The 115,343-nt window shown below is 35.2% G+C and carries 117 protein-coding genes, 2 pseudogenes and 2 other annotated features (1 of these 121 running past the window's edge); of the genes and pseudogenes, 94 read left to right on the top strand and 25 right to left on the bottom strand.

Translation table 11 applies throughout. From position 1 onward, the window contains the following. The 3 genes in view from TY11_RS16620 to TY11_RS16610 are tightly spaced (at most 28 nt apart) and all read left to right on the top strand, a layout consistent with a single transcriptional unit that may run on beyond the window. Positions 1-28, top strand: the 3' end of a protein-coding gene (locus TY11_RS16620) for a class I SAM-dependent methyltransferase (RefSeq protein WP_042148808.1). The gene continues 584 nt to the left of window position 1, outside the view; only the last 28 of its 612 coding nucleotides appear in the window; its start codon lies beyond the left edge, outside the window; its stop codon occupies positions 26-28. Positions 29-56: 28 nt separating this feature from the next. Beyond that, positions 57-590: a 2'-5' RNA ligase family protein gene (locus TY11_RS16615; protein ID WP_052345873.1), complete on the top strand. Its 534-nt coding sequence runs from the start codon at positions 57-59 to the stop codon at positions 588-590. Between the two features lie 15 nt (positions 591-605). Further along, positions 606-911 carry an MGMT family protein gene (locus tag TY11_RS16610; RefSeq protein WP_042148803.1) on the top strand — a complete coding sequence of 102 codons (306 nt, stop codon included), beginning with the start codon at positions 606-608 and terminating at the stop codon, positions 909-911. A 33-nt stretch (positions 912-944) separates the two neighbouring features. On the opposite strand, the gene TY11_RS16605 is transcribed toward TY11_RS16610, so the two are convergent. Beyond that, a complete protein-coding gene (locus TY11_RS16605) occupies positions 945-2,501 on the bottom strand; it encodes an ABC-F family ATP-binding cassette domain-containing protein (RefSeq protein WP_042148802.1) in 1,557 nt (518 codons plus the stop codon). A gap of 284 nt (positions 2,502-2,785) precedes the next feature. Between TY11_RS16605 and TY11_RS16600 the strand changes: the two genes are divergently transcribed. After that, positions 2,786-3,634: a DegV family protein gene (locus TY11_RS16600; protein WP_042148799.1), complete on the top strand. Its 849-nt coding sequence runs from the start codon at positions 2,786-2,788 to the stop codon at positions 3,632-3,634. 109 nt (positions 3,635-3,743) lie between these two features. Here the strand turns inward: TY11_RS16600 and TY11_RS16595 are convergent, their stop codons facing one another. Continuing rightward, positions 3,744-4,058 carry a hypothetical protein gene (locus tag TY11_RS16595; RefSeq protein WP_042148795.1) on the bottom strand — a complete coding sequence of 105 codons (315 nt, stop codon included), beginning with the start codon at positions 4,056-4,058 and terminating at the stop codon, positions 3,744-3,746. A 108-nt stretch (positions 4,059-4,166) separates the two neighbouring features. Here TY11_RS16595 and TY11_RS16590 point away from each other — a divergent pair, with 108 nt between their 5' ends. Continuing rightward, complete coding sequence (locus TY11_RS16590; RefSeq protein ID WP_042148792.1) at positions 4,167-4,640, top strand: DinB family protein; 474 nt, start codon at positions 4,167-4,169, stop codon at positions 4,638-4,640. A gap of 134 nt (positions 4,641-4,774) precedes the next feature. Further along, positions 4,775-5,158 carry a CopG family transcriptional regulator gene (locus TY11_RS16585; RefSeq protein ID WP_042148789.1) on the top strand — a complete coding sequence of 128 codons (384 nt, stop codon included), beginning with the start codon at positions 4,775-4,777 and terminating at the stop codon, positions 5,156-5,158. A gap of 45 nt (positions 5,159-5,203) precedes the next feature. On the opposite strand, the gene TY11_RS16580 is transcribed toward TY11_RS16585, so the two are convergent. After that, positions 5,204-6,607: a zinc ribbon domain-containing protein gene (locus TY11_RS16580; RefSeq protein WP_042148786.1), complete on the bottom strand. Its 1,404-nt coding sequence runs from the start codon at positions 6,605-6,607 to the stop codon at positions 5,204-5,206. A gap of 513 nt (positions 6,608-7,120) precedes the next feature. Between TY11_RS16580 and TY11_RS16575 the strand changes: the two genes are divergently transcribed. From TY11_RS16575 to TY11_RS16485, 19 genes are all read left to right on the top strand, one after another. Next, positions 7,121-8,251 (top strand): AAA family ATPase, encoded by a 1,131-nt coding sequence (locus tag TY11_RS16575; protein ID WP_042148783.1) that lies wholly within the window; start codon positions 7,121-7,123, stop codon positions 8,249-8,251. Between the two features lie 49 nt (positions 8,252-8,300). Beyond that, positions 8,301-9,491 (top strand): TadA family conjugal transfer-associated ATPase, encoded by a 1,191-nt coding sequence (locus tag TY11_RS16570; RefSeq protein WP_081756002.1) that lies wholly within the window; start codon positions 8,301-8,303, stop codon positions 9,489-9,491. Next, on the top strand, positions 9,488-10,444 hold the full coding sequence (locus TY11_RS16565) for a type II secretion system F family protein (RefSeq protein WP_042148777.1): 957 nt from the start codon (positions 9,488-9,490) through the stop codon (positions 10,442-10,444). Before TY11_RS16570 ends, TY11_RS16565 begins: the two co-directional genes overlap by 4 nt. 7 nt (positions 10,445-10,451) lie before the next feature. Continuing rightward, entirely contained in the window at positions 10,452-11,315 is an 864-nt protein-coding gene (locus TY11_RS16560; RefSeq protein WP_042148774.1) for a type II secretion system F family protein, read from the top strand. A 53-nt stretch (positions 11,316-11,368) separates the two neighbouring features. Next, a complete protein-coding gene (locus TY11_RS16555; RefSeq protein ID WP_042148771.1) occupies positions 11,369-11,563 on the top strand; it encodes a Flp1 family type IVb pilin in 195 nt (64 codons plus the stop codon). A gap of 12 nt (positions 11,564-11,575) precedes the next feature. Next, positions 11,576-12,190 carry a TadE/TadG family type IV pilus assembly protein gene (locus tag TY11_RS16550; RefSeq protein ID WP_042148769.1) on the top strand — a complete coding sequence of 205 codons (615 nt, stop codon included), beginning with the start codon at positions 11,576-11,578 and terminating at the stop codon, positions 12,188-12,190. 29 nt (positions 12,191-12,219) lie between these two features. After that, positions 12,220-14,418, top strand: coding sequence for a DUF5702 domain-containing protein (locus TY11_RS16545; RefSeq protein WP_042148765.1), 2,199 nt, complete (start codon positions 12,220-12,222; stop codon positions 14,416-14,418). Positions 14,419-14,441: 23 nt separating this feature from the next. Next, on the top strand, positions 14,442-15,095 hold the full coding sequence (locus TY11_RS16540) for a hypothetical protein (RefSeq protein WP_042148762.1): 654 nt from the start codon (positions 14,442-14,444) through the stop codon (positions 15,093-15,095). Positions 15,096-15,252: 157 nt separating this feature from the next. After that, entirely contained in the window at positions 15,253-15,894 is a 642-nt protein-coding gene (locus TY11_RS16535) for a hypothetical protein (protein ID WP_042148758.1), read from the top strand. Between the two features lie 143 nt (positions 15,895-16,037). Beyond that, a complete protein-coding gene (locus tag TY11_RS16530; protein ID WP_042148756.1) occupies positions 16,038-16,577 on the top strand; it encodes a hypothetical protein in 540 nt (179 codons plus the stop codon). Between the two features lie 47 nt (positions 16,578-16,624). Next, the gene (locus tag TY11_RS16525) at positions 16,625-17,239 is read left to right on the top strand and encodes a DUF4352 domain-containing protein (RefSeq protein ID WP_042148753.1); all 615 of its coding nucleotides are present in this window, start codon (positions 16,625-16,627) and stop codon (positions 17,237-17,239) included. Positions 17,240-17,267: 28 nt separating this feature from the next. After that, entirely contained in the window at positions 17,268-17,858 is a 591-nt protein-coding gene (locus TY11_RS16520) for a hypothetical protein (protein WP_042148750.1), read from the top strand. Between the two features lie 38 nt (positions 17,859-17,896). Beyond that, a complete protein-coding gene (locus TY11_RS16515) occupies positions 17,897-18,424 on the top strand; it encodes an A24 family peptidase (RefSeq protein WP_042148747.1) in 528 nt (175 codons plus the stop codon). A gap of 36 nt (positions 18,425-18,460) precedes the next feature. Continuing rightward, complete coding sequence (locus TY11_RS16510) at positions 18,461-20,077, top strand: DUF6382 and FHA domain-containing protein (protein WP_042148744.1); 1,617 nt, start codon at positions 18,461-18,463, stop codon at positions 20,075-20,077. After that, a complete protein-coding gene (locus TY11_RS16505) occupies positions 20,074-20,994 on the top strand; it encodes a PP2C family protein-serine/threonine phosphatase (RefSeq protein WP_042148740.1) in 921 nt (306 codons plus the stop codon). Before TY11_RS16510 ends, TY11_RS16505 begins: the two co-directional genes overlap by 4 nt. 99 nt (positions 20,995-21,093) lie before the next feature. Then, the gene (locus TY11_RS16500) at positions 21,094-21,984 is read left to right on the top strand and encodes a serine/threonine protein kinase (protein WP_052345872.1); all 891 of its coding nucleotides are present in this window, start codon (positions 21,094-21,096) and stop codon (positions 21,982-21,984) included. A gap of 22 nt (positions 21,985-22,006) precedes the next feature. Beyond that, positions 22,007-23,401: a type VII secretion protein EssB/YukC gene (locus TY11_RS16495; RefSeq protein ID WP_042148738.1), complete on the top strand. Its 1,395-nt coding sequence runs from the start codon at positions 22,007-22,009 to the stop codon at positions 23,399-23,401. A gap of 180 nt (positions 23,402-23,581) precedes the next feature. Further along, positions 23,582-24,829, top strand: coding sequence for an MFS transporter (locus TY11_RS16490; protein WP_231495864.1), 1,248 nt, complete (start codon positions 23,582-23,584; stop codon positions 24,827-24,829). A 102-nt stretch (positions 24,830-24,931) separates the two neighbouring features. Further along, positions 24,932-25,690: a MerR family transcriptional regulator gene (locus tag TY11_RS16485; protein ID WP_042148735.1), complete on the top strand. Its 759-nt coding sequence runs from the start codon at positions 24,932-24,934 to the stop codon at positions 25,688-25,690. Positions 25,691-25,754: 64 nt separating this feature from the next. Here the strand turns inward: TY11_RS16485 and TY11_RS16480 are convergent, their stop codons facing one another. After that, on the bottom strand, positions 25,755-26,168 hold the full coding sequence (locus TY11_RS16480) for a hypothetical protein (protein WP_042148732.1): 414 nt from the start codon (positions 26,166-26,168) through the stop codon (positions 25,755-25,757). Between the two features lie 40 nt (positions 26,169-26,208). Continuing rightward, positions 26,209-26,451: a hypothetical protein gene (locus TY11_RS16475; protein WP_042148729.1), complete on the bottom strand. Its 243-nt coding sequence runs from the start codon at positions 26,449-26,451 to the stop codon at positions 26,209-26,211. Between the two features lie 186 nt (positions 26,452-26,637). On the opposite strand from TY11_RS16475, the gene TY11_RS20245 reads away from it, so the two are divergent. The 5 genes from TY11_RS20245 (at position 26,638) to TY11_RS16455 (ending at position 29,318) form a co-directional block, all read left to right on the top strand. Beyond that, positions 26,638-26,778 carry a YpzI family protein gene (locus tag TY11_RS20245; protein ID WP_081755960.1) on the top strand — a complete coding sequence of 47 codons (141 nt, stop codon included), beginning with the start codon at positions 26,638-26,640 and terminating at the stop codon, positions 26,776-26,778. 127 nt (positions 26,779-26,905) lie between these two features. Next, on the top strand, positions 26,906-27,682 hold the full coding sequence (locus TY11_RS16470) for a PepSY domain-containing protein (RefSeq protein WP_052345871.1): 777 nt from the start codon (positions 26,906-26,908) through the stop codon (positions 27,680-27,682). A 98-nt stretch (positions 27,683-27,780) separates the two neighbouring features. After that, positions 27,781-28,212, top strand: coding sequence for an NUDIX domain-containing protein (locus tag TY11_RS16465; protein ID WP_042148726.1), 432 nt, complete (start codon positions 27,781-27,783; stop codon positions 28,210-28,212). 14 nt (positions 28,213-28,226) lie between these two features. Further along, on the top strand, positions 28,227-28,673 hold the full coding sequence (locus TY11_RS16460) for an NUDIX hydrolase (RefSeq protein WP_042148723.1): 447 nt from the start codon (positions 28,227-28,229) through the stop codon (positions 28,671-28,673). Between the two features lie 129 nt (positions 28,674-28,802). Next, positions 28,803-29,318 (top strand): STM3941 family protein, encoded by a 516-nt coding sequence (locus tag TY11_RS16455; RefSeq protein WP_042148720.1) that lies wholly within the window; start codon positions 28,803-28,805, stop codon positions 29,316-29,318. 48 nt (positions 29,319-29,366) lie between these two features. Here the strand turns inward: TY11_RS16455 and TY11_RS16450 are convergent, their stop codons facing one another. Next, a complete protein-coding gene (locus TY11_RS16450) occupies positions 29,367-30,284 on the bottom strand; it encodes an SDR family oxidoreductase (protein WP_042148717.1) in 918 nt (305 codons plus the stop codon). A 145-nt stretch (positions 30,285-30,429) separates the two neighbouring features. Here TY11_RS16450 and TY11_RS20705 point away from each other — a divergent pair, with 145 nt between their 5' ends. From TY11_RS20705 to TY11_RS16415, 10 genes and pseudogenes are all read left to right on the top strand, one after another. Continuing rightward, positions 30,430-30,594, top strand: a complete 165-nt coding sequence (locus TY11_RS20705) for a hypothetical protein (RefSeq protein WP_197025111.1) — start codon at positions 30,430-30,432, stop codon at positions 30,592-30,594. 166 nt (positions 30,595-30,760) lie between these two features. Further along, entirely contained in the window at positions 30,761-31,588 is an 828-nt protein-coding gene (locus TY11_RS16445) for a mechanosensitive ion channel family protein (RefSeq protein WP_042148714.1), read from the top strand. 141 nt (positions 31,589-31,729) lie between these two features. Then, the gene (locus tag TY11_RS16440) at positions 31,730-32,926 is read left to right on the top strand and encodes a serine-tRNA(Ala) deacylase AlaX (RefSeq protein ID WP_042148711.1); all 1,197 of its coding nucleotides are present in this window, start codon (positions 31,730-31,732) and stop codon (positions 32,924-32,926) included. A gap of 106 nt (positions 32,927-33,032) precedes the next feature. Further along, positions 33,033-33,275, top strand: a complete 243-nt coding sequence (locus tag TY11_RS16435; protein WP_369797420.1) for a metallophosphoesterase family protein — start codon at positions 33,033-33,035, stop codon at positions 33,273-33,275. Positions 33,276-33,491: 216 nt separating this feature from the next. Further along, the gene (locus tag TY11_RS16430) at positions 33,492-35,321 is read left to right on the top strand and encodes a MotA/TolQ/ExbB proton channel family protein (RefSeq protein ID WP_042148708.1); all 1,830 of its coding nucleotides are present in this window, start codon (positions 33,492-33,494) and stop codon (positions 35,319-35,321) included. Then, positions 35,311-35,997 carry an OmpA family protein gene (locus tag TY11_RS16425; RefSeq protein ID WP_042148705.1) on the top strand — a complete coding sequence of 229 codons (687 nt, stop codon included), beginning with the start codon at positions 35,311-35,313 and terminating at the stop codon, positions 35,995-35,997. Before TY11_RS16430 ends, TY11_RS16425 begins: the two co-directional genes overlap by 11 nt. A gap of 100 nt (positions 35,998-36,097) precedes the next feature. Next, on the top strand, positions 36,098-36,259 hold the full coding sequence (locus TY11_RS20700) for a hypothetical protein (protein WP_197025110.1): 162 nt from the start codon (positions 36,098-36,100) through the stop codon (positions 36,257-36,259). 25 nt (positions 36,260-36,284) lie between these two features. Next, entirely contained in the window at positions 36,285-36,407 is a 123-nt protein-coding gene (locus tag TY11_RS20920) for a DUF6254 family protein (RefSeq protein WP_231495863.1), read from the top strand. Positions 36,408-36,495: 88 nt separating this feature from the next. Next, entirely contained in the window at positions 36,496-36,708 is a 213-nt protein-coding gene (locus tag TY11_RS16420) for a hypothetical protein (RefSeq protein ID WP_042148701.1), read from the top strand. Positions 36,709-36,882: 174 nt separating this feature from the next. Further along, a pseudogene (locus TY11_RS16415) lies at positions 36,883-38,028 on the top strand (glycerate kinase family protein). Positions 38,029-38,076: 48 nt separating this feature from the next. Here TY11_RS16415 and TY11_RS16410 read toward each other — a convergent pair. Together TY11_RS16410 and TY11_RS16405 are read right to left on the bottom strand one after the other, a co-directional pair. After that, positions 38,077-38,676 (bottom strand): YqaA family protein, encoded by a 600-nt coding sequence (locus tag TY11_RS16410; protein WP_042148698.1) that lies wholly within the window; start codon positions 38,674-38,676, stop codon positions 38,077-38,079. A 680-nt stretch (positions 38,677-39,356) separates the two neighbouring features. After that, complete coding sequence (locus TY11_RS16405; RefSeq protein ID WP_042148697.1) at positions 39,357-40,184, bottom strand: FtsZ/tubulin family protein; 828 nt, start codon at positions 40,182-40,184, stop codon at positions 39,357-39,359. Positions 40,185-40,397: 213 nt separating this feature from the next. Between TY11_RS16405 and TY11_RS16400 the strand changes: the two genes are divergently transcribed. From TY11_RS16400 to TY11_RS16385, 4 genes are all read left to right on the top strand, one after another. Further along, complete coding sequence (locus TY11_RS16400; RefSeq protein WP_042148695.1) at positions 40,398-40,799, top strand: MarR family winged helix-turn-helix transcriptional regulator; 402 nt, start codon at positions 40,398-40,400, stop codon at positions 40,797-40,799. A gap of 15 nt (positions 40,800-40,814) precedes the next feature. Continuing rightward, positions 40,815-42,026 (top strand): MFS transporter, encoded by a 1,212-nt coding sequence (locus TY11_RS16395; RefSeq protein WP_042148693.1) that lies wholly within the window; start codon positions 40,815-40,817, stop codon positions 42,024-42,026. Between the two features lie 145 nt (positions 42,027-42,171). Continuing rightward, the gene (locus TY11_RS20490) at positions 42,172-42,330 is read left to right on the top strand and encodes a hypothetical protein (RefSeq protein ID WP_155982721.1); all 159 of its coding nucleotides are present in this window, start codon (positions 42,172-42,174) and stop codon (positions 42,328-42,330) included. A 150-nt stretch (positions 42,331-42,480) separates the two neighbouring features. Then, positions 42,481-43,344 carry an NAD-dependent epimerase/dehydratase family protein gene (locus TY11_RS16385; RefSeq protein ID WP_042148689.1) on the top strand — a complete coding sequence of 288 codons (864 nt, stop codon included), beginning with the start codon at positions 42,481-42,483 and terminating at the stop codon, positions 43,342-43,344. A gap of 169 nt (positions 43,345-43,513) precedes the next feature. On the opposite strand, the gene TY11_RS16380 is transcribed toward TY11_RS16385, so the two are convergent. Continuing rightward, positions 43,514-44,398 (bottom strand): proline iminopeptidase-family hydrolase, encoded by an 885-nt coding sequence (locus TY11_RS16380; protein WP_081756001.1) that lies wholly within the window; start codon positions 44,396-44,398, stop codon positions 43,514-43,516. A 117-nt stretch (positions 44,399-44,515) separates the two neighbouring features. Between TY11_RS16380 and TY11_RS16375 the strand changes: the two genes are divergently transcribed. Together TY11_RS16375 and TY11_RS16370 are read left to right on the top strand one after the other, a co-directional pair. After that, the gene (locus TY11_RS16375; protein ID WP_042148687.1) at positions 44,516-45,265 is read left to right on the top strand and encodes a DUF4181 domain-containing protein; all 750 of its coding nucleotides are present in this window, start codon (positions 44,516-44,518) and stop codon (positions 45,263-45,265) included. 24 nt (positions 45,266-45,289) lie between these two features. Continuing rightward, positions 45,290-45,580 (top strand): DUF2087 domain-containing protein, encoded by a 291-nt coding sequence (locus TY11_RS16370; RefSeq protein ID WP_052345870.1) that lies wholly within the window; start codon positions 45,290-45,292, stop codon positions 45,578-45,580. Between the two features lie 20 nt (positions 45,581-45,600). On the opposite strand, the gene TY11_RS16365 is transcribed toward TY11_RS16370, so the two are convergent. From TY11_RS16365 to TY11_RS16355, 3 genes are all read right to left on the bottom strand, one after another. Further along, positions 45,601-46,953, bottom strand: coding sequence for a TldD/PmbA family protein (locus TY11_RS16365; protein WP_042148685.1), 1,353 nt, complete (start codon positions 46,951-46,953; stop codon positions 45,601-45,603). Further along, positions 46,954-48,345 carry a TldD/PmbA family protein gene (locus tag TY11_RS16360; RefSeq protein WP_042148682.1) on the bottom strand — a complete coding sequence of 464 codons (1,392 nt, stop codon included), beginning with the start codon at positions 48,343-48,345 and terminating at the stop codon, positions 46,954-46,956. A 158-nt stretch (positions 48,346-48,503) separates the two neighbouring features. Next, complete coding sequence (locus tag TY11_RS16355) at positions 48,504-49,334, bottom strand: TetR/AcrR family transcriptional regulator (RefSeq protein ID WP_042148679.1); 831 nt, start codon at positions 49,332-49,334, stop codon at positions 48,504-48,506. 105 nt (positions 49,335-49,439) lie between these two features. Here TY11_RS16355 and TY11_RS16350 point away from each other — a divergent pair, with 105 nt between their 5' ends. The 9 genes from TY11_RS16350 to TY11_RS16310 all read left to right on the top strand — a co-directional run bounded on the left by TY11_RS16350 (position 49,440) and on the right by TY11_RS16310 (position 61,302). Continuing rightward, positions 49,440-52,520, top strand: a complete 3,081-nt coding sequence (locus tag TY11_RS16350; RefSeq protein ID WP_042148676.1) for an efflux RND transporter permease subunit — start codon at positions 49,440-49,442, stop codon at positions 52,518-52,520. A 126-nt stretch (positions 52,521-52,646) separates the two neighbouring features. After that, the gene (locus TY11_RS16345) at positions 52,647-53,405 is read left to right on the top strand and encodes a sporulation protein (RefSeq protein ID WP_042148674.1); all 759 of its coding nucleotides are present in this window, start codon (positions 52,647-52,649) and stop codon (positions 53,403-53,405) included. Positions 53,406-53,534: 129 nt separating this feature from the next. After that, a complete protein-coding gene (locus TY11_RS16340; RefSeq protein WP_042148672.1) occupies positions 53,535-54,749 on the top strand; it encodes a DUF819 family protein in 1,215 nt (404 codons plus the stop codon). A gap of 314 nt (positions 54,750-55,063) precedes the next feature. Further along, positions 55,064-55,996: a DMT family transporter gene (locus tag TY11_RS16335; protein ID WP_042148669.1), complete on the top strand. Its 933-nt coding sequence runs from the start codon at positions 55,064-55,066 to the stop codon at positions 55,994-55,996. Positions 55,997-56,129: 133 nt separating this feature from the next. Beyond that, on the top strand, positions 56,130-57,188 hold the full coding sequence (locus tag TY11_RS16330; RefSeq protein ID WP_042148666.1) for an LLM class flavin-dependent oxidoreductase: 1,059 nt from the start codon (positions 56,130-56,132) through the stop codon (positions 57,186-57,188). 11 nt (positions 57,189-57,199) lie between these two features. Next, positions 57,200-57,766, top strand: coding sequence for an NADPH-dependent FMN reductase (locus TY11_RS16325; RefSeq protein ID WP_042148664.1), 567 nt, complete (start codon positions 57,200-57,202; stop codon positions 57,764-57,766). Positions 57,767-57,889: 123 nt separating this feature from the next. After that, a complete protein-coding gene (locus TY11_RS16320) occupies positions 57,890-59,842 on the top strand; it encodes an elongation factor G (RefSeq protein WP_042148661.1) in 1,953 nt (650 codons plus the stop codon). Positions 59,843-60,002: 160 nt separating this feature from the next. Beyond that, the gene (locus TY11_RS16315) at positions 60,003-60,278 is read left to right on the top strand and encodes a hypothetical protein (RefSeq protein ID WP_042150318.1); all 276 of its coding nucleotides are present in this window, start codon (positions 60,003-60,005) and stop codon (positions 60,276-60,278) included. A 196-nt stretch (positions 60,279-60,474) separates the two neighbouring features. Continuing rightward, positions 60,475-61,302 (top strand): DUF6612 family protein, encoded by an 828-nt coding sequence (locus TY11_RS16310; RefSeq protein ID WP_042148658.1) that lies wholly within the window; start codon positions 60,475-60,477, stop codon positions 61,300-61,302. A gap of 27 nt (positions 61,303-61,329) precedes the next feature. Here the strand turns inward: TY11_RS16310 and TY11_RS20485 are convergent, their stop codons facing one another. Further along, entirely contained in the window at positions 61,330-61,506 is a 177-nt protein-coding gene (locus TY11_RS20485; RefSeq protein WP_155982720.1) for a hypothetical protein, read from the bottom strand. 230 nt (positions 61,507-61,736) lie between these two features. Here TY11_RS20485 and TY11_RS21050 point away from each other — a divergent pair, with 230 nt between their 5' ends. From TY11_RS21050 to TY11_RS16265, 9 genes are all read left to right on the top strand, one after another. Beyond that, a complete protein-coding gene (locus TY11_RS21050) occupies positions 61,737-62,876 on the top strand; it encodes a PcsB-like coiled-coil domain-containing protein (protein WP_042148655.1) in 1,140 nt (379 codons plus the stop codon). A gap of 101 nt (positions 62,877-62,977) precedes the next feature. Next, entirely contained in the window at positions 62,978-63,433 is a 456-nt protein-coding gene (locus TY11_RS16300) for a hypothetical protein (protein ID WP_042148652.1), read from the top strand. Between the two features lie 188 nt (positions 63,434-63,621). Further along, positions 63,622-64,290 (top strand): response regulator transcription factor, encoded by a 669-nt coding sequence (locus tag TY11_RS16295; RefSeq protein WP_042148649.1) that lies wholly within the window; start codon positions 63,622-63,624, stop codon positions 64,288-64,290. Further along, positions 64,287-65,633 carry a sensor histidine kinase gene (locus tag TY11_RS16290; protein ID WP_042148645.1) on the top strand — a complete coding sequence of 449 codons (1,347 nt, stop codon included), beginning with the start codon at positions 64,287-64,289 and terminating at the stop codon, positions 65,631-65,633. The genes TY11_RS16295 and TY11_RS16290 overlap by 4 nt, the downstream gene beginning before the upstream one ends. Positions 65,634-65,788: 155 nt before the next feature. After that, a complete protein-coding gene (locus TY11_RS16285; protein WP_042148642.1) occupies positions 65,789-66,700 on the top strand; it encodes an ABC transporter ATP-binding protein in 912 nt (303 codons plus the stop codon). Continuing rightward, positions 66,697-67,407 carry an ABC transporter permease gene (locus tag TY11_RS16280; protein WP_042148639.1) on the top strand — a complete coding sequence of 237 codons (711 nt, stop codon included), beginning with the start codon at positions 66,697-66,699 and terminating at the stop codon, positions 67,405-67,407. Before TY11_RS16285 ends, TY11_RS16280 begins: the two co-directional genes overlap by 4 nt. Further along, the gene (locus tag TY11_RS16275; RefSeq protein ID WP_042148637.1) at positions 67,408-68,139 is read left to right on the top strand and encodes an ABC transporter permease; all 732 of its coding nucleotides are present in this window, start codon (positions 67,408-67,410) and stop codon (positions 68,137-68,139) included. It abuts the gene before it with no gap. Between the two features lie 33 nt (positions 68,140-68,172). Further along, positions 68,173-69,141, top strand: a complete 969-nt coding sequence (locus TY11_RS16270) for an alpha/beta fold hydrolase (protein WP_197025109.1) — start codon at positions 68,173-68,175, stop codon at positions 69,139-69,141. Positions 69,142-69,506: 365 nt separating this feature from the next. Next, entirely contained in the window at positions 69,507-69,707 is a 201-nt protein-coding gene (locus TY11_RS16265; RefSeq protein ID WP_026905872.1) for a cold-shock protein, read from the top strand. Between the two features lie 43 nt (positions 69,708-69,750). Here TY11_RS16265 and TY11_RS16260 read toward each other — a convergent pair whose 3' ends face one another. Continuing rightward, positions 69,751-70,296 (bottom strand): cysteine hydrolase family protein, encoded by a 546-nt coding sequence (locus tag TY11_RS16260; RefSeq protein ID WP_042148633.1) that lies wholly within the window; start codon positions 70,294-70,296, stop codon positions 69,751-69,753. A gap of 307 nt (positions 70,297-70,603) precedes the next feature. On the opposite strand from TY11_RS16260, the pseudogene TY11_RS16255 reads away from it, so the two are divergent. The 5 genes and pseudogenes from TY11_RS16255 (at position 70,604) to TY11_RS16235 (ending at position 80,054) form a co-directional block, all read left to right on the top strand. Beyond that, positions 70,604-71,483, top strand: a pseudogene (locus TY11_RS16255) (aminoglycoside 6-adenylyltransferase). 31 nt (positions 71,484-71,514) lie between these two features. Further along, positions 71,515-71,985: a GNAT family N-acetyltransferase gene (locus tag TY11_RS16250; RefSeq protein ID WP_042148630.1), complete on the top strand. Its 471-nt coding sequence runs from the start codon at positions 71,515-71,517 to the stop codon at positions 71,983-71,985. Between the two features lie 176 nt (positions 71,986-72,161). Beyond that, a complete protein-coding gene (cyoE, locus tag TY11_RS16245; RefSeq protein WP_042148627.1) occupies positions 72,162-73,058 on the top strand; it encodes a heme o synthase in 897 nt (298 codons plus the stop codon). A gap of 552 nt (positions 73,059-73,610) precedes the next feature. Further along, positions 73,611-78,800, top strand: a complete 5,190-nt coding sequence (locus tag TY11_RS20910) for a S8 family peptidase (protein ID WP_052345869.1) — start codon at positions 73,611-73,613, stop codon at positions 78,798-78,800. 201 nt (positions 78,801-79,001) lie between these two features. Continuing rightward, positions 79,002-80,054: an FUSC family protein gene (locus TY11_RS16235; protein ID WP_042148624.1), complete on the top strand. Its 1,053-nt coding sequence runs from the start codon at positions 79,002-79,004 to the stop codon at positions 80,052-80,054. 46 nt (positions 80,055-80,100) lie between these two features. Here the strand turns inward: TY11_RS16235 and TY11_RS19905 are convergent, their stop codons facing one another. After that, positions 80,101-80,442, bottom strand: coding sequence for a DUF4363 family protein (locus tag TY11_RS19905; RefSeq protein WP_052345868.1), 342 nt, complete (start codon positions 80,440-80,442; stop codon positions 80,101-80,103). A 174-nt stretch (positions 80,443-80,616) separates the two neighbouring features. Here TY11_RS19905 and TY11_RS16225 point away from each other — a divergent pair, with 174 nt between their 5' ends. Both TY11_RS16225 and TY11_RS16220 read left to right on the top strand, forming a co-directional pair. Then, a complete protein-coding gene (locus TY11_RS16225; RefSeq protein ID WP_042148621.1) occupies positions 80,617-81,477 on the top strand; it encodes a DUF421 domain-containing protein in 861 nt (286 codons plus the stop codon). Between the two features lie 35 nt (positions 81,478-81,512). Beyond that, complete coding sequence (locus TY11_RS16220; protein ID WP_042148618.1) at positions 81,513-81,968, top strand: hypothetical protein; 456 nt, start codon at positions 81,513-81,515, stop codon at positions 81,966-81,968. Between the two features lie 53 nt (positions 81,969-82,021). Here the strand turns inward: TY11_RS16220 and TY11_RS16215 are convergent, their stop codons facing one another. Further along, complete coding sequence (locus tag TY11_RS16215; protein ID WP_042148615.1) at positions 82,022-82,888, bottom strand: MBL fold metallo-hydrolase; 867 nt, start codon at positions 82,886-82,888, stop codon at positions 82,022-82,024. After that, the gene (gene nhaC / locus TY11_RS16210; protein ID WP_042148612.1) at positions 82,885-84,300 is read right to left on the bottom strand and encodes a Na+/H+ antiporter NhaC; all 1,416 of its coding nucleotides are present in this window, start codon (positions 84,298-84,300) and stop codon (positions 82,885-82,887) included. The genes TY11_RS16215 and nhaC overlap by 4 nt, the downstream gene beginning before the upstream one ends. 56 nt (positions 84,301-84,356) lie before the next feature. Next, positions 84,357-84,548, bottom strand: a binding site (T-box leader). Between the two features lie 63 nt (positions 84,549-84,611). Beyond that, positions 84,612-84,804 (bottom strand) — a binding site (T-box leader). A gap of 194 nt (positions 84,805-84,998) precedes the next feature. Between nhaC and TY11_RS16205 the strand changes: the two genes are divergently transcribed. Continuing rightward, on the top strand, positions 84,999-86,240 hold the full coding sequence (locus TY11_RS16205) for an EAL and HDOD domain-containing protein (RefSeq protein ID WP_042148610.1): 1,242 nt from the start codon (positions 84,999-85,001) through the stop codon (positions 86,238-86,240). Positions 86,241-86,284: 44 nt separating this feature from the next. Here TY11_RS16205 and TY11_RS20695 read toward each other — a convergent pair whose 3' ends face one another. Further along, entirely contained in the window at positions 86,285-86,449 is a 165-nt protein-coding gene (locus tag TY11_RS20695; RefSeq protein WP_197025108.1) for a hypothetical protein, read from the bottom strand. A 246-nt stretch (positions 86,450-86,695) separates the two neighbouring features. Here TY11_RS20695 and TY11_RS16200 point away from each other — a divergent pair, with 246 nt between their 5' ends. Together TY11_RS16200 and TY11_RS16195 are read left to right on the top strand one after the other, a co-directional pair. Next, positions 86,696-87,946 carry a nickel pincer cofactor-dependent isomerase, group 22 gene (locus TY11_RS16200; RefSeq protein WP_052345867.1) on the top strand — a complete coding sequence of 417 codons (1,251 nt, stop codon included), beginning with the start codon at positions 86,696-86,698 and terminating at the stop codon, positions 87,944-87,946. 12 nt (positions 87,947-87,958) lie between these two features. After that, complete coding sequence (locus TY11_RS16195) at positions 87,959-88,837, top strand: fumarylacetoacetate hydrolase family protein (protein ID WP_042148606.1); 879 nt, start codon at positions 87,959-87,961, stop codon at positions 88,835-88,837. A gap of 203 nt (positions 88,838-89,040) precedes the next feature. Here TY11_RS16195 and TY11_RS16190 read toward each other — a convergent pair whose 3' ends face one another. Next, the gene (locus tag TY11_RS16190; RefSeq protein ID WP_042148604.1) at positions 89,041-90,513 is read right to left on the bottom strand and encodes an aldehyde dehydrogenase family protein; all 1,473 of its coding nucleotides are present in this window, start codon (positions 90,511-90,513) and stop codon (positions 89,041-89,043) included. A 172-nt stretch (positions 90,514-90,685) separates the two neighbouring features. Between TY11_RS16190 and TY11_RS20480 the strand changes: the two genes are divergently transcribed. Together TY11_RS20480 and TY11_RS16185 are read left to right on the top strand one after the other, a co-directional pair. Then, positions 90,686-90,844 carry a hypothetical protein gene (locus TY11_RS20480; protein ID WP_155982719.1) on the top strand — a complete coding sequence of 53 codons (159 nt, stop codon included), beginning with the start codon at positions 90,686-90,688 and terminating at the stop codon, positions 90,842-90,844. Between the two features lie 29 nt (positions 90,845-90,873). Continuing rightward, a complete protein-coding gene (locus TY11_RS16185; RefSeq protein ID WP_081755958.1) occupies positions 90,874-91,725 on the top strand; it encodes a protein kinase domain-containing protein in 852 nt (283 codons plus the stop codon). A gap of 23 nt (positions 91,726-91,748) precedes the next feature. On the opposite strand, the gene TY11_RS16180 is transcribed toward TY11_RS16185, so the two are convergent. Next, complete coding sequence (locus TY11_RS16180; protein ID WP_042148597.1) at positions 91,749-93,335, bottom strand: peptide chain release factor 3; 1,587 nt, start codon at positions 93,333-93,335, stop codon at positions 91,749-91,751. A 384-nt stretch (positions 93,336-93,719) separates the two neighbouring features. Between TY11_RS16180 and TY11_RS16175 the strand changes: the two genes are divergently transcribed. The 13 genes from TY11_RS16175 to TY11_RS16115 all read left to right on the top strand — a co-directional run bounded on the left by TY11_RS16175 (position 93,720) and on the right by TY11_RS16115 (position 105,840). Then, positions 93,720-94,625, top strand: coding sequence for a hydroxymethylglutaryl-CoA lyase (locus TY11_RS16175; protein ID WP_042148594.1), 906 nt, complete (start codon positions 93,720-93,722; stop codon positions 94,623-94,625). 288 nt (positions 94,626-94,913) lie between these two features. Next, positions 94,914-95,720 carry a pentapeptide repeat-containing protein gene (locus tag TY11_RS16170; protein WP_042148591.1) on the top strand — a complete coding sequence of 269 codons (807 nt, stop codon included), beginning with the start codon at positions 94,914-94,916 and terminating at the stop codon, positions 95,718-95,720. 350 nt (positions 95,721-96,070) lie between these two features. Continuing rightward, positions 96,071-96,631 (top strand): helix-turn-helix domain-containing protein, encoded by a 561-nt coding sequence (locus TY11_RS16165; RefSeq protein ID WP_255342712.1) that lies wholly within the window; start codon positions 96,071-96,073, stop codon positions 96,629-96,631. Positions 96,632-96,881: 250 nt separating this feature from the next. Beyond that, a complete protein-coding gene (locus TY11_RS16160; protein ID WP_042148587.1) occupies positions 96,882-99,233 on the top strand; it encodes an FdhF/YdeP family oxidoreductase in 2,352 nt (783 codons plus the stop codon). A gap of 11 nt (positions 99,234-99,244) precedes the next feature. Beyond that, complete coding sequence (gene fdhD, locus TY11_RS16155; protein ID WP_042148584.1) at positions 99,245-100,057, top strand: formate dehydrogenase accessory sulfurtransferase FdhD; 813 nt, start codon at positions 99,245-99,247, stop codon at positions 100,055-100,057. Positions 100,058-100,145: 88 nt separating this feature from the next. Beyond that, on the top strand, positions 100,146-101,153 hold the full coding sequence (gene moaA, locus TY11_RS16150; RefSeq protein ID WP_042148583.1) for a GTP 3',8-cyclase MoaA: 1,008 nt from the start codon (positions 100,146-100,148) through the stop codon (positions 101,151-101,153). A gap of 28 nt (positions 101,154-101,181) precedes the next feature. Next, positions 101,182-102,192, top strand: coding sequence for a MoeB/ThiF family adenylyltransferase (locus TY11_RS16145; protein WP_042148581.1), 1,011 nt, complete (start codon positions 101,182-101,184; stop codon positions 102,190-102,192). Positions 102,193-102,204: 12 nt separating this feature from the next. Next, positions 102,205-103,515, top strand: coding sequence for a molybdopterin molybdotransferase MoeA (locus tag TY11_RS16140; protein WP_042148580.1), 1,311 nt, complete (start codon positions 102,205-102,207; stop codon positions 103,513-103,515). Further along, positions 103,508-103,987 carry a molybdenum cofactor biosynthesis protein MoaE gene (locus TY11_RS16135; RefSeq protein WP_042148578.1) on the top strand — a complete coding sequence of 160 codons (480 nt, stop codon included), beginning with the start codon at positions 103,508-103,510 and terminating at the stop codon, positions 103,985-103,987. Before TY11_RS16140 ends, TY11_RS16135 begins: the two co-directional genes overlap by 8 nt. Then, positions 103,984-104,217 (top strand): MoaD/ThiS family protein, encoded by a 234-nt coding sequence (locus tag TY11_RS16130; protein ID WP_042148574.1) that lies wholly within the window; start codon positions 103,984-103,986, stop codon positions 104,215-104,217. Before TY11_RS16135 ends, TY11_RS16130 begins: the two co-directional genes overlap by 4 nt. A gap of 3 nt (positions 104,218-104,220) precedes the next feature. Beyond that, a complete protein-coding gene (gene mobB / locus TY11_RS16125; protein ID WP_052345866.1) occupies positions 104,221-104,730 on the top strand; it encodes a molybdopterin-guanine dinucleotide biosynthesis protein B in 510 nt (169 codons plus the stop codon). Continuing rightward, positions 104,688-105,317: a molybdenum cofactor guanylyltransferase gene (gene mobA / locus TY11_RS16120; protein WP_081755957.1), complete on the top strand. Its 630-nt coding sequence runs from the start codon at positions 104,688-104,690 to the stop codon at positions 105,315-105,317. The genes mobB and mobA overlap by 43 nt, the downstream gene beginning before the upstream one ends. Positions 105,318-105,327: 10 nt before the next feature. Beyond that, positions 105,328-105,840 carry a MogA/MoaB family molybdenum cofactor biosynthesis protein gene (locus tag TY11_RS16115; protein WP_042148568.1) on the top strand — a complete coding sequence of 171 codons (513 nt, stop codon included), beginning with the start codon at positions 105,328-105,330 and terminating at the stop codon, positions 105,838-105,840. Between the two features lie 608 nt (positions 105,841-106,448). Here the strand turns inward: TY11_RS16115 and moaC are convergent. Together moaC and TY11_RS16105 are read right to left on the bottom strand one after the other, a co-directional pair. Further along, positions 106,449-106,934 carry a cyclic pyranopterin monophosphate synthase MoaC gene (moaC, locus tag TY11_RS16110; protein ID WP_042148565.1) on the bottom strand — a complete coding sequence of 162 codons (486 nt, stop codon included), beginning with the start codon at positions 106,932-106,934 and terminating at the stop codon, positions 106,449-106,451. 58 nt (positions 106,935-106,992) lie between these two features. After that, the gene (locus TY11_RS16105; RefSeq protein ID WP_042148563.1) at positions 106,993-107,583 is read right to left on the bottom strand and encodes a DNA-3-methyladenine glycosylase; all 591 of its coding nucleotides are present in this window, start codon (positions 107,581-107,583) and stop codon (positions 106,993-106,995) included. Between the two features lie 248 nt (positions 107,584-107,831). Between TY11_RS16105 and TY11_RS16100 the strand changes: the two genes are divergently transcribed. After that, positions 107,832-110,576, top strand: coding sequence for a UPF0182 family membrane protein (locus tag TY11_RS16100; protein WP_081755956.1), 2,745 nt, complete (start codon positions 107,832-107,834; stop codon positions 110,574-110,576). A 160-nt stretch (positions 110,577-110,736) separates the two neighbouring features. Here the strand turns inward: TY11_RS16100 and TY11_RS20230 are convergent, their stop codons facing one another. Next, on the bottom strand, positions 110,737-110,835 hold the full coding sequence (locus tag TY11_RS20230) for a YjcZ family sporulation protein (RefSeq protein ID WP_042148560.1): 99 nt from the start codon (positions 110,833-110,835) through the stop codon (positions 110,737-110,739). Between the two features lie 127 nt (positions 110,836-110,962). After that, positions 110,963-111,397, bottom strand: coding sequence for a YndM family protein (locus tag TY11_RS21130; RefSeq protein ID WP_369797427.1), 435 nt, complete (start codon positions 111,395-111,397; stop codon positions 110,963-110,965). Between the two features lie 123 nt (positions 111,398-111,520). Here TY11_RS21130 and TY11_RS16090 point away from each other — a divergent pair, with 123 nt between their 5' ends. Both TY11_RS16090 and TY11_RS16085 read left to right on the top strand, forming a co-directional pair. Then, the gene (locus TY11_RS16090) at positions 111,521-112,702 is read left to right on the top strand and encodes a DHH family phosphoesterase (RefSeq protein WP_042148556.1); all 1,182 of its coding nucleotides are present in this window, start codon (positions 111,521-111,523) and stop codon (positions 112,700-112,702) included. Between the two features lie 58 nt (positions 112,703-112,760). Then, the gene (locus TY11_RS16085; protein WP_042148552.1) at positions 112,761-113,033 is read left to right on the top strand and encodes a GNAT family N-acetyltransferase; all 273 of its coding nucleotides are present in this window, start codon (positions 112,761-112,763) and stop codon (positions 113,031-113,033) included. Positions 113,034-113,220: 187 nt separating this feature from the next. Here TY11_RS16085 and TY11_RS16080 read toward each other — a convergent pair whose 3' ends face one another. Next, a complete protein-coding gene (locus TY11_RS16080; RefSeq protein WP_042148549.1) occupies positions 113,221-113,430 on the bottom strand; it encodes a metal ABC transporter ATPase in 210 nt (69 codons plus the stop codon). Between the two features lie 162 nt (positions 113,431-113,592). Here TY11_RS16080 and TY11_RS16075 point away from each other — a divergent pair, with 162 nt between their 5' ends. Beyond that, positions 113,593-114,237, top strand: a complete 645-nt coding sequence (locus TY11_RS16075; protein WP_042148546.1) for a DUF3889 domain-containing protein — start codon at positions 113,593-113,595, stop codon at positions 114,235-114,237. 135 nt (positions 114,238-114,372) lie between these two features. After that, positions 114,373-114,726 (top strand): DUF1360 domain-containing protein, encoded by a 354-nt coding sequence (locus tag TY11_RS16070; protein ID WP_042148543.1) that lies wholly within the window; start codon positions 114,373-114,375, stop codon positions 114,724-114,726. Positions 114,727-115,343 lie beyond the last annotated feature (617 nt).

The raw sequence follows: 115,343 nt of genomic DNA, 5'->3' as shown, positions 1-115,343 counted from the left end.
TCTAATTTGGGCAAAGCCAACAAAGTAAGCAAATGTGCTAATAGGGGTGAATAACTATGCAATACTTTATCGGAGTTGTACCTCCTGAAGAGTTTAAAAATAAAATTATACGGTTCCAGAAACAATGGAAAAATAACACTATTCATCAAGTAGTAGAGCCACATATTACTTTAAAAGCTCAGAGTGGTTTAACAGAAAACTTAGAGTGGATAGAAGATATCATAAAAGTATGTAGTAATTTTAAGGCTTTTACTATTCAATTAAAGGAACCAAAATTTTTTGGGGAAAACGATATACTTTATTTAAGTTGTGATTCTAGTGATCTAGTTGAGATCCATAATCTGATTGTAAATGTTGTAAACCCCTCAAAAAAACAAATCCAACAATATTTTGAAGCGGAAAACTTTGTGGCTCATATGACATTAGGAAAAGTATTTTTTGGACTTACCCATGAAGAATTACTAGATATGGCTAATTATGCTCAAGAGCAACTCACGCCTTATCCAACTTTTACAGTTGATTTTATTAGAATTTATCGGGAAAATAAACCTTACCAGTACATGACATATAAAGATATCCCACTAGGCTAACCGGAGGAAATCTAATTGACACCATTCACAGAAAGAGTAATTAACATCATTCAAAACATCCCTAAGGGGAGAGTAATGACATATGGACAAATTGGCAGACTAGCAGGAAACCCAAGAGCAGCACGACAGGTAGTAAGAATTCTCCATTCCATGAGTAAAAAATATCAACTTCCTTGGCATAGAGTTATTAATGCAAAAGGACAAGTAGCCATGAAAGATGAGGCTTCATACAATGAACAAATCCTAAACCTTGAAGCAGAAGGGGTGGAAGTAGGAATTCACGATCAAATAGATTTAGAAGTATATCAGTGGCATCCATAAAAAAAGAATGCCAGCGTAATGGCATTCTTTTAATTAAAACATTTTAGTCGTCCAATTCTCGCAATTCCAAACATCTGTTACAACACCAACATAAAATTCTGGTTCATGTGAAATCAGAAGTACACTGCCCTTATATTCTATCAAAGCCCGTTTTAACTCGTCTTTTGCATCTTGATCTAAGTGGTTTGTAGGTTCATCGAGTACCAGCAAGTTAGTCTCGTTGTTTATTAATTTACATAAGCGTACTTTGGCTTTTTCTCCACCACTTAACACTTGAACCTTACTTTCAATATGTTTCGTGGTCAGTCCACATTTTGCCAAAGCAGCTCGTATCTCATACTGTGTAAAATGAGGGAACTCTTCCCATACTTCTTCAATACAAGTGTTTGTAGTCTCTGTTTTAATTTCCTGTTCAAAATAACCAATATGGAGATGTTCTCCTAGTTGTACTGAACCCGAAATAGGGGGGATTTCACCTAAGATACTTTTCAATAAGGTTGTTTTTCCAATTCCATTTGCTCCATATAAAGCAATCTTCTGACCACGTTCCATCACTAAATTTAGTGGACGAGATAATGGCTCATCATAACCAATTACAAGATCCTTCGTTTCAAATAAGAATTTACCCGGTGTACGTGCTTGTTTGAATTGAAATTCTGGCTTCGGCTTTTCAGCATCTAGTTCAATAACGTTCATTTTATCCAATTTCTTCTGACGTGATTGGGCCATTCTAGCTGTTGCGGCATTAGCCTTATTTCGAGCAACGAAGTCTTTTAAATTTGCAATTTCTTTCTGTTGCTTCTTAAATGCTGCTACTTGTTGTTGTTTTTTAAGCTCATGTAAACGTAAGAATTCATCATAGTCACCAGGATATCTTGTTAGCTCTTGGTATTCTACATGATAAATTAGGTTTACAACACTATTCAAAAATGGAATGTCGTGAGATACCAAAATAAAAGCATGATCATAATTCTGTAGATACCCTTTTAACCATTCAATATGCTCAACATCCAAATAGTTAGTCGGCTCGTCTAGGAGTAATATCTCTGGCTTTTCCAAAAGTAGTTTTGCTAAAAGAACCTTTGTACGCTGACCACCACTTAAATCATGCACATCACGGTCAAGTCCGAAATCATTTAAACCAAGGCCATTACCCACTTCTTCCACTTTAGCATCAATCGTGTAGAAGTCATTATTTGATAAAGCATCCTGCATTCTGCCTGTGTCTTCTAATAACTTTTCTAACTCTTCGGGATCGGCATCACCCATTTTTGCAAAAAGATGATTCATTTCCTCTTCCAAATCATATAAATACTGAAATGCAGTCCGTAAAACATCACGAATAGACAATCCTTCTTTTAGAACAGCATGTTGGTCTAAATAACCAACTCGTACATGTTTTGCCCATGTAACGTTCCCAGCATCTGGCTCTAAATTACCAATAATAATATTCATAAAAGTCGACTTACCTTCACCATTTGCCCCAATCAATCCTATATGTTCACCTTGTAACAATCGGAAAGATACATTTTCAAAGATTGCGCGGTCACCAAAGCCGTGACTTAAATTTTTAACTGTTAGTAAACTCATAATTCATAACACCTTTTCCTTCTATGGTACATTCTTTCTTATTATACGTTTCATCTTGAAAAAGCGATAGGGGAAATTTTAATTTGTATTTTCAAAGACACCCATTTTTTTAGTACTCTATTGCATCAATACCTTATCTAGCTTTACATATGCCAAATACTAATTGTTTATAAAATAAATAATTGATAATTTTTAAAGTTAGTACCAGTTATTAATACTTGGTATAATTTTTGTTTAATTGTATAATTATTCTATAAATGAACGAATAGAGAGGTGAGCTTAAATTGGCTAACAAAAAAATAGCTTTTGTAACAGATACCACGGCATACTTAACAGATTATTTAAAAACACATCCAGATGTTTATATAGCCCCGATTGTAATTATTTCAGAAGGTAAGGAATATGAGGACACAATTGATCTAACTACTAAAGAATTATATGAAATGATTCGTACGAATAAAGAAGTACCTAAGACCTCTCAACCAAATGTCGGGAGGTTTGTAGAAATATATGAAAGATTAAAAGAAGAATATGAACAAGTCATTGCAATTCATGTTTCCTCGAAATTAAGTGGTACACTTTCTAGTTCAAAAGCTGCCATGGATCAAGTTGGTTTAGATGTTGAGATTATTGATTCCCTTTCCCTTTCCTTTGCGATTACTAGTTTATTAGAAAGAGGATTAGAATTAGCTGAGCAGGGACTTGATAGTCATGAGATTGCTAATATACTACGCGAGAAAGTAACTGGACAAAAGAATTTAATATTGTTGGATACATTGGAGCAGCTATTTAAAGGAGGTAGAATGTCTGGAGCTTCCTTTGTGATAGGTAATCTTTTACAGATTAAACCGATTCTATCTATTAGTGGAAACGGTGAATTAGGGTTAGGGGAAAGAATACGTTCCGAAAAGAGAGCAACTCGTAGAATAGTAGAATTAGTAATAGAATCCTGTAAGGAGTACACAGTTAAGAAAATTGCCATTGCTAATGCAAATGCACCTGACAAAGCAAACGCATTAAAAACATTAATCCAATCCGAAGTGCCTGATCTTGAAATAGTTATTGGGGAAATAAGTTCTTCTTTAGCAGTTCATGCTGGCGAGGGAGCCATTGCGGTATTCTGGTCCATTTAAGGATAAATGAAATTAAACGAAGAAAATAAACACATGAAATCAACTGAAACTTGAGTTCATGTGTTCTATTAAAAAGGGGTAAACTGTACTGATAATTAGTTAACCCATCTTATTCTTTTTTATATTTTAAGTATTGATAATTGGAAGTAGGTATTTTAGAAATAATATTTCCATCTGAATCTTTATGAATTTGATACTCTCTGTATGTTTCTACAATGTTTTCATTTACTTCCTTCATTTCATCTAATAAAAATTCATAGGAGTATGACGTAGCGCGTTGGACATACTGTGCATCTGCATCAACCGATTCCTCATTGTCACGTTCATAGTACATGGAATCTGTGCTAGTATTAGATGATTTGTCTAATAGGGCAGTCAGCCCTAGAACTAAAATTGCCCCAAGAATGGCTAGCTTTGGTTTCATATAATTTCTCCTTTATTGATTCTGATTAGTAATATATATGCATGTCCAGTGCAATTAATCGTAAAATTGGATAAAATGATTATAAATGTAGACGAAAGGGGTATACATATGTATCGAATGAAAGAAGATTTTTTACAAGAGTGGACTATTGCTTCACAGGGAACACTTAAGGTACTTGAAGCATTAACTGATGACAAGTTAGACCAAGCAATTACGGAGGGACATAATACACTTGGTTGGCTAGGATGGCATTTAGCAACTTCTCTTGCATTTTTTGGTGGTCAAGTTGGTCTGAAAGTAGAAGCTGCAGGAGGTCCTAATGATGTTCCTTCTCGTGCAACTGAGATTGTTCTTGCGTATCGTCAAGCATCGGAACAATTGAAGCAAGAAGTTGAAAAGTGGACGGACGAGCAATTCGTTGAAGCGGTAGATAGCTTCGCAGGGAAAGTACCTAGAGGGTCATTGTTGCGCTCTATGATTGATCATCAAACCCATCACCGTGGACAAATGACTGTACTCTTAAGACAAGCAGGACTTAAGGTCCCTGGAGTAATGGGACCAACTCAAGAGGACCAAATGTAATTGCGTAAATAGAAGAAGAGACAAAACCTAATAGAAAGAGGTTTTGTCTTTTTTGTTGATTTCGACTCGCCATCCAAATGGAAGGTGTTGAGAGTATATGTAAAAATGTAGAAAATAATAGAGGTGGGATTTGGATGGCGGATACAGAAAAAGTCACGGTAAATTTAAATGTGGTAGATTTAGGGAAAATAGACTTGATGGTGGAGCAAGGGTTTTATTCTAATCGAACAGATTTTATTAAAAATGCTATTCGTAATCAACTTTCAGAACATGCTACTATTGTGGATAAAATCATATTGGATAAAACGTTTACTATTGGTGTAACGTATTATACACGCAGTAATCTTGAGAAAGTAATTGAATCAGGAAAAATGTTAGATATTAAAGTGGTTGGGATGCTAGTATTTGATGATAATGTTGACGCAGAATTAATAAGGAAGTCTGTTAAAAGCTTAAAAGTGTTAGGTGTTTTACGAGCAACTGGTGAGGTGCGGAAAGCACTAAAAGGTTTAAAGTAGTAAATAGTGCTATGGTTGGCATCAACAACCATAGCACTTACCAACTTAATCAAATTCATATAAAGGGTCTTCATCATAAACAAAGAAATGCTCCATCGTATAGCGGTCGACAAACCAGTCATTTTCCTCTTCATTATAAAGCAATACAACATTTAGGCCCCGTTCATATTCATGTTCGTTATCTCCTTCGAACAATCTTCCAAGACTCCCATTTGGTTCATAATAGGTGAACATGACATCAATATCGAATTCATATACCCCGAGATCCTCTTTATATGCTGGGTCCTCAATCCAATTTACTCGATATTGTGATTTTAACAATTTACCTTCATAATCTGGAACATCCTTTTCAACTTTCGTAATTTGTTCCTCTAATTTTTCTTTAAAGTTATCAGTAATATGGTTCTCTAATATGGACGCATCACGTTTGGTGACAGCTTCAGTATATGTAGTAAAAACATCATTAATAATGGTGATAATTTTATCTACTTCCTCTTCTGAAACGGTAAGAACTTTTTGAATGCTATATTCAGATTCTGCCTCAGATACGGTTATTGAATCACTAATAACAGTTTCCCATGGCATTTCTTTCTCTAAATGCATCTCCAGATTTTGGTCAAGTGGAAAGGGGCCAACAATTTGATTTCCTTTGTTGATGATAATATCTGTTTTGTTATCATTTACAACTAGTGTAGCATCCTCTTCGAAAGTGGAAATAATACGAATTGTCCCTACACTAAGGTCCATCTCATGTTTTGTAGAATTTGAGTCCATATTAAATAGCGTTGTTTCTTGGCTTAATTCTGTAGAAGCATAATTAATATCAAACAATGCCTTTACATCATACTTACCTGGCATATAAGGCCCATAAGTTTTTTGATGGAATCCCTCTTCACCTGTTGTATCTACCTTTTCACCATCTATCAATATATCAATACCATTATCCGGAGTGACAACCTCAATGAAGGCAGGTACGACAACTAACTTATAATTGTCAAAAACTAGCCAATTCTTACCATCCTTTTCAAATTGAATTGTCGCATAGTTGCTAGTGTCAGATGGTTGACCATCCAATTCATTTTTTAATTTCTCTAAGGTTGATTGGAATTCTGCTGGATTTTCTTGATAAAACTCAATTAACTTTGTTACATTTTCTTCATTAATTTCAAAGGAATCTTTAAATGGTACTAATATCTCTGCCAGAGTTGTTCGATCTCCACTTGTTATTGCTGTTTCGAAAGCATTTAGTTTAAGTGTTGGATCAAATTTCTTATCGCCTATAACGTATAAAGTGATCATGGAAATTATAACTAATAGACTGAGAGATACGCCCCAAATAATTTTTCTTGGTCTTTTTTTACTAGATTTTATTTCAATTTCATTACCGCATTCTGGACAAAACTTTATGTCTTTAGATGATAGCTTGTGTTTACAATGGTTACATTTCAATTGACCTTCACCCCTAATTATCAAAATACTCGTACTACTAATCGTAGCATAAATACAGAAAAATCAAATGTAACTTTTTAACTAAAATTGGTATGAACTTCATAAAATAAAGTAAAATTTTGGCGAAAAAATATTACGGTTATATTACAAATAGGTTGCATTTATGTTAATGTTTGCTGTTTTTCATACTAAAGTACTAGGGATATTGTACTTACTGCTAAAAGGTGGGAAAAGTTGAAATAATACCAAATAACCCCAGAACAAATCTAATGTCATTTTTCGACAATTTTATCTAAGTATAAATAAGCAATAAGCGAACAATGATAAAATTATTTTTACTTATGTTCGGCTTTTATCCTGTGATTAATTCGAATATCTCTAATTAAGGGTATTTACATAGAGAAAATAGGTACTAATTACTGTTTTTGGGTATTCCTATTTATTTTACATTAAAATTTAGTAAAATTTATGGAAGGTTAAAAGTTTATTACAATTTTACGGTGGTGTTATACATTGAAGAAGATTCGCATTGTAATCGCAGATAGTAATAGAGATTATTTAGAATCGTTAGCAGCATTCATTCGAAATTCTAAATCAAGCAGTCAATTTATGGTTTCGTACTTTTCTAGTATGGATACATTAAAGTCTTACATTGAGCAAGGTGATATGGTTGATATCTTATTAATTAGTTCTGAGATGTATCAAACTGATATTCCGCGGTTAAATGAAATGCTCGTCATATTATTAGAAGATGATTCACTGGCTACTAATAATCAATCTCTATCTTCTATTTATCGCTACCAACGATTAGACCAACTTGTTGGAGATATTTTAGGTTTATATTATGAGAATAACGAGGATGCAGGGAAGTTATTAATGAGAAATAGTCAAACAAAGATTATCTCCGTTTATTCCCCTGTAGGCGGGACTGGAAAAACTACTGTGGCAGTAAACCTAGCAAAGCAAATATCCTTAAATGACGCAAAAGTCTTCTATCTAAACTTAGAAACATTTAATACAACCAAGTTATTTTTAACTGATGATCAGGGCGATTCTTCTCTACAAATTTTCTACTATGCGAAGACAGCAAGTAATCAACTTCTTTCTAAAATTGAAAAGCTTAAAAAGTATGATACACAAGCAATGGTTGATTTCTTTGATGTTGAAATCAATGCTCAGGAAATGTTGGAGTTAACCAGCGGAGAGATTGAGAGGATCTTAAATGGGCTATTAGAAATTGGATCATATGATTACATTATCATGGATTTAGATAGTTCCATTCATGAGAGAAATATTACAGCAATGAAAGAATCCGACATTATTTTGTGGCCTGTTAGTAATGACCATCTAGGACTTTTGAAAACGAAAGCATTTTTAGATGAAGAGCTTAGGATATTTGGAAAAGAAAATGTTGTAAAGGATAAAATGTCAATCATTGTTAATAAGTATAATGGCAACTTGATTGGTGATTACAATGAGGCAGAACTCTCTGTTGAAGGATACCTACCATTTATACAGAACTGGATTCAGTTTCAATCCAAGGCTGAGTTATTAGGCAACGATGATTTCAATCGAGAAATTCAAATGATCATTAGAAAATTGATTATGCCAGAACAGGAAGGAGTGCTACACAGTGGATTATGACAAAATTGTCAAAACCTTAATTAAACAATTACGGGAAACACTTGATTTAATGCACTCCATTTCTAATGAAGAGTTAATTGAATATGTAGAAGCTGCTGTTTTTGATTTAGCGAAAGAAGAAAAGTTGAAATCTAATGATATTAAGTATCTGGTAGAACGGATTTTTAATGCATTTCGTGGCTATGACGTTCTACAACCGTTAATTGATGATAAATCCATAACGGAGATTATGGTTAATAATCATAAAGAAGTATTTATTGAGCGTGATGGTGGAATTTCGCAGGTAGATATTAAGTTTGAAAGTGAACAAAAACTGGAGGATATAATCCAGGCAATTGTTTCGAGAGTAAACCGTGTTGTAAACGAATCTTCACCGATTGTTGATGCTAGATTAAGTGATGGCTCCCGTGTAAACGTCGTACTACCGCCAATTGCATTAAAGGGACCGGTTATGACAATTCGTAAGTTTCCAGCTCATCCACTAACCATTGATGATTTAATCGCTTATCAATCGATATCACAAGAAGCGGCTGACTTTTTACAGAAGCTAGTAGTATCAAAGTACAATATTTTTATTAGTGGGGGTACAGGGTCAGGGAAGACAACTTTCCTAAATGTACTGTCAAATTTCATTCCTACTCATGAGCGTATTATTACCATTGAGGACTCTGCGGAGTTACAAATTAAAAATGTTCCTAACTTGGTGAGTCTAGAGACAAGAAATGCAAACACCGAGGGAAAAGGTGAGATCACCATTCGTGATTTGATTAAAGCATCTTTACGGATGAGACCAGACCGAATAATTGTCGGTGAGGTTCGTGGAGCTGAGGCATTAGATATGCTACAGGCAATGAACACTGGACACGATGGCTCCTTATCAACCGGTCACGCTAACTCAACGAAGGATATGTTAAGTCGATTAGAAACGATGGTACTTAACGGTGCAGAGCTTCCTGTGGGAGTTATTCGTAAACAAATTAGTTCGGCAGTAGAAATCATGATTCATTTAATGCGCTTACGTGATAACACCAGGAAGGTAGTTGCAATTAGTGAAGTGTTAGATGTTGTAGATGGGGATGTAGAACTGAATCCATTGTATGAATTTGTGGAAGAAGGCGAAACAGAAAATGGAAAAATAATCGGTAAATTAGTATCTACTGGAAATCAGATACGGAATAAGTCAAAAGCACAATTAGCAGGTATTACAGTAGGAAAAGTGGAAGAGGCGGGGATGAAATGACTGATATAGTTATTTTAATCATATTATTAGGTCTCATCATTACATATGTTTTTGTTGTTGCTAATCGAAAGAAGAAAGAGAAGTTGTTGACGCAGGAACCTGAAGCAATAAAGAGTCTTAAACCAGATACGGAGCTCGAATTACTTAAAAAGCAACACTTCTTGGATAAGGTAAATGAGAAATCAAATCGAGAAATAGAGACCCATCTTGTTGATTACTCGGTTTATCGATTAACCATTAAAGAATATGTTTTTTATGCCATTGTATCAGGTGGGGTTTTCTTCGCCATTGGTTATTTATTTTATGAGAGTTTTATCGTGGCCGGGATAATTGCTAGTTTAGGATTGTTTTACCCGAGGATTCAAAAGAAAACACTATTAGAGCAGCGTAAGGAAAAATTAAAGGTCCAATTTAAAGAGGCAATTGGCTCCTTGTCAACCTCTCTTGCAGCTGGTAGATCCATAGAGAATAGTTTAAAAGAAGTTGTTGCTGATTTATATTTACTTTATCCAGACCCCAATACGTATATCATCCGTGAGTTTGAAATCATTAACCGCCGAATTGAAAATGGGGAAACTGTTGAGAATGCAATTCGGGACTTTAGTTTACGTTCCGATATTGAAGACATTATTAACTTTGCTAATGTTTTTATTACTTGTAAAAGAACGGGTGGTAACTTAGTCGAGGTTATTCGAAGAACATCTGATATTATTAGTGAAAAAATTGATATCCAACAAGAAGTAGCCGTTATGGTAGCTCAAAAGCGATTTGAGTCGAGGATTCTAAGTGTTGCACCTTTAGGTATGATATTACTCTTAAAATACAGTGCTGGTGATTACCTAGCACCGATGTACAAATGGTCAACGAATGGACCAATAGTAATGACAGTTTGTCTTATTATATTGATTTTTGCTTACTGGCTAAGTCAAAAAATTATGAACATTAAGGTGTGATCAAGCAATGATTTACTATCTTATTCCAGCTATCGTTCTATTAATCATACTTATTATCTTATATATTGTGGTTGGAAAGCGATACGAAATGGTCATTGAGCAATTTAAAGGGATCTATCCATTATTGTTTCTCGCACCGATATCCTTGTACATCCTAGATAAATTTAAGATAATGGAACGCTTTTATAGTCAAATTGCTAAAATTCAACAGAAGATGATTAGTTTGTATGGAAATAGAACTGCTTTACAGCATACGCGTATGTACTTCGCGCAATTAATATCAATTGTATTATTATGTTTGATAGGATCTTTGTTATTTTCGGCATTAGCTGATGGTGACACGACCATTTTTGTTACAGGTTTGTTCTTTACCATAGCACTTCCGTATGCCATGGTGAAAAAACTTGCAAGTCAGGAAAAAGAGAGAAAAGACAAAATCCTCATGGAGCTACCAGAAGTAGTGAATAAATTAATTCTATTGATTAATGCTGGAGAAACAGTGCAACAAGCGCTATTACGATGTGTAACAACTGCGACAGATCCGAATTCTCCGCTAATTACGGAGTTAACCGAAGCAGTTAACAAGATGGTTAGTAATGAACCATTTCACCAAGTATTAAACGATTTAAACAAGAAGTGTGGAATTCAGGAGATATCTATGTTTACGACAACTATTCTACTTAACTATCGAAAAGGTGGAAATGATTTAATTCTAGCTTTACGAGAAATCTCACGTGAATTATGGGAAAAAAGAAAGAATATCTCCAAAACCAAAGGAGAAGAGGCATCATCCAAATTGGTGTTTCCACTTGTGTTGATCTTTGTGGCTGTCATGATAATTGTTGGTTATCCTGCAATTACAATTATGTAATTCAGGTTATCTATAAAATTAATAAATTACTTAACTATTAGGAGGAAAAAAGGATGGAGAAAGTAAAGAATTTTATGTCAAAGTTTTGGAAAGATGAAGAGGGGTTGCAAACACTAGAAATTTTATTGATCATCGCAGTAATTGTTGCCATTGCTTTATTATTTAGAAAAACAATTATGCAATGGATTGATAAATTATTAAACTTTGGTAATTCAAATATTGATAATTTTAATCCAGGCGGACAATAAAGGAAGATTTGAATGAGAAAAATGATTGGTCGATTTAGGAAAGAGAATGAAGGTAGTTTTACATTAGAAGCTAGTATTATCTTTCCAATTCTTCTCATTATTGTTCTTTTGTTTGTATTTTTTAGTTTAGTAATCTATGAAAAAGTTACCCTTCAATATAAAGCCAATCAAATTGCTTCCCGCATGGCACAAACATGGGGAAGCAGTACGATGGATATTGTTACAGGAGAAATGGATCAGTCTGATTATGTAACAAAGAATGATGATGGTTTGTATTGGAGAATTACTAATAATAACTTTTTTGGTCAATTCGGGATAGCAGTTGAAGATAGTGGTGCAGTGAGTAGGAAAAAGAATAGAGTTGGAGAGTATGCTGGAGATGTAAGTTTTGAAAATGGGGTACTTGTCCAAGAAATTGTTGTTTCACTAGATAAAGACCTCGCCCTTCCCGACGTAATGGCAGATATATTTGGGATAAATAAAGTTGGCGCAACTGCAAGACACCCTGTTGTGGAACAAACAGAGATTATCCGAAATACTGACTTTCTTCTATATGGATTTGAAAAGTTCAAAACACATGCGGGGAAATATATTCCATTTTTCAATAGGAATGATGGGGGCAGTTAACTTATTGGAATTGGGAGGGGGAGGTATGGGTGAAGCAGATATTCAAAAGAATTTGGCATAAGCTTATTATCAATGAAAATGGTGCTGTTTCCATTTACTTGATTATCATTGCTTTACTTCTATTGTTATTCAATGCTGTTCTAATTGATTACGCACGAATAATGATTGCGGAACGGCAAACCGAAGAAGCAGCAAAAACAGCATTACGCTCAACGATGTCGTCGTATAATACATCCTTACAAAATAAAGGTCTCTTTGGTTTCGAAGGGGACCAAGGCAAGGCAGAGGCCATATTTAAAGAAGTATTTGCTAAGAACCTCTCAACTGGTGAGGGAGATCATTTTGATTTCCTCAATCTTACACCGGTTGAGGGGGAAATCTCTTTAGATATACATCTGGAAAGAAGCTTAGCTAATAAGGATATTTTAAAATATCAAATTCTTGAGGAAATGAAGTATAAGGCACCTGTTGAAGTGGGAGAAGCAATAATTCAAGGATTCTTATCAGTATCTGAACAAGTGGAGCAAGCTTCCGATTACGCAAAAATTTCTAAGCAGTTAAATGAACTAGCAAAATCTCGTGAAGAAATGTTAGATGAAGTAGAAAAATTGCTGAAGGAAGCTAAAACGATATTAGAAAATATGAGAGGTAGAGTGGAGGCCGAATCAAGTAGGTCCAGTTATCCTAATGTTTCTGTAACATATGATATTTTCCAATACCACAATAAATACAATGAAGACTTGGATAGAATTGAAACTCTTGAAGGACAACTAAATGGTGACCTCGATCGTGATGAACGTAAGGAAATAGAAGATGAAATAGAAGATCTAAAAAATAAAACATCCCAATTTAAACAGAATTCACTTAATCTATTAAATGATTTAATAGAGGAAACAGAGACTATTGTTCCTAAATTAGACGAAGCATTAGAGCTCATTATTGGTGCTGAGGGAATTAATGATGATATGCAGCATGCACTTGATAATCATGAATCAGGTAATGATTATGATGATGCTAAAAGTATTAGTGAAGACTTAGGAGAAAGCACAATAGCTGAGAATACTGCGGGAAGCTTGGATGACTATATATATCCAGAAGAAATGTTTACTAATTTAAAAGATGCAGTCGAGCAGGCTCAGAGAAAAATAACAAATAGTGGTGTCGAATCAAATGCTCTACTAAATAAGCTGAAGTTATTTAAATCATATGTAGAATCAGATTTTAATACTTCGCATAGAAATGTTCAGGGAGCGGTAGAGGATATCAAGACCTATCAAAATGATGGCCTAGGTAAGTTAGAAGAGGCATTAGCGATTCTAGCTGATGGTAGAAAAGAATATAAAGACAACGAGGAAAAAATTGAAGAAGAAGAAGAGACTGCTGATGAAGGTATGGAAGAAAATAAAGACCAATTGGATGATATCCAAGATCAAATAACTGGTGGTATATCTGATACAGAATTATTATCAGAACTTGGCAGATTAGCAAATGAATATGGTGAAGCAATTGTGGCAAATAATAGAGAATTTTCCATGGAGGACCGTGATGACACTGCTGAAGAAGCGTTGAATTTTGTTGATACATTATTTAAGAATCTAGGTAATTTGCTTCTATCAGCGAGGGATGAGGTATATATTAATGAATACATTCTGATGCGCTTTAAGAGTCATGACTTTTCAGCTAATGGAAGTGCCGCATACTCCTTTGATAATAATCAGGTGGAATATATCATATACGGATTAGAAACTTATGGAGCTAATTATTTAGCAGCTTTATCTGAAATATTTGCTGTGCGATTTGCTATTAATCTAGCGGCTGGATTTATGAGACCAGAGGCTCGTGGGTTTGGACCGTTTATTTGGGCTTATGCTTTAGGTTTCGCATTTAAACAGACTGCAGTTGATATGACTAGAATAACTAATGGAAATCCTATTCAGTTATGGCCTGGTAAACCGAGGCCTATGATGACTTATAAAGATCATCTAAGATTATTCCTATTTGCTCATCCAGAAGGGAGCAAGTTTGAACGATTGATGGCTGTACTTCATAATGGAACTAATCAGGATTTGAGACAGAAATCAACTTATGTTTCTGCTAATGCAACTGCAACAGTAGACCTATGGTTCTTACCCCAAATAATCGATATACTAGAATCAACTAACGTCATTAATGGTAGAGTAGAAGGAAATAAGTTTTATATAGAAAAAAAAGTTAATTATTCGTATTAACAAAATTACAGAGGTGGTATTTCATGAAGAAGAAAATGATGCTGATAGTAGTGATGTTTCTACTTTCTATATTAATAGTAGCTTGTAGTGATGATGGTAACACAAATACTACTAATGATGATGTTGGGGAAGAAGATAATTCTGAAAAGCTGGAAGATAAAAGTAATGGAGTATCGGACCCAGTTGAGGAAAGTGAATCGGATGATAGTGAAGGCTCTAACAGTGGAGTATTTGAAGTAAATGTTGAGGATCAACTAGATTTAGGGTTAGGTGATACTGGTACCTTTGACACAACACTAGGCACATATGATGTTACTCTTGTTTCTGCTAAGTTGGAAGATGAGATTAATGGGGAAGCATCTGATTTAGATAGATTTATCATATTGGATTTTATTGTGAAAAATACAAGTCAGGAAACCCAGAATGTTGAAGATATTATATATTCATTAGAGGTTACCGATATGCTTGAGGCAAGTGGTTATTCAGATGCATCGGAGTACTTTGAAGGTTTTGAAAGATTGTCAGGTCCATTAGAGCCCAATGAGGAAATTGAAGGGAAATTTCTAGCTTTTGTTCTTGATTCTGATGAGTATTATTTCAGAAAAACCCCAGGTAACGTTGCGGCAGGAAGTAGTAACCAAGTTATATGGACAATTAAAGCTGAAGAAGCCCAATAAAAATTTTAATACAAGTAATATGAAAATCAACATAAACAATGCAGTGTAGTTGTTTATAAAATGACTATACTGCAATACATACATATAAGTTCTTAAATATTTTAGTAGTTATTTATTCTTAAAGTCCCTTTAGGATGAACTAAAGAGGTGGTAAAACATGAAGAATACAATAATGATTACCATAGTGTTTACATTTTCAATGTTGTTAGCTGCGTGTAGTAATGCTGGTACAGACAGTGCACTTGAAGAATCCTCATTAGATAATACAGAGCAACAAGAGGATGATACTGCTGACGCTGTTTCTGATAAAGGAGATGAAACAACTGAGGAAGAAGAATCTAGTGGAGTTTTTGAACTCAAAGTAGATGATCAACTTGATTTGGAGATTGGTGATACAGGTACTATTGAGACAACGCTAGGTACATACGAAATGACATTAAATAGTGCAAAACTTTTAGGTGCTGAATTTGACGGAGAAGAAACCCTACTGGATGAATTAATTTTACTTGAGATTACTATTAAGAATTTAAGTGAAAACGAAATTAATATTGAAGAGATAATGGAATCAATGGGGGTTTCAAGTGATTTAGATGGTTCTAACTCCTATGATGGTGCAGAAGATTTTGATAGTATTGAAAAATTTGTAGGTATATTGGGTGCTGGAGAAGAGAAATCAGGTCAATTTATTACAGATGTTTATACTGCTGAAGAGTATTATTTTAAAAAGGACACCGGTAATATAACTGGAGGCAGTAGTAACCAAGTTATCTGGACAATTAAAGCTGACGACGCCCGCTAGTTAAAACCATAAAACCTATTATAAATTTAAATTATATATGCTGCATAGTTACACAGTATTACATAACGGTTTTTTATAGTAGATTATAACAATTATTTTTAAGAAGAATAATCTACGCAGATTAATTAAAGAGGAGGTAGAACATGAAGAAAAAAATGATAAGTATTATAGTCATGTTTGCACTATCAGTTGTGTTAACAGCTTGTGGTAATGATGATGAAAATTCAAATGGAGTTTTTGATGTAAAAGTAGACGATCAACTTGATTTAGGAATTGGTGATACAGGGACATTTGACACAACATTAGGGACGTATGATGTTACACTTGTTTCAGCAAAATTGGAAGATGAGATTAATGGAGAAGAATCTGATTTAGATAGATTTATTATATTAGATTTTATTGTTAAAAATACTAGTGAGGAAACTCAAAATGTAGAAGATATTATTTATTCACTGGAAGTAACTGAAAATCTTGAGGGAAGTGGCTTTTCGGATGGATCAGAGTTTTTTGATGGCTTTGAAAAATTATCTGGGAAATTAGAACCTAATGAAGAAATGGAAGGTAAATTTATTACATTCGTTTATGATGCAGAAGAATACTATTTTAGAAAAAATCCGGGAAACGTAGCGGCTGGAAGTAGTAACCAGGTAATTTGGACAATTAAGGCCAGTGAAGCAAATTAAATACTACCAATCTATCAACCTATTAAAAGGAAGGACATCAAATAACAGTGAAAAGAAAATTTTTAATCTTAGGCATATTAGCAATTGTTTCAACCTTATTAATTGGATGTGGTGGTGCAGCTTCGGCAGTCCCAAAAGATTTGATAGAAAATGCTAACACAGAACCAATTGAAATAAAAGATCAATATGAACTAAAAATTGGAGATACTGGCTATACCGTTGATATAGGAAATAAAAATATCTTAGAAATAACACTAAACTCTGTAAAAGTGGTAGATGAAATTGACGGTGATGCAGCAGCATCTAGAGCTCATCCTGATCGAGTTTATGTACTAGCAAATTTCACTGTTAAAAATCATGGAGATATCGGGATTTCAAAACAAGGAGTCGAGTATCCAGTGTTAGTAGATGGAGATAACCTGGCTCAGATAAAGAATGATGCCGTGACAGGTCGTAGTGATTTGATCGGGATTGCGAATAGAATCAAATTATTTAAAGACGCATTTTTTGATCTAGGAACCATTGAACCAGGAGAAGAACTTACCGGTGAGATGCTAATAGACGCGGATCATCGTTCCGATAGTTATATTCTATATTTTGGTTATAAACGAGATTATTTAAATAAGTTAACGTTTCATTTTACAGCTGATGAAGCTAAATAGTATGTAAAAAAGGTACAAGAAAGAGGTGATGATCATAAAACATCTAAGGAAAGAAGATGGGAGTATAACATTAGAAGCTGCTATGATTCTACCATTTTTCTTGTTTTTTATTATATTTTTAACGATGTTTATACGCCTCGCTGTAGCAGATATGGCACTGTATAAAGCAGCTTCAGAAACAACTGAGCTTGTGGTGGCTTACGCTTATCCAGTTCAGGTTGCAAAGGATGGTGCAACAAGCTTTATTAATAATAAAATTCAAACAATTGAAGATGCAAGTAATGTGAACATTACTGAGGGAATGGCATTGGTAAAAGAAGGTTTGAATTTTTTAGGAATTGATTATCAAGGTGCTATTGAAAATTTTTTTGAAAGTAATTTGAAGGGTATTATCGAACCTACTGTCCAGGATAAGTTTAGGGAGGCAACCGGTGGATGGAATTTTTTTGACGAATCTAATTTAAAAGTTACAAATGTAGAGATTCCGAGCTTAGTAGGTGGTACAGATGCTTATCTAGAAGTTAATGTGGAATACAGGTTTGATTTATCTATCCCATTTGTGGATAAGGAAATTGTATTAAAAAAGACTGCTTTTGAAAGAGTATGGAATGGATCATAGTTTTGTACGAAAATCCATATCCTGATCGGAGGGTAAAGATGCTCCAAGTTCAAGATTATTTGTTGTTTGTTTATTTAATCATCGCACTCATTTATGACGTCAAGTATCATAAGATTCCCAATTGGTTAACTGCTGGAGGAATGCTAGTAGGTATTATATTTCATATGGTTAGTGGGGGAATTGATGGGTTAATCTTCTCCTTCTTGGGACTACTGGTAGCTGGGGCAATATTTCTAGTACTATATATTTTTAAGGCAATAGGAGCAGGGGATGTAAAGCTGTTTGCGGGAATTGGAGCGATAGTTGGAGTTCAAATCGTGTTATATATGATGATGTATTCTATTATTGTTGCTGGTTTACTTGGAATCGTCATATTACTATTTACAAGAACCTTCCTACAGAAAATGACAAGTGCCTTTTTTGCTTTTGTAGGTTCCATATTGTCAAAGGACCTTAGTAGATTAGAAGAATTTAAAACAACAAAAAGCACACGATTCCCCTTTATGTATGCAGTGATACCAGCAGTTGTACTCACCTATTATTATATGTTTTACGCTTATAGCTAACCATACCACACAAGTTTCATATATAGGAGGAAAATAATGGGGACTATCTATAATTTAACATTTGAATATGTACATCAAAATGGTCAATCCATCGTGTTTAAAGAGAAAGATGGACAGAAATTATCTGCCAATAACTTAAATTCTGTTCAATTGAAAATGATGCAATCGAACAGGATTCCGCACTTACTAGCCATGACAGTTGAGAATATTGATTTAACTACAAGACTTCATTTTAACATCAATTCCAAAAATAAGGTTACATCCTATTTTAGAAATAACAGTACCAGTATGAATGATTATTACCAATTATTCTTGTCTATTATTAAGGCTTTAGAAGATAGTAGTTCATACATGCTTAACCAAGAGAATTTTGTATTACGATCTGACCTAATTTATGTTGGAGAAAATGCAAGTGATGTTTCCTTGGTATACTTACCGATTAAGGATTTAAAGAAGAATACATCTTTAGCAGATGAAATGAAGCAATTGCTAACCGATATTGCTGGTGAGGTAGAAGGGCTACAAGGAAATGAGTTTAAGAGTATCTTAAACTATATTAAGAATTCTTCCTTTAGTCTTACCGGACTAAAGAAATTATTCCTAGAATTAATCTCTTTACGTTCCAATGTAAACCAATTCCAATCGTATGACTCTTATAACACAACTAATGCTGGAATGGCTATGGATGGATCAGCAACCTCAACACAGGGTCCCGTTAAAGCAAATCAAGGACTAAAGTCTGGACAGCAGACCACAGATCCGAATTATGATGATGTTGTGCCACGGAGCCAAAAGAAATCTAAGAAAAAAGTTAAAAAGAAACTCCCGCCGTTAACTTCAAGGCAAAAAGTATATATGTTTGCAGGTGCAGCACTTGCTTTAGCACTGACCTGGAAATTATATGACTCGAATCCAACCACTGTCATTCTTGGTATATGTGGTGGTGTATCGGTTCTAATCGTTGTTGCTTTAATTGTCTTTGCAAAATTTTGGCGACCAGGTGTAACTCCAATTGAAATACCGGTTGCTGGTGAAAATGTGGATGAAGGAAAAAATACAACTATGCATAGACAGCAAGCACCTCAATCACAACCACAACAACCAAATATGGCAGTAAGACCAACTGTATATAATCAAACACCACCTCAACCAGTGGAAAGAACATATAATCAAGTGCCAACACAACAAAGTAGAGTCGCTTCATCTAGTTTCCAAGACTTCTATTCCCCTGAACCAGGTGTGGCTGCTTCTATGGATACAACCTTGTTAACGGTTGATTCAGATGACACCGTGTTATTAGAAGATGAAGCTAACCTTGATTTTCAAGAGAAAGATGAAGTGTTAGCACTACTACACCGAACTGGAGACGATGGGAAGGTCAAAACAATTGTAATTAATAATAGGAATTTCTTAATTGGTAGAAATGCAGATTCCGTACATTTTACAGATGAGGCAACAGGTGTTTCTAGAATTCATGCAGAGATTATTAGGGTTGATTCTACTAGTTATGGGATAAAAGATTTAGGTTCGAAAAATGGAACAAAGTTAAATGGAAATACATTGGTACCTTATAAAGTTTATGCGCTAAATGAGAATGATGAATTTGTATTGGGTAAAGCAAACTATACGTTTAAATGGAGTTCATCTGAATGAGCAAAAATTGGCATACAGGTATTGCAACACATCAAGGTACCCGAAAAACTAGAAATGAAGATTCCTATTTAATAAGATTTCGCAAAGATAATAAGGATAATGAGATAGCGTTATTTGTTGTAGCAGACGGCATGGGTGGTTATCAAGTTGGTGATACCGCCAGCCGTCTTGCTATTACTGCTATTGATGAGTGGTGGGAAAGACGTATAGATAAGGTATTAAAAAGAAGAAACGTCACCACTCAAGTTGTAAAGGAAGTCCAAAAGTTATTCTTACAAATCAATAAAGCTATTATTCAAGCTGGGAAGAATATAGATAAAAAAATGGGAACTACACTTTCATTACTTGTCCTTTATAACGGGAATTATGGAATTGTACATGTTGGTGATAGTAGGGTTTATCAAATGAAGGATTTAAGTCAGAGGATAGAAGAGTTTGTTCAACAGATACCACAACATTTATTCCATGAACAAACAGAGATTCTAGAAAGAGAGCCCGAACTTCATCAATTAACAGAAGATCATTCATGGGTAGAAAAACAAGTTAGAGAAGGAAAATTAACAAGAGAAGAAGCAAGAAATCATCCAAAGCGTAATGTTCTATTACAGTGTCTGGGAATTGGAGAAGAAATCCATCCCTATTCAACACTAGGAAGTTACCGCACGGACGATGTGTTTTTATTATGTAGTGATGGTTTCTATTCGTTATTCTCGAATGAAGAAATTAAGAATATGATACTGAATTTAGAAAAAGAGTATGGAAATTATCAAGCTGTATGCGATTATTTAATAAACTTCTCAAACTTCTCTCATGCTCATGATAATGTAACTCTTATGCTTGTGAGAGATCTGCAATATCAAGATAGCAGTAAGAATAAAAGTGCTTGGTGGCTAACATTAATGGATAGGAAAGCTTAATTTAGCTCTGTCCTATTTAGCGGAAACAAAGGTATTTGATCAGGAGGCTTGGCGAATGCCATATATTTTAATGACAACAGATCAACAGGGAGAAATAAGATGAGTAAGCACGGCATCATAATTAATAGGAAAGATATATTAGAAGAAAAATATATGGTTTTAACACATATTGCCTCTGGGGGTATGTCAGACGTATATCTTGTTGAGGATATCCATGATACAGGCCGACTAAGAGCAGTCAAAGTAGTTAAAAAGGGTAATAAATTAGCTTCAAAATTGGTTGATGAAACACTCATACTTATCCAATTAAATCATCCTAATATACCGAAAATGATTGATTTCTTTTCTTCATCTGATTATATCTATCTTGTCATGGAATACGCCGAGGGTACGGTTTTATCAGACTATTTATTGTCAAATGATTACCAAATCTCAATTGATCAAGTAATAAATATAGGGATACAGCTTTGTGACATATTAACTTATCTCCATCATCGAACAGAACCAATTATATATCGTGATATTAAGCCAGGAAATATTATCCTAGGGAACGATGGTAATATCAGATTAATTGATTTTGGGATATCAAGAAAATTTCAAAATGGTAAAATGGAGGACACCGTAAAGATTGGAACTGTGGGCTTTGCAGCGCCAGAACAGTTTGAACAAAAACAGACAGACGAACGAACAGATTTATTTTCTCTCGGATCGTTACTTTATTACATGTTATCTGGAGGGAAATATGTCTATGTCGTACAAAAGCCAATCTCACATTTCGTAAAAAGACTTCCTACTAGTCTAGAAAAATGTATTAACCAATTAGTAGAATTAGAGCCTGATAAGCGTATACAAGATGCTGAAGAGGCAAAAAGGCTATTGGCTAGGGCTTCTGAAGAGATAGCGAAACGAAAGCCCAAATTACTTAAATATTTAGGGATTACAGCACTAATTATTATGATTTTATTAGCTATTTTCTTACTAATGATCTAAGTAGGGGACAAAGGGGGGCTATATGTTGAAGGATGATTATAATCTAGAATTTAATACGTTACACGATAACGGAGAAATGATTGTTTTCGAAATCCCTAGTGAACAAACTAAGTTAAAAGCGGCTGAACAGTTAGATGAATTAAAAAGACCAGATGAACTTTTCTTTCCTTGCCAACATGCTATCGTGGATGAAAAATCGGTAAAGTTATATTTTAAACGGAATCATATGTATCAAAATGTACAAACACTTAGCAATGCTACTATTGACTTAAAGATTAACATTATCAGGAATGTGTCAAATCTTAATAGACTTGTAGGAACTCAATTTACAACAACTTTACATCCTAAGAATGTGTATGTAAATGAGCAAGGAGATATCAAATTAGTACATCGCGGAATTAGACATGCTCTTCCCCCAAACGAATTCAATGAAAAACAACTCTTAAAAGAAATGAAAGAACTAGCTGTTTATTTATTTACTGGATATTCTCCTTATCTTGCAGAAAATCAAGCTCTTGAAACAAGAGATGAGTCGTTCATAACAAAACTAAATCAAGCACATACGCTAAAAGAAATTGAATTTATCATCCAAAATAGCGAACTCAAAGTAGATAAAGAAATAACTGAAAGTAATAATTTAAACGTGTCAGAGCCTAAAAAAGAAAAGGTGAAGAAAAGAGGGAAACATATATCCTTGTTGTCTGGTATGTTATTAGGTTTCCTATGTGGCTTAATCTTCTTATATGTCACGCAAATAATTCCTTTAACAGATACTTCAAGTGAAATGGAGTCTTCCTTCTCGGAAAAAGAAAAAGAACTAAATAAGGAGAAAGAAGAACTTAACAATCTGTTATCTGAATCCAATAAACTAAATGAAGCCTATAGGTTGTCGTTTATTGGGGAAACAGAGGAGGCCATATCAGTTCTTGAATTAATGGATACTCTTCCGGAAGAAGGAGAGGAATTATTGACAAGTTTATACCTTGGCTCAGATAATCCTGATTCATTAGTAAAAGCAATTGAGATAGATAAGGAACACTATAAAACGGTCATTAATAAATTAGTAGCATTAAATAATGTGGAAGCCAATAATAAGTTATTAAGTTTTGAGACGGACGATCCTAACATTACTATTGAGCAAGCATGGATAAATAAAGACTATGAAGGTGTTATTGACCGATATGAGCAAATTAAAGATAGTGATAGGGCTAAATGGTTAGCAGCAAGAAGTTATTTGGAAGTAAATGAGCCCGAGAAAGCATTAGCTCTAGGAGAAGAATTAGAGGACCTATCTATCCAAAAAAGTAGTGTAGAAAAGCTAATAGAATTGATAGAATCGGATGAAAGCATAGATTCTAGTAAAAAGAAAAAGAGGCTGGATGGACTGATCAAGCAACTGGAAGAACTAGAGAAATAGATAATTCCTACAGCACGTCTCATGTAAATCGCATTGAACTTGTCAGTGCGATTTTTCTCTTTCAGATTAGTTTTTTTGTAGAAATATGGTAACCATAATTTTCAATGAATATCAGCGATTGTGTTAAAGATGGTTTTAGTGTATAAATAAATAGAAGAAAATGGAATAGGGCGTGACATAATGGGGAATACGAATGAGTCAATCATGCAACAATGGAAAAGAAACAGTATTCTTTTTCTGGGAAGTCAATCCATTTCGCTATTTGGATCATCATTAGTTCAATATGCGATTATGTGGTATGTGGTATTAAATACACAGTCTGGAATCATGATGACGATTTATATTTTGTGTGGATTTATCCCTACATTTATCCTTTCACCGTTTGCTGGTGTTTGGGCAGATCGGTATGACCGCAAGAAGCTAATTATAATATCGGATGCTTCCATTGCTTTTGTAACACTAATCTTGGCAATCTTTTTTTTGATGGGCTTTGAATCATTGTGGCTAATGTTTTTAATTGCTGCTGTGCGGGCATTGGGTACTGGAATTCAAACTCCTGCAGTTGGAGCAATCTTGCCACAGTTTGTCCCGGAGGATAAGCTTACAAAAGTGAATGGCGCAAATGGAAGTATTCAAGCTTTGGTTATGCTCTTAGCACCAATGGCTAGTGGGGCTTTGTTGGGCCTAGCGTCAATTGAAATTATCTTTTTCATTGACGTTATTACTGCGGCTATTGCGATTATTATATTCCTAACAATGCTTCATATACCAGCACATAAGAAGGTAACAGAGGATGAACAGGTTAGCTACCTTGCAGATTTAAAGAAAGGATTTATTTATATTAATAATCATGAATTCTTAAAGAAATTCTTCCTTTTCTTTGCTCTATTCTTTATTCTGGCAGCTGTTCCATCTTTTTTAACCCCTTTACAGGTAACGCGGAGTTTTGGTGATGATGTTTGGCGACTAACCGCAATTGAGGTTGCGTTTTCCATCGGAATGATGATAGGTGGAGTTGTGATTGCCACCTGGGGTGGTTATAAGAATAAAATTCATACAATGGCTTTAGGGAGTTTCTTATTTGCCATACTAACATTTGGACTAGGTGTAATCCCAAATTTTACAATTTATTTAGTACTCATGGCGATTACAGGTGTAACGATGCCGATATTTAGTACACCGGCAACTACCTTACTTCAAGAAAAAGTTGAACCAGAATATCTGGGAAGAGTTTTTGGAGTTGTTGGTATGATTTCAACATCTATGATGCCATTAGGTATGTTGATTTTTGGACCTGTTGCAGATATCATTTCTATTGAATGGCTACTAATAGGCTCAGGATTACTAATGTTTGTTGCAGGATTTTTCTTGATTGGAAGTAAGGTTTTACTCAACGCAGGTAAACCTAAAATAGTGAAGGAATCTTAAGGTGCACTTTAGAAGTGCACTTTTTTCATATTTTTTTAATTTTCCCCTTGACCTTTACGTTGCGTAAAGGTTTATGATAAGAATTGTCAGGAGGGTGAAACAATGGAATACACTGTAAAAATATTAGCCCGTATGTCTGGAGTAAGCGGCCGCACGCTCCGATATTACGACCAAATCGGATTATTGAAGCCGGCTAGAATTAATTCGTCTGGTTATCGTATATATGGGCAAAAGGAAGTAGATCAACTCCAACAAATTTTGTTTTACAGAGAGTTGGAAGTTAGTCTTGAGGATATTTTCGAGATTATGAATCAACCTAGTTTTGACCGTAGTGAAGCATTAAAAAGCCATTATGAAAAACTCAAAGAAAAACGATCCCGTCTTGACAAAATAATGGCAACGGTGGAAAAGACGATTGCCAGTATTGAAGGAGGAAAACCTATGCAAGATAGTGAAAAATTTGAAGGATTTAAAGAAAAGCTAATTGAAGATAATGAAAAGAAATATGGGAAAGAAATCCGAGAAAAATACGGTGATGCTACGATTGATGCAAGTAATGCAAAATTAAGAGGAATGTCCCAAGAGGATTATGATCATATGACCAAACTGGGGGAAGAAGTTTTTGAGTTATTAGAAAAGGCATACGCCACGGGGGACCCGACATCACCTGAAGCTGTAGAACTTGCTGAAAAGCATAAGGAATGGCTTATGTATTCATGGACCAGTTATTCAAAAGAAGCACATGCAGGACTTGCTGAAATGTATGTTGCCGATGAACGTTTTGCTGCTTATTATGACAAAGTAGTGGATGGTGGAACCAAGTTTATACGTGATGCGATTTTAAATTATCTGGGAATGTAAGGATGACCACCCTTTGAGGGTGGTCATTAACTTTTTGCGCTATGACTATCTATAAGTACCGAATTCATAAGTTTTTCGAGGCCAGTATCCATAGAAAATAATGAGCTCTTTTTATAGTTTCAGAGAATACTTTATATAATTTTCGGGCAGAAACAACTAAATCTTCACTTGTTACTTGTTTTGGATATGTGGAAAGAAAAGCTTCTACAAAGGAAGGATCTAATGTATCATAAGCTTTAAACTGATGAATTTTTTTATCTTCGTTCAATGCTTGAACTATTAGTGTATAGGTCCTCATCGTTTCTAACATCTTTACTGCATAACTTAGGTTATTTCTCTTCATGGCTTTATCTAAACTTACCGCACAATAAACAAACTCGAATGGTTTATCTATAGCTACATCATATTTTGCAGATTGCTTATTAAACTCCTCATTTTCATGATTCATCTTTTCCAATACTGATCCAGTTTTACCCACAAGCACCTTCCATAGTGGTGACCGTACAAATAATAATTCCTTAGGCAATAGACACATTGAATTCCAGATTATTTTCTAGGATAGCTATTAGGAGAAAAATATCATTACTAAATTGTTTTTCTTTTATGTATACTGGATGAAATTCACTAAGGACTTGATAAACAAAGTCTTTGGTAGTTTCAGCATTTTCGATTTCAGAAGTTGCAATCATTAAATCAATGTCTGAGTATACATCGCTAAATCCAACTACACCAGATCCAATTTGGATAATTTCCGCTACCAAATCAGAGTTTTTTATTTTTTTAATTGTTTTGTTAAGATATGTTTTCTTGCCTCTATACTATACATTGTCTACCTCTAACACTCTAATTATTTTAAAATTAATTTTATTATAACAATCGGATTTGTCAACTTATTAATTAGTATAATTCATCTTAAACAAAGCATCTTACTACTAGGAGGTGTTATTTTGGGTAAAGATCGTCAGGAAAAAAAATTAAAGAAAAGTAGACGAGTAGAGTCGGACCGGGATGTTGGGTTGAAATATAAGAATTCAACGATTATGTCTAGTCCTGAAGAAGCAATGGAATTAAATGATGGTAAAAAATAATACTGAATCCCTCGCTATATAAAAGCGAGGGATTTTTACTTTTCTCATCAAATTCTAATGTTGCTATTATAATTCTTTAAGAATTGATGTTTATAGTATAGATATAGTCATTAAGGAGGAAACAAGCATGAAAAACAAATTAATTATCGGAGTTATTGCTGGAGGGTTAATAATAACAGGGGTAACGGTAACAGCTGCTGATTCTAATAAGGGTAACGAACAGATTGTTTCAGAAAATAAGGTTATTTCTATAAAAGAGGTAGAAAAAATTGTTATGGCAGAAGTTGAAGGCCATATTGAATCAATTGAATTAGAAAAAGAAGCCGGTAAACAACTATATGAGGTAGAGGTAGGAAATAGTGAAATGGAATATGACATCTACATAGATGCATATACTGGAGAGGTTTTATCAATTGAAGAGGAATCAAATGATGATGATGTGGAGGATGCAGGGATGAAGCAAGCTGTAATTGCTAATCTTATCTCTGAGCTTCAAGCAATTGAAATTGCAGAGAGTGTTGTTGAAGGAACTGTAGTTGAAATGGAACTTGATGAATATGATGGGCAATATGGTTATGAATTAGAATTAAAAACAAGTAATGGAAAAGCGGAAGTAAGGATAGATGCAATAACTGGTGATGTACTAAAAAAACAACTAGAATCAAATAAGCCGCCTCTACAAACTGAAGACGTGACTTCCTATTCAGAAGGCCATAAAGTTATGGAACTAATTGGTGAAGATACTTTAGAAGTTCAAATTGTAACAGATAATTCTGAGAAACGTGTTCTTTTATTCCTTAATAAAGATGGAAAAGAAGAGTATAAATCTGTATTTGTGAAATCTACTAATCGTTTGAAGGTAATTGATTTAGATGAAGGTCTATTATTTAATGAATTAATCTAATAAGTGTAGTAAAAGAAGCGCCAAATTTTGGCGCTTCTTTTGGCGTTAAGTATATAATAAAGAAAGTTACATATTGATGTTTTGGGGGAGTTGATATTATGAAACCTGCGTTTGGAAAACTAGTTGAAAATCAAGAATACAAATTAAGAAAATGCGCATATGCTATTATATTTAATTCCTCAAAAGATAGAGTTCTTACTGTACATAATAAAGGCTATAATTTTCTACCTGGTGGTGGAATAGAAGAAAATGAAAGTGATCAAGTTTGTATAGAGAGGGAAATGATGGAGGAAACAGGATATAGTTTGACTGTTCGCTCATTTATAGGTACAGCACAGTATTACTTTATCTCAAGCAAAAATGAGTTTATTTTAAGTGATGGATTTTTTTATTTAGCAGAACTTGGGGAAAAAGTACAAAATCCTACCGAAGTGGACCACGTTATGGAATGGGTACATATAGATGATATGGAGAGGCAATTCATTTTCAAACATCAAATGTGGGCAGTGAAGAAGGCTATTGGAAAATAGGGGGAAGCAACAATATGGGTTACATAGAAAATTTAAGGGCATTGGTTGGGCATAGGCAACTTATATTTGTTGGTGCTGTTGCTGTTATTACCGATAAAAAAGGAAGGATTCTCTTACAGCAAAGAAGGTTTCCAAATGGAGTATGGGGAATTCCAGGTGGATTAATGGAGCTCGGGGAGTCAACCGAAGATGTGGCTAGGAGAGAAGTATTTGAGGAAACAGGTCTATCCATTGGTAAACTTCAGTTGATTAATGTTGATTCTGGTAAGGATATGGTTGTGGCTGAAAATGGTGATCAGTTTTACGTTGTAACAGTGGCTTATCACACGGATGAATTTGAAGGTGATTTGAATATTGATGAATCAGAATCTATTACGTTTGATTTTTTCTACCCGAATGAACTACCAGGTAAAATGGTCGGTAGTCATCGCAGAATTCTTAATGAATATCTATCAAATTGAGGGGATATTTAGGCTAACTCCTTAATTGTGTCATTATAAAACTATAGTCCTAAATCACAAAAGGACTTTTTGCCCTTGTAGGTTATAGTGCAAAAGATATACTTATTAATGGGAAAGGAGAATAGTAATATGAATCAACTAGTTATTTATGCTAAAAGGGGTAAGCAGATTTTGTATGGAATCCTTTGTTTCATATTTGTGGCTGTAAGCGGACTTCTATTAATAATTGGATTCACTGAAAATGGTAGCGATAGCTTTAAACTTATTATAGCAGGGGCTTTGGGGTTTACTTTCTTTGGGTTATGTATGGTTTATTATGTAATAAGTATGTTTAAACGAAAACCGGCACTGATTGTTAATCAGGAAGGCATTATAGATCAATCTACCTATATCGGTGCGGGACTTGTAAAATGGGATGAAATTGCTGATGTGGATTTTGTAAGCTTTAGTGGGCAGACTTATTTGGGCATTTATACACTGGATCCTGAATTAATTGTTGAAAGGTCTAGTTCATTTAAGAAAATGTTAAACCGTATGAACAAAGGTCTTCTGGATACTCAAGTGAATATCCCAGTTAAAATTCTGGATTGTTCAATGGATGAATTAGTGGAAACTATTCGCAAATTCTGGAAGCAAGCAAGCTGAGATAAATGTATAAAAGTGTGAAGAAAAACCGGCGCCTTGGGCACCGGTTTATCCAAATACTTCCCCTCCATTAACATGTAAAACCTGCCCCGTAACAAATCGCGAATCATCAGAGGCTAGATAAACAAAGGTTGGTGCTAATTCAAATGGTTGGCCTTGACGGTGCATTAAATTATCCACTTGTGTGACCTGATCAGCTGAAAGACTTGATGGAATCAATGGTGTCCAAATTCTCCCTGGTGCTACGGCATTAACACGAATGCCCTTATCCCCTAAATTTCTTGCTAGAGCTCTTGTGAATCCAACGTTTGCTCCTTTTGTAGCTGTATAATCAATTAATTGATCATTACCAGCAAAAGTAACAACAGAGGTCGTGTTTATAATGGAACTACCTTCTTTCATGTATTTTAGAGCCTCACGTGTCGTATAAAAATGTGAATAAACATTGAGCTTAAATGTATCATCAAACTGCTCATCAGAAATATCTAGTAAGCTCTTTTGTTGGAACTGAATTCCAACATGATTGCAGAGTATGTGTAAATCCCCAAAGGTTCGCAAAGTCTTCATCACAATTTCTACACATTGTTTCTTTTCACGAAGATCTCCTGGTAAAAGTAAACAACGCCTACCAATTTCTTCTATTCTAGCTTTTGTCCGATTTGCGTCTTCATGTTCATCGAAATAAGAAATTGAAACATCTGCACCTTCTTTGGCAAAAGCAATAGCTGCAGCTGCACCTATACCACTATCACCACCAGATATTAATGCTACTTTACCTTTTAATTTTCCAGTACCTTTATAGTTTGGATTTTCAATAATTGGCCTTGGCACCATTAACCCTTCTACACCTGGTTGTCGATATTGTCTTTGCTCAGGCACAGTGATAGGGACCTCTTTATATTGTGTTATCTCCCCGTAGTTTGGATACATAGGATACTCATCTGGATTGGGATTACCCTTAAACATATATATTAATCCTCCTCTCCTTAATTTCCTAAGATACATTATTCGTTTTAGGTAATTGTGTGCCTAGAATACTCATCATCTAACAGTCCCATCCAATAGGAGAATAGAATACAATATGAAAGAGAAATAAAAGGAGGTTAATCAGATGGACTATTATTATAATCCTGAGATAAAGCTGTTACTAATCAATCAATCTGATAAAAAGGTAATGATCACATATGGAAACCAAAAGTTTAAGCTACCTAAGATTGGGCAAAGGCCACCATACTACACAAATCCGAATTATCAACAATACTACCCAAAGATATAAGAGAATCCAGGCACTATACAAATCGTGCCTGGATTCTGACTGTTTCTGACAAAATATTTGTTTTAGATTAATAGATTTTGGGTAATGCTAATAATAGTAGTCTTTTTTCTATGGTTTTCTGTATGTTATATTATGACTACTAGATTTTAGTACTAGAGGTGTTTATATGGTAGATTGGTTAGAAAAGATTGATTGGGCAGAATTATTGATGGAGATAGGTATTATTGCCTTGAAATTAATAGCAATTGTTATTGTCTATTTTATAGTTAAGTCTATTGGAAACAGTGCTATAGAAAGAGTCTTTAATCGGAAGAAGAAAGAGATGTCAACCGGAAGGGCAATGACGCTTGAGTCTATATCTAGAAATATTTTTGCTTATTTCTTGTTATTTATATTTGTAGGCTTTGTATTTTCTATCTTCAACTTTGATATTACAACATTATTAGCTGGTGCAGGGATTGTGGGTCTTGCCATCGGTTTTGGTGCACAAGGTTTAGTAAGTGATGTTGTTACTGGTTTTTTTATTTTATTAGAGCAACAAATCGATGTTGGTGACTATGTAACAGTTGCTGGAAAAGATGGTGTGGTTGAAGAAGTTGGGCTTCGTACTACGAAATTAAGGGGCTTTGATGGAACACTTCACTTTGTACCAAATCGTGAAATTACTAATGTCAGCAATCATTCCCGGGGAAATATGCAGGCTCTTGTGGATATTAGTATTCCATATGATACAAATATTGATAAGGCCACACAAATACTAGAAGAAGTATGTGAACGAGCTGCTCGTGATGAAGCTATAGTTGAGGGGCCAAATGTTATTGGGGTACAAGCTTTTGGTTCATCTGATATTGTACTTCGTGTCATTGGGAAAACAAAAAATGGTGAACAATGGGGAGTGGAACGTAATCTAAGAAAAGCGATAAAAGAAGCGCTTGATCTTAATGGTATTGAAAGTCCATACCCTCGCCAGGTGAATATAAATAAACATGCTTGATTCTGAATAGTAGAAGTGATCCATTTAGGGTTACTTTTTTTTGGTATAAAATGATTACAAAGTCTAGAAGCTTTTAATCATCATCATTGGAAGGTATATTAATATTAGAATTATAGTTTAAAACTAGATGGGTGTGTATCTATGCAAACAGAAAAGTTATATTATCAAGACCAATACCTTGGGCGATTTACAGCACATATTCTTAATGCCCAAATTGATGAAAAGGGAAGATTTTATGTTATCTTGGATCAAACAGCCTTTTATCCTACTGGTGGTGGGCAACCTCATGACACTGGCACATTAAATGACATGGAAGTTATTGATGTAGAAGAAATTAATGGAGAAATAAGACATTATATTTCGGGATCAATGGAAGTAGGTTCTGAGTGTGTTGGTGAAATCCATTGGGAGAGACGGATGGACCATATGCAGCAGCACGCCGGTCAACATATTCTGTCTGCTGCTTTTGAAGAGGAATTTGGTTATAAAACAGTGAGTTTTCATATGGGAAAAGAACTTTGCTCTATTGATATAGCTATAGAAAACCTTACAGAAGAAGAAGCATACGAAGTGGAAAAAATAGCTAATATTATCATTATCGAGAACCACCCTATTGAAACGAGATGGGTTAATCAAGAGGAATTATCTAACTACAAGCTTAGAAAAGAAGTGTCAGTTTCAGAAAATATCCGCCTAGTGATAATACCAGATTTTGATTATAACGGTTGTGGTGGCACACATCCAATAGCAACAGGACAAGTTGGTTCAATTGAAATACTACATTGGGAGAAGCAAAAGAATCATGTACGAGTATTTTTTGTCTGTGGTAGAAGGGTTCGTACCCAGCTACATAAAAAACACAAGGTGATACAAAATCTATCTGCATTATTAAGTTCTCCTCAAGAACAATTGGTAGAAACATCAAAGCGAATTCTAGAGGGTACTAAGCAATTAGAAAAAATAATAACACATTTAAAACAACAGCTTATTGAATACGAGGCGGAATCTCTTACTGCACAGTCTGAAAGAAAACAACAATACAAGCTAATAAAAGAAGTATTTGTTAATCGACCAATTGCTGAGCTTCAGCAATTAGCCAAAAATATTACATCCAAGTCTGATATGATTATTGTCTTATTGGTAAATGAAACAGACGAAAAACTGCAATTGGTATGTGGTCGCGGAAAGGGCACTTCCGTAAGTATGAATCAATTGATTAAGCAAGTTTTACCAACTATTAATGGTAAAGGTGGGGGAAATGATGTAATTGCCCAAGGTGGTGGTGAGAAGTTAATCCATCCTGATGAATTGATGAATAGGTTAGTAGAAGCAATATGAAAATTGTATTAACTTCAGATACACAAATATCAAAAAGAGGAAAGGTATTACCAGATCAACTATTAAAGGAATGCAGGGCAGCAGATTTAATTATTCATGCTGGAGATTGGAGTTCTACGAACGTTTTCCTGAAAAGGATGTCTTTGAAGTCAATGGATATGAGATAGGTATTTTTCATGGCCATGGCGAGAAAAAGACAACGGAGAAACGCGCACAGGAGACGTTTCAAGATGAGTCCTTTGATATTATTGTCTTCGGTCATTCCCATATTCCTTTGGTTCGGTATGTTAAAAAGACTCTACTGTTTAATCCCGGATCACCAATGGACAAAAGAGCACTCCCATATTAATATTATGGGATTCTTCAGTTAACAGATGTAATAAAATCTGAAATTATATTTTTCCAATAAAGGCTACCTTTAATGGTAGCTTTTTTGTGCCAATTTTTCCAACTCATTCGACAGAATATTGCAAAGCCCGGGGGGTGACAGGCACCTAATAAGCATGTTTTAGTTGTTTCTTGAATAGGATGTACTATTGAATCTTTATTGTTGGGGGCGGTTATTGTGGTGCAATCTATTCTGGAAATATTTACTTCGGAGGAAAAGGCGGAAGCGATTTTATCGAGTCCATTAATTGAACTTATATTTATGGTACTCTTTTTGGGGTTTGTGATTACATTATTTGTTCACCTCGCACTGTATACAAAGTTGAAGAAGGTTAGAAATTACGTGAATGATACGGATCGACTGGATATTGAACCACTGAATTCATTCCGAAATCAATACGAAAAAAAGCAACAGAATGACCCGGTTGCCGTAGAAACTTTTGTTCAAGAGAGATTTTCGAGCTGGCGTCTATTCGGGTTTCCTGTTATTAACTTAATTAAAATGATTCAAGTGACAGTATCCGTTTTTATTTTAATTGGGGTTCTTGGTACTTTTATTGGTTTAACTATTTCCTTGGGGAGTATCAATTCAACTGGAGACCAACTGGTTGAGAATATCGCAGCAGTACTAACTGGAATTGATGTAGCGTTTTATACAAGTATTGTAGGGATGGGATTTTCTTTAGTAATGACCATTTTATTAAAAACAATGAATACAGAGCACATGCTGACAGAAATTATGCTAAAAGTTGAATCTAGTTTAGAAGGAAACGAAGAAAATAGTTTAAATAGATTAATTCATGTTTCGGAGATGATTAATCAATCTATCGTGAATCTTCAAGAAACCAATCAACGATCCTTGGGTAGCATTGAGAAAGCATTTGAAGGTTTTCAGGAATATACTACCGGTCTTCAGCAGTCTGCTAAAGATTTAGCTCACTTTAATGACGGCCTTTCCCAAAATTTAAAAGAGTTTCATATTCTATTTGATGATATGAAGGAAGTAACAATTGGGTTTGGTGAGGGAACGTCCCGTTTGAATGAAAATTTTAATTCCTTATTTGCCTATTTTAAGAATATTGATGAAAAAAATGAACGTATGGTTCAAACGGTAGAAGGAACATTTGAAAAGGTGAAGGACTTATCGGAGATACAAAAGAAAACCCTAGAGCGATTTGAAGGTTCCGTTTCAGAACTAAAAGATTTCACTTCATCCATTCTTCAAGGCCAAAAAGGAATTTCTGACTCTTTTAGTCAGATTATTAATCAAAGTAATCAATTAGTAAAAAGAATGGAGAGCAATAATAATGAATTGAAAAATATTTTTGGCAGTGATTTATCTTCTAAAATGGGTGGCATCACCAATTATCTAGGAGAGTTATCAAGAGATTTTGACCGGCTAGGGGAAACTATCTCTGATCTACCAGAAGCATTGCAAATTATTAATCAAACCCAAAATGAATATAAGCATCTACTAGCAGACCGTTTTGAGGAATTAAAACATTTTAATCGAACATTTAGTAACCACTTGAAAGAACATACAACCGAATCCATGCAATTTGAAAGACAATTACGAGATGTAACCAAAACCTTTGAACAAGTTAGTATTAAAAATAGCCAGTTAATGCAAGAGCTCGACTCCAAAATATCGCAGATGAACCAAGGCTTTAACCATAGGGAAAATCAAATCGAAGCGAGTGTTAGTATCTTAAAAGATACACTGTCCAATTATGTTTCTAACTTAGAAGGTTCATTCGGAAACAGAATGGACCAAGTAGTTCGAAGTATCTCTGGTTCAATGGACCAAACAAATGAAAATATGAAGCGCGAATTCGTGGAAATTCGTAGGATAACAGAACAGATTCAACAAAGTAATTCACAATATACCCAGCGAATGCTTCAAGAATTGGGGAGAGAGATGCAAGCACTTATTCGACAGATGAGTGTGGTTAGTACCCAAGGTCCAGCGAGGCAAAACGGAATAGGGATGAACCCAAATGGATACTAAATATCAGAGACTATTTAAAAGAGAAAGCGATGAGGGACATTTTTGGCCATCCTTTACAGATGTATTAACCGTAATATTATTATGCTTCATATTGATTTTCATTGTAATGATGGTGATTAAGTCATTCCAAATTGAGGAAATGAAGCGGACAATTGATCAAATTATGGGGGTTCGTGTTCAACTTGTTAATGACCTAAAAGAAGAATTCAGTGGCACTGGAATTACAGTCGATGAAAAGACAGGGGCTATCATATTTGAAACGGACATCTTATTTGAATTTGATCAGGCTAATCTAAAACCTGAATCCTATCATTTCTTGGATGAATTTGTCCCGAAGTATTTAGATGTACTTCTTGGTAGTGGCTATGAAGAATATGTTGCCGAGATTATTATAGAAGGACATACAGATAGAAGCGGGGGGTACTTATATAATTTGGAGCTAGCCCAGGATCGTGCTTACAGTGTTGCTTCATACATTCTTGGTGATGAATTTCCTTATAAAAACATTCAACAACATCTTGAGGAGAAATTGACAGTAAACAGCAAATCTTTTACAGACTTTCGCACAGATGAAAATGGGAAGTATAGTGCAGAAGCATCGCGTCGAGTAGAGTTTAAATTCAGGCTAAAGGATGAAGAGATATTAAATAAGACTCGAGAAATATTAGGGGAGTAATAGGTTTTATAGGCGATGTATTTATCGCCTTTTTTTTACGTGGAAAAAATAGCATAGTTAAGAACTCCTATTCCATACTAAAGAAAAAGGAGGGAAAGCTATGGCAAAAAGAAATAAGAAAAATGACCCAGATCAAAAGAATAAAAAAGGCTTTGATTCAGCTAAACAGGATACAGAATTTTCAAAGGAATTCGGCAGTGCAAAAGCAAATCAAGCACATAAAGAAAAAGCAAAGAAGGCACGAGCTAATAATCAGGGATAATTAAGATAAAAGGAGAATAACAACAATGACTCGCTCAAATAGAGAAAAAGAAAGACAAAATAGAGCCCGTAAAAATGCTAACAATCCACATGGAAAAGTAAAGTCCTTTGAGCAACTTGCAGAAGAAGGACTAAAAGAAGAAAAGTAATCAATCCGGGGACTAGTGAGATCTAGCCCCGATTAAATTATTAGTTAAAAAATGATCTGTTTAAAACATAATGTAAGGAGAAAACCAGATGAATAATCTTAACCAGGAACAAACAATTCAACAATTAAATGATCTATTAGGCGAGGATGTGACACAAATATTTGAAGAGCAGTTAAAAATAGCAGGGGAACATGGTGATCCTAGTTTTGTTGTGAAAAATAGTAAAGGAGAGGAAATACATGTTTCAGTTGAATGGGATAAAGAAGCAGATGTATTACATTACTCCATTCATTCGGACTGAGGTTACATAAGGAAATTAGAATTGTTTTAAATTTGGTAAGGGTGCCTTTAAATTCAATGGTAATATGGGGATACTATTAGCAAAACATGTACTCTTAACTTCATTCCTAATGTAATATTATTGGTATAGAGGACAATTCCTTTGTACTTACGTATATTTTAGGGGTGCTGTTTCATGAGAATACTTATTGCAATTGACTCATTTAAAGGTAGCATATCATCTATGCATGGCAGTGAAGCTATATCAGATGGGATAAGAGAGGTCTATCTGAATGCTGATATCCTTACAATGCCACTTGCCGATGGTGGAGAAGGAACTGTAGAAGCGCTAGTATGTGCTACTGGTGGCCGGATAATGGAGAAGGAGGTTGTTGGTCCATTAGGAGAGAAGGTTAAAGCTTCCTATGGAACTTCCAAGGATGGTAACACAGCCTATATTGAGGTAGCTGCTGCCTGTGGACTTCCATTATTATCGAAAGATGAAATGAATCCTATGATCACCACGACATACGGCGTTGGTGAGCTTATCATGGACGCAATGGTAAATGGATGCAGAGAATTTATTATAGGACTGGGGGGGAGTTAAACAAATGATGCGGGTGTTGGGATGCTTCAAGCACTTGGTTTTTGTTTTCTAGATAGAAATGGCGAAGCGGTATCATTTGGTGGTCGGGAACTAGCATCAATTGAAAGCATTAGGGTCGGGAATGTTCACCCACTTCTGAAGGACTGTACCTTTCATGTTGCATGTGATGTACGGAATTTTCTATATGGGGAAAATGGTGCCGCATATATTTTTGGACCTCAAAAAGGAGCTACTCCGGAGATGGTCAAACAATTAGACGCTGGTTTAAGCAAGTTTGCTTCGATAGTGTCACGCGATATGGGGAAAGATATACAAAATATAGAGGGTGCTGGAGCGGCTGGCGGTCTTGGTGCTGCATTTTCTGGGTTTCTCAACGGGATATTAAAGCCTGGTATTGAGCTGATTTTGAATGTTTTTGATATAGAAACAAAGCTCATAGGAGTAGATGTGGTTGTCACTGGTGAGGGAATGCTAGACAGCCAAACATCCATGGGAAAAGCCCCAAGTGGTATTGTACAAATGGCTTCATCCTTTAACATTCCAGTAATAGTACTAGCCGGTGGAATAGAGCAAGAAAATCTTTCATTGAATAATAATGGCCTGACAGCTTGCTTTTCAATTGTTAATAGACCAATGTCAATCAGAGAGGCGATGGATACTCCAACGACATATGCAAACTTAAGATTTGTAACTAGTCAGGTATTTAGGTTAGTAAAAGCAGTAAGTGAAAAGTAATAGTGCATCAAAAAAAGGCTGGAATGGAATATCCTGCCTTTTTTTCTATTATCCTACAACGTTTTCTTGTCTTTCTGGTCGTTGCTTCTTCTTTTTAACTAGCTTCTTTTTAAAATAAAAAAGGGCTAACAGTATAACCGCTATTCCTGCCATGAAATAAGTAAGATATTGTGTAACAAACTCTTCGGATGCTTGGCCAAATAAGTAAAAAGCTATGCCTACCACATAAAATTTAACAGCTCGTCCGATTGCAGCATATCCGATTAATTTCCAAACAGAATAATGAAAACAACCTGATAGAATAGTAAAAACCTTAAAAGGGATTGGTGTAAAAGCGCCGATTAGAATTGCTGCCTCTCCATTGCGAGTAAAGGATTCAGTTGCTTTTTCAACCCATTTGGGTTTCAGAAATTTATGTAAAACTGGTTCTCCTAGTTTTTTTCCTATTAAATAACCAACAGGGGTACCTAATAAACAGGCAATATAACCAACAGTTGCTAGCCAAATTGCAGAATGAGGGTCTAACATACTGAGAGAAACTTGGGTAAAAAATGCGGGAATAGGGAAAATAATTGCATCGATGAAAGAATGTATAAATATCCCTATATATCCAAAGTCTTCAAAAAATTCGCTAACCTGTTGGACCATGTCACATCTCCTTTATAGGGGATTAGAGTTTTATATGGAAATTATATCATAGAAAAAAGTGACAGTCCCCTCTAAAGTCCCGCTTTTAGGAGAGAAGTGTCACTTTTTGCAGAAAATTTTCCACAAAGATTTTTTTAATCATCTTTTGTAAACTGTATTGACAATGGATGTAATTGCGCGCCATCACCTGTAACATTACGAGGAACCTTCACTAGGATCAGCAAAAGATTTTAACGCTTGTCCGTTTAAAAATGATGGTTAAAGTGATTTCGCTACAAATAAACAATTAATTCGTCAACTAATGTAGAGCCATATGCCAAGAGCGCATTAAATCCTAGTAGTTTTCCTTCTCCGAGAGTGTCTATTCCTGGAGTGGTAAAACCCATAATAATAAAACTTACAAGCAAATGGACAGTCCACTTCTATTGAGGAACTGCCCATCCATGTTATTGTCTGTTTTTAGGATATCTTTCTTTACCTTTCATATCGTTAAGTTCCTTTTTACTTTTGTGCTTTTTCTTTTTGTCTTTCATTTTAAGAATCCCTCCTTGAACATTAGTTTGAACGGTTATGAACAAAAAAATGTATAAGGATTTTGGGTACATTTAATAATATACTAAAGGACTGATAGTAGTAATATATTATATCAAGAATGAGTCCTGTATCTACATTTTAGCAACTTAACGATTCTCAACTAACCACTTCCGAATAAAATTCTTATATTTGCTAGAAGGCTTTTTTATTACAGCTTCCGGCATCTCAACCGGGTCTTTCAGCCCATTTACAAGCATTGTGATTATAAATCGCTGACCGGGCTCGTCCATAAAATAGGAACCTATTTTAAATAACTCAGCTTTATCGAATAAATCATTTAATCGTAAATTTATTTGCCTAAATGTTTCCATATCTACATCTCGTGTGTATCCAATATTAATAATAAGTTGCTCTGCTTCCGTAAAATCCTTTGGTAAATATGGTGTCTGAATTAAATGTTTTAATGGTTCATCAAAATTTCTTCCTTCAATAGTGTGTAAGAACAATGGGCCTCTTTTTTGATATATAAATGATTTAATATCTTGATAATCTATATTTACTTTACCTGTTTCATCAATCATTTCTCTTAATGCTTTGATTGTGAGTTCCTCAATTGTATCAAATACTTCTCTTGCTTCATGAATTGGTGTTGTAGGATCAATAGTTTCCATTAGTCCATCACTTTCAAAGAAAATCACCGCATCACAGAATTCCTTCATAATATAGTACTGTTCCCTAGCTGTCATTTGTCTTCTCTTGCCCTCAAATCGAAATGGAAACCGAAAGACGCCAATTAGAAGGGGTTTTCGTTCCCTCAGTGATTGGAGCTTTTTCGGTAGCTCTTGTATCTCACTTGGATTCCCACCAATAAAACGATAAAAACAAAGGTCATCCTGCTTTTGTTCAGCAATAATCGATTGTTGTCTATCAGAAAAGTCTATATCCATTCTAAAAGGTCCAAAAATTCTCTCCATGTCGCCTCTCCCAACTCTATTTATTCATTATTTTCACCATAATATCAGACAATCCTTATAAAGTTTGTCACATTGTGTCGAGAAAAAGGACTAGTTTTGTTGAACAAGATACAATGCATTCGTTAATAAAAAACACCTTTACAAAAGTAGGGAAAAAGTGTAGTATAATTACTATTGCAAAATAATTACCTAGGTAACTATTTGGGGGTTGGCATGTTAAATCAAGATTTGCTCCATTTATTGAATCAACGCGTTCGGTATATAAACAAAAAATTAAATGAAAGTTTACAGCAACACGGCTTATATAATTCACAATGGTCCATTATGTACTATTTATATAAAAATGGCACGAAAACTCAAAAGGAGATCATGAATTATTTCCATGTAAATGCTCCAACCATAACACGTACCGTAAAGCGAATGGAAGAAAATAGGTGGATTAGAAGAGTGGAAGGACAAGACCGTCGCGAGCGTTACATTGAACTAACGACAGAGGCAAAAGATAAATATAAGGAAATTGAAAATACTTTTTCCATTCATGAAGAGAAAGTACTCTTCAACTTATCGGAACAGGAAAAAGAAATATTACTTAAGTTACTACAAAAGTTGGAATAAAGGGGAAATAACAGCATGAATCATCAAAAAGGTATAATCTGGACAAAGGATTTTATTAATATTTCATTGGTTCAATTTATTGTATTTATTGGATTTTATACATTACTTACAACGCTACCAATATATGTAATGAAGGAAATAGGTGGCACAGAAGCAGAGGGCGGTTTAGTGGTAACGATTATGCTAATTGCCGCCATTATCATGAGACCAATCTCTGGTAATCTAATCGAAAAAGCAGGTAAGAAAAGAACGTTAATGTGGAGCACGGGCTTGTTTACAGGTACCATGTTTTTTTATTTTATGATTGATAGTTTTATGGGGTTAATGATTCTTAGATTCCTTCATGGACTTTCTTTTGGTGTCTTAACTACTGTAGTTAGTGCCATTGCCGCTGATGTTGTTCCAAATGAAAGAAAAGGTGCTGGGCTTGGTTACTTTGCAATGGCGACAAACATTGCAATGGTAGTAGGCCCGTTTTTGGGCTTAACACTAATTCAATTTATTTCGTTTAAACTACTATTTATTCTTGTAAGTTTCATTATATTAATCAGTCTCGTGTGTGCGATACAAGTAAAGGTACCAAAAATAGCTTACCCGGCTACAAAAGTGATAGAGAAGAAGTTTTCAATCCATAAGTTAGTAGAAGTGAAGGCATTACCTATTGCATTCATTAGTTTATTTGTTGGTATTTCATATTCTAGCATCCTATCGTATGTTAGTGTATTTGCAGAGACAAACAATTTAGCAAGTGTTGCGAGCTATTTCTTCGTTGTCTTTGCGGTGGTTATGATATTAGCTCGTCCATCCCTAGGTCAATTATTTGATGTGAAAGGACCAAAATATGTAATTATTCCATGTCTTCTAATCTTTAGTATTGGTTTAGTAATACTAGGATTTACGAATTCTCCGTGGATGTTCCTTGTTGCAGCTGGTATTATTGGCTTAGGAAGTGGATCTTTACTACCAAGCTTCCAAACCATGTGTATTCAAGCTGGTGGACCAGGTCGAAGTGGTCACGCAACAGCTACATTCTATATTTTCTGGGACATTGGAATTGCAACAGGATCTTATGTGCTAGGAATGATTGTTGCAATGTTTAACTTCCAAGTGTTATATATATGTTGTGCTGTATTACTTATTATCGTTCTAGGTATGTTTATCATACAGCAATCATTGCAAGGAAGAAAAAGTAATGTAGAACAGCAAGTACCGGTAGAAAATATGTAACTAATGGCTTGGTTTCAGTCTTTAGTCTGAAAATCCCTACAGTAATAGTAGGGTTTTTTTGTGTGGAAAAATCGGTCGCGGTCCCGAGGTTAATATTATTCAAAGTGAGTATGATAATAGTAAGAAAATCGAGGGAGGAAACAACATGTATTATGATATAAATAGAATGTTAGTGGAAGAAAAGATGAAGGAATTGAGACAATATGCCTATGCTAGTAATCTAACTGGGAAGAAAAGCAAAAAGCTTGAAACATTAAAACAGCAATCTTCCGTTCAACTGTTTAGAAGTAGAAAAGTAAGTTAAACTCCTGAATCTTATGGAGTTTTTTTATTTATCAATTGGACAACCTGTTGGATCGGTGAAATAAATATATTGATGGATGCCAAATATTATATAGTTATTTTATAATTCATACATGATAAAATATAAAGAAACAAAAGGGAGAGATTCTTTATGAAAACAGCATTGGTATTTGGTGGTACTAGATTTTTCGGTGTAAATCTGGTAGAGGCACTATTAGCAAAAGGGGTTAAAGTAACAATTGCTACTAGACAAAATAGTCGAGATCCATTTGGCAACAAGGTGGAACGTATAAAAGTTGATAGATTTGACAAACCATCAGTAGAGAATGCTGTTAAAGATAAGGAATGGGATGTAGTGTTTGATCAGTTATGTTTTTCTTCCAAAGACGCGGAGATTATTGCTAGTACGCTAGAAGGAAAAATCCAACGCTATGTATTCACGTCAACATTATCAGTCTATGATTACGGAGTGAATATGGCTGAAGAAGTATTTGATCCTTATACATACGATTTAAAAATGGTAGACCGTCAAGAGGTTTCATATCAAGAGGGGAAAAGACAAGCGGAAGCATACTTTTTCCAAAAAACAGATTTTCCGGTTGTGGCAATGAGGATTCCTATTGTACTTGGTGAGCATGATTATACAGAGAGGTTATTACATTATGTAATGAGTGCAAAAGAAGGAAAAAAGGTATATTTCCCAAATCTTGAAGCCGAAATGTGTTTTGTTCATCAAAAGGAAGCAGGGGAGTTTTTATCGTGGGTTGCAGATATCGATTTTACAGGTCCTATTAATGTATGTGCAAATGGTTTTATAACAATGGGAGAGTTGGTGAAATTGATATCAGATAAGACAGGGAATGAGCTAGGAGTAACAACCAATGAGCAGTTAGAGTCTCCATATGCTATTAAGGAAACATGGACATTAAGTAATGAGAGAGCAGCAAAAATAGGATATGAATTTACAAATCTTCAAGATTGGTTGCCGGGGTTAGTTACTTATTTAGCAAAATAAGATGCACAATTTGATTTCTGCTCCTGTGAATACCTGAGGAAGATTACAGTGGTAATAGACATATATTGAATATTGTAATCTTTAGAAGGATGAAGTGTTTTAAGAAGAGATGGAACTAGTTTAATTTACTAGACCCATCTCTTTATCATTAGAGTGGCTTGCTTTCTTTTTAATGAATTGTATCTAAAGATAAAAAATCTTTCATGACCTTCATGAATTTATCATTTTCTTCAATATATGGCATATGGGCACTTTTTTCAAAAACGTGAAATTTACTGTTAGGTGTTAATCTACTAAAATATTCTGTGGATTCAGGTGTAGCCTCATCATATCTGCCACAAGTATATAAAGTAGGTACTGCAATCTTATGAAGTTCCTGTGTACAATCAAAGTTCTTTAAGTTACCAGCAACATCAAATTCCGATGCACCCCACATCATATTATAGATTTCAGAGTTTCTATACTTAGATCCTTCTTTCAGGAAGGCTGGTCTTTCTGATTCTGGTAAACGACAAACAAAATGGTTGTTAAAGATTTTAGTAGCCTCTTTGTATGCTTGAGAATCAGTATTACCATTTTCCTCGCATTCTTCAATGGTTTGTTGAATTTTTATTGGAAGATTCCTTAGATTTTGTTTTTGATCATCAGCCCATTTAGGTGCACTTAAACATGGACTAGAAAAAATTATGCTTTTAACTCCTTCCGGGTGCTTAAGATAATAAGCTGCTGCAAGTGTTGTACCCCAGGAATGACCTAAGAGGTGAAATTCATTTAAACCAAGACCATCCTTTAATTGCTTCACTTCTTCTACAAATCGTTCAATGTTCCAGAGGGTGGGATCTTTTGGGCGATCTGATTTTCCACAACCCAATTGATCATATAAAATAACCGGTCTAATATCAGCTAATTCCTTCAAACCTTGCAGTGACCAGTGAGATGAACCAGGCCCACCATGTAGAACAATGACTGGTGCATTTTTCGTATTATAATCATGCCGTTGATACCAAACCTTCCCTCCTGTTACTGGAACAAATCCTTCTGTAATCGTCACCATAAATTCACCTTTTTCTAATTTACTTGTACTTATATTACCATTTTTCAAACTTTTAGCCATGTTCAACCTCCTATGATAAACTATTACTAAGATTCAGAAATAGATGGGAGGTATGAGATGAATATCTTCGTAATTACTGTTTTGGTGATTATTTTTATAATAAATACATATTTAAAGAAAAAATTCGATATTGAACAGGATTTCGCTCCACTAAGGTATTATAGCAAAACACATAAATGGGTTGAGCGAACTCTATTTATTGGATTTGTTATTCTAATAGTATTGGTTTACATTACGTATACATCAGCAGAAATTTACTTGTTTTTGGGTTATGCAGTTATATTGTTTGGCTTTCGAACAACCATGGAATACAAATATGAGAGGGAAGAAAAAGAGTATCTGCTCACCCTAGTATTGACAATAGGCGTACTAGTGCTTTTTGTTGGCTCTATTTTCTTTGTTCATCAATCATTGGCACCTTATAAAGTAGTTGTGAAGGAAATAGAATCACTTAATCCTGAATCCATCCAACAAGTTGAGGTCATAAATCATTCTTGGAATGAAAAAGCAAGGGATATTCTAAATATTATGGAAAAGAAGCGAGAAGTTGTAATAGAAGATAAAGAAACGATTACTAAATTATTATCTGAATTGTCAGCTGAACAGCTTCGAGTAAGGGATGTAAATATTAGGAATAAAGACAGTTATTATGAATTAAATTTAAAAGGCGATATAGATTTTAGATTAACTGTTTATGAAAAATCTATCATTATTGTTTACGGGGAAATGGACTCTTTTCAAGTTGTGGGGAACAACAGATTATATCAGATGCTTCAAGAAGATGATTTGGAATGGGCAATCCCTTAAAAATAGCTTAAGTGGGGGAAAAAGATGGCAATAAAACATGATATTACAAATGAAGAAAGGGAAAAAGTCTTAAAAGCATATCTTAAGGAAGGTAAACTTGATACGTTTCCAAGTAAGGAAAAAAGAAAGTTCATAATCCTAGAATATATAGTAGAGAGTTTTGATTTAGAAAAGGTGTATACGGAGAAAGAGGTAAATGAAGTGATAAAAGCCTTTTATTCTGATTTTGCGATCATTAGAAGGTATTTAGTTGATTATAAATTTCTTGAAAGAAGCAAAGATGGATTGGAATATTATGTGAACCAGAATAGGTAGCCTAACTAGGCTACCTATTATTAGTCAACTGTAACAGCTAATCCTTTTATTTTCAGTGAAGGGGAGCCGATGTATCCATAATAATCCATTGGAGAAAATTCTAGATCAGTTCCTACTTTTTCTACATCTTGCATAACTTCAAAGAAATTACCTGCTATCGTCATTTGATTTGTTGGGCTAACAATTTTGCCATCTTTCACATAAAAACCATCGGCGGCTAACGAGAAGTCCCCTGAAATTGGATTTGCACCAGAATGAAGGCCTGCTAGGCTAGTGATAATAATTCCTTCTTCAAGATCACCGTATAATTCCTCGTACGATTCTATACCTGGTACAACATAGAAATTCGATGGACTTACGCCAACTGAGTCTTTATAGGAAGATTTATGTCCGTGGCCAGTTGACTCAACTCCGTCTTTTTCAGCAGTTTTTAAGTTATGAAAATAAGTCTTTAAGACACCATCTTTTACAACGGTTAATTGTTTTGTTGGGACACCTTCTGAATCAAAAGTTCCACTACGAATCCCATCTGGTAAATGTGGGTTATCGAGTAGAGTAACGACATTTGAAGCTATTTTTTGTTCGAGCTTCTCTTTAAGGCGAGACTGATTATCCTGAACAGATTTTGCTGAAAAAGAAGGTGAGAAAGTAGCTAACAGACTGGATGCTGCTTGCCCTTTTAGAATAATTGGATACGTTTTGTTTGGATACGATTTTCCACCTAAATGGCTTAAACTCTTCTCAACAGCTTCCTTTGCAATTTCATCAGTGTCTAAGGATTTCAAGTCTTTTGTTAACTTAAAATAAAAATCAGACTTAATCTCTTCGTCTTCTTTGACCACTACTGAAAATACAACAAATAGAAAGTTATTACGGTCTTGTAAAGCAAGGCCTTTATTATTAAATAAGGCTTTTTCAACTAATTGATCTTGAATAGCAGCATAATCGGTTTGAACAACCCTGTGATCATACTCATAGATTTTCTTTTCAACTTCTTTAAGAAATTCAATTTTTTCTTCAATAGATATTTCTGTAAGTGTAGCAGAATAAAAATCTAGTTTTTCATAGTTGGCATTTCCTTCAAATAATTCCTGTGGATCATCTTCAATTAGTTTTGAATTTTCCTTGATATTATCTAAGAGAAATGAAACAGATTCCTCGTCTAGTTTCTCCGTATAGGCATAGCCCATTTTACCGTTATAAAGACCTCGAACAGATACTCCAATGACGGTCGAGGAACGGTAATCGTCTATTTCACCTTTAAAAATTTGGCATCCAAATCCGGACTGTTTTTCATAATAAAGTTCTAACTCAGAAAAGCCTAATTTTTCACCTTCAACAAAAAGTTGATCACGAAACGTAAGTAAATCCATTTAATTTGCCTCCTTTCCGCCAACAGTAATCTCACTAACACGTAACATCGGTTGCCCAACATTAACAGGGATACTTCCACTAGAAGCTCCACACATACCAGCACCATGGCCAAGATTGTTTCCGACCATATCTACTTTCTGAATGGTTTTAGCCCCATTTCCGATTAATGTAGCACCGCGTATAGGTTTATCAATCTTTCCATCCTTAACAAGATAAGCTTCATTAACGGCAAAGTTATAATCTCCGGTTGCTGGGTTAACAGAACCACCACCCATATACTTAGCGTAAATTCCATACTCAGTATTGGCGATAATTTCTTCTGGTGTTGATTTACCAGGTGCAATGTAAGTATTTGTCATTCTTGATGTAGGGGCAAACTTATAAGATTCACGCCTTCCAGAACCTGTTGATTCTGTATTCATTCTGCGTGCATTAAATTTATCAATCAGATAACCTTTTAAAATACCATTTTCGATTAGTACATTTTTACGTGCTTCTTCACCTTCATCATCTATATTGATAGAACCCCATTCGTTTTTAATGGTTCCATCATCAATATAAGTTACTAGTTCTGAAGCAACTTGTTCACCAACTTTATTGGCAAATACAGAATTTTCTTTTGCAACAGCTGCAGCTTCTAAACCGTGTCCGCAGGCTTCGTGGAAAATAACACCACCAAATTCATTGTCGATGACAACAGGAAACTTACCACTTGGTGCAGGATCTGCGTTTAGCATGGTTACTGCAATACGAGCAGCTTCCTTCGCGTAATGTTCAAGATTTAAATCTTCTATAAACTCAAATCCTTGATGTCTCCCCGGTCCGTAAAAACCAGTTTGCATATCATGGTCATTTGATGAAATTGCATTTATTGTTAACCGACTTCTTACACGCGTATCTTCTACATATGTACCTTCAGAATTGGCGATAAGTACATGCTGCTCTTCTTCTAGCAAACTAATTATGGCTTGTGAAATGGAAGAGTGGTAGTCGCGAACAATTTGATCTGCCTGACGTAAGACTTGAAGTTTACGAGTTTTATCTACACTATTTGGCATAAGATGAATAGGGTGTATCGCATTTAAATTCTGTTTCATTAATGGTAATATGATTGCTTTATCAGCTTTTCCTTGAATAGCTTGTGCTGCTGCATTTGCAGCCTGCAGAAGTCCTTCTTTTGAAAAGTCATTTGTATAGGCATAAATACTATTTAGACCTTTGAATAATCGAATTCCAACCCCGAAGTCTCGTCCAGATAAACTTTTTTCCAACTTAGTACTTTGTAGGCTCATTCGATTTGTGAAGCGGTCTTCTACAAACACTTCTGAAAAATCGCCACCAGTAGTCAGTGCTGCAGAGAGCACATCTTCCAAGAGTGCCTTATTTAACATAAAATCCCCCCTAATATTTTTGTTTAATTTGTCTGAATTTATTATACAACATATTAGAGTTAAGTGATATTCAACTTGAGGCGGGTTTTGTATCCGTCTGGAGACTGAGAGGGAATAGTAAAAAACACCTCAATCTGTGTTGAAGTGTCGTTTGATAATTAAAAGTCGAAGTGTTTTGTTAGTAAATAGGTTAACCATTTGTATTGTGAGTGATTTTTAATGTTTTCAATTAATCCTATTACAATAGCGTGATGATATGTTGGAGTTCGAATTTGTTCCTTTAATAATATTAGAGACTCTTTTTCAATTGATTCCCCTAGTTCATCGATTGTTTCTTCAATTAAGTGGTAAAGGTCATCCTCTGAAACTTTTTCATCATGAAATTGTTGAAACATATTTCCATAGTCTTCCGTAATAAAAGGTATGGTAATACTCCTTGCAAGGGTATCTGTTTTCTCAACTAATGATCTAGAAATTAAATCTACATCAAATTCCATCCGATTGAAGAGTAAGTAGCTAGAATAACCATTAATTAATCCTTTAATTGCAAAGATCAAATCATATTTAACTTTATTTATAGCTTCACCATAGACTTTTTCAATCATGGTCAGAATCGTTTGATCTGTTTTACGATCATAATAACGCATTTTAGTTAATAACTCATCATTTAGAGAATGAGTTTGTTCCTTCATGAGTAATTTTACAAAGTTTGCATGCTTTAGGAATGCTTGAAAGGTAGTATGGTAAAAGTAATATAAGATATCATCAGATTTTGTGGTTCTGACCGATAAGTCAATGTCAACTGTTAACTGCTGCATAAAGTGATCGATTAGCGCAACAATAAGCTCGTCCTTTGATTTGAATGATAGATAAAAAGCACCCTTCGAGATTCCGCAATAGTCTGTTATTTGTTGGACTGATGTTGCTTCAAATCCTTGATTAGCAAAAAGTTCAAGTGATTTATCCATGATTAATTGTTTTTTACTCATTGTAAATTTTCTCCTAATTTTTCTTGTAATCAGTTGACAAAATGACTGATTAGTCATTAGTATAGAGAAATGAGTTTGTAATGTCAAATTAAGGTAGGTGTAAATGTGAAAGGTTTTGTAAATTTTGTAGTTAAAAACAAGCTAGCAGTTTGGCTTTTAACGATTATCATTATTGTTTCGGGTATTTATTCAGGTTCACGAATGAAGACTGAAATGATACCGGATATCTCTATTCCATATTTAATGGTATCTGGTGTGTATCCTGGTGCAACGCCAGAAAGGGTTATGGAAGAGGTTTCTATTCCAATAGAAAAAGCTGTCGAAAGTTTAGAAGATGTTAAGGCAGTTTATTCAAATTCGTATGCCAATATGGCTAGTATTCAAGTTGAGTATGATTATGGAATTGATATGGACGAGGCAAAACGAGCTCTAGAGTCTGCTCTTGACAATGTGACGCTCCCTGAGAATGCACAGGAACCTACAATTACATCCATAAGTATGGACATGATGCCAGTTGTTGCTCTGAGTATAAGTAGTGACACTGAGGATATTGTAGAATTAACTTCTACAGTTGAAGAAATTATCGTTCCAAATTTAGAAAAACTAGAAGGGGTAGCGTCCGCTACGATTACCGGTCAGCATATTGAGGAAATAGAATTACGATATGATGAAGAGAGATTGACAGAACTTGGTTTAACAGAAGATGATGTTAAGCAAATGATTCAAGCAAGTGATATGGCAATCTCTTTAGGTCTTTATGAATTTGAAGAAGGAGAGCAAGCTGTAGCAATTGATGGGAAGTTCATGTCAGAGAATGATTTAAAGGATATGTTAATTCCAGTTACTCCTTCTGAAACACAGCCACTTCCTTTTGTAAAACTAAGTGATATCGCTTCAGTTGAGGTCATCGGGAAGGTTCAATCAGTTTCTCGAACCAATGGGGAAAATGCGATTGCAATTCAAATTGTCAAAGGACAAGAAGCAAATACGGTTGATGTTGTAAATGAAGTAAAAGATTTAATGAAGGAAGAAGAAGCAAACATTGAAGGGCTGGTTGTTGACATCTCCCTTGACCAAGGTCAACCTATTGAGAAATCAGTTGCTACCATGGTAGAAAAAGCTGTCTTTGGTGGATTGATTGCAGTTCTCATCATCCTACTATTCTTGCGTGATTTTAAATCAACCATTATTTCCATTATATCTATTCCGGTTTCTATTTTTATAGCATTAATGCTATTAAACTGGATGGATATTACACTTAATATCATGACTCTTGGTGCAATAACAGTCGCCATTGGGCGAGTTATAGATGACTCCATTGTTGTAGTTGAAAATATATATAGGCGATTACATTTACGTGAAGAAAAGCTGAATGGTCGTGCTCTAGTTCGTGAAGCGACACTTGAGATGTTTAAGCCAATCGCTTCTTCTACTTTAGTAACGGTTGCCGTCTTTGCGCCACTAATTTTTGTTGGCGGCATGGTTGGTGAATTATTCTTACCGTTTGCTCTTACCATGACATTTGCTTTAGGTGGATCATTGCTTGTTGCGATAACCATCGTTCCTGCATTATCACATTTCTTATTTAAAAAGAAACTATATAGTCAGAAGCAGGAAATCAAACATAAAGAGACAGGTAAATTAGCGACTTGGTATAAAGGGGTCTTACGCTGGACTTTAAACCATAAGATCATTACATCTGCATTAGCGATTATTATGTTAATTGGAAGCTTAGCTTTGATGCCATTTATTGGTTTTAGTTTCTTAGGTAGTGAAGAAGAGAAAGTAATGTATCTGACATACACCCCTGAGACAGGTGAACTGCCAGAAGAAACGTTAGAGAATGTATCAGAAGTCGAAGAGGAAATGTTAAAACGCGAAGATATTGACATTGTCCAATTATCAATTTCAGAAAATGACCCACAAGCTTCCATGATGGTTGGTGGAGGCGGTGCATTAATGTACTTAATCTTCGACCCGGATACAGAGGATTTCCCAGAAGTTCGTGAAGAAATTGAGGAATATGTCTTTAGCATTGGGCAATCTGGGGAATGGAAGAGTCAGAATTTCTCTGCCATGGCATTTTCTTCGAATGAGATAAGCTATACACTTTATAGTGAAGACTTAGATAAGCTAAATGAAGCTGTTTCGATGGTAGAAGAAGTTATGAATGAAAATGAAGGATTAGAAGATGTATCATCGAGTAAGGAAGAATCTTTTGTAGAATATACATTTAAGGTTGACCAAGAAGAACTATTACAATACGGTTTAACAACCGGTCAAATTGCTATGTTGCTAAATCCAAATCGTTCTGAAGAGGTTTTAACAACAATTGAAAAAGATGGTAATAGTCTAAATGTAATTGTTAAGCACGATGAGCAAATTCAAGAGCCGAAATCAATTGATGAATTATTAGAAACGGACGTAATGACAGCATTAGGAACAACAATGCCACTTTCTGAGCTTGTTGAAGTAGAGGAAGGTACGACCTTGAATACACTTGCACGTAGTGAAGGTGAGTACTATGCATCTGTTTCTGGAACAATAATTGGAGATGATATTTCGAAGGCTTCAGCAGAAATTGAGGAAGGTATTAGTGAATTGGAGTTTCCTAAAGGGGTAACTACAGGAGTTGCTGGTGTAACCGCTGATATGGAAGAAACATTCACACAGCTCGGTTTTGCAATGCTTGCAGCTGTGCTAATCGTTTACTTTATACTTGTTGTAACATTTGGAGAAGGTCTTGCACCTTTTGCGATTTTATTCTCATTACCGTTTGCAGTAATCGGTTCATTTGTTGGACTATTAATTGCAGGCGAAACGATTTCGGTTACAGTAATGATGGGCTTACTTATGTTAATTGGTATAGTTGTAACGAATGCAATTGTACTTGTTGATCGTATTATCCATATGGAGCATGAGGGAATGGAAATGCGTGAGGCAATACTGGAAGCAGGTGCTACAAGACTTCGTCCAATTCTTATGACAGCAATTGCAACAATAGGTGCCTTAATACCTATGTTATTTGGTAATGCTGGTGGAGGTTTGATTTCAAAAGGTCTTGCAATTACGGTTATTGGTGGATTAGCAAGTTCAACCCTCTTAACCTTAATCATTGTTCCGATCGTTTATGAGATTTTATCGAAAATTTTTAAGAAAAATCGTAAAGAAATTAAAGAAAATTAATAAAAATAGGTGGTTTAGCTTATAGGCTGAACTACCTATTTTTTTATTGGTGGGTGTTTATAAGAAAGATTATTTTGTATTATGGAATTAAGAATTTTAATAAAATTTAATAGAGGGGGCATAGGAATGTTTAAGAAGTTATTAGCAAGTGTTGGAATTGGTAGTGCAAAGGTAGACACACAACTAGTTAGTGATCAGATTCTGCCAGGCGAGGAAGTACGTGGAAAAGTAGTGATCCAAGGTGGAGGATCAGAGCAACAAATCGATAAAATTAATTTGTTTGTTATGACGGAAGCTGTTCGCGAGAAGGATGATAGGAAGGTTTATGAAAAAGTGACTTTAGGATCGTTTGTGGTTGGGGAGTCTTTTTCTATTCGTGAAGGTGAATCAAAGGAAGTAGATTTTCAATTTAGAATGCCTGTACATACACCACCAACACTCGGAAGAACAAAGGTATGGGTACAAACTGGATTGGACGTGCCAAGTGCAATCGATCCTACTGATAAAGATTTTGTTAGAGTCTTACCACATCCATTTATGAAAACTGTGTTAGATGCACTGACTAACGTCCTTGGATTTCATTTGCGAAAAGTTGAAATGGAGTATTCACGGAGGCATCGCTATGTTCAAGAATTTGAGTTTTATCCGAGTAACGAGTTTCGCAGAGATTTAGATGAGTTAGAAGCTATATTTTTTATGCAAGAAGACCGTGTAGAGGTTATTCTTCAGATTGACCGTCGAGCAAAAGGTCTTGGTGGACTTTTTGCTGAAGCACTGGATATGGATGAGAATTTTGTAAAGGTATCCTTTTCAAGAACCGACCTTGAACGAGGCCCTGCATTTATTGCGGAAGAATTAAGAAGTGTGATTAGTCGTTATAGTTAATTGAAAGGGGGCGGTTTTAATAACTGACCCCTTTTTTGTTTTTTTTTATTAATGTTACAGGACAGAATAGCAGAAGAAATGTATATGCGCTATAATTTATCAATATAATTTATTTTAAGGAGAGTTATCATGATTTATGCAATAGTTCAACCGGATGATACATGGATTCTTTGGGCTTTTTTAGCTGGATGGGCAGCAGTTAGTATATATTTGGAGCAGAAATACAAATGGGCTTCGAAGGTATCTGGTGCAATAATTGCACTTGTAGGTGCTATGCTCCTCGCCAACTTTAATGTCATCCCAACGGAATCTCCTGTGTATGACACGGTTTGGAGTTATGTCGTACCTCTTGCAATACCACTTTTACTATTTCAATCCAATATATTAAAGATATGGAATGAAAGTGGTCGACTGTTACTGATCTTTCTCATTAGTTCAATCGGGACGGTAGTAGGGGCAATTGTTGGTTTCTTTGTATTAAAAGACTTTATACCAGATTTATACAAGGTTGTTGGGATGATGACGGGTTCTTATATAGGTGGTAGTGTAAACCTTGCTGCATTATCTGCTCGTTTTGAAACTCCTGGTGAATTGGTATCTGCAACGGTTGTTGCCGATAACCTAATGATGGCTTTATATTTCTTGGTATTAATGGTTATTCCTACATTAGCCTTCTTCCGCAAACGATATCATGCTCCTCATCAGGAGCTTGTTGAAAATTATTCCGACACACAAAATTTAGCGGCTTCTTATTGGAAGGGTAAAGAAATATCATTAAAAGATATAGGACTTGCGGTTGGTTCCGCATTTGCACTTGTTGCTGTTTCTTTTAAGTTAGCAGAAATCTTTAATCAGTTGATACCATCGGGGGAAAATATAAATGTCATTTTAAATACACTGAATGGAATTCTAGGTGATAATTATTTAATGCTTACAACGGTAACCTTACTTGCTGTAACATTATTTTCTCGTTTTTTTGAGAGGATTAATGGAGCGCAAGAGATTGGGACATACCTTATTTATATTTTCTTTGTTGTGATTGGTGTTCCGGCTTCCCTTCCGGTCATCTTACAAAATGCACCATTATTATTTGTATTAGTATTTATCATGGTTGGTTTAAATATGGTTATTTCGTTTGGGTTCGGTAGATTATTTAAATTTAAATTAGAAGAAATTATCCTAGCGAGCAATGCCAATATTGGGGGACCAACTACTGCTGCTGCAATGGCTATTTCAAAAGGGTGGAGTAAACTTGTTGCACCAATATTAATTGTTGGTACACTTGGCTATATTATCGGAAATTATATTGGCGCAGCAATTGGTACATGGTTTGGTTTCTTTTAGTTTTGGGCTGTTATCGAAATGATTTTGTATTTTTTCATGGTTGGTAGAAACTGTGTGGTACTAGGAATTTTGTTAGAGCAACATACCCGCTACGGAAAGCGGAGTATTCTGCCGGAGCGGTATCATATCACTACATTCGTTAAGAAAGGGATATTTGATAGTTGTTATCGCGCAGTTTCTACCAATTATGTAATTAACAACAATATTTCAGAAAACAGCCCAGTTTTTTTATAATGTTATATTTCTTCTTCCTGTTTATTGAATCAAATGCTATATTTATATAATGATTTAATGTGGGAGAAGGGGTTACCAACATGCATAGAATTAAAGGGATTATTATGATTATTATTGGTTCCATGTTCTGGGGTGCGACAGGTCCACTAATTGAAAGAATCTTAGAGACAACGAGTATAACAGTTTCTTTTTTATTAACCATTCGATTAACCATAGCGGGTTTGTTTTTATTATTCTTTCTTCTTATAAGAAAAAAAGACATAGTGTCTGTTTGGAAAGCCCCTTCTTGGAGATATCAACTAATTATATTTAGTGTTTTTGGGATGTTAGGTGTTCAATTTACATTCGTTGGTGCAATCAACGTTAGTAATGCGGTTGTTGCAACATTACTACAATTTTCTGCACCGATTTTCATAACAATATGGGTATCGCTAACAATTAAGAAATTCCCACCGGGATTTCAGGTGATTGGTATTATTGGAACATTGATTGGATTGTTTTTGTTAATGACTAATGGTTCACTCGATTCATTACTTGTTAGTAAAAATGCACTCCTATGGGGATTGGCGGTAGGCGTTGCCTTTTCATTTTATACATTGTATCCAGCTCGGCTTATGAAGGAATTAAGTATACTCGTAATTGTTGGGTGGGCAATGTTAATTGGTGGAATTCTATTAGGGACTTCCATTCAAATTTGGAATTCAAAAGAGTGGTTAATTCTTACACAAATTGAAATCCTATTTATGATTATTTCGATGATTGTATTAGGTACAATTGCCTTTGTCCTTTTCCTATCCAGTATGCGTTATATATCGCCTGTTGAAACAAGTATATTGTCAAGTGTGGAGCCATTAACAGCAATGATCATATCAGTAGTATGGTTTGGAACAATGCTCCAAGCTGTTCAATTAGTCGGTGTTTTTATAATGCTAGTCTTTGTGACGATACTATCTATTGGTGGTAGTAGTAAGAGGGAAGAAAAGAAAGTAGCTTTTAAGGAGGAAATTTCTTAAGAGCTTTTTTTATGATGTGTTATATAGGCAGGATATTAGCTTAACACGAAATGTTTAGTGTACTATTAAATGAGAATTAATCTCGGGGTTACTCCAAGTTTAGAAGAGGTAGACAGAACGGAGGAGTTTTTTTATGGAAAAATATCGTATTAAACCAAATTCAGGGTTAGAATTTGGTTTATATACATTAGGTGATCATATAGCTGATCCACATACAGGAGAGCGTATTTCTAACCAGCAACGTATAAAGGAAATTATAGAGTTAGCTAAAATGGCTGAACAAGCGGGCATTGATTTTTTTAGTGTTGGGGAAAGTCACCAAGAATATTTTACTACCCAAGCTCACACAGTGATCTTAGGGGCGATTGCTCAGGCCACAGATAAAATTAAAGTTGCTAGTTCTTCAACTATTGTTAGTACATTAGATCCAGTACGTGTATACGAAGATTTTGCAACGATTGATTTAATTTCGAATGGACGAGCTGAAATTATTGCTGGTCGTGCATCCAGAGTGGGGGTATTCGACCTATTGGGATACGATCTTAGGGATTATGAAGAGCTTTTTGAAGAGAAATTTGAGTTGTTGTTGAAAATAAATCAAGAAGAAGTTGTTAATTGGGAAGGGAATTTTAGGGCATCATTAAATAATGCTAAAGTGATTCCAAGACCACTCCATGGTACATTACCAATTTGGCGTGCAGTCGGTGGTCCCCCTGCAAGTGCTATCAAAGCAGGATATGCTGGAGTACCGATGTTTCTAGCGATGCTAGGTGGGCCGGTTTCGAGTTTTAAACGTTCAATAGACTATTATCGGGAAGCAGCAAAACGGAATGGACATAATCCAGATGAGCTTCCAATTGCAACAGCAGGCTTTTTTTATGTTGCGGATACAACTCAGGCAGCTCAGGCGGAAACCTATTCTTATATTAATGAAGGTATGAAATTAACCAATGGTAGTGGCTTTCCCAAACAACATTTTGCACAAGGTGCACATCCACAAGATGTGATGAATATTGGTAGCCCAGATTTAGTTATCGAAAAAATATTATATCAACATGAGGTTTTCGGAAATCAACGTTATATTGCGCAAATGGACTTTGGTGGAGTTTCGTTTGATAAATTAAAGCGTAATATTGATATAATAGGAACAAAGGTATTACCTGAAATAAAGAAACATACGCGAATGAAATAGGGGGAGCATGCATGAAGATTGTTGGCCTATCCGGGTCTATAGTTGGATCAAAAACAAGAACAGCGATGGAGCGTACGATCAATATAATAACTGAAAAATATCCGGATATCGAAATTACATTAATTGATTTAGCCGATTTTAATATACAATTTAGTGATGGCCGTAACTACTTGGAGTATGATGGTGACACTGGATATGTAACACAAACCATTATGGAAGCTGATGCAGTTCTTATTGGTACTCCTGTTTTTCAAGCTTCTATTCCGGCTCCATTGAAGAATATATTTGATTTATTACCCCAAAAAGCTTTTTTAGATAAAGTAGTTGGGTTCGTAGTGACAGCTGGTTCACCAAAACATTATTTAGTTGCGGAACAACAATTAAAACCAATATTAGCATACATGAAGGCGCAAATCGTTCAAACCTATGTATTTTTAGAAGAACAAGATTTTTATCGAAAAGAAATTACCAACGATGATGTCATCTTTCGTTTGGAACGGTTAGTTGATGATCTAGTAACGCTAACTAAAACATATGATAGTATTAGGAAAGAAAAGGAAGCAGAATACGGTTTTTAGGAGAATCTGGTACAACACCAGATTCTTTTTAAATTTTAGCTTGTATTTTGTTTTTATCAACTTTGTATAATTGGGAATCTGATATAATATTTTTTAGAGTCTATATTATAGGGAGAACAAAAAATGAAGAAAACAATTGGGATTCTAGCACATGTTGATGCTGGTAAAACAACATTTTCCGAGCAATTACTTTTTCATACAAAAACAATTCGTAAGAGAGGTAGGGTAGACCATCAGAGTGCGTTTCTAGATAATCATGAAATTGAAAAGCAAAGAGGAATAACTGTTTTTGCTGATCAAGCAATATTTCATTATAAAGATTCTACATATTACCTAATTGATACTCCCGGACACGTCGATTTTTCACCAGAGATGGAACGGGCTATTCAAGTAATGGATTTTGCCATCATTATTATTAGTGCGGTAGAGGGTATTGAAGGTCATACCGAAACGGTCTGGAAATTGTTGAAAAAACACCATGTTCCAACTTTCTTCTTTATCAATAAAACCGATAGAACTGGAGGGAATGTTGAGAAGGTATTAAAAGAAATACGGAATAATTTAACCGGAGACGTTCTGAATATTAATTCCTGCGCTATTAAAAATTCATTTGATGAGGAAATAATCGATTTTGTAGCTGAACGAGATGAAAAGCTTTTTGACTACTATATGGCTCAAGGTTTTAACCATAACTTGTGGGTTGAAACAATGCAAACTATGATTCGGGAGTGTAACCTATTCCCTTGTATATCTGGTTCAGCATTACAAGATATTGGAATAGAGGATTTTATAGATAAGTTCGATTATCTAACCACAACTAATTATAACGAGAAAGAGGGATTTTCGGGACGGGTGTATAAAATCCGTTATGATGAAACTGGTACAAGGATGACATTTATTAAAGCATTAAGCGGGACTTTGAATATCCGTGATGAAGTAGCTTATGGAGATGCGGATAACAAGGTTACTGAAAAAATAACACAAATAAGAACTTATAACGGGAATCACTTTGAAACAGTTCAACAAGTATATGCGGGTGAACTTTTCGCTGTTACAGGATTGGCAAAAGCTGCAACCGGTGATGGGGTTGGCACATTATTTGAGAAACGAAGCTTTGAAATGATACCTACTCTTCGTTCAAGGGTAGTCTTTGGACCTCTAGTTAATGTGAAGGAAGCTTTAAAATACTTTACTATATTGGATTCGGAGGATCCTTCCTTAAAAGTTACCTGGGAAGAGCAGTTACAGCAAATCCATATCCACGTGATGGGAGCTATTCAGCTAGAAGTTTTGAAGCAGGTTGTTTTGGGACGATTCGGTTTACAGATAGAATTCGATAAACCCGAGATTATCTATAAGGAAACAGTAGAAACTAGTGTAACTGGATATGGTCATTTCGAACCACTAAAGCATTATGCTGAAGTTCATCTAAAGATTGAACCAGCACCACGTAACAGTGGTATCCAATTTAAAAGCATTTGTCATACGGATCACTTATCTATAGGCCTACAAAATTTGGTCAAGCAGCATATTTATGAACGGGAGCACCATGGATTATTAACTGGTTCTGGGTTAACAGATGTTACGATTACACTGCTAACTGGAAGGGACCACAATAGACATACACATGGTGGTGATTTTCGAGAAGCGACATTTAGGGCAATACGTCAAGGGTTAGAAAAAGCTAATAATAGATTATTGGAACCATATTATCAATTTAAAATCAAAGTGGATATGGATCAAATGGGAAGAGTATTAACGGACATCCAAACTGCCCATGGGAAATTTGAAACACCGATTATAGATGGCGATAGAGTCATAATTACGGGTAAAGTACCGGTATCAACTTTTATGGAATATACAACTACACTTGCCTCTTTTACAAAAGGGAAAGGAAGTATTTCTCTAGATTTTGCGGGCTATGATATTTGTCATAATGAACTAGAGGTAGTGGAGTCAATTGGTTATGACAAAGATTCGGATCCTATGTATACATCGTCATCTGTGTTCTGTTCCAGAGGTGCTGGATATAGTGTAAGATGGGATAAAGCCGAAAAGATGATGCACTGCCAATGAGTTTATATTAAATACTACCTAAATGACCCTGAAATAAAATCAGTGGTCATTTTACCTTCATATGACAAGTGACAATTGAAATTTGACACATATTTATATGGATGTTTGGAACAATATAGATAGTGTTTTGTTTGAAATTGCAGGTAACGGAGGTTATTTAATGGCTTATGTAAATTTACATGAAAAATTACAACAGGCAAGTAAAATGTTAAAAGAAGCACAACAGGCGGTACTTCAAGCAGGTGGACAGAATTTACAAATCCTTGAGCAAGCTGAAAACGCTCTAAACCAGATGGAAAATGAACTCCGAAATGTGCAAAATCAAGCTGGAACTGAAGCTACAGAAAACCCACAATTCCAGCAGGCGTTTGAATCATTGCACGATATCAGACAACAAGTACAAGAAGCACAGCAGAATATTAATGATGTGTTGTAAGAAAGGGAAGAAAACTTCAAAGGAGGTTTTCTTCCCTTTCATTTGGTTTGTGAGTAAGACTTATGAACTATTGAGTAATAACATTTTTGTTATGAGTATGGTACTTAATAATCAAAAATCGGAAATCATTGCAAACTTGAAACCTTACATAAGTAATTGTCGTAAATAAAAGTAAAACAAATAAGGGGATGACATTTTGAAAAAGTTGTTGTTTATTGTCACCATAATAATCCTAGCTTTTGGGCTTGCAGCATGTAGCGAGAATGCTGAAGATGTTTACACAAAGGCGTTAGAAGCGGCTGGAAATATGGAAAGTGCTGAAGTTAGTATGAGGTTAAATCAAGAAATATCAATGGTTAAAGAAGGGAAGGTCGTAATTGACAGTGACATGACCGGTTCTATGATTATTGATCCGGTAGCAATGCACCAAAAAGGAACAATGTCCATGACGATGGAAGGAGAAGGATTTGGAGCAGGAATGCCAATTGAAATGGATACCGAAATTTATTATGTCGATAATGAAATGTATATCTTTGAATCAATGACAGAACAATGGATAAAGGCTGATAGTTCATTTCTCCCAATTGATACATTAACAGCGAATCAACCGGATGTTTCGGAGCAACTTAAAATGTTGGAGAAATATGTAGAGGATTTTGATTTTGAAGAAAATGATAATTCATTTGTTTATCAATTATCTGCGGATGGAGAGGGTTTTAAGAAGCTATCACAAGAAATGCTTGATGATTATTTACCTGAAGATTTAACAGCTCAAATGGGTGACTTTTCACAAGTCATGGAAGATATGGAAATTAAGAAACTATATATAGAGATGGTTATTGATAATGAAACATTTGAGTTAAAAAACTATAAATTAGATATGGAAATGTCCATGATTGTTGAAGGTGAGACAGTCGAAATCGTTCAAAACGTTAATTCTAAGTATAGTAATATCAATACTATTGATAAGATTGAAGTACCACAAGAAGTAATAGACTCAGCAGTTGACGGAACCGGATTTTAAAGGAACAAAAGGATTGACCGTAAGTGGTCAATCCTTTTTTAATTCTCCGAATGAGTTAATTAATAGTTGGGTAGATATTAACGACAATAAATAAACAATAATTGGTTCGTCTGTTTTCCAAATAGATTGAAGGGTTAAAAATAAAGCAGTGGCAATAACAACTATTAGTAGTACATATAAATTAATAGAAACCATTATATTCATACTTTTCCCCCGTTTAATACTACTCTTCTAAGTGAATTTTACCATATCTCTTTTCGTTGTCATGTAAATTTGTAATTTTTTATTAACTAGTAGCTAAATTAGTGGCTGCTACTAATTTATGAAATAAACTTGTAATCTGATACTAAAGTGGACGAAATCTAGTAATGGTATAATTTCTCTGGATAGAGTTGACGTATTAATAGTAGATACAAAGAAAGCAGGGGAAAAAGTTGAGAAGATTAACTGTAATTACCTTAGCTATTTCAATTATTTTCGGAAGTATATTTGGTAGTATTCAAGTCTTTGCAGCAGAAAAGGATAAGTTACAGGATATTAAAGAGCAGCGTAATCAAATCCAGGAAAATCTTTCAGGAGCACAATCACAAATAGAATCTATTATGGCTGAAATAGAGGAAATAAATAATGAGATTAATCAGGTGATTGAGGAAATTGCCAATAATCAAGAATTAATAGATCGAACTGAAGGAAAGATTACGAATACGATTGTTGAAATAGGTAAACTGCAAGAAGAAATTAAGGAATTAGAAGCTGATATTGAGAAAAGGCAGGAAATCTTAAAAGAGAGAATGTCTTCTTATCAAAAATCAGGAGGTTCTATTAATTATCTAGAAGTGTTGTTTGGAGCACAAAGTTTTAGTGATTTTATAAGTAGAATTACCATGGTAAATACAATAACACAATCTGATACAGATCTGATTAAGAATTTAGAAACGGACATAAAATCTGTGGAAGAGAAAAAATTGCTTTCATTAGATAAACTTGATAATTTGAATGAAATGAAGCTTGAACAAGAACAGACACTAGCACTTGTTGAGGAGCAAAAACAACAAAATGAAGCTAGAAGAGACTCTTTACAAACAAAGCAAAATGACCTATTAGCTATAATTGAGAAGTTAAAAAAGGAAGATAGTAGTCTTGCTCGTGTAGAATCAGATGTCAAGAAACAAATTGCTGCCGAAGAAGCAAGAAAAAAAAGAGAACGAGAACTTGCACTATTGGCGAAAGAATCAACTGAAACTACTGAGTCAAATCAAAGTCAAAAGCCAATAAAACATGTAGCAGGAAAAACATTAACTGTAACCGCTACTGCATATACGGCAAACTGTAAAGGGTGTTCGGGAATTACCCATACTGGAATTGATTTGAAGGAAAATCCAGATTCTAAGGTAATTGCTGTTGATCCGTCTGTGATTCCGTTAGGTTCAGTTGTTTATGTAGAAGGCTATGGTTATGCAATAGCTGGTGATACTGGGTCAGCGATAAAAGGTAATAAAATTGACGTTTTCGTACCCAGTCGAGCTGAAGCTCTAAAATGGGGAGTTCGTAGAGTGAAAATTACAATTCAATAGTACTTTCTAAAGAGATGTGTTTCAATCTAAGGAATGGACACATCTCTTTTATTTGTTGCTGGATTCCTTTATACTAATTATTGTTAGAAGGAGGATAATAAATGTCAGTTTTAAAACAATTTAACCTTACCAGAACATCTTTACTTACTTTTATTAGTGAGTTGGATGAAGAGATAGTCGACCGTGAATCAAAATACTTTGATAATACAATTCGTTGGTTTATAGGAAATTCGCTATTGATGAACGAAAAATTATTATTTGTTAACAAAAATTCTTTTAAATTGCCTGATCAGTATCGAGAACTTTTTAGTTCTGATGTAAAAATTACAGATTGGACCACAGAGGCACCAGTTCTTAAAGAATTAATGGGGCATTTACAGGAACAACAAAATAGAATTAATAACTTTGACGAGCTATTTTGGAAATCCGAAGTAAAATTTAAAGTACCACACGGTCATGTCGAAACACATGGTGATCTACTAATTATGCTTTCCCATCGTGAAGCGGAGCTGCTAGGTAAGATAAAGACCATGAAACAAGTATACGATGCAGAATAAATGGAAACTCGCTTGAAATTGAGCGAGTTTTTTTGTGATAAAAGAAATATTTTATGTCACATCGAATAGATTGATAGATTTTTAAGAGAATGTAACTATTAAAAGAGGGGGATAATTGACCAGCAATAAAGAATAACTATTTATATTGAAGAATAGTTAATTGGCCCCGAAAGAGAGGTTGAACAAAATTGGCAAGGGTTTTGTACATAGAAGATGAAAGAGATATTGGGCAATGGGTATTGAAAGATTTAACGGGGCGCGGACATCAGGTCCATTGGCTAACATCAGGGGAAGGTATTGATGAGCATATTTCAACAGCTGATGTGGTGATTTTAGATGTAATGCTTCCCGGCTTAGATGGTTTTTCAATTGGAAGAAGAATTAAAAAAGACCAATATGATTTGCCTATACTAATGCTTTCTGCTAGGACTTCTGTTGAAGATAAAATTGAGGGACTTGATTTTGCAGATGATTATTTAACCAAGCCTTTCCACCCGGATGAGCTTGCTGCACGTGTTGATGTATTACTTAGACGATATCAAAAACAAGATGAAGAGATGGAACTCCAACATTTGCTTGTCCATACAAGGGATGGTCGAATCGTTCATAAGGATACACAAGAAGAAATTCAATTGACAGGGAAACAATATCATTTATTCCAATTTTTCTTAAAGCACCTTAATCAAATATTAACGAAGGAACAGTTGTATGAAGGTGTATGGGGTGAACAATATATGGAAGGTGATAAAACCTTAATGGTACACATCCGGTATCTGCGAGAAAAAATTGAATTAAATCCTGCTAACCCAACTATTATTGAAACAATTCGTGGTATAGGATATCGGGTGAAACTATGAAACGATTTATGCACTCACTTCTAGCAAAATATATGCTCATCATTATTATTGCTATCATAGTTATTCAGCTTGCTTATTTGCTAGTTGGATCTGTAGCGATTTTTGGATTTAATATGCATGAAGATGAAGATATTGATGCTAGTAAAGTTGAAAACAAATGGCATGAGGATGCTAACAATATTGATCAAGTTAATGAAGTAAATATTAATAATCTCTTCAAAAAGTGGAAAGAAAAATATCCTGAAGCAGGTATGTTCTGGATTGATGGAGAGGGGAAACTAGTAGTAGAAATAGATGCTACGATAGAACTACCTAATAAGTGGACTTCGGTATATACTGCTTCATTTATAAAGGAGCGATACGATGGGGATCCATTTACGGTTATTGCCTTTCTTGAAAATAGTGAATCGGATGGCTTTATCGTTCTTGAAATTTCGAGAACTACCTTTGATCCACCAATATTACAGGCATCTGAAAGATTTGGTAGTTTAATATTAGTAGGAGTATTTGTATTTGTGCTTTTGTTTATTGTTGTTTCGTTCTTGTTTTTTAGAAGTATCCAGAAACGATTATTGAAGTTTCAAGATACCATGGGTATACGAGATGTTGATGGGTTACCGATAAAGCTAGAAATTAAAAAGGAAGATGAGATTGGTGAACTTGAAAAATCCTATAATCAAATGGTAGATGAGCTACGTGATAGTCGAATACGTGAGCAAAAGGAAGAACAACTTAGAAGAGAGTTAATTGCCAACTTATCGCACGACCTTAGAACGCCCTTAACAAAGATTCGTGCACAATCTTATACTATTACGCAGGAAAAATTAACAGAAGAGGGAAGAAAAGCGGTTCGGGCGATAGAAATATCTATTGCTAATATTGACCGTTTGATTGAAAATTTGATGTCTTACACATTATTAATGGCAAGTAAGTATAAATACGAACCAAGTGAAATAGATATAACCCGTTTTATAAGGGAGTCCGCAGCAACCTGGTACCCAGCTTTTGAGAAAGAAGCGTTTGATATAAATGTTTCATTGGAATCGCTGGGAAGATGGAAGATAGACCCTATCTGGATGGGAAGAATATTGGATAATATTTTTCAAAATGTATTACGTCACGCTAAAAGTGGAAAATACATTGGCATAAAAACAGAATCGTATGAACAATATGATGCAATTATAATTACAGATCATGGTCCGGGATTGACACGGGAATCACATGAGAAAGGTGCTGAAATTGGATTAACTATTGTTGATATGATGGTTAAAGGGATGGAATTAGACTGGGAAGCAGAGTCAAGTATTGAAGGTACGTTAATTCGAATTATTCGATATCGATAGAGTCCGGAATTGAATTAATAAGTTTATAATAATTGATAGAAGCAGATAGAGGGAATTGACTACCTCTTTCTGCTTCTTTTTTAAACAAAATTTAAACTAACCTCTAACGCAGTTTTAACCTTATGATTTTATCCTTAAAATAGAGGTGATTAAAAATGGAATATATTGTTGAAACAAAAAAAATAACAAAAAGATTTGGAAAAGAATATGCAGTAGAGGCTTTAGATTTAAAAATTCCAAAAGGTGAAATTTATGGTTTTTTAGGTCCAAATGGTGCAGGGAAAACAACTACAATACGTATGTTGTTAGGTTTAATGCGTCCAACATTAGGAACGATACAAATATTTGGAAAGGATTTAAAAAGAGAACGCATTGAGGTTTTGAAAAAAGTGGGATCACTAGTTGAAAATCCGTCCTACTATCCCCATTTAACGGCCTATGAAAATTTGGAAGCATTACGGAAGATTTATGGAATCTCAAAGAAACGAATAGATGAAGTGTTAGAGATTGTTAGTCTTTTAGATGTGGCAAATAAAAAAGTTAAAGGATTTTCTCTTGGAATGAAACAAAGATTGGGAATAGCTGCTTCCCTATTGAATAGTCCGGAATTATTGATTCTAGATGAACCGACTAATGGATTAGATCCATCGGGAATAATTGAAATCCGGAATTTAATAAAGAGTTTATCTGTTGAAGAAGGAATGACAATCTTAATTTCGAGTCACTTACTATCAGAGATTGACCAGATTGCAAATAATGTAGGGATTATTTCTAAAGGGAAGTTGATCTTTCAAGATTCAATTGATGTAATGCGGAAGCAATCACAAAATAAAATCTCATTTAAAGTGGACGATTGCGAGAAGGTATGGCGCTTTTTGATTTCGAGTGGAATAAAAGCGGATTTTTCTGAGGATACCATTTCCATGTTGGAACAGAATGATGAGAATGTAGCCACTGTTGTGCGTTTACTTGTAGAGAATGGTTTTTCTATATATCGAGTTGAGGAAGAAAAACGTTCGCTTGAGGATACTTTCCTACAAATGACCGCAGAGGAGAGAGTGATATGATTGGAAAACTCATCCGTACTGACTTTATGAAAATAAGAAGAAAAGGAATTTGGTTTTTAGCAATTTTAGGTCCCTTCGGTGTTGTAGCGTTACAGATGGTTAACTATGGTTTACGAAAAGATTGGTTCATCCAACAGGATACCTTTAGCTGGTTTTATTATGTGCGAAATGTAAGTGCATTTACACCTTTTGCTCTAATTCTCGGTATTGTGATATTGGCATCATTTATGGCAAGTATTGAAAATGAGACAAATGCTTGGAAGCAATTAATTGCATTACCAGTTTCAAAGTGGAGTGTCTATTTATCCAAATATACGACTATAGGATTATTATTGGTATTTGCAACTTGTCTACTAACTGTATTTTCTTTAGGTTTTGGTGTTTTATTAGGTTTAGGGGGAGAGATTCCATATTTAGACCTAATTAGATATTGTTTTTACCCTTTATTTGCGGCATTACCAATTCTCGGCTTACAGTTGTGGATAGCTTTAGTTTTTCAAAATCAAGGGTTTCCCATAACAATCGGAGTATTTGGGGTTATCATGTCATATATGGCCTACTTTTTACCAGATTGGTTGATTTGGAAATGGCCTTCTTTGGATAACCAGTGGGATGAACCATTATTAAATGTGTGTATGGGATTAGTGGTTGGTTTAGGTATCTATTTATTTGGAATGCTTGATTTTATAAGAAGGGATGTGAAGTAGTTGTTTAGCTTATTACAATCAGAATGGTTTAAATTAAGAAAATCAAATGTCATATATATTTTATTTGCTGGTCCCTTAATTGGCTTACTAATTGGTTTATTAGGGAATGATAATGTTTTTCCAGATGAAGTAAACCAATGGGGTGGATCATTGCTAATGATGAATTTGACCTATGCGTTATTATTTCTGCCATTAATAACAGGGGTTCTTGCTGCTACTGTTTGCAGGTATGAACATCAAGCGGGAGGTTGGAAACAACTGTTGTCTTTACCAGTAACTAGAGGAAAGGTGTTTATAACAAAGTATTTACTTTTGATATTTTTAGTTTTGGCTATTCAACTATTATACCTTGGATCTGTATTTTCAGTTGGGGTAATCCATGGTTATACTGATTCTTTTCCAATGGATATAGTGTGGAAAAGTATATTAGGTGGTTGGATTGCGACGTTTCCACTAGTTGCATTGCAACTATGGATGTCTCTGTTATTTAAAAGCTTTGCTGCACCTTTTGCGGTAAATGTTATTTTTACGCTTCCAACAATCTTAGCGATCAATTCGGAAAAGTTCGGAGCATATTATCCTTGGGCACAGCCAGTTCTTATGATGAATGTTGGCGAAGATTCCAATAATGTTTTTTTCATTCCATGGGAACAACTGATAACTGTAGTTGGTGGTAGTTTTCTATTGTTTTTTATTGGAGGTTATATCTACTTCCGACAAAAAGCTGTATAGTTTTTTACCGGTCATGCATATAGGAGAGAGAACATGAAGAAAAAGAAGCTATGGATATTTATTAGAAACTGTATATTGTGTATTATTAGTATTTTCGCCTTATGGGTATCTTTTCACCACGTCATGACAGCCTTTGAAAAAAAGAAATATTCTCCAATAGGTGAACTCGTAGAAGTAGACGGTAAGAACATGCATGTTTATACCAAAGGAAAGGGGGACAACCCAATTGTATTATTAAGTGGATTAGGGACTCCAGCACCTATGTTAGATTTTGAGCCTTTAATTGACGAAATGGCAAAACATCACCAGGTAGTGGTTGTTGAACCATTTGGTTATGGTTGGAGTGAAATAACTGACAAGAAAAGAACAGTGGAAAATATTGTGGAAGAGATTCGATTGGCACTTCAAAAATCTAATATCGATGAACCTTATACTCTCATGGCCCATTCCATTTCTGGAATATATAGTATGTACTTTGCTAATCAATATCCTGATGAAGTCAGTGCAATCATAGGAATTGATGCTACACTACCCAAGGCTACAGAGTATTTTGATGAAACACCTTCATCACCACCGGGAATTTTACGGTTTGTGGCAGTAACAGGGATTACAAGGTTGGCAACATACGTACTTGAAGAAGACATTGTACCGATAGCAGAAAGTGGCACATATTCCGAAGATAACTTACATATGATGAAAGCTATAACCGCTTGGAAGGGATATAACAAGAACGTAATGGATGAAGCAAATGAGATAGAACATAATATAGAGAAAACAAAGTCTATGGCGTTCCCATCTAATTTACCAGTCTTATTTTTTACTACAAAAGAAGATGAGCTGACTGATAATGGAAAAAACAATATTACTTTTTATCAAACACAATTAACTAAGAATACATCTAGTACCATCAAAACATTTGATGGACACCACTATCTTCATTGGACTCATTATAAGGCCATAAGTGAATACTTGAATGAATTTATCTCGAATATAAACGAGTGAGTGTAATATTACATGTTTTTATAAGGGATGAAAGCTATGAAGATATAATGAATCGTATCTGTACTATTCATTCAAAGACTGTTAGAATTACTCCCATCTAGCTCTAACAAACAAATAGGGAATCCCACTAAATGATGTATTGAGATTTCAGATTTGTAGATATGTGATTACTGGTTAGAAAATACTTTTTTAAAAAACAGGTATCTTTTAACGTAATATCGTGTTATACTATGATTAACTCATTGATGTTCGTGTTAGCAATACAAGATTTATGTAATAACTTTCTAGTGGTTATCTTCGTCTTGAATTATTATCTTGAACTGAAATTAGTAATATTTGTGCATTAGCACATGGAGGTTTTTTAGATGAACAAAGGTTCAGTAAAATGGTTTAACGCAGAAAAAGGTTTTGGATTTATCGAAGTTGAAGGTGGAGACGATGTATTCGTACACTTCTCAGCAATTCAAGACGAAGGTTTCAAAACTCTAGAAGAAGGTCAACAAGTTTCTTTCGAAATCACTGAAGGTAACCGTGGACCACAAGCAGCTAACGTTACTAAATTATAATAACAAGAAAACTCTTCTCATTGTGAGAAGAGTTTTTTTGTTATTATTTTCCTTTGACAATTTGATAAACTTCTTTGTATTCCTCAAAATCTAACACTTCAATTGCACCTGACCAATGAAGAACTGTTCCGACGAAATCTCGGATATCTAAGTCTTGCATTTCATAGGTTTCACCTTCATTTACACTTCCAGTGGCATTTTCGATAAAAGTAACCTTATACCCTCTGTCATATGCTGATATAGCTGTATACATACAGCAAAACTCTGTATTAAATCCAGTGATGAAAAGTTGTTCAACACCTAAATCGTTTAGTAAACTACTAAGATTTGTTTTGAAAAAGGCACTAGGTGAGTCTTTTTCCACAACATAATCCGCATAAACCTTTAATTTAGGGTATATATTCGATCCTTCTAAGTCACGATGTAGTGGATTTTCATCCTGCTTGTCAAAATGCTGAACAAAAATTACAGGATTGTTAGCTTCTTTGAAATCTTTAATTGTATGTTCAATTAATTCGAGTTCTTGTGTAAAATCTTTAAAATTAACTATTCCATTTTGTACATCTATTACGAGTAATGCTTTTTTCATATGATATTTCCTCTCTTCTTCTTATTTTTTAAATAAAGAAGATTTGTTGTACATTGGATGATACCCCCTACCTTGCTTCATGCAAAAACTGTTACCCGTATATTTCTAGATATTAGGACTAAAATCCTGCTTTTTTCAGAAAAGATTTCCAAATGAGGAACTGTTTGACTTTTTTTGCTCATAGGTGCGCATTAAAATACCATGGTATCTTCTATCGGTTTGCTAGATAAAATAGTATAATGATAGAATACAAACGCTAAATATTCATATAAGTCATTCAGTTCATGGTAGAGAAGAGTGGATAAGAATGCGTTCAGAAAGAGAGATGTTTGATGTAATTCTACATGTAGCAAAAGAAGATAAGCGAATAAGAGCAGTATACATGAATGGTTCTAGGACAAATCCTAATGTACCAAAAGATATTCCAAGATTATGATATCGTTTATGTTGTGACAGATGTTAATTCTTTTATTGATGATAGCAATTGGATAAATCAGTTTGGGGATTTATTAATGCTGCAGGAACCAGAGAAAATGGACAAGTCACTTGGATGTAAAGTTGATTTGAATTAAAATTATGGATATTTGATGTTGTTTACAGATGGGAACCGCATAGACTTACATTTGAAATCTAAGGATTACATGTTTGCTACATATAAATCTGATAGTCTAACTACTCCTTTATTAGATAAGGACGTATGTTTACCTGAAATCTCCCCGGCAAGCGATAAGGATTACTGGACGACAATGCCAAAAGAAGATCAGTATTTTAGTACGTGTAATAACTTCTGGTGGGGTATGCAGAATGTCGCCAAAGGAATTTGGCGTGAAGAACTCCCCTATGCAAAACAGATGTTCGAATTAAATATACGTCCAGGTCTAAATCAGATGGTTTCTTGGTGGATTGGATTGCAACATGAATTTGAAGTGTCACCAGGAAAAATGGGAAATTATTTTGAGAACCTTTTGCCAATTAAGTATTGGGACATGTATCGAAAAACCTACTCAGATAGTGATTATGAAAATACTTGGGAAGCAGTATTTATCGCTTGTGATTTGTTTAGAGTGTTGGCAACAGAGGTGGCCAAACGTTTATCTTTTGACTACTTACATTACGATGAACACAATATGACGGAATATTTAAAGGGAGTAAGAACGTTATCAAAGGATGCTAAAAGAGTATTATAAATAGAAATTGATTAATGGTAGGGGATAATTAATGATTTCTTTTGTTAAAAAGATAGACATAGAACAACAAAAAATCGATAAGAAAATATTTAATTCTAATATAGAATATAACCAAATTGCCTATGACAAGAAATATTTAGTTACTAAGGACATTGAGCTTCAGTATGAAGAAGCGGCAACTATGAAATTAGAAAGATACATAGTACAACTAGATTCTAAAGATATTGGAATTATTGAATATGGTATGTCTAGCCCACGAGCCGGAAGACCTTGGTTAAGTTTATTAATAATTGATAAAAAATATCAAGGACTTGGTTATGCAAGAGATACATACATAAAATATGAAAATATAATGAGGAATAATCAAGTGGATATAATTCAAATTGCCGTTCATGCTACCAATTCCAAAGCATTGGAGTTCTGGAAGTCAGTAGGATTTTCAAAATATGATGAAAGATATTTTGAGGAAAAGTATTTTTATAGTATGGAGAAAAGGTTATAGTGAAGAACAATCATAATATATGTTTTTTACAAAATTAGTGGTTGTTTTCTAATGTTCAACAATTGTTGATATTTACTCGAGAAAAAAATGACAAGAAATGATACAATAGTATAAGTACAATAAGGGAAAATAGTCTTAATAAATGCGGGCTATAAGAAGGGAAATTTTTACGGAACATGAGTAAATTCAAGGAAATTAAATCAACTTTAGAAAAAACGGTTAAAATTGGAATTGTTAAATCCAATCTTGTTCCTATGTTTGCGGGCTTAACATTAGCAATGTTTACATATGATTATGACCTTACCGATAAAATACCTGAAATGATTTTTGCTACACTAGGTACTGCTTTAATCATTGCAGCAGCGGGTGCATTTAACAACTTATATGATCGAGATATTGATATGATTATGGAAAGAACTAAAGTAAGACCAACTGTAACAGGTGATGTTAGTTTTAAAATGACTCTTTGGCTAGGGATTATCATGACTGTATTAGGTGTGGGAAGCTTAGCCTTAACGACTTGGGTTGCTGCTTTCTTAGGTTTTTTAGGGTTATTCTTATATGTTGTTCCTTACACAATGTGGACAAAAAGAAGAACTATTTGGAATACAGAAATTGGAAGTCTGTCTGGTGCTGTACCTCCATTAATTGGATGGGCAGCAGTTTACCCGGATATTTCACACCCTGCTCTACTTGGTCTTTTTGTTATCGCAATTCTGTGGCAGATGCCTCATTTTTATGCGATTGCAATTCGTAGACATGATGATTATAAAGCCGCCAACGTTCCTATGCTTCCGGTTGTAAAAGGTATTAAGAGAACATATTATCAAACTAATATTTACTTAATTATTATGATGTTGGCAAGTTTTTTGTTAGGTTCATTAAGTATAGGTCTAATGCTAGTTGGTTTGCTTCTTGGAGGATTATGGCTAATTATTAGTGTTGTTGCTTTTCGTCAAGATAATTCAAAGAAATGGGCAAAAACCTTATTTATTTATTCACTTTTATATATGACTGTGATGTTCTCAACCATTATCATATATTCGCTAATGGGAATAATATTTAACCTATAAATTAAAAAGAAAAAGTTCAACGAGAGCTTTTTCTTTTTTTACGTAAAATTAATATATTCATTTAGGAATTTCTAGGGTCGGAATAAAATGAGGAATAAGTAGTGTTATGAAGAATATATTTTGAGACTTTTGAATTGATTTTACGAAATATAAAGTAGAATTAAATGGAATTATGTCATTAGTGCATATTAATCCAATTTCATGCATGACTTTTTCATTATTTTTCTTTCCTTCCATGGGAAAGTTAGGGTGTGGTGGGTTGGAACTATATAGATAAAGTCTATATAAATCCTATAAATATGAGAGGTATTACGATAAAAAATAATTCTTTGGACTCAATTGAGAAATGTAACGGCTTAGGAATAAATATTCATTTTGTAAATATTCTGAAAACCGTTGCAAAATTCGACAGAATATGACAATCTCGATAGCTTATAGTTGATTACAACAACTAGACTAGCATCTTAGAAACCAGACATGTTCTTACTTTGTTAAGAAAGGAGGCAAGTGTGGTTTTTTTGTTTATCAAAATTTGTTGGGGGAGGAATATTCTTGAAGAGAAGAAGACTGGCAAGAAGGTTTAGTATTATTGCTACAATCTTAATGGTTTTCTCATTATTCATACCGGCGTTTGCTGGTGCACAGCCTAATGCTTCACCACATACTTCTTTAGTAAATTCTAAAGAGGTTGTAAAAGCTAAAATGGCAAATGACTTAATGAGTGATTTTGAAAAAGATGAGGAAGTCACATTTTTAATTAAGTTTAAAGAAAAAGCTGATCCAATGAAGATTGCAAAGGAATCCCTTGCAAAAGCTCAAAATGCGAAACTTTCAGCTTATAATCAAGAGTTAGTTCAACGTTCGGCAGTAATCTCCGAACTAAAGGCAACAGCTATTTCATCACAACAAAATGTAACAAAGTATTTAGAAGAAGAAGTTAAAAATGGAAATGCTAAGGACATTAAAGAATTTTATGTAGTAAATGGTATGGCAGTTACTGCTACTAAAGAAGTAGCGGAAAAGATTGCTAGTTTCCCAGAAGTAGAAAAGATTTTACCAAACGAAAAACGTCAATTATTTAAAGGGTTTGCAGCGGAAGAAGCTCCAAAGGCCCAACCACAAAACATTGAGTGGAGTGTTGACAGAGTAAATGCTCCAGCTGTTTGGGGATTGGGAATTGATGGAGCAGGTACTGTTGTAGCGAATATCGATACTGGAGTTGAGTGGGAGCATCCAGCACTAAAAGAAAAGTATCGTGGTTACAACGCTGCAACTGGTGCCGTTGATCATACTTACAGCTTTTTTGACCCGGTAAATGGACAAACTAGTCCATACGATATTGATGGTCATGGAACACATACTATGGGTACTATGGTTGGTAGTGAGCCTAATGGGGCGAACCAAGTTGGTGTGGCACCTGGTGCAAAGTGGATTGCTGTACAAGCATTCACGGCAGATGGTGCATATGATGCTGACCTATTAGCCGCTGCAGATTGGATTATGGAGCCAGGTGGAGACTATACAAAAGCACCAGATGTCGTTAACAACTCTTGGGGTGGTGGCTCAGGTATTGATGAGTGGTATCAAGATGTTGTAATTGGTTGGCGTGCTGCGGGTATTTTCCCAGCTTTTGCAGCAGGTAATACAACATTATTTAATCCTGGTGGTCCTGGTTCAGTTGCAACTCCTGCAAACTATCCTGAATCATTTGCCGTAGGTGCAACAGATAGTAATGATATGCTAGCTAACTTCTCCTTAAGAGGCCCATCTCCGTATGGTGAAATAAAGCCAGAAGTTTCTGCACCAGGAGTGGCAGTACGTTCATCTGTACCAGGTGGTAGCTATGCTAGTTATAACGGAACTTCTATGGCAACTCCAGCAGTAGCGGGAGTAGTGGCATTATTGAGATCAGCTAATTCTAGCTTATCTGTCGATGACATTGAACAATTATTGATAGATACAGCCAATCCGAGAACAGATGCTGAATATCCTGAAAGCCCAAATAATGGTTACGGACATGGTATTGTCGATGCTTTTGCAGCAGTATCAACTGTTGCAGATGGTCTGGGTTCCGTTCAAGGTCAAGTAACGATGGATGGGGAAGACACAGAAGCGCCTGTGTTTGAGCATGTTGCTCCGACTGAAACTTATGCTGGTCTAGATTTAGAGTTGAGCGTAAGTGTAAGTGACAATGTAAGTATTACATCTGTACAATTGCAAGTTGGTGATCAATTATTAGATGCTAAGCGTGTTTCAGGTAATTTCAAAGCTGGAGATTATGAAATTACAGTTCCAGCTGACATGTTAGAAGTTGGCACGTTTACTTATAACTGGGTTATTAACGATTTTGGTAATAACGAAGTAAGTAGTGATGAATACAACATTGAAGTAAAACCAGGTATTACTAATGGTTACTTTGATGACTTCGAAGCAAATCCAGTTGGCTGGCAACATCTTGGATCTAACAACGTTTGGGAGTGGGGTACTCCAGAATCTGGTCCTGGTGAAGCGTATTCAGGCGAAAACTTGTTTGCTACAAATTTAGCAGGTCCATATGCAAGTAGTATGGATGCACACTTAGTAATGCCTCCTATTGATGTACCAGCTGATGAAGATTCTTACTTACAATTTAAGAGCTGGCATAACTTTGAAATTAGTTCAACTGGTAGAGCTTATGATTATGGTAACTTAGTAATATCTACAGATTTAGAAAATTGGACAACACTAGATGAATTTGTAGGGGCTTCTAATGGATGGAGTAATATCGAAGCTGATTTACGAGACTACCAAGGCCAACGTGTATATATCGGTTTCTATACGTACTCTGATGGTAGTGTAACAAGAGATGGTTGGTATATTGATGATGTTGCACTAACAAATGCATCTCAATATAGTAATGATGAAGTACCTCCAACATTTGAACATACACCACCAGGACTTGCTTATCAAGGCATGCCATTAAGCATAAGTGTCACTGTTCAAGATGATCTACTAGTTGGTGGAGCTACTCTTAACTTCTTAGATGGAAATGGTGAGTGGCAAGAATTAGAAGCTGAACTTGAATCTGGCAGTGATTTAGAAGGAAGCTTCTCTGTTCTAGTTCCAGGCGAACACCTTTCTGGAGATACTTTCACTTACAAATGGGTTGTTAGTGATTATGCTGGAAATACAGTTGAAAGTGAAGAGTACTCGCTTACTCTAAGTGACGGTATTTCAGTAGGATACTCAGAAGACTTTGAAAATAATCCACAAGGCTGGAATCTAATTGGTGGTAATAACGTTTGGGCACTAGGTGAACCAACTTCAGGACCGAATGAAGCAGTTTCTGGTGTGAATGTTTATGCTACTAATCTAGGTGGAGAATACCCAGCTAGTATGGACGGCACTTTAGTGATGCCGGTTGTAAGTATACCTGAAGAAGGAGCATTCTTGCAGTTCAAGAGTTGGCATGAATTCGAGCAATCTTCTACTGGTAGAGCATGGGATTATGGTCAAGTAGTAATTTCAACAGATATGGTTGAATGGGCAACTGTAGCAGAATTCCACGGAAGTGCAATGGAATGGCAAGATGCTGAAGTAAATCTATCAGATTATGCTGGCCAATCTGTATACGTTGGTTTCTATGGATACTCTGATGGTAGCGTGTCAAAACTTGGATGGTATATTGATGATGTTGCATTATCAGATACATCTTTAAATCTTGCTAACAATCCAGCAAGCAGTAAAATTAGTAAGCAAGATGATGCAGCTGAAAAAGAAAAAGAAGCAGCATTAGAGAAGTCTAGTGATTCTAAAAATATTGTAGCCCAACCTACTAAAGAAGATGCTGCATCCTTAAATCCTGCAGCTAATCAAGTTAGTGGATTGCCATTAGGAGCTACTGTTTCTGTATTAGAAAATGGGCGTTCTGTTTCGACAAACCCACAAGATGGTTCGTATGCATTAACACTTCCATCTGGTGACTACACATTAGTTGCAGAAACGTATGGTTTTGCTTCACAGCAACAAAGTGTAACGGTTGTTGAAGATGAAACAGCCACAGCAAATTTTGTACTTGAAGAACTACCGAAAGCTACCGTGTCTGGTACTGTAACAAGTGAAAAGTCTGGTAACCCTATTGCGGGAGCTACACTATTACTTGTTGAAGATGCTAACGTTGAACCGGTTCAAACAGATGAGAACGGAAACTTCTCTATAACAGCTTATGAAGGAACATATACTATTAAGGTTCTTGCTCAAGATTACTATGGACAAGAGCTTGAGGTAACATTTGATGAAGATAAGTCATTAGATATTGCTTTAGAACCATTCTTTTCTATTCCTGGTGGAGAAATTGGATATGACGATGGAACAGCTGAAAATGCTCGTGCATTCTATGATGCAGGTAATGGATGGGCAGTTAAAATGTCTCTTCCAGAAGGAAAAGAACAAGCAATTGTTACGGATGGTGTGTTCCAATTCCATGGTACTGACTGGCCAGTTCCAGGTGGAACAGGATTTGCGGTAGAAGTTTGGAGTGCTGGTGAAGATGGAATGCCTGGAGAAAAATTAGCAGGACCGATTGAAGCAGAAGCAATTCGCGACTTGAATCAGCCAACAGTTGTTGATTTAAGTGAACATAACATTCAAGTAAATGGCGACTTCTATATGGTTTATATTCAGACAATCGCCAATCCTAATGCACCAGGATTAGCAACTGATGAAAGCAGTGCAAATGCTGGAAGAAGTTATCAATTAGTTGGTGGAGCTTGGTCAAAATCTCCAACAGCTGAAGGTAATTATATGATCCGTGCACGTGTTGCATATGGAGTCGGGGACCCAGTCATCACTTCTCCAACTAATGGTGAATTCACAAACGAAGCTGCAGTAACTGTTGAAGGTACTGCGTCTCATTCCACAACTCTGAGCCTATTAAACAATGGTGCAGAAGTTGGAACAGCTGATGTTGGTGATGATGGAGCATTTAGCTTTGATATCGAATTAGCAGAAGGTGAAAATGAGCTCCAAGCAGTAACAATGGTTAACGGTGAAGAAGCTACTGAATCTGAAACTGTAACAGTTACTCTTGACACCATTGCACCAGAGGTAACTCTCGCAAATCTTAAAGATGGTGACCGAACAAATCGTGAAACATTAACTGTTCAAGGTACAGTAGCTGATGTTAATCTTGCTTCCCTAACAGTTAATGGCCAGGAAGCTTCAGTTGAAGCAGGACTATTCTCGAAACGCATTTTACTTGATGAAGGTGAAAATACGATAGAAGTAGTTGCAACTGATGCTGCTGGTAATGTGACAACTAAGGTGGTAACGGTAGAAGCGGACTTCACTGCTCCGGAAATCGAAAATGTAACACCAACTGAGGACAAAGAGCTTCAAGCAGGTGAGACAGTAATGATTACTTTCGACAGTGAATCTGGATTAGACACATCATTTGTTGTTCATATGCCTTTAACAAATATGAAAACTTCCAATGTAACAGAGCTTCCAATGGTTGAAACAACGGAAGGTCACTATGTTGCATATTGGACAGTACCAGGTGGAATTGAAGCAGAAGGAGCAGTTATTGAAGTCATTGCAGCGGATGACTTCGGTAATGAATCTCGAGCACAAGCTACTGGTAAATTAAATATTACTGATGGTAGTGGTGATGAAGAAGACAATCACCCTGGCAAAGGTAAGGGTAAAGATAAAGGCAACAATGGTCCAGGAAATGGAAAGGGTAAAGCAAAAGGAAAGAACTAAGCTTATCCTTACCAGTAAAAAGGCGCAGATAGCTATTAAGCTACTGTGCCTTTTAAAATTTCTCAAAAAGAACTTGTATGAAATTGTTCATAAAGACCTTTTGTCGAAAGTTTATAGAAAGAAGTGATTGAATTTTCCGGTGGGAGTCACTATAATAAGTCTATCTTGTTAGATTATTTCAAAGTACATGAGGTGCAAATCATGGAAGTTAATATTGGCCCGCGTATGGTAAAGACGGGTCTTGCGGTTGCTTTGACTCTACTATTAACAGATATACTTAATCTAGATTTAGAGATTGTAGCAGCAATTGCTGCTGTACTCGCCATGCAACCTTCTATCATGCGGTCTTATGCCTATATCAAAGAAGTTGTTTTTTCCAACAGTATAGGTATTATTTTCGCTTTAGGAGGATTCTTTTTACTAGGAAGTCACCCTCTTTCTGTTGGGGCTGTTGTAATCATCTCAATTGCTATAAATATAAAACTAGGACTTAACAAGACTGTAAGTTTAACAGTTTTAACAATTATTACCATGATGCTAGGTGGGGATAATGGTATTAATTATCTTTACATCCTTGAGCGTTTGTCACTTGTTACAATCGGGGTTTTAGCTGCATTTGTCATTAATGCTTTAGTTATGCCTCCAGATCACAAGAAGATACTATTTAATATGATTAAAAAAGCTAATGATCAAACTAATTTTATATTACGTGTTATTTCTAACAAAACAATGAATGTACCACAAATGAAAGCAGAGGATCAAGATGCAGAAAAATTGATAAATGATGCTAAGAATTATTATGGGATTATTTCCGATGAGCGTAATCGATTGTTTATTCGGAAACGTCTAAGCTTTTTCCGAAACATTATTATTTATAAGCATATGATCCAAGTTTTAAGTAAGAAACATACTCTAATTCGTGAGTTAGAAAAGAACTTTAATGAAATTGAAGTAATGCCAAGCAACAAGTCACAACTGATTAAAAAATTAGTTCTTGAGATAAACGCCTATAGTGAAAATATCTTGCTTTTATACGAAGATAAAATAATTCTAGATAAGGATTTACAAAAGGAAACCAAAGCAGCGATGCAAGTAACCATTAATAATTTAATTGATGAGTTACAGGGCGCAGAGTTTTCCAAATGGGCGATAGTTTTCCCGATAGCTAATAGTATCATTGAATTGTTTTTTGAATTAAATAAATTAGAGCGTTTTGTAAGACTGAAAGAAAGTAACAAAACTACGAGTAAATAAATCTGAGGCTTGCCCAATCTGCTAAAGGGTAGCCTCGTTTTTTTGCTTACATAGAATATATTTCTTCCAGGTAAGCCCTTATGGATGCTAATTCAAGAAGTGCTTGTTTAGAGTCTTCGCTTTTAATGGCTGCGGAAAGTCTCGATATCGCTTCGTTCATACCCTCGTATTCTGCTTCATCACCTAATAGTTGTAGCTTCCAATCGTTCTTTTTATATAAATTCTTCATATCCTTTAGTAGTAAATTAGCATTATGCCAATCTTCTTTATTTAATTCCACCTCCAAAGACTGTATTTTATCAAAAAAATAATCACCTCCGATTGGCTCTGTACATCCTGCAAGAAACATAAAAGATAAAAGGAAAATAGTAATCGTTTTTTTAAACATAAACATCCTCCGTATTTGCATGTTATTTCTAGATTGTCCAATACTATAAAATGCTTACATATTTTTACTTAGCAGATTTAAAAGTACCAATTTCTATCGCCCGTATAAATACAACTATGGCCTCGTTTAACTAAAGCGAATGCCTAGTTCCCTAATAGTTTGGAGGATGGGCATATGCCTGAGTTTTTACTGACAATAACTCGTTCATTCATTGCGTTTTTATTGTTGCTCATATTGGCTCGAATAATGGGAAAAAAACAAATCTCCCATTTAACGTTCTTTGATTACTGCGTAGGAATTACGATAGGGTCAATTGCTGCAAGTATGGCTGTTGATCAAAATATTAAGATATCAAATGGCTTGATTGCGCTTATGGTATGGGGGTTCATTCCACTAATTCTAGGGTTTATAGGGTTAAAGTCAAAATGGTTTCATCAACTGACAGATGGAAAAGCCGATTTGCTTATAGAAAAAGGAATGATTTTGGAACGAAATTTAAAGAAAAATCAATTAGCCGTCGAAGAACTAATGTTGCTATTACGAGAAAAGAATGTCTTTAATATTGCAGATGTAGAAATGGCAGTTTTGGAAACAAATGGACAGTTAAGTGTTCTATTGAAGTCAGTTAAGCAGCCTGTTACATCAGAACAGCTAGGTGTACCTGTTGAATCAGATCATGGACCAACTATCGTCATTTCTGATGGTCAGGTCATGAAAAATAGTCTAAATCGATTAGGTTACACACATGAATGGCTTGTTGCTGAAGTATTGAAGCAAGGAGCATTCGAGATTAATGATGTTTTTCTAGCACAAATTGATTCAAAAGGAAATGTGTATGTTGATTTGTACGCGGATAATCTTAAACGAGAACCTATAAAGCAGCGGCCATTAATTGCGTCAACTCTAAAAAAGCTACAGGCTGATTTTGAGAGTTACGCCCTACAAACTCAAAACCCGGCAGCTAAAGAAATGTATACAAAACAAGCAAATAACCTACAACACGTCATAGATAATATTTCACCCTATTTAAAATAGGTCCGAAGCATCGATAAAATAGAGGAGTGAATAACATGAGAAAATGGTTGGTTTCTTTGATACCAATAGTTATTGTACTAATGTTTAGCACACCTACTTTTGCCTTTGAGGAAACAAAAACTAAATATTTCGGTGTTGGGGCAACAGTTGAGGAAGTAGAACAGGCAACTTTTATAGTTAGGACAAAAGGTGAGGGGACAGGGGAAGGGTTTGTTTTTACTCCTGAGGAAATTAATACCGATGATAAGATAACCTTTCAAGTTAGTATAGAAGGGAAAGGTTCTGTTTTTATAAAGCTAGTGGAAATGGATGCAAATGGTAAGTATATAAAAGAACACAGTTCACCAATGATTCTATTAACTAGTGATTGGAAAGAATACCATATTACTGCCAAATTAAGTAAATCAACTGATCAAGTTGATGTTTTAGTTATTACAGATGGAACCCAACAAACCGAATTTAAGTTTCGAGATGCAAATATTTTAAAATAACCTATCGAACTGCCCAACGTATTTTCAAAAAGGCAGTTCGATTATTATTTTTTCTAAATTATAATTTCTAAACCATCCTCCGCAATAAAAAAACCTCTTTTTAAGAGTTCTTTTCTCTCTTGCCCATCTGGATCAATGGTTGGGTTTGAATGATTTAAATGGGTAAAATATATAGTTGTTTGCGATGTTAAATGTTGAAGCTTTTCCATTGTTGTTGTCATTAATGGGTGTGGAATTTCTCCAATATCGCGCTTTATATGGCTTAAATCCTTAGGAGAATGAAAAGTACCATCTAACAAGCAAATGTCTGCTTTTTTACAAGCTTCAACAATATCTAGATCCCATTCCTCCCATTGATCAATATCAGGTATATACAGCACTCTCTTATTTGGTCCGTTGATCCAAAAAGCGAACGTCTCAGAAAATTCATTACGATGCGGGACTAATATAGGTGTGACAGTAAATAAACTATCAACATGTATCGGTTCATTATTTTTTAATTCCTTAATTAATATATTACTGAGCTTTGTCAAAAGACTCCAAGGAGCGTTATTGACAAGTAAGTTTTTCATTTTAGTTCCAGCAAATACAGGAACATGTTTCGAATTGATTCCTTCTTTTCCTAACAGTAATAGACCAGGTAGATGCCCCATATGGGCATGAGTAAGAAAGATGTTCCGCATTATTTTGCCCTCAAGGTGATACTTCAATTGAACCTTCCCCATTTGTTCTTTTAAATCAGGTGTAGCGTCAATTAAATGCCACTCTTTCTCTTGGGGTAAGACAATCGCAAGAGCTGAAGCTGTACGTCTGAAATTCGGATCTTTTATCGCACACTTACAATTCTCACAAAAACAATTTGGATGCGGAAGACCGCCATCTTGTGCGGTTCCAATGATAGATAGGATAACTTTACTCATAATACTTGCTCTCCTTTACCTAATAGTGATTCCTTCTTATAGTCTTTCTTTGATATCGTCCATCCAGTGAATCCAAATAATATATTGATTAAAGGTACCAGGAATGCAAAGAACGAATAAGGAATAAATTCTCCTGGATTTAGCCCGAAAATACCTGCTGCGAATACTGCCGGAACTCCCCAAGGTACTAAATTAATGCCGACTGTGCCTGCGGATTCGACCGCACGTGATAGATTTTTTGTATCGATTCCCATGTCTTTATACTTATCAACGAAAGTTCTAGCAGGTAGGATAATAGCTAAAAACTGAGCTCCAGTTGCGAATGCAATCATAAAAGTTGCCAACACCGTTGAAGCTATTAAAGATCCTGTTTTTCTAACCTTCATCATGATTTTTCTCGTTAACACATGAAATGCTCCAGAACTCTCCAATACGCCACCAAGAGCAGTTGCCAGTATTAACATAGCAATGGTTCCTAACATCGATGTTAAACCTCCGCGATTTAATAAGGAGTTGATTGCAGGAACATTAGATTCTCCTGAAAATCCACTAGTCATGGTTTGGATTATAGTTGATACGGATATTCCCTGAATTGTAACTGCTAAAAGGGCACCTAATAAACTGACTGTAATAAGTGTTGGTATAGCAGGTAATCGTTTAATCATAAGTACGACAGTAAGTATCGGCATTAATAACAGGAGTGGATGAATAACAAAAATAGTATCTAAACCATTTTTAATATTTGTAATAGTTGTTTCATCTGTGATCCCATTACCAGAATCGGTATTGCTCACAATCCAAAATAGAATAAGTGAAATAGCAAAAGCAGGGAGCGTATCCCAGAGCATGTGTTTTACATGGCTAAATAAATCTGTATCAGCCATTGCTGGTGCTACATTAGTTGTATCGGAAACAGGAGACAGCTTATCACCAAAAAAAGCTCCAGAAATGACTGCACCGGCAACAAGTCCCGCTGGAAAACCAAGACCTTCTCCGATAACCATGAATGCGAGTCCTATAGTTGCAATAGAAGTAAACGAGCTACCAAGTGTAACAGCAACAATACCCGTAACCAATGCAACAATAGGAACAAAGATTTCTGGTTTAATAATTGTAAGTCCATAGTAGATGATCGTTGGTATTACACCACTTGCTATCCAAGACCCTATAATGGTTCCGATGATTAATAGAATAAATACTGCAGGTAGTGCCCTACTAACACCGTTTACCATCATGGTTTGAATTTCATCCCATTTCCACCCACATAAATATGATATAAGTCCTGCAGCAATAATTCCAAAAATCAAAGGGAAGTGCATTCCAGCACTCCAAATAAACACTGATAATGATGCGGTAATAATAATTGTAAAAATCGGAAATAAAGCAAGACTAACTGACAATTCCTTTTTCATGTTAAAACACCCTCCTCAATTTTTGGTAAAACAAAAAAAGCCTCCATCCCTCAAAAAGAAGGGACGAAAGCTCCGTGGTACCACCCTGATTAGTAGATTGCTCTACTCACTCAAATAGATAACGGTTAAAACCGGGAAAATCAGCTCCCTATTTGTAATTCGCTTTACATACTCGCCTGATTTGCACCAACCATCAGGTCTCTGATTACAAGTAATGTAAAACTACTAGAATAGTTCATCGCTTTTAGTAATATGAAGTTTTATTTGTGCCGGATATTTGAAATAAATATAAAAAAGCCTTCGTCCTCAAAAGAAGGGACGAAAGCTCCGTGGTACCACCCTAATTAGTAGATTGCTCTACTCACTTAAATAGATAACGGCCGAAACCGGAAAAAATCAGCTCCCTATTTGTAATTCACTTTACACCTTGCTTGGTTTGCAGCAACCACCAAGTCTCTATTTGTCAAGAATGTTAAAGCTACTAGAATAGTTCAATGCATTTCCATCATTAAGTTAAACCAAATCTTAAAATAAATAAAAAAGAATGTCAAGAGAATTATTTTTAAATGAAAATTGTAGTGTTATTCACCAAACTCGTTTTATTCTAATTTTTTATGAAAATTTTCATGCTAATTTCCCTTTTTCACAAAAAACATGGTATTATTTTACTATATTATCAGTAAAATTGAGGTGGGATTGTGGAAATTTTTGTTGCTAGGCAACCTATTCTAACAAAAAATCAAGAAGTATTTGCTTATGAATTACTGTATCGAAATAATAAACATGACAATCTATACACTAGCGTTGACAGTGATCAAGCCACCTCTGAAGTAATAAATAGTTTTTTGCAGATTGGTATTGATGAACTATCTGAGGGGAAGCCCTGTTTTGTTAACTTTACAGAAACCCTATTAGAAGATACAGTACCAACATTTTTGCAACCAAAATTAATAGTGATTGAGATTTTGGAAACGGTAAGACCTACAGAGAAAGTGATTGAAAACTGCAGGATTTTAAAAGGACAAGGCTATAAAATTGCTTTAGATGATTTCGAATTAGCAGAAGGAGATAACAATACTAGTAAACTAATTTCACTCGCTGATATTATTAAAATTGATATCCAAAAAACAAGTCGTTCTGAACAATTAAGAATCATGAATAAATTGCAAAATAGAAATATTGTCTTTTTGGCAGAGAAAGTGGAGACAAGGGAAGAGTTTGAGCGGTGTCTGAAAGATGGATACTCCTTTTTCCAAGGCTATTTTTTTAGTAAACCAGTTATTCTTTCAACAAAAGATATTCCAGTGCTTAACCACAATTTATATATCATTATTTCTGAACTATCTAAAGAAGAACCAGATATTGATAGGATAAGCAACATTATTGAATCAGATGTTTCCTTATCTTATAAGTTATTGCGACTACTGAACTCACCAGTCATAGGTCTTGTTTATAAGATTAAATCTATTAAACAGGCTATTGTCTTGTTAGGGTTAATTGAATTAAGAAAATGGGTGTATGTACTATCATTTCGTGAGCAACTTGAAAGAACAGATCCAATAATTGACGAAGTAATTAAGCTTTGTTTAACTAGGGCAAAAGCAAGCGAACTAATTTCATTATATATTGGTAAAGGAAAAGAAAGCGCTAGCATGTTTTTGATGGGGTTATTTTCGCTTGTGGAACCCATCTTTAAGAAGCCATTAGAAGAGATCTTACAAGAGCTACCACTAGACCAGGAGATTAAAAATACGTTACTTGGTATGGAGACTTCCTTGACACCAGTAAAAAACTTAGTTTTTGCTGCGGAAAAAGGAGAGTGGAGTATAGCGGATCAATTAGTGAAAGAACTTGGATTAAATGCGGATAAGTATAATGATCTATATAAAAAGTCTTTAATATGGGCTAAAGAGGTTATGAATGGAAATGAGATAGTATAATTTTATAAAAAAACTTTGTCAGATGAGACAAAGTTTTTTTTGTATTATTTATCATTGTCATGCTTCCAGTAGGTATCTTGCCCGCTTATGGGACATTGTGGGAACGTATCATTTTGGTTTAAACTCGTTTTTTCGCCAGATTGGCAAATATAAGAACCTGTAACAGGAACACCCTGTCCAGTGCGGTATTCACGATATTCTTTTTCCACAAAAACACCTCCGATATCTATCATTCCCTAGAACAAAACAAATACGCAAAAAGTGTAATTCTAATTTTGCTATTTCTTCAAAGGTATAGTTTTGTTAGATAAATATAACCACTGGAGCAAAAAAAATTGATGAAGACAAACCAGCATATATTGATTGTAGGATTGTTTTATTTTATGTAATGAATATTTTGAACATTTGATGTATACTGTTGAGTGAGCTTGCTCATTTGGTCAGGGGGAATATACGTGAATGTTTATGAATTGGAGATCAAGTTCAAGTCTTCCAAGCTCATAAATTTGAAAGAGGTTATATGGCTAGAACTTGCGAGAAATTGTCAACTCAATGCATTACCACCAAAGGCTAAAGTAGCCATTACTGCTGGAAGTAGAGGAATAGATAATATCGTACTAATTTTAAGAGAGATCGTTAATTATCTTAAAGGCAAAAAATTGCACCCCTTTATTTTACCTGCAATGGGAAGTCACGGTGGAGCAACGGCTGAGGGACAAGTTGAAGTCTTAAAACAACTTGGCATTACGGAAGAAGCATTAGGAGTACCAATTCGGTCATCGATGGAGGTTATTAAACTAGGTACGGTTAACGATAATTTACCTGTTTATATGGATAAGATAGCCTATTTTGCTGATGCTATTTTAGTTGTAAACCGAATTAAGTCACATACAGCCTTTAGTGGAAAGATTGAAAGTGGATTAAGTAAAATGGTTACAGTAGGGATGGGAAAACAAAGAGGAGCTAGTTATATCCATATCCAAGGAGCCGAAAATATGGAAGATAATATCATCAAAGGCTCTAAGTATGCGATAGATAATAGCCCAATATGTATGGGACTTGCTATTGTTGAAGATAGTTATGACCAAACTTCTATAATCCAAGGTGTATCGATAGAAAATTGGCACCATGAGGAAGCTAAACTATTGGAAATATCCAAAAGCTTAATGCCATCATTCCCCGTTGATGAAATCGATTTATTAATTGTCGAGGAAATGGGGAAATGTTACAGTGGAACTGGTATGGATCCTACAATAATTGGGCGTTTGCGTATTGATGGTATGCCGGATCCAAAGAAACCGAAAGTGAAAAGGATTGCTGTTCTCGATTTAGCTGATCAATCCCATGGAAATGCACAAGGTATAGGTCTAGCTGATTTTACAACGGAAAAGCTTTTTTCTAAGGTGGATAGATACGCAACTTATATGAATAGTATTACAAGTACTTTTTTGCGAAGAGCGATGTTTCCGTTTATTTATCCAACTGAAGAGGATGCAATAGAACATGCGCTGTTAAGCCTTGGACCAGGGGTTGATAAGGAAGATGTAAGAATTGTGCAAATTCCTAATACATTACATCTAAGCAGAGTAATTGTATCTGAATCGGCTTTAAAGAAAGTATTGCCTAATGTTAATTATTCTGTTACTAGAAAGTTTGAATTTCTATTTGAAAATGGCAACCTAACTAATAAAATATCGTCTTTGTAAAGGAGAGAGTATATGAAATTAGCAACTATATTATTAAATGGGGAAGAACAGGCAGGTATTGTTTTTTTTGAAGGTTTGTTACCTGTAAAACTATTAAATGAACGGTTAGGTCATAGATGGCCAACTAGTCTTTTCGATCTAATTACACAGCAAAAACTGGAAGAATTAAACCAATTTATCAGAGAAAAAGAAGAAATGATATTATTACATGCATCACTAGATTTAATCCCTCATCATGAAGGCAAATACCGACCTCTATACCGTAACCCAGGAAAAATATGGGGAATCGGGTTGAACTACGTAGATCACGCTTCAGACTTAAATGAAATAGCTCCGAATACAGAACCAGCAAGTTTTATGAAACCTGATACAACAATAATTGGACCAGGTGATCCAATAAAAGTACCACATCAATCACACCGTACGACTGCTGAAGCAGAATTAGGAATTATCATCGGAAAAGAATGTAAGAATGTTTCACCTGAAGAAGCTCCCAGCGTGATTGCTGGATTTACAACCATTATAGACATGACCGCAGAGGATATTTTGGAAAAAAATCCTCGGTATCTTACACGAGCTAAAAGCTTTGATACGTTTTTTAGTTTTGGTCCGCATTTGATTACCGAAGATGAAGTGGAGGATGTGTTAAAACTTCATGTTTCCACTGTCATAAATGGGGAAGTGCATCGTAAAAATAAAGTAGATAATATGACCTTTAAACCTTGGGAATTAGTATCATTTCATTCAGAAGTAATGACATTGAGGCCAGGGGATATTATTTCAACTGGAACACCTGGGGCAATTAAGATTTCGGATGGGGACATCGTGGAGTGCCAAATAGATGGATTCGAAAGTTTAATAAATCCAGTTATAGATTTAAAAAGCACTTAATCAAAAGGGCTGGGACATAACCAAAAACTATAAGGTAAGTTAAAAACTTGAACAATGCTCTGTACTAGCATCGGAAAAATACGCAGACTCCTTGATGAGAGCGCTGTACTTTTCTAGAGCGGGTTTTAGCACTACTTTATAATTAAAAGTTATATCCCAGTCTCAACTAATTAATCGTGAGTACTTTCGGATTACAATATGCTTTATTCTAAATAATTTACATGGAATGGGCTTTCTCGTTCATCACTTTGTGTAGATATCCATTGTTCCGTTGTAAATTCATGAAGTGATCGAATACCACCAAAGCGGCCGATACCAGAGTCTTTTTCTCCGCCGAATGCTATAAGAGGCTCATCATTAACACTTTGGTCATTAACGTGCACCATACCGGTTACTATTTGCTTTGCAACTTCCACACCACGTTCCACAGTTCCAGCGTGAACGGCACCACTTAATCCATATTGCGTATCATTTGCAATATCGATTGCCTCTTGATCACTCCTTGCCTTGATAATGGTTGCTACAGGACCGAACATTTCATTTTGGGCAGTTGCAACATCATTATTTCCGGTTAATATATATGGGTGCATGACATTTCCTTCAACTTTACCTTCTAATACAACTGATGCCCCTTGTGATTTTGCTTTCTCGATATGACTTAAGATAGCTTCTATTGATTTTTTGTTTATGAGTGGTCCAATCAATGTATTTTTTTCCTCAGGATTTCCTACTTTGATCTTCTTTGCGAGAGTTACAAATCTCTCTAGAAACTTATCATGTAGCTTTTCATGAACTACAATTCTGTTAAGAGACATACAAATTTGTCCGTTATGCATAAACTTTCCAAAAAGAGCGGAATTAACTGCGCGATCTATATCGGCATCCTCAAGAACTAGCAATGCATTATTTCCACCGAGTTCGAGAATTGACTTTTTAATTAATCGACCACAAATTTCCCCGATATGGCGACCGACGCCTGTTGAACCAGTGAACGATATAACTCTAGGAATCGGGTGTTCTATCATAATGTCGCCAACTTCTTTACGGTTTGGAACAACAACATTAAATAAGCCTTTAGGAACACCGGCATCTTCCATTACTTTTGCTAAGATAGTCCCACCTGAAACAGGTGTTTGACTATCTGGTTTTAACACAACACCATTACCTGTTGCAAGCGCTGGTGCAACTGAACGCTGAGCTAAGTACATTGGAAAGTTAAATGGTCCAATAACGCCAACAACCCCTACCGGTTTACGGTAAATTCTATTTTCTTTACCGGCTACGAGTGAAGGGATAATTTCCCCGCCCATGCGTAATGGAAATGAAGCAGATTCTTTTGTAATTGCAATAACAAAATCAACCTCAACATTTGCCTTAAGATGAGAAGAACCGCTTTCTTTGATTAGTATATCTACCAGTTCTTCTCGTCTCGATTCAAAGAGTTGGACTGCTTTTTCCATTATTTGTGACCTTTCAAAAGGATTAACTTTTTGCCATTTTTTTTGTGCTTCTTTGGCGGATTCATATGCTTTATTAATATCATCAATACTTGCAGTTTTAATTTGACCTATCAGTTCGCCGCTATATGGGTTATCTACTTTTAGTTCAGTATTACCAGTTCCATCTCTCCATTCACCAGAAATATAATTATTTGTTAACTCGGAATAAAGATTCACATAATCACTCCTAACATAGACGTATACTCTCGCTTAGCGTGCCCATAAAAATAAAACGTAGTAAGCCAAGTGGATAATAATTGACATAAATTTCTTAGAACCTCGGTAAAAAGAGAAGTAAATTATGTTAATATAATAGAAGATTATGAAAAGCGGTAAAGGGGAGAATCAAATGAATCATAGAAATAATATGTTGGTTCCTGCAGGTTTGTTTATTGGCATAGGGATTGGAATGGCAATGGAAAATTTAGTTGCAGGATTGTTCATAGGACTAGGGGTAGGATTTTTGTTCTCAACCATAGTTTACATGATTGAAGCAAATAAGAAATAGTAAAGGTAAGATTAAGGATGATAAAGAAAATGATTAATAGTATTAAATTAGAATTGAAAGAGGATCAAGACTTTTCTTGGTTAGAGAGAATTGGAAAGGTATTTTCAGTATTTGACCAGCAGGATTCTGGTAATATTTGCTTTGGTATTGAAATCAATGGTAAAAGACGTTTTATAAAATATGCTGGAGCAAAGACGAAAAATTCAGCGGTAGAACCTGACATTGCAATCCGTCATTTAAAAAAATCAGTGCGATTATATTCTGACTTAAAACACCCACATTTGGTTGATTTACTGGATTGTTTTGAGACAGAAGATGGATTTGCTCTCCTTTTTGATTGGTTCGATGGAGAAACGTTGCATAATCATTGGGAATTCCCACCACCTTATAAATATGAACATCCTGATTCACCTTATTTTAGATTTAGAAAATTGCCCTTAAAGTATCGATTAGAAGCAATGAATACTATCTTTGATTTTCATGTTCATGTTGAAGAGAATAACTATGTTGCGATTGATTTCTATGATGGTAGTATCTTATATGATTTTAAAAATAATCTAATTAAAATCTGTGATATCGATTTGTATCAAAAGAAACCTTTTTATAACCAGATGGGACGAATGTGGGGATCTTCTCGATTCATGTCTCCGGAAGAGTTTGAACGTCATGCAATCATAGATGAAAGAACCAATGTGTTTAATATGGGGGCTATCTGCTTTGGATTATTTGGTGGTGAATTAAACCGTTCCTTTGACAAATGGGAAGCGTCGAGGTATTTATACGATGTAGCACTTAAAGCAGTTGAAAAGGATAGAAACAAACGTTATTCAAGCGTACAGGAGTTTTACAATCATTGGAAAAGTAATATGGAGCAGGGCTAGAAGCCTTGCTCCATTTGCTTAACTTATTTGACCTGTCCATAGGAATTTATCTCAAATAAATCAATTAACTCAATGTCTTTATGGTTATCTCTAAACCAATTCAAGGCAAATTCATTTCGGAAAAGAACGAGATAATTGTCTTCACGGTCTCGAACTAGCAAATTACGGTCATCAAATAATGATTCTTTTACTTGTTCTGTTTTCAACCAACGTGGAATTCTTTCACCAATAGATTCGAACATTACTTCCACGTTGTATTCATTTTCCATCCGGTATTTAAATACTTCATATTGAAGTTCACCGACTGCTCCTATAATGTAGGATTCAGTCCGTTTGTCTTTAAATAATTGAATCGCACCCTCCTGTACGAGCTGTTCAATTCCTTTTTTAAACTGCTTGGATTTCATAACATTTTTTGCCATTACTTTTTTAAATAGCTCAGGTGGGAATTTTGGAAGTTCATCAAACTCAAAGTCTGTTTTTCCCTCTAATAAAGTATCGCCTATTTGGTAAGCGTTTGGATCATAAATTCCTATTATATCCCCTGCGTATGCTTCATCAATTGTATCTCGTGATGAGGCAACAATTTGTTGTGATTGAGAAAGTTTAAATGTTTTTCCGGTACGAGATAGTTTCACACTCATTCCTCGCTCAAATTTACCAGAGCATATCCGAACAAATGCAATTCTGTCACGGTGGGCTGGATTCATATTAGCTTGAATTTTAAAGATAAAACCCGAGAAGTTCGAGTCGGATGGTGTAACAACACCTTCAGTTGATCTACGTGGACCTGGAGTTGGTGCAAGTGTAATAAAGGTATCAAAAAAGTCATGTACACCGAAAGGAGCTAATGCACTTCCAAAAAATACGGGTGTTTGTTCCCCGTTTATTACAGCTTCCATTGAAAATTGGTCACCAGCTTCATCTAATAATTCGAGTTCCTCTTTTGCTGCACTAAACTCAAGTGAATTCGTAATATCTTGATAATCTGGGTTATCCAACTCGTCATATGGGATATGTGTTTCTTCTTCGTTTCCATTAAATTTAATAAATTGTTCATTGGCACGGTCAAAAATTCCACGGAACCGTTTTCCCATACCTACTGGCCAGTTCATTGGGTAGGTTTCAATTTCTAAAACTTCTTCTATTTCCTCTAATAGTTCAAGAGGCTCTCTACCTTCACGGTCTAATTTATTTATAAAAGTAAAAATAGGAATACCCCGCATACGACATACTTTAAATAACTTAATTGTTTGGGCTTCAATTCCCTTAACGGAATCAATAATCATGACCACACTATCAACAGCAGTTAATGTACGATAGGTGTCCTCACTAAAGTCCTCATGTCCAGGGGTATCGAGAATATTTACATGAAAATCCTTGTAAGGGAAATTCATAACACTGGATGTAACAGAAATACCACGTTGTTTCTCGATTTCCATCCAATCTGAGGTAGCAAATTTTCCAGATTTTTTACCTTTTACAGTACCTGCAGAACGTATTAGGTTTCCATATAGTAATAGTTTTTCTGTTAGTGTTGTTTTCCCAGCATCCGGGTGAGATATAATTGCAAACGTCTTTCGTTTTGAAACTTCGTCTTTAATGGTCATAAATAATTCCTCTCCAAAATAAAATTCACATAATTTTGAGCGTCTGTCACCCATTGCAATTCTGCGAAGGCGGTTAGGCACTTTCCTATAATACTATATTCATTTTGAGTTTGCATAGTTGAGTAATTGGTTCCATAAGTTAAATAGGAATGTTGAGGACGGGTAGTCGTGTATTGTTAAATGATTCATACAGTTGACAATACGGTGGTACTTCGTTAAACTAAATTCAACAAAGTTGAATAAGGTGACACTAAATTGAATAAGCTTAAATAAACGATTCTATACTTATTTTCATATTGTATAATATAAATTTTTTTCTATACTGGCGAAAGCGCATTCTTCAGAGGTTTGATGGAATGAATACAAAGGTAAGGAGGGAAATTCGTGGGAAAATGGCCAGATTTAGTGACGTTAAAAGAAGTTGGACCACGTGATGGTTTACAAAATGAGAAACAATTTATTTCAACCGATGATAAAGTAGCATGGATTGATATGCTTTCGAACACGGGAATAAAGGAAATTGAGTATTCTTCTTTTGTTAATCCGAAATGGATCCGAGCCTTAGCTGATGCCAAGGAAGTAGGAAAGAGGATAAAGCGAAATCCAAATGTATTATATTCTGCACTTGTCCCCAACATGAGAGGACTTGAGAATGCATTAGAAGCAGGAATTGATGGCGCATCTGTTTTTATGTCAGCTAGTGAAACACATAACCAAAATAACATTAATAAGTCAATTGTGGAAACATATCCGGTATTGAAACAAGTAATCACAGAGGCAAAGAAAGAAGGGAAAAAAGTGACTGGGTATGTGTCTACAGTTTTTGACTGTCCATTTGAGGGAAGAATTAATCCCAATCAAGTATTGCGCGTGTTTGACCAATTGATCGCGGATGGGGTTGACGATATTTCACTTGGAGATACTATAGGTTCTGCAGTCCCTTCACAAGTTGAAATGCTACTAGAAGAAATTCTTAAGCGATTCCCTAAAGAAAAAATTATTATGCACTTTCACGATACAAGAGGAATGGCAATTGCAAATATAATGACTGCCTTAAACTACGGTATTACTAGATTTGATACATCCATTGGAGGGCTTGGTGGCTGTCCTTATGCACCAGGTGCTGCTGGGAATGTAGCTACAAATGATGTTTTATATTTGTTGCATGGATTAGGAATTTGCACCGGGATTAAAGATAAAAAGATTCAAGATGCTTCTATCTTTATTCAAAATAAATTAGGAAAAAAGCTTCCGAGTCGTTCATTAGCCTATATAGAAGGAACGGCTTAAGTGATAGGTTTATTGAATTATAACAATATCCTTAATTATTGTTGATACTATAAGAATCTTAAAATGACTACAAAATTGGTGGTGATTCCCCAAAAATAGATTTTTTATTCTAATTTTTGGGCGCAGTACCATTGCTTGTAGTCGTTTTTATTTCTAATTGCACCTAAAAGTATGTATTCTTTAATGATATTACATGGGATTCTGAATGTTTGTGTTAAAATAAATGGTAACTATTAGTATGCTGCTTTTTATATACATTATATTGATAAAAACAGGAAGTGTTTAATCATGAATAAGAATCTAAACTCAGATTGTAAAAATTGCTTTGGGTTGTGTTGTGTTGCATTGCCGTATGGAAAATCAGCGGATTTTCCTTTCGACAAGGACGGGGGAGTACCTTGCCAAAACTTATGTTCGAATAATTTGTGTTCAATACATGACACATTGAGAGAGAAAGGATTTCGTGGTTGTGTATCATATGAGTGTTTTGGGGCTGGACAACATGTTTCGCAGACTATATACCATGGTAAAGAATGGCGAGAGAATGCCCAACATGCTGATGAGATGTTTGCTGTATTTCCGCTTGTTCATCAACTACATGAAATTCTTTGGTATCTTCAACAGACACTAACTTTAAAGGAGACTGAATCGTTCCATGATAGCTTACAAAAAATGTTCGAAGAAACCGTTGAGCTAACCGAAAAAAATCCAAAAGAAATTTTAGAACTAGATATCACAGCACACCGAAATAAAGTCAACAAGTTGTTAATAAATTCAAGCAAAGCCTATAGAGCTGATATTGTAATAAAAAGAAAAAAGAATAGAATACAGAAGAATTCAGACTACATAGGAGCAAACTTAAGAGGATTAAACTTACAAGGGGAAGATTTACGAGGAAAACTAATGATAGCATCAGATCTACGTCAGAGTGACTTGAGAAAGGCTGATCTTATTGGTGCGGACCTTAGGGATGCAGATTTAAGAGGAGCTAACTTGGCAACAGTACTCTTTCTTACACAGTCACAAATCAATTCTGCAGTTGGAGATGCACATACTAAAATACCAAGTAATTTAACAAAACCAAGCCATTGGTGAATAAAAAACATAATGATATTGAAGCAATTAGACAAGAAAAAACGACTATCCAATTAATTATGGTTACGTTAATCCTTGTTTTGCAACTAGTTCTATTTATCTTTTTTAATACTAGTGTATGTAGGTAGAAAGTATCCACTTTTCGTTTAACTTTGGATTGTTATTCATCTATCGTTTATTCTGGCAGGTGAAATTATGAGCTGGTGGTTTCCGTATTTTATATGTATCGGTGTTGGAGAAACCTCAAGTAAAAGTTAATTAACAACTAAGTAACGTATCTTGACTATTTTTATATCACTAATCTATTATAAAAGAAATATTGTTCGTCAACCAGAGAGGGGAGAAATACAATTAATCTTGAAACAATCGGAAAAAAAATAAAAGAAATGCGTTTGCGTAAAAAACTAACCCAACAACAGGTTGCTGATCTATCAGGTATTTCAAAAAGTATGTTATCCAAAATAGAGAATGGTCAAACAGCATCAGCAGTTGCCACTCTTTCTAAAATAAGTGAAGCACTTGAAGTTTCTCTCTCATGGTTAATTGATGATCGGGAAGAACAGGACTTGGTATTTTTACCAAAAGATAATAGAAGAGCAAGAATTGGAGATGAAAATATGGGATATTCGTACGAGTTGCTTGCTAACCGATCTTCATTATCTGGCTTTGAACCAACCATTGTGCATGTTACTCCAAAAAATCTAAATTTAAGGGAAGATTCCTATACACATTCTCAAGACGAATTTATTTTTGTCTTGGAAGGTTCGATATATCTCTCGTATGATGGGAGAAAGTATTTCATGGAAAAGGGAGATAGTGCATGTTTTCAAGGCTCAAAGCCACATTTATTTATTCCTGTTGATGAAAATGAAGCAAAAGTACTAACGTTCTTTATTGATAATCCATTATAGAAAGTAAGCAAAGTCCTATAAAAGGGCTTTTTTTATTGAAAGTTAGGTGAAATTATCCCATTTTCTATGGTTATAAAAGCTTATTTAAATATGTTTACATATAACAACAGAAAGAATCTCAATGATAAAGATTTATCATTGGAGTGTAAGCGGTTTCGTGGTACAATTAATGACAGAATATAATGAAAATATGGCTTTAAAAGCATATGCAGTACAAAAGGTTAATTGTATTTGTTAGGAGGGGAAGGGAATGGGAAAAACAAAACATACTGGCCCGATTAAATTACCAAAGAAGCCCGATCCAAAGCTTTGGGTTAGTAAGGTTCCTTTTGGTTTAGGAAAAGTTAAACCACACCATATTCGAGACACCATGAGAGTTTTTTGGGAAAATAAGGATAATTTACCTTATGCCACACGTATTCTTACACAAGGTGTTTGTGACGGGTGTGCACTAGGGGTATCAGGTCTTAAAGACCAAACGTTAACAGGTCCACATGTTTGCACAACTAGACTTAATGTATTACGTCTCAATACAATAGGACCAATTAAAGAAAATATCTTACACGGAGACATTGGGGATCTTCGCAAAATGAAAAGTACAGAGCTAAGACAATTGGGGAGAATTCCATATCCTTTAATTAGAAAACCAGGAGACCGTAAGTTTACTCGTATTACTTGGGATAAGGCAATAAATATAGTTGCAGAAAAGTTAAAATCGATTGATCCTAAGCAAGCAGCCTTTTATACAACATCTCGAGGAATAACAAATGAAGTTTACTACACACTAGGAAAAGTTTCCCGTTTTCTAGGAATTAATAATGTTGATAACGCATCTAGAATCTGTCACTCCCCATCCAAAACAGCTTTAAGTCGTTCCATTGGAGTAGGAGCTTCCACATGTAATTATAAAGACTGGATTGGGACAGATGTCTTAGTATTCTGGGGGTCGGTAGCTGCTAATAATCAACCTGTTTCAACGAAATATATGTATGCAGCAAAACGAAAAGGGACGAAGATTATTATTATTAATCCATATCATGAGCCAGCAATGGATAAATACTGGGTACCCTCTATTGCAGAATCTGCTTTATTCGGAACAAAAATAGCGGATGATTTTTACCAGGTGAATATTGGTGGCGATATTGCCTTTATGCATGGGGTAATGAAGCACTGGTTTGAAATGGAAGCGGAACAACCTGGTTCAGCACTAGACCATGAATTTATTAAGAAGCATGTTAATGGACTTGAAGAATTAAGAGAAAAGCTTTCGGCTTATCAATGGGAGCAATTAGAAAAATCGTCCGGTATTTCTAGGGATCGTATGCTAGAATTAGCTAGATTACTAGCTAATTCTAAATCGGCAGTGTTTGTTTGGTCAATGGGACTAACACAGCATCGCTTTGGAACGGATAATATATCACAAGTAGCGAATTTAGCATTGTTAAGAGGATTTCTTGGGAGAGAGCATTGTGGTTTAATGCCAATTCGTGGGCATTCAGGTGTCCAAGGTTCAGGTGAAATGGGGGCAGATCCATTCTCCTTACCAGGTGGTGGATTGGATGTGGAAAATAGGAAGCGGGTGGAAGCGGTCTGGGGCTTCGAAATTCCAGAATGGCAAGGTGATATTGTAGGTGTCTCACTAGAAAATGCACTTTTACCAGAAGAACATGAACGTAAATTGAAACTCTATTATATGTCAGGTGGTAACTTCCTCGAAACAATGCCAGACCCTGATTTTGTAGCAGAAGCCTTAGAAAATATTGAGTTGCGCGTACATCAAGACATCATTTTGAATACTTCTACTCTACTGGATGCAAAGGAAGCAGTACTTGTACTTCCTGCAATGACGAGATATGAACAGCCTGGTGGAGGAACATCTACCTCAACGGAAAGAATGGTATATTTCTCACCAGAAATCAAGGGTCCTAGAATGGAAGAAGCAAGAGCAGAGTGGGAAATTTATATTGATTTAGCTAAACGAGTAAAACCAGAACAAAAAGACTTAATAGACTTTAAGAATGCAAATGAAATCCGAGAAGAAATTGCTAAAACTGCACCAAACTATGACGGAATTCAGAACTTAAGAAATAAAGGTGATTTATTCCAATGGGGTGGAGCGTGGCTGTGTGAGGATGGAATATGCCCAACACCAGACGGGAGAGGTAATCTAATAACTGTAGAAATTCCAGAACTCCGCAAACCTGAAGGCCATTTCTATGTAACTACTAGACGAGGTAAGCAGTTCAATTCGATGATTTACGATGATAAGGACCCATTTAATGCAGCAGATCGCTATGATCTCCTCCTAAATGAAAGAGATGCAAAAGAATTAAATATTAAAGAAGGCGACGCGATAATTGCATTTAATCAGTATGGAACATTTACTGGTCGTGCGAAATTTGTACCCGTAAAGACAGGAAATGTAGAAGTTCATTGGCCAGAAGGAAATTCCCTAATTCCCAAAGGTGTTTATGAAGGTTTTGCAGGAATACCGGAATATAACACTGCTGTTATCATAGAAAAAGCGGAAACCTATTATGCCCACAAGGATACAAAGTATGTAGAAAAACGTGTGGAAGAGCTAGAGATGGAACTACACTAGAAGGTGAGAGTATGAGTGATATAAGAAAAGAACCTTTTGAAATCATCCGTTTTCATGGAAAGGATGCCATAAGAGTGGAAGAGGAAATCGTTGAAGAATTTCCTCTTACCATCATTTTAAATGGGGATGAATTTGCCACTATTGTTTGTTCGCCGACCAATCTAGAAGAACTTGTGATAGGTTTTCTTGCTTCAGAGGGAATTATTCGATTTTATAAAGAAATCAAAAACATTGCAATTGATGAAAATAAGGGCTTTGCTTACGTGGAATTATACCGAGAAATAGATAAGGAAAATATATATCATTCCAAACGTTTTGTTGGATCATGTTGTGGAAAAAGTAGACAATTTTATTTTAAGAGTGATGTTAGAACAGCTAAAACGATTACAAGCAAGTTTCTTATTTCTGTTGAACAATGCTATAATTTAATGCAAGAACTACAAACTCGGTCAGTTCAATTTAGACGAACTGGTGGCGTTCATAATGCAGCACTGGCTACTTCAGACGGGTTAATGGAAGTAAGAACTGATATCGGTAGGCATAATGCATTGGATAAAGTGTATGGGACGGTATTACAACAAAAAATCCTGCTAAAGGATAAACTGATTGTATTTAGTGGACGAATTTCATCAGAAGTATTATTAAAAATATCCAAAATTGGTGTCGGTATTTTACTATCCAAATCGGCACCGACAGACTTAGCTCTAAATTTAGCAAATGACCTCGGTATTACCGTTATTGGTTTTGCTAGAGAGAATAAAATGAATGTCTATACGCATTCGTATCGGATTGTGGAAGCCAATATGGATTCTTGTACAAAATAGTTTGCTTATTTGGAGCTGTATTTGGTGATGAAATACAGCTCCAAATCATAGGTTAGTTGTTAAGTTATCTATTAAGGAGGCTGTCAACATGAAAATAACAGATAAATTTGGTCGGCCCTTACAGGATTTACGGATTTCTGTAACAGATCGCTGTAATTTCCGTTGTACATATTGTATGCCAAAAGAGATATTTGGTCGGGATTATCCATTTTTACCAAAAGATCATTTACTCACCTTTGAAGAGATTGAGAGACTGGCAAAAGCGTTTGTTAAGTTAGGTGTAAAAAAGATTCGTTTAACCGGTGGAGAACCGTTATTACGAAGAAATTTGCCAGATTTGATTAGAAAATTATCTGCTATCTCTGGTTTAGAAGATGTTGGATTAACTACAAATGCCACCTTATTAGAGAAAATGGCTTGGGATTTAAAAGCTGCAGGATTAAAGCGGATTAATGTTAGTTTGGATGCTTTGGATAATACATTATTTCAATCTATAAATGATAGTGGTATTAGTACGGAAAGGGTTCTGAAAGGTATTGATAAAGCATTAGATGTTGGATTACAAGTGAAAGTAAACATGGTTGTTAAAAAAGGAATGAACGAGCAAGAAGTTATTCCGATGGCTCGCTTCTTCAAGGATAAAGGAGTAACACTACGTTATATTGAATTTATGGATGTTGGAAAAACAAACGAATGGGATTTTAGTAAGGTAGTAACAAAAAAGCATATTTTAAATGAATTATCCCAGCATTTTGAATTAGGGTCAGTTGACCCCAATCATTTTGGAGAAGTCGCAAAGCGCTACCGTTATAAGGGAACAGATACGGAGGTTGGCTTTATTACATCTGTTTCAGAATCGTTTTGTTCTACTTGTACAAGGGCGCGAATTGCAGCTGATGGTAAGCTTTATACCTGTCTTTTTGCTGCAAAGGGCTTTGATTTTAAAGAACTTCTTCGCTCTGGAGTGAACGATGTTGAAGTAGAACAGCAAATTATTGCCATTTGGAACAAAAGAGAAGATCGTTACTCCGATGAGAGAACAGAAGAATCAGCAAAAAATAAAGATAGAATTGAAATGTCCTATATAGGTGGCTAATAGACTTCTAGATAGAGAGGGAACAATAATGAAAGACAGATACTCCAGACAGTCTTTATTTAAACCAATTGGAGAAAGTGGACAAGAAAAGATTTCACAAAAACACGTGCTTATTATTGGCTGTGGTGCATTAGGAACAGCTAATGCTGAAAGTTTAGTCCGGGCAGGGATTGGCAAGCTATCCATCGTCGATCGTGATTATGTGGAAGCTAGTAATCTACAAAGACAACAGCTTTTTTTCGAACAAGATTGCATAGAGCAAATACCCAAAGTAATCGCAGCAAAAGCGCATCTACAAAAGATAAATTCATCTGTGGACATTAGGAGCTATGTGATGGATGGAACGAGTACAAATTTAGTACCACTCCTACAAGGTGTCGATTTGGTAATCGATGCCACCGATAATTTTGATATTCGGTTCATTACCAATGATTTAATCCATCAATATCATGTGCCGTGGATTTTTGGATCCTGTGTAGGAAGCACTGGAATGAGCTACACTATTCTACCTGGTAAAACCCCGTGTTTACAATGCTTACTTGATGTAACACCAGTAAGTGGTGCAACCTGTGATTCAGTAGGGATTATCGCTCCAACCGTTCAAATGGTTGTTGCTCATCAGCAGGTTGAGGCGTTGAAGATATTGGTAGAGGACTTTGAAGCTTTACGTACAAAACTTGTAACATTTGATTTATGGAATAATCTTTATCATACCATTAATATGGACCGCTCAAAAAAAGATACATGTCCAACTTGCGGAGAAAACCCAGTATACCCAAAGCTTACATTTGAAGCACAAACAAAAATGGAAGTACTTTGTGGAAGAAATACTGTTCAGATTAGGGCAAATCGAGAAGTTCATTTAGAAGAATTAGCAGAGCGTCTTAGAACCATTGGAATTGTTAATCAAAATGAATTTTTACTATCGCTAAATTATGAGGAGTATCGTGTTGTAATTTTTCGTGATGGCCGGGTCCTAATTCATGGAACCGATTCTACTGAAATAGCTAGAAATATTTATTATCAACTAGTCGGATAGGGAGGAAGCAACATGGTTGAAAGAAGGAAACCTATCAAAGTAATCGAGGCAATTGAACGAGTGATGAAATATAAAAAAAGCGGGAGTGTTCAATTTGTTCCTATTGAAGATTCCTATGGGCATTTTCTTGGATCTGAATTAATTGCTGACCATGATGTGCCTTTTTTTGACCGCTCACCATATGATGGTTTTGCTGTTCGTGCCAAAGATACCGAGATAGCCTCAAGAAATAATCCAATTGCGTTTGAAGTAATTGGAGAGATAGGGGCGGGTAGCGTTTTCGAAGGTAATGTAGGGGAGAGGCAAGCAGTAAGGATTATGACTGGTGCTCAGATCCCGGATTCTTGTGACACGGTAGTAATGTTGGAATTAGCAAATGAATTAAAGATAGACGGAAAACCTTACTTTGAATTGAAGCGGAGTTCTAAAGTTGGGGAAAACATATCCTTTACCGGTGAAGATACCAAAAAAGGAACCGTTCTAGTTTCGAAAGGTACCTACATAAATCCAGGAATTATTGCACTACTTGCCACATTTGGTTATAAAAAAGTTCCCGTTAGCACAAAACCTAAAGTAGGAATTATTGCTACCGGTAGTGAATTACTAGAGGTGGACCAACCACTAGAACCAGGTAAAATTCGTAATAGTAATGCCTATATGGTGTATGCTCAAGTGGAACGTGCTGGTGGAAAACCTATTTATTTAGGTCAGTTTAGTGATGATTTTGAAATGTGCTTTAAGCAGGTATCAGAAGCAATAGGTAAAGTGGATATTCTGATTACAACTGGGGGTGTATCGGTAGGAGACTATGATTATCTACCAGCTATATATGAACAATTAGGTGCAAATGTTTTATTTAATAAAATTGCAATGCGTCCGGGAAGTGTAACAACGGTTGCTGAGTTAAATGGTGGGCTTTTATTTGGTTTATCGGGTAATCCTTCAGCATGCTATGTAGGATTTGAACTTTATACTAGACCCATTATTCGGGAGTTTTTACATAATAAAACTCCATTCCAGAAGAAAGAGATTGCTATTTTAGGATCTGATTTTAAAAAGGCAAATCCATTCGATCGTTTTGTTAGGGGACATTTAGGATTTGATAATGGAAGATTAGTAGCCAATCCAGTTGGCCTAGATAAATCTAATGTAGTTTCTTCTCTTGGTCAAACAGATATTTTAATTAAACTTCCTGGAGGGACTAGGGGATATGAAGCAGGAATGGAAGTTACAGTTATTTTATTAGAAGACCAAGAAGGTTCAACCTTTGATGCCTTCGTACAAAAGGATATCAATACACGAAGGAGTATGCGCCATGGATAAAGTCATGTTCAATATTGTAGATGAGCCTATTCAGATAGAAGAATTGATTGAAAAGGTTACGAGAAGGGAAGCAGGTGCTATAACTACCTTTCTCGGAACGGTTCGAGAATGGACAAAGGGTAGAAGAACGCTTTACCTAGAATATCAAGCCTATAAACCAATGGCGGTAAAGATGTTATCACAAATAGGAAAAGAGATAAATGAGAAATGGGAAAATACAGAAGTTGCTATTACTCATCGAATTGGTAGACTTTACATCTCAGAAGTGGCTGTTGCAATTGTTGTATCTTCTCCACATCGAAAGGCTGCATATGAAGCAAATGAATATGCGATAGAACGAATTAAAGAAATTGTTCCAATTTGGAAAAAAGAGCATTGGGAAGATGGAGAAACTTGGATTGGTGACCAATTAGAAAAAGTGCCCTATCCACATGGAGAACTATCTGTATTTGCAAAGGAGGATTTAGAGTGATTACAGTTCTACTTTTTGCCCAACTTCAAGAATCAACAGGTAAGGAAAAGATTGAAGTTGAAGCTTCTAATATATCTGTTTTAGAATTAAAGGAAAAACTAAAAACAATATACAAACTGCCTCAAATTGACCATGTTATGACAGCAGTAAATGAAGAATATGCTTTCCCAGATGATATTCTCTTCAGTGGGGATGTAGTTGCCCTCATTCCTCCTGTTAGTGGCGGATAAGAAATGAAGATTCTACAGGTAGTTGGTTTTAAAAATAGTGGAAAAACAACTGTTTCAATTGAAATAATTCGTTATTTTACTAGTAAAGGTATTAAGGTAGGGTCACTCAAGAATCATGGTCATGGAGGAACACCAATTGGGATTGATCGCACAGATAGTGATCAACATCAAAAAGCTGGTTCCACTATTGCAGGAGTAGTAGGTGAAAATATATTTCAACTTTCTCATATAAAAAAGTGGGAGGTTGCAGATATGCTTGCTATCTATCAGCATTTAAATATGGAACTACTATTATTAGAAGGATTTAAGGAACTAACATATCCCAAGTTAGTTCTTCTTCAAAATCAGGATGATTTATCTATGTTAACTAGCCTTAAAAATATTATCGGGGTTATAAAGTCTAGTGATATACATATAGAAGATAATGATAGACCTGTGTTTGATAGGGAGAATACAAGGAGTATTTGTGAATGGTTATATCAACACCATTATTTGCTAGGCGGTGTAAGATGAATCGAAAAATTGTTGGAATAATATTAGCGGGTGGACAATCAAGACGATACGGTACACCAAAAGCTTTTGCATTAATGAAAGGAATTCCATTTTATCAGTATTCCATTAACGTGATGAATCCTTTTGTAGAGTCGATTGTTTTAGTCTCTAATATTGATATAGTAAATAGATTTGAGCATAAAGCTCCCAATCTTAAACTAATTATTGATAATCCATCGTATGCTGGACTTGGACCACTTGCAGGTATTTATTCTGGGATGGAATCTGTCAAAGCGGAGTGGTATCTTATTTCACCTATTGACGTACCGTTTATGGAAGAATCTGTCTTTAAAACCCTTCTAGAGAACATAGAAGTTGGAATAGAGGCTGTCGTTCCAATCGTAAGAGGGAATATGCAGCCGCTCATTTCCGTTTTCCACCGATCGATGAAGGAAAGAATAAAAAACCAACTTATGTATCATGAACTTTCTCCAAAACAATTATTCATAAAAAGCGAAGTTAAATTTATCGAAATTGAACATGAAAAACCATTTCGAAATATTAATTATCAAGATGATTTACGGAGGTATGAAGAGAAAGACATTTAGGAGGGAGAACATGTTAAAGAATCATCGACAGCATGCTAAGCACTCCGTAAAGTGTGCTGTTATTACTGTAAGTGATACACGAACAAAGGAAACAGATAAAAGTGGGAAATTGATGATAGAATTTCTGGAAAGCAATGGCCATATGGTTCTTCAATATAACATCATTCCGGATGAGAAAACAATAATACAGGAAACTGTAAAAGGTGTAACTTCAAGTAGTGATGTGGAAGCCGTTCTTATCAATGGAGGTACGGGGATTTCTTCTCGTGATGTGACCGTTGAAGCCATTCTGCCGATGTTTGATAAGCAAATTCCTGGTTTTGGGGAATTATTCCGAATGCTAAGCTATCAACTAGATATTGGTTCTGCGAGTATGTTATCACGGGCCATAGCTGGTGTCATAAATAACAAAATTGTTTTTTCTACTCCAGGTTCTCGTGGAGCGGTAGAATTAGCAATGGAGAAATTGATATTGAATGAACTTGGACATGCAGTTAGGGAAGTTACAAAGGATTTATTATAGGTGATAGGTTAACAAAGAAAGGCATTCGTATTCTAAATGAATGCCTTTCTTTGTTTGGCTATTTTCTGGAAGATTGTTGTAATTACATAACTGATAGTAACTGTGCAGTAATAGGAATTTTGTTAGAGCACCTGACCCGCTACGGAAATACACTCCGCTTTCCGCGGGCGGCTGGTGAGCCTCCTCGCGCTTACGCACTGCGGGGTCTCACCGAAGCCTATCCTCCCGCAGGAGTCTCCGTGTATTTCCTTCGCTAGAACAGAGCGAATAAATTAACAGCACTTTTATCTAATAATTATAATTTAACAACTTTCTAAAAATAGAAAACTAAACTAGCGCTGGCAGAATACGGAGACTCCTGCCGTATTAGCACGTGTCCGAAGACCTCGCAAAAGATCACTTGCGTCTTCTGGTAACGCTCCGAAGAGTATTCCTCGGTGCAAGCATATTTAAGTAGTACCCGTGCTAAGGCCGTTCCCGTGGCAAGGTAGATACTGCGAAGGTATTATCGAGCAGATGTTGCCCTTGTACTGGAAATGAAAGCGGAGTGTATTTCCGGATCGGGTATGTTGCTCAGCCATAAATCCCTAGTTACCGCACAGTTTCTATCAACCGTTCCTATTATAATCCCCAGTCTTACCACCACTTTTTTCTAGTAAATAGGTGGATCCAATAACCATACTTTTATCAACAGCTTTACACATGTCATAAATAGTCAAAGCTGAAATGGAAGCAGCGGTTAATGCTTCCATTTCAACGCCAGTACTTCCAACAGTCTTGACTTCAGTCTGTATTACTAATTCGATAATGTCAGTTAGCTCTTTCCATTGAAATGTAATGTTCACACCGCTAATTGGGATTGGGTGACACATTGGAATTAGTGAAGATGTTTGCTTCGCTGCCATAATTCCAGCAACTTGTGCTACAGAGAGTACATCTCCCTTTTTTATCCTTTGATTTTGGATTGCATCATATACTTGATTACTCATTTGGATACTTGACCTAGCAATAGCTGTTCGAACAGTGTCTTCTTTGTTTGAAATATCAACCATTTTAGCTCGGCCGTATTCATTAAAATGGGTTAGCATATTTATCCCCCTTCAGAATGTTCTGTTATGTTTAACTTCCTTGTAGGACGAAGAAAAAGACAAGTCATCGTGAAACAAATGGGTTACCTGGAACCCAAAAACGATAGGGGTAGTCTTTTGCTTCACCGGAATTATCAATTCCTATTCTTGTTCCTTCCTCAATGGATGTTGGTTGTTTTCCTTCAGCAATAAACAATGATGAATTATAAAACGGTTTTCCATAGTCATCCATAGTAATACCTAATGCTTTTGTTAGTTTGCCAGGACCACTTGTAAGATTCTTGATATTTGAAACAGGTCTTCTCTTCAACATTAATTCGATACCACTAAATGGCTCTACAGCTCGAATTAGTACGGCTTCTGGAGTTCCCGTTCTCCCTGTGACTACATTAACCAAACAATGGGTATGCATTTGATATGTATAAACTAAGCCAGGTTCGTGAAACATGATTTCCGTACGTTTTGTACGTCGATTTTGAAAGCTATGTGCAGCTCGATCAGCAGCTCCAAGATAAGCTTCTGTTTCAACGATAACTCCTGACGTGATACCTTCCTCCGTTACTTTTACCAAAATACAACCCAAGAGTTCTTTTGCTAATATTAAAGTTGGCTTTATATAGAAACTTTTAGGTAGAGGTGTTAAAGTTCTTTCCATATTATTTTCCTTTCCTCAAATATTACATTTAGCGTACCACTTTTCATTTACTAATGAAATAGTACCCGTGATATTGGATAGGATGATAGTGGAGTAAATAGTACAACCTGAGTGAAGGATATGGTTTTCAAATAAAAAATGAAACTTATTAGTAATTATATCGTAATAATAGTGAAACAGCCCTTTAATCTGTTATGATTAGCTAGGGAAATTAACCCTGTTAAAACTTTATATTAGGAGGAACAACTTTGGATTTTACTGTTTTTGAGAATAATACTTCTAAAAAGAAACCAAGAATGTCAAAAGCAAAATCTATTACACTTTTAGTCATTATTCTTTTAGTTATTGTCGGTGCTTTGTCTGTTAGTTTTATAACCGACTTTATTTGGATGGATAGTTTAGGTTTTCGTGATATATTTACAACTATTCTTGGAAGTAAGGTATTGCTAGCTGGAATTGGCTTTATTGTTTTCTTAGTATTATCAGCTATAACATTTTTCTGGGTTCGCAGTACTTATATAAGTCATTTGAAACAAGAGCAGTTACCGCCAATTATTTTAGAAAAAAAGAAAAGTAGTTTTATTATTTTTGGTGTATCTATTGTGATTGGATTATTTGGAAGCGCACTCGTTCAGGGAATAGGTTGGGAACCTTTATTAAAGTTCTTAAATCAGGCTTCCTTTGATATTGCAGATCCATATTTTAACATGGATATCTCTTTTTATATGTATACCTTACCAGTATTGAAAATCATCCTTAATCTACTATTAAGTTTAGCTATTTTCTTTTTCTTACTAGAAGCAGGGTTTTATTCTGTATTTGGTATATACCGTAAAAGTAGAAAAGCACAAATCCATTTGGGTATAACATTAGGATTTGTTGGTTTGCTACTTGCGGGCTTACATCTATTAGCACCATATGAAACAATTCTTACTAATAAGGTTAATATTTTTCAAGAAAGCGCTGTTTATGGTCTAAGCTATACAGACCAATTAATCAATATTCCTAAAGCCTATGTATTGGCAGTCGTGGCAGTCATTGGAACCATTTGGATGATTGTATCTATGAATCGTGGAAAAATCCTTTCCATGGCAATGCCGATTGTTGCTTACGTTGTACTTGTTATTGTTGGTCAAGTTGCAAGTGTTGTTGTTCAAAGCTTTGTTGTATCACCAAATGAATTTTCTAAAGAACAGCCCTATTTAGCACATAACTTAGAATATACAAGGGCGGCTTATAAACTTTCAGGAATAGAGGAACAAGAGCATCCTGTTAATGACACATTAGATACGGCAATGATTGATAGAAATATGAAGACTATTGAAAATGTCCGTATAAATGATGTAAGACCTCTCGAAGATGTGTATGATCAAACTCAAACTATCAGACCTTACTACACATTTAATGATGTTGATATAGATCGTTATCAGATTGATGGAGATTATGAGCAAGTGTTCATAAGCGCAAGAGAATTGAAAACAGAAGATTTATCTGATCAAGCAAAAACATGGGAAAACCTCAATCTACGATATACACACGGTTATGGAGTTGTAATGAGTCATGTAAACCAAGTGACACCTCAGGGACAACCTAAGTACATGTTAAATAATTTACCACCACAAGGTGTTATGGACGTTAATCGACCGCAAATATATTTTGGTGAAGAGTCTTATGATGAGATAGTGGTTAATAGTAAGAAAGAAGAATTCGATTATCCACAAGGTGGTGACAATGCTACCTCTCGTTACGAAGCGGAAATTGGTATTCCTATGACAGGGTTGAACCGCTTGCTATTTGCAATAGATACAACAAATTTCCGTTTGTTAGTTTCTGATCAAATTACGGATGAAAGTTTATTGCTGCATACACGAAATATTATGGACCGTGTAGAAAGAATCGCGCCATTTTTCACTTATGATGAAGACCCGTATATCTTTATTCGAGAAGATGGTAGCTTAGCATGGATGATTGATGCTTATTTAACAGAAGAACATTATCCATACGCTGAACCATATTCTGATAGCGGAGAAAACTATATTCGTAACTCGGTAAAAGTTGTGGTTGATGCTTATACTGGAGCGTTAGACTTTTATGTAGTGGACTCTAGTGATCCACTATTACAAACCTATCAAAATATGTTCCCGAGTCTTTTTGAAGAGGAAATTCCTGAAGATATTCGAGCACATTTCCGTTATCCAGAAATGTTATTTAAGGTTCAGTCGTCTATTTACGGAACATATCATATGTCTAATTTAGAGGTGTTCTATAACCGTGAGGATGTATGGGAGATTCCTACTGAAAAGTACTATAATGAAGATGTGGAAATGGATCCTTATTTTGTAACAATGAAATTGCCTGATTATGAAGATGAGGAATTCATTTTAATGCAACCATTTACACCAAGAAATAGGCAGAATATGATTGCTTGGATGGGTGTTAGGAATGATGGGGATCAATATGGTGAAATGTTTGTTTATCGTTTCCCTAAACAGAAAAATGTTTATGGACCACAACAAATTGAAAACCGAATTAATCAGGATAGTGTAATTTCTCAGCAGTTAAATCTTTGGTCACAGGGTGGATCTGAAGTTATTCGCGGTAATTTATTAGCAATTCCGATTGAAGATACAATATTGTATGTAGAACCTATTTATATTGAATCTTCCAATGAAACGTCTCTTCCAGAAGTGAAACAAGTAGTTGTGGCTTATAGTGACTATATTGTAATGGAAGAGAGCTTTGAAAAAGCGTTAGCACGTATACTCGAACTGGTTGACCCAGATAGTAAGCCAAAAGATGATGGTCAGCTAGTTGAACCTGATGACACAACAGAGGATGGGGAAGATACTGATCCTATTATGAATGCAGAGGATACTTTAGTGGAAGTATCTGAACTATTCGATGCATATCAATCAGCACTTTCACAGGGAGAATGGCAAAAAGCAGCAGAACTTATGACAGAAATAGAAATAATTTTAGAAGGTTTACAGTAAAATACGAATGCCAGGTATCGGAATGACCGATATCCTGGCATTTTACCGTTAGGAAGGTATAAAATTTTGATAGGAATTGATTAATAGTCACTAACCAATAGTATTAGAAAAACTAACGCATTTGTTATAGTGCTAGACAATGCGCTAGTTTTTCAACTTATTAGTAGCTGTTTACAAAAGCTGTTCCTACAATAATTAGTAGGATAAACAGAACAACAATTAATGCGAAGTCGTTATTTTTTCCTCCACCATATCCCATTATATTCCCCTCCTTATATCAGTATCACTATTATCATATGGGGAAGAACTGAAATCCTCGTGGACTGATATGGAAGTATTGAAAAATGTGCTATGGCACTTTATAAGACTACCAACTGGGAGCCTATTCACCTTTCTTGATCTTCATCTAACTCCGAACTAAACTCTGTTTGCATACGATTCGAGATGGTATTATCCCTCATAGGAGTATACTCTTTATCATTGATTACTTTGGTCTTCATATAACGATGATAAAAGATTTCACATACTGCAATAATACCAGCGGATATAAGTGATGCATCTGCTAGAGAGAAATTACCTTCAAATAATACTTGTCCGATTAGCCAGATTCCTACTAAGGCTATACCAAAATCACCAATAGTTGCCCAGAAATTAGATACATTGGGTAAGACAAAAACATCGGCAATGTATGAAACTGAACTTAGTATAAAGCTGGTTAGTAAAATATCGGTAAAATTAACATCGAAAAATATCCCTAAAACTACCCAAAGTACTAAAGTAGTTAATATAAGTTTTAATATGAAAGATGATAAATGCCTGATAAGAATTACTCCTCTCTGACCAGAATTATTTTATAGTATTTTCTCCCTACTTCATTTTTTCATTCTATATTAGGTATTATATTTTTGTACTTCATTATGCATACTAGCATCAGAGGTGAGAACATGTATAAATTACTTTCGCATAATGATTTAGATGGTGTTGGCTGTGGAATATTAGCAAAACTTGCATTTGGAAAAGAAGTGAATGTCCGATATAACTCTGTTGGTGGGCTAGATAAAGAAGTTTCTTGGTTTCTTGATCAAAAAGATATGGATACATTTTTGTTCATCACTGATTTATCGGTACATGAAGAAAATGAGAAAAGACTAGCAAAATTTTATCAAGATGGAGGAAATCTGCAATTAATTGACCATCATAAAACAGCGTTGCATTTCAATGATTATGAATGGGGGCATGTTGTAGTTGAAAATGAAAATGGTAATTTAAATTCTGCGACTTCTCTCCTGTATGAATATCTTGTACAGTATGACTTTTTAACTTCAAAACCAGCCATTGAACAATTTGTGGAGTTGGTAAGGCAATATGACACGTGGGAATGGGAGAAAAATGAAAATTATGAAGCGCATCGTTTAAACTCATTATTTTATCTAGTCTCTATTGATGAGTTTGAAGAAAATATGTTGCGACGTCTACAAGAAAATGAGCATTTTCACTTCAATGAATTTGAAAAAAAGATTCTTGAGATGGAAGACAATAAAATGGAGCGCTACATTCAAAGAAAGAGAAGGGAACTGATTCAACATAAAATTGATAATTTTTATGCAGGAGTAGTATACGCGGAAATGTATCATTCAGAACTTGGAAACGAATTAGGAAAAGACTACCCACATTTAGATTACATTGCAATCGTCAATATGGGGGGGAGACGTATTGGCTTCCGTACGATTCATGATAATGTTGATGTATCTGAAATTGCCAGTAAATATGGTGGCGGAGGTCATGCAAAGGCTTCTGGATGCACTATGATTGACGAAGTATACAAGCAATTTGTTGAAGAGTCCTTTCTTCTTGAACCCCTCAGAGAAGACGCTAGAAGAAATCGTTACAATATAAAAGCAAATCCTTTTGGTTCCCTTTACCGTTCTAAGGAAGATAAATATTATTTATTGTGTAAAGAGGAAAGTTCTTGGGTGTTAGAAGTAAGTCACAGTAAATCAACGATATCTTTTTCAAGCTTTGAAGACGGGGAAAAGTATTTAAAAAGAAATTATCAGACATGGTTAGTGCGAGATGAAGAATTCGTTCAGTATTTAATGGAGGGTTACAAACTACTGAAAGACTAATAAGTTGCGTATAATGAAATGTGATGTATATGAAAAAAATATGATTAGGGGTGGCGGAATGACAGAAATCAAACAAGGTCAAGCTAAATTTTTTATAGGTAAAGATGAAGTGAACCCAAAAGCTGAAATCACCTATCAAAAAGATTCCAACGGTAATCTAGTTGTCGACCATACCTATGTATCGGATGAACTAAGAGGACAAGGTATGGCAGGTCAGCTTGTAGACAAGGTTATAAGTTATGCAAGGCAAGAGGGAGTAAAGATAGTAGCAGAATGTTCCTATGCTCAAAAATACATAGATAGAAATAATCTTCAAGAAATTTTAGCGTGATAAGTAAAAAGCAGTGTAGCATCTATGCTACACTGCTTTTAATGTAAGGTTTCTTATAATTATTGTAGTTATTAAGGGGATGTGAAGTGTTTCCCTAAAGTTGTTAATAAATGTAGACTCCCCAACCTCTATGAACATGGTAAGCATTTTAGACGAACTAAGATCTACAATCAAGCCTTCGAAGCAGCTATTGTAAAATGGTAAAATTGTTCTCTATTAAAGTTGTTACAATTCGTTCTTTTGAAATAGCCTTTTCATCGAATTCTACTTTGACCTCTCCATCATCGGTATCCACTAATACTCGCTCTATTCCATATAGCTGATTCAGAATTTCTTCTACTTTTAAAATACCTGGTTCTGAAGTTGCTTCTTTTATAAAAATAGTTTGTTCGCTCATAGTAAACTCCCTTTCCATGTTTTTATATTTGTCTATATGAAATTATGTTTTCCTTAAATGTAACAGGTCAACCATCTGAATTCATATTCTTGTAATACAGGACTATAACAATAGCTAAACTAACAAGCTATGGGAAACATTTTACATTTAGGGGGAAACGATATGTATTATTATAATCCTTATATTTCGGAATATAGATACTACCCTTATCCAGTTTATCCATATTACCCAATGGTTAATAATCGTTATTTAAATTTAGCGGATAAGGAACGTCAACAAGTTATTAAGGGGCAAGCAACATGGACATCTGGAGGTCAAGTTACAAAATGCGGGCTACCTTGGTCCACTAATCAGTTTATGACAGTTGCTGTTGGTGAAAACACCAGGTATCAATGTGGTGAGTCATTAAAGGTAAGGAATCCTGTAACTGGAAGAGAGGTTATTGTAACTGTTGTAGATGAAGTAAGAGGATATCCTCAAAATCGTATTAATTTGCACCGTAGAGCATTCGAGGCTTTAGGCGCTAACTTAAATCAAGGAGTTATAAATGTGGAAATAACCTTATCGCCAGAATTAGAAGAGGAAAGATGGGGGAAATATTTACTTGAATTAGTTCAGGTTGGCCATCCGGATTTTGAAGTAACTGATTATAAATCTGTCGGAAAAACAGAAATCTCACCAACTAGAATAAAAGAAACTTTTGATTTTATTCTTCATCAACAACAAGAAGAACTCAAAATAAGGGGTAATGTTGTTTATAATCCTCAAACTAATCGTGTGATTTCATTCAATTTTGCAGAAATATAAACAAGAGTTTTTTAATACCGCATCAACTAGGTAAATATCAGTGTCACATATGAATGTGAAAAATATACTATTTCTATAACAATATTAATATAGTAAATCTTCCCTTAAAGAGAAATTATCATAAGGATGAAGCAAATGATTAATGGATGGTTGGAATTTGTGTTATTAATATTAGCCTCTTTTCGCTTAACAAGACTAGTTGTATTTGATAAGATTACCAATTTTATGCGCAGGCCTTTTCATGATGAAATAGAAGAGACAGATTCTGATGGAAATATGTTTACCTATATTGAAATTAAAGGGAAGGGTTTACAATATTGGATTGGTGAATTATTAAGTTGTTTTTGGTGTACTGGTATCTGGTGCACGGCTCTTTTATTGGGATTAACAATGATTTGGCCTACTGGAAGTAGTGTATTGATAACATTGCTAGCAGTTGCTGGGGCTGCAGGTATATGTGAATCCATTGTACAGCGTTTAGTAGAATAATTTTGTTAGTAGAAGGAGGACAGTATAAATGACTAAGCAAAAAAGAGAAGCGAATGCGTCCTCGCCAAAACCACAAGGTAAGAGAAGAAAACGATCTGGTTGTGGTTGTGGTAATAGAAGGAAAAGAAAATAGGTTTATTAAGCTTAGCTCTAAGCCATGCAATAATCTGTAATGTTGCATGGCTTAGTTTTGTTCTAGCGTATAATGAGAATGGCTACACTGTAAACCTGGATGCAGATGGTTTACCTGGTGTAATTAACCAAAATGAAATTCGAATAGTATATTGACAGTTTGTTATTATGGTTGTATGATTGGATTCCTGCCTTAAGAAAGCACCTTTTATTGTTTAAGGAATAGGATTGCTAAAAAAGTTATTGACACTTCATAGATTACTATGATACATTATTAAACGTTGCTCATTTAAATTAGTGAGTGTGCAAAAAACTCTTGCAAAAAACTATTGACAACAACTTGTTAGTTAGATATAATATAAGAGTTGACTCAAAAATAGAACTTCTTAATTTTGCTCCTTGAAAACTGAACAAAACAACCAGTATGTAAGAAAAAACAACCCTGTTTTTTCTATTTTAAAAGAAATTCTAAAAGCTAGCGTGCT

The sequence above is a fragment of the Paucisalibacillus algeriensis genome (assembly GCF_000577245.1).
In the GTDB taxonomy this organism is placed as follows: domain Bacteria; phylum Bacillota; class Bacilli; order Bacillales; family Amphibacillaceae; genus Ornithinibacillus.
This window is presented reverse-complemented; position numbering and strand designations above follow the sequence as displayed.

Excerpts from the sequence above, each read along its gene's own strand:
- TY11_RS16365 (WP_042148685.1), bottom strand. The coding sequence starts at position 46,953 with ATGGATTTACTTACGTTTCGTGATCAACTTTTTGTTGAAGGTGAAAAA.
- TY11_RS16195 (WP_042148606.1), top strand. The coding sequence starts at position 87,959 with ATGAAATTAGCAACTATATTATTAAATGGGGAAGAACAGGCAGGTATT.
- TY11_RS16460 (WP_042148723.1), top strand. The coding sequence starts at position 28,227 with ATGGGTTACATAGAAAATTTAAGGGCATTGGTTGGGCATAGGCAACTT.
- TY11_RS16320 (WP_042148661.1), top strand. The coding sequence starts at position 57,890 with ATGAAGAAAACAATTGGGATTCTAGCACATGTTGATGCTGGTAAAACA.
- TY11_RS16490 (WP_231495864.1), top strand. The coding sequence starts at position 23,582 with ATGGGGAATACGAATGAGTCAATCATGCAACAATGGAAAAGAAACAGT.
- TY11_RS16250 (WP_042148630.1), top strand. The coding sequence starts at position 71,515 with ATGATTTCTTTTGTTAAAAAGATAGACATAGAACAACAAAAAATCGAT.
- TY11_RS16270 (WP_197025109.1), top strand. The coding sequence starts at position 68,173 with ATGAAGAAAAAGAAGCTATGGATATTTATTAGAAACTGTATATTGTGT.
- TY11_RS16565 (WP_042148777.1), top strand. The coding sequence starts at position 9,488 with ATGACTGATATAGTTATTTTAATCATATTATTAGGTCTCATCATTACA.
- TY11_RS16385 (WP_042148689.1), top strand. The coding sequence starts at position 42,481 with ATGAAAACAGCATTGGTATTTGGTGGTACTAGATTTTTCGGTGTAAAT.
- TY11_RS16290 (WP_042148645.1), top strand. The coding sequence starts at position 64,287 with ATGAAACGATTTATGCACTCACTTCTAGCAAAATATATGCTCATCATT.
- TY11_RS16395 (WP_042148693.1), top strand. The coding sequence starts at position 40,815 with ATGAATCATCAAAAAGGTATAATCTGGACAAAGGATTTTATTAATATT.
- TY11_RS16425 (WP_042148705.1), top strand. The coding sequence starts at position 35,311 with ATGGATACTAAATATCAGAGACTATTTAAAAGAGAAAGCGATGAGGGA.
- TY11_RS16555 (WP_042148771.1), top strand. The coding sequence starts at position 11,369 with ATGGAGAAAGTAAAGAATTTTATGTCAAAGTTTTGGAAAGATGAAGAG.
- TY11_RS16340 (WP_042148672.1), top strand. The coding sequence starts at position 53,535 with ATGATTTATGCAATAGTTCAACCGGATGATACATGGATTCTTTGGGCT.
- TY11_RS16420 (WP_042148701.1), top strand. The coding sequence starts at position 36,496 with ATGAATAATCTTAACCAGGAACAAACAATTCAACAATTAAATGATCTA.
- moaA (WP_042148583.1), top strand. The coding sequence starts at position 100,146 with ATGAAAATAACAGATAAATTTGGTCGGCCCTTACAGGATTTACGGATT.
- TY11_RS16360 (WP_042148682.1), bottom strand. The coding sequence starts at position 48,345 with ATGTTAAATAAGGCACTCTTGGAAGATGTGCTCTCTGCAGCACTGACT.
- TY11_RS16180 (WP_042148597.1), bottom strand. The coding sequence starts at position 93,335 with ATGACCATTAAAGACGAAGTTTCAAAACGAAAGACGTTTGCAATTATA.
- TY11_RS16085 (WP_042148552.1), top strand. The coding sequence starts at position 112,761 with ATGACAGAAATCAAACAAGGTCAAGCTAAATTTTTTATAGGTAAAGAT.
- TY11_RS16345 (WP_042148674.1), top strand. The coding sequence starts at position 52,647 with ATGTTTAAGAAGTTATTAGCAAGTGTTGGAATTGGTAGTGCAAAGGTA.
- TY11_RS16235 (WP_042148624.1), top strand. The coding sequence starts at position 79,002 with ATGGAAGTTAATATTGGCCCGCGTATGGTAAAGACGGGTCTTGCGGTT.
- TY11_RS20705 (WP_197025111.1), top strand. The coding sequence starts at position 30,430 with ATGGACTATTATTATAATCCTGAGATAAAGCTGTTACTAATCAATCAA.
- TY11_RS16370 (WP_052345870.1), top strand. The coding sequence starts at position 45,290 with ATGGCAATAAAACATGATATTACAAATGAAGAAAGGGAAAAAGTCTTA.
- TY11_RS16550 (WP_042148769.1), top strand. The coding sequence starts at position 11,576 with ATGAGAAAAATGATTGGTCGATTTAGGAAAGAGAATGAAGGTAGTTTT.
- TY11_RS16090 (WP_042148556.1), top strand. The coding sequence starts at position 111,521 with ATGTATAAATTACTTTCGCATAATGATTTAGATGGTGTTGGCTGTGGA.
- TY11_RS16485 (WP_042148735.1), top strand. The coding sequence starts at position 24,932 with ATGGAATACACTGTAAAAATATTAGCCCGTATGTCTGGAGTAAGCGGC.
- TY11_RS16355 (WP_042148679.1), bottom strand. The coding sequence starts at position 49,334 with ATGAGTAAAAAACAATTAATCATGGATAAATCACTTGAACTTTTTGCT.
- TY11_RS16570 (WP_081756002.1), top strand. The coding sequence starts at position 8,301 with ATGCACTCCATTTCTAATGAAGAGTTAATTGAATATGTAGAAGCTGCT.
- TY11_RS16335 (WP_042148669.1), top strand. The coding sequence starts at position 55,064 with ATGCATAGAATTAAAGGGATTATTATGATTATTATTGGTTCCATGTTC.
- TY11_RS16135 (WP_042148578.1), top strand. The coding sequence starts at position 103,508 with ATGGATAAAGTCATGTTCAATATTGTAGATGAGCCTATTCAGATAGAA.
- TY11_RS16410 (WP_042148698.1), bottom strand. The coding sequence starts at position 38,676 with ATGGTCCAACAGGTTAGCGAATTTTTTGAAGACTTTGGATATATAGGG.
- TY11_RS20920 (WP_231495863.1), top strand. The coding sequence starts at position 36,285 with ATGACTCGCTCAAATAGAGAAAAAGAAAGACAAAATAGAGCCCGTAAA.
- TY11_RS16070 (WP_042148543.1), top strand. The coding sequence starts at position 114,373 with ATGATTAATGGATGGTTGGAATTTGTGTTATTAATATTAGCCTCTTTT.
- TY11_RS16515 (WP_042148747.1), top strand. The coding sequence starts at position 17,897 with ATGCTCCAAGTTCAAGATTATTTGTTGTTTGTTTATTTAATCATCGCA.
- TY11_RS16455 (WP_042148720.1), top strand. The coding sequence starts at position 28,803 with ATGAATCAACTAGTTATTTATGCTAAAAGGGGTAAGCAGATTTTGTAT.
- TY11_RS20230 (WP_042148560.1), bottom strand. The coding sequence starts at position 110,835 with ATGGGATATGGTGGAGGAAAAAATAACGACTTCGCATTAATTGTTGTT.
- TY11_RS16140 (WP_042148580.1), top strand. The coding sequence starts at position 102,205 with ATGGTTGAAAGAAGGAAACCTATCAAAGTAATCGAGGCAATTGAACGA.
- TY11_RS16380 (WP_081756001.1), bottom strand. The coding sequence starts at position 44,398 with ATGGTGACGATTACAGAAGGATTTGTTCCAGTAACAGGAGGGAAGGTT.
- TY11_RS16605 (WP_042148802.1), bottom strand. The coding sequence starts at position 2,501 with ATGAGTTTACTAACAGTTAAAAATTTAAGTCACGGCTTTGGTGACCGC.
- TY11_RS16325 (WP_042148664.1), top strand. The coding sequence starts at position 57,200 with ATGAAGATTGTTGGCCTATCCGGGTCTATAGTTGGATCAAAAACAAGA.
- mobB (WP_052345866.1), top strand. The coding sequence starts at position 104,221 with ATGAAGATTCTACAGGTAGTTGGTTTTAAAAATAGTGGAAAAACAACT.
- TY11_RS16285 (WP_042148642.1), top strand. The coding sequence starts at position 65,789 with ATGGAATATATTGTTGAAACAAAAAAAATAACAAAAAGATTTGGAAAA.
- TY11_RS16595 (WP_042148795.1), bottom strand. The coding sequence starts at position 4,058 with ATGAAACCAAAGCTAGCCATTCTTGGGGCAATTTTAGTTCTAGGGCTG.
- TY11_RS20485 (WP_155982720.1), bottom strand. The coding sequence starts at position 61,506 with ATGAATATAATGGTTTCTATTAATTTATATGTACTACTAATAGTTGTT.
- TY11_RS19905 (WP_052345868.1), bottom strand. The coding sequence starts at position 80,442 with ATGTTTAAAAAAACGATTACTATTTTCCTTTTATCTTTTATGTTTCTT.
- TY11_RS16330 (WP_042148666.1), top strand. The coding sequence starts at position 56,130 with ATGGAAAAATATCGTATTAAACCAAATTCAGGGTTAGAATTTGGTTTA.
- TY11_RS16225 (WP_042148621.1), top strand. The coding sequence starts at position 80,617 with ATGCCTGAGTTTTTACTGACAATAACTCGTTCATTCATTGCGTTTTTA.
- TY11_RS16145 (WP_042148581.1), top strand. The coding sequence starts at position 101,182 with ATGAAAGACAGATACTCCAGACAGTCTTTATTTAAACCAATTGGAGAA.
- TY11_RS16220 (WP_042148618.1), top strand. The coding sequence starts at position 81,513 with ATGAGAAAATGGTTGGTTTCTTTGATACCAATAGTTATTGTACTAATG.
- TY11_RS16510 (WP_042148744.1), top strand. The coding sequence starts at position 18,461 with ATGGGGACTATCTATAATTTAACATTTGAATATGTACATCAAAATGGT.
- TY11_RS16265 (WP_026905872.1), top strand. The coding sequence starts at position 69,507 with ATGAACAAAGGTTCAGTAAAATGGTTTAACGCAGAAAAAGGTTTTGGA.
- TY11_RS20700 (WP_197025110.1), top strand. The coding sequence starts at position 36,098 with ATGGCAAAAAGAAATAAGAAAAATGACCCAGATCAAAAGAATAAAAAA.
- TY11_RS16170 (WP_042148591.1), top strand. The coding sequence starts at position 94,914 with ATGAATAAGAATCTAAACTCAGATTGTAAAAATTGCTTTGGGTTGTGT.
- TY11_RS16280 (WP_042148639.1), top strand. The coding sequence starts at position 66,697 with ATGATTGGAAAACTCATCCGTACTGACTTTATGAAAATAAGAAGAAAA.
- TY11_RS16505 (WP_042148740.1), top strand. The coding sequence starts at position 20,074 with ATGAGCAAAAATTGGCATACAGGTATTGCAACACATCAAGGTACCCGA.
- TY11_RS16160 (WP_042148587.1), top strand. The coding sequence starts at position 96,882 with ATGGGAAAAACAAAACATACTGGCCCGATTAAATTACCAAAGAAGCCC.
- TY11_RS16535 (WP_042148758.1), top strand. The coding sequence starts at position 15,253 with ATGAAGAATACAATAATGATTACCATAGTGTTTACATTTTCAATGTTG.
- TY11_RS16375 (WP_042148687.1), top strand. The coding sequence starts at position 44,516 with ATGAATATCTTCGTAATTACTGTTTTGGTGATTATTTTTATAATAAAT.
- TY11_RS16590 (WP_042148792.1), top strand. The coding sequence starts at position 4,167 with ATGTATCGAATGAAAGAAGATTTTTTACAAGAGTGGACTATTGCTTCA.
- TY11_RS16215 (WP_042148615.1), bottom strand. The coding sequence starts at position 82,888 with ATGAGTAAAGTTATCCTATCTATCATTGGAACCGCACAAGATGGCGGT.
- TY11_RS16300 (WP_042148652.1), top strand. The coding sequence starts at position 62,978 with ATGTCAGTTTTAAAACAATTTAACCTTACCAGAACATCTTTACTTACT.
- TY11_RS16315 (WP_042150318.1), top strand. The coding sequence starts at position 60,003 with ATGGCTTATGTAAATTTACATGAAAAATTACAACAGGCAAGTAAAATG.
- TY11_RS16260 (WP_042148633.1), bottom strand. The coding sequence starts at position 70,296 with ATGAAAAAAGCATTACTCGTAATAGATGTACAAAATGGAATAGTTAAT.
- TY11_RS16470 (WP_052345871.1), top strand. The coding sequence starts at position 26,906 with ATGAAAAACAAATTAATTATCGGAGTTATTGCTGGAGGGTTAATAATA.
- TY11_RS16440 (WP_042148711.1), top strand. The coding sequence starts at position 31,730 with ATGCAAACAGAAAAGTTATATTATCAAGACCAATACCTTGGGCGATTT.
- TY11_RS16405 (WP_042148697.1), bottom strand. The coding sequence starts at position 40,184 with ATGGAGAGAATTTTTGGACCTTTTAGAATGGATATAGACTTTTCTGAT.
- TY11_RS16445 (WP_042148714.1), top strand. The coding sequence starts at position 30,761 with ATGGTAGATTGGTTAGAAAAGATTGATTGGGCAGAATTATTGATGGAG.
- TY11_RS16400 (WP_042148695.1), top strand. The coding sequence starts at position 40,398 with ATGTTAAATCAAGATTTGCTCCATTTATTGAATCAACGCGTTCGGTAT.
- TY11_RS16465 (WP_042148726.1), top strand. The coding sequence starts at position 27,781 with ATGAAACCTGCGTTTGGAAAACTAGTTGAAAATCAAGAATACAAATTA.
- TY11_RS16450 (WP_042148717.1), bottom strand. The coding sequence starts at position 30,284 with ATGTTTAAGGGTAATCCCAATCCAGATGAGTATCCTATGTATCCAAAC.
- TY11_RS16500 (WP_052345872.1), top strand. The coding sequence starts at position 21,094 with ATGAGTAAGCACGGCATCATAATTAATAGGAAAGATATATTAGAAGAA.
- TY11_RS16530 (WP_042148756.1), top strand. The coding sequence starts at position 16,038 with ATGAAGAAAAAAATGATAAGTATTATAGTCATGTTTGCACTATCAGTT.
- TY11_RS16615 (WP_052345873.1), top strand. The coding sequence starts at position 57 with ATGCAATACTTTATCGGAGTTGTACCTCCTGAAGAGTTTAAAAATAAA.
- TY11_RS16520 (WP_042148750.1), top strand. The coding sequence starts at position 17,268 with ATGATCATAAAACATCTAAGGAAAGAAGATGGGAGTATAACATTAGAA.
- mobA (WP_081755957.1), top strand. The coding sequence starts at position 104,688 with ATGGTTATATCAACACCATTATTTGCTAGGCGGTGTAAGATGAATCGA.
- TY11_RS16495 (WP_042148738.1), top strand. The coding sequence starts at position 22,007 with ATGTTGAAGGATGATTATAATCTAGAATTTAATACGTTACACGATAAC.
- TY11_RS16075 (WP_042148546.1), top strand. The coding sequence starts at position 113,593 with ATGTATTATTATAATCCTTATATTTCGGAATATAGATACTACCCTTAT.
- fdhD (WP_042148584.1), top strand. The coding sequence starts at position 99,245 with ATGAGTGATATAAGAAAAGAACCTTTTGAAATCATCCGTTTTCATGGA.
- TY11_RS20480 (WP_155982719.1), top strand. The coding sequence starts at position 90,686 with ATGAATCATAGAAATAATATGTTGGTTCCTGCAGGTTTGTTTATTGGC.
- TY11_RS20490 (WP_155982721.1), top strand. The coding sequence starts at position 42,172 with ATGTATTATGATATAAATAGAATGTTAGTGGAAGAAAAGATGAAGGAA.
- TY11_RS16115 (WP_042148568.1), top strand. The coding sequence starts at position 105,328 with ATGTTAAAGAATCATCGACAGCATGCTAAGCACTCCGTAAAGTGTGCT.
- TY11_RS16185 (WP_081755958.1), top strand. The coding sequence starts at position 90,874 with ATGATTAATAGTATTAAATTAGAATTGAAAGAGGATCAAGACTTTTCT.
- nhaC (WP_042148612.1), bottom strand. The coding sequence starts at position 84,300 with ATGAAAAAGGAATTGTCAGTTAGTCTTGCTTTATTTCCGATTTTTACA.
- TY11_RS16080 (WP_042148549.1), bottom strand. The coding sequence starts at position 113,430 with ATGAGCGAACAAACTATTTTTATAAAAGAAGCAACTTCAGAACCAGGT.
- TY11_RS16540 (WP_042148762.1), top strand. The coding sequence starts at position 14,442 with ATGAAGAAGAAAATGATGCTGATAGTAGTGATGTTTCTACTTTCTATA.
- TY11_RS16585 (WP_042148789.1), top strand. The coding sequence starts at position 4,775 with ATGGCGGATACAGAAAAAGTCACGGTAAATTTAAATGTGGTAGATTTA.
- TY11_RS16105 (WP_042148563.1), bottom strand. The coding sequence starts at position 107,583 with ATGGAAAGAACTTTAACACCTCTACCTAAAAGTTTCTATATAAAGCCA.
- cyoE (WP_042148627.1), top strand. The coding sequence starts at position 72,162 with ATGAGTAAATTCAAGGAAATTAAATCAACTTTAGAAAAAACGGTTAAA.
- TY11_RS16560 (WP_042148774.1), top strand. The coding sequence starts at position 10,452 with ATGATTTACTATCTTATTCCAGCTATCGTTCTATTAATCATACTTATT.